The following is a 112810-nucleotide window of genomic DNA, read 5'->3' on the forward strand; positions in this document are numbered from 1 at the left end:
TCCTTTTGCATTTACTGAGGTGTTCTGCGGAGTAATGAGAAGCTCTGCGTTTGTAACGTGTTTGCAACACTACATTCCAAGAATCCAGTAAAATCAGGCCTTTCAAGTTACCAAAACGTTAATTTCATTATCGAAAAGAGAATACAAAAAGTATACAAAACCTCAGAAACCTTGTGTTTCTGGGGTTTTTCTTTACCCTAAAATATTTTTCAGTAAATCTGTAACGAATTCTTGCCAAAATACATTGATCTTATAGAATAAAGAAAGGAGGAGAAAAAATGGAACCTATTGAGCAGATTTATCGGAAATATGCAGATACCGTATTTCGATTTATATTTTCTAAAACGCAAGATTATCATATCGCCGAAGAAGTTACACAGGAAACTTTTTATCAAGCAGTGCGAAGTATTTCAAAATATGATGGAAAGTGTAAAATTTCTACATGGCTATGTGCAATTGCAAAAAATCAATTATATACATACTATCGTAAAAATCCACAAATGGAAGAAATGGGTTGTGATAATAGTTCTGTCCGCTCTGCAGAAGAGGAAGTTCTAGATAAGGAGAATCGAACACAAATGCTTAAGATACTACATAATTGTTCTGAACCATATCGAGAAGTTCTATATTTGAGAATTTTAGGTGGACTTTCATTTAAACAAATAGGAGATATACTAGGTAGAAGTGAAAATTGGGCTAGAATAACTTTTTATAGAGGAAAGGAAAAAATAAGAGAGGAGTTATTAAATGATGAAAAATAAATTACCATGTGGTGTTATAGAAGATTTGTTACCATTATACGTAGAACAACTAACAAGTGATTGTACAAAAGAAATGATAGAAGGACATATAGAAACATGTACAAAATGTCGTGAGAAATTGGAAAGAATGCAGAAACCTTCTATGTACGAAAAAAACGATGAAGAAGAGATGGAAATTGATTTTCTAAAAAAGACTAAAAAAGGATACAGAAAAAAGATTGGAATATCCATGATATCGGTATTGGCTTTATGTATATTAGTATTTTTAGGAAAAACTTTCATTGTAGGGGAAAAAGTCTCACCAGAATTGATTGTGAATCATATCGATGTAAAAAATAATGAAATTACAGTACAAGCGACTTCGATAGTGGAAGACATACAAATTAAAAATATTGGTTTTAAAGAAAAAGATGGAATATTAGAATTAACGTATAGAGGTGTACCCTCAATGAGAACAGATACAACGCTCCCATATGAAAAAACATATTCTGCAAAAGGAAAGATAAAAGAGATTAAAGTGGGTAATCGTATTGTTTGGCATAATGAGAAAAAAATTTCCAAGTTGACATCAGATGTATTTAATAGTCGTCATGATTACATTGGAGATCCTAGTAAAAACGCAAAAACAATGGAGGCACTAGGTGTGGGAGAGGTGCTCGGGACATATGAAAATGAGTTGCAGACGAAAAAAGAACCTTATGGTTGGAAAATTACTTTAAAAGAGCCAATACAACCGAATGAAAAGACTATGAAGATTGAGAAAATGAAAGCGTATTCGTGTGTGTTGTTAGGAGTAATTCGAAACTTGGGTGAGATTACATTTGAATATTCTAATTTGGGGAAACAAGAAACAATGACTATAACAGCAGAGGAAGCTACAAATTATTTTGGAAAAAATATAAAAATAGTAGGAACAGAAATTGAAGAATTAGAAGCATTAGTGGATTTCTATACGTTACTATGATATAATAATAAAATAAAAGTAGGAGGTAAAATGAAATGGGACGTTTTAGTGATAAGATTATGTTAGTAACAGGAGCAACCTCAGGAATCGGAAGAGCAGTAGCTATTCGTGGAGCAAAGGAAGGAGCTACGATTATTGCAGTAGGACGCAATGAAGAAAGAGGAAATGCTGTAGTAGAAGCGATTACAAAAGAAGATGGAAAAGCAATCTTTAAGAAATGTGATGTTAGCGATAAAGAAGCAGTGAAAAACCTTTTTGAAGAAATAAAAGAAGAGTTTGGTAAACTTGATGTTGCCGTAAACAATGCTGGAATTGTAGGAGCATCTAAAACAGTAGAAGAACTTGAAGATGATGATTGGTCTAAAGTTATCGATGCCAACTTGAATTCTTGTTTTTATTGTTGTCGTGAAGAAGTAAAATTAATGAAAGAAAACGGTGGAGCAATTGTAAATATATCAAGTGTTGCAGGAATGAGAGGATTTCCTTCTGCGGCAGCATATGTTGCAAGTAAACATGCTGTAAGTGGTTTAACAAAAGCAGTGGCAGTAGATTATGCAACAAAAGGAATTAGATGTAATGCGATTTGCCCTGCTGGAACAGATACACCTTTGACAGAAAGAAGTTCTGCAGACATTAAAACAAGAATGGCAGAGATTGCAGCCCAAGGAAAAGATCCTATGGAATGGCTTAAAAACTCAATGCTTTCAGGAAAAACTGAAACATTACAGAAACGTAATGCAACACCAGAAGAGCAAGCTGCAACAATTTTATATTTTGCAAGTGATGAAGCAAAACATATTACAGGTTCAATTATAGCTAGTGATGGAGGATTTACTACATATTAGAATAGATTGAACGGAGGAAAAAGTATGTATAAAATTTCAAATTTTACAAATAATGATGATGTTAAAATATTAAATACACTTGGACCATTTACAGTTGTTGAATATCGGAGAGATTTAAGTGTTTCTCCAGATGATGCACAAAAAGCATATTTTTGTAATGAAATGAATGTTCGTAGACGTCAGGTTATTTGTGAATTAAGCAAAGCAAATATCACTTTGCAAGCTGGAGCGATGCAATGGATGGTTGGTGATGTGAATGCTACAACAGGGTTAAAAGGAGTAGGAGATTTAATTGGAAAAGCAGTTCGTGGAAAAGTAAGTGGTGAATCTGCAATTAAACCTGAATATAGAGGAAGTGGAACACTTGTCCTTGAACCAACTTACAAACATATTTTACTTCTTGATTTGGCAGAATGGAACAATTCTATTGTCTTAGATGACGGCTTATTTTTAGCATGCGATGCACAGTTAAAACATAAAGTAGTGATGAGATCTAATTTATCATCTGCAGTTGCAGGGAATGAGGGGTTATTTAACCTTGGAATTGTGGGAGATGGAGTAGTGTGTCTTGAAACACCTTGTCCATGGGAAGAGTTGATTGAAATTACTTTGCAGGATGATGTGTTAAAAGTAGATGGAAACATGGCGATTGCATGGAGTGGAAGTCTTGATTTTACTGTAGAACGTTCGGGAAAAACCTTAGCAGGTTCAGCGGTATCAGGTGAAGGGTTAGTAAATGTTTATCGTGGAACAGGAAAAGTTTTATTAGCACCACTAGAAAAAGAGCTTATTTAGTATAGGGATATAAAATCTATTTCTTTAGCCACATATGAAGGAAAAGCCTTTATATGTGGCTAAAATTTGATATAAAAAACTTGAGTTTTTTCTTAGTATGTACTAATATAGTAAAGTATTGTAGGACGTAACTAGTAATAAGTAAATTCTTGAGTATACAAGAAGGGAGTACAAATGAAAAAAAAGGGTATGAGTCCTAAAGAAAGGCGAGAGTATGAGCGTCTGCAGGAACGAAAGAAAAGACAAATGGAGAAGCGATATGCAAAGTCAATGGGTTGGGATAATCCAGCCAAGTCGGTTTCGGAAAAAGGGAGAGTTCCGAATCCGGATAAGAAACAGGAAAAGAAAGGAAGAAATATTTTAGGAAAAATATTACTTTTCCTACAAGTGTTGGCTTCTGTTGCTTTTGTGGGAATGTTGTTTTTATCAAATATTATACCACTTAAGTATATAATTGTGACTATAGTAATCTTATTGCTTTTGTGGAGTATAGGTCTTGTGTCACAGATAAAAAGAAAAAAGCGTGGTACGATTGGGAAGTTATATATTCTCCTTATAACAGGATGTCTTGTGGCAGGAACATATCAATTAGGATTTATGACAGGAACATTGGATAAAGTTACTGGGGGAAATTCTAAAGTAGATACAATGGTTGTTGCCGTTTTAGCAAAGGATAAGGCTGAAGATATAGCAGATGTAAGTGATTATACATTTGGTGTTCAGTATAAGTTAGATAAAGGAGATGTGAAAGATACAGTTTCCCACATTAATAAAGAATTAGATACAAAGATTAAAACAAAAGAATATAAAAATGTAAATGAACAGGCAAAAGCTTTACATGATGGTGAAGTGAAAGCAATTATTTATAATGAGGGATATAAGGAGATTCTAGAGGAAGAATTTCATGGATATTCTAATAAGGTGAAAATTATTTATCATTATAATATTAAGACAAAATTAGATGATGTTTCTTCTAATATCAAAGTTAAGACAGAACCATTTAATGTGTATGTAAGTGGAATTGATGTATATGGAGAAATTTCTAAAAATAGTCGAAGTGACGTTAACATTATTGCCACAGTGAATCCAAAGACAAGACAAATTTTGCTTGTGACAACTCCAAGAGATTATTATGTAGAAATACCAGGAGTATCTCACGGACAGCGAGATAAATTAACTCATGCAGGAATTTATGGTGTGGATACATCGATTAGAACGTTAAGTGAACTGTATGATACAGAAATTCCATTTTATGCACGAGTAAACTTTACTTCTCTTATTGATATTGTGGATGAACTAGGGGGAGTGGATGTTATGTCTGACTATGCGTTTAAGACAGGAACTGCAGCTGGTACAGTTGTTCGAGTATCAAAAGGTATGAATCATTTTAATGGGAAACAAGCATTGGCTTTTTCAAGAGAAAGACATAATTTACCAGATGGTGATAATCAACGTGGAAAGCATCAGCAAGCTGTTCTTACAGCAATGATTAAAAAAATGATCTCTCCATCTATGCTTATTAAAGCAAATTCGATTATTAATAAGGTAAGTAATGGAGTAGAAACCAATATGTCGCAAGGACAATTACAAACTTTGATCAAAATGCAATTAAATCAAGGTGGGGAATGGAATATTAAGTCTGTTGCAGCAGAAGGAACAGGAGATAAACAAAGATGTTTTTCTTCAGGTTCTATGAGATTATATGTATGTCAGCCAGATGAAGAATCTGTAGAAGGAATCAAACAGTTAATTAGACAAGTGCAAAATGGAGAAACATTGCAAGAAACTGAAATGACACAATAAAATAAAAGCAAAAAACTGGTGAGGATGTTATATTCTCATCAGTTTTTTATAAGAAAGGGGATTGGAAAATGTATAATCAGTTGACTGAAGAAGATATAAAAAAGATGGAAGAAGAAATTGAATATAGAAGATTAGTTGTTCGAAAAGAGGCGCTAGAAGCGTTGAAAGAGGCTAGGGCACACGGAGATTTGAGTGAAAATTTTGAGTATCATGCAGCAAAAAAAGATAAGAATAAAAATGAAAGTAGAATACGTTATTTACAAAGAATGATTAGAACAGCACAAATTGTTGAAGATGATGCAAAAGAAGATGAGGTTGGAATTAATAAGGCGGTAGAAGTGTACTTTGAAGAAGATGATGAATATGAAACATTTAAAGTGGTTACGACGGTGAGAGGAAATTCTATTGATAATCGTATCAGTACAGAATCTCCTATTGGAAAAGCACTTATGGGGCATAAAGAGGGGGATAGAGTATTTGTCAAAGTAAATGAAAATGCAGGATATTATATAGTAATTAAATCTATTCGCAAATTAGAAGATGGGGATAATATTGAAATTCGACAATTCTAGAGGAGTTATTACCTTGTATTATAAAAACTTATTAGTAAAATCTACTAGTAAACAGACTGTATTGTAGGCTATAATAAAGGAAAGAGCTAACCATAACAATCAGTGAGAAAAAGGAGAATATTCATGGAAATGTTATCAATTGAAAAAGAATTACAAGGAAATGCTTATCCAGGACGTGGAATAATTATCGGAAAAACTCCAGATGGCAAGAAAGCGGTAACGGCATATTTCATTATGGGAAGAAGTGAAAATAGTAGAAATCGCGTATTTGTAGAAGAAGGGAGAGGGATTCGTACACAGGCATTTGACCCTTCTAAATTAACAGATCCAAGTTTAATTATCTATGCGCCAGTAAGAGTATTGGGAAATAAGACAATCGTAACAAATGGTGACCAAACAGATACAATTTATGAGGGAATGGATAAACAGTTGACATTTGAACAGTCACTTAGATGCAGAGAATTTGAACCAGATGCACCAAACTATACACCTCGTATTTCAGGTATATTACATATTGAGGACGGAAATTATAGTTATGCGATGTCTATTTTGAAAAGCGACAATGGAAATCCTGAGGCATGTAATCGTTATACATTTGCGTATGAGAATGCAATTGCAGGAGAAGGTCATTTTATTCATACATATAAATGTGATGGAAATCCTCTTCCAAGTTTTGAAGGAGAGCCAAAAAGAGTTGGAATTTTAGATGATATGGAACAATTTACAGAGATGTTATGGAACAGTTTAAATGAAGAAAACAAGGTATCTTTATTCGTGCGTTATATTGATATTGAAACAGGAAAAGAAGAGACAAAGATTGTAAATAAAAACAAATAGGAGAGGACAAATGAAAGAATTAGAATTAAAATATGGTTGTAATCCAAATCAGAAACCTTCAAGAATTTACATGGAAGAAGGAGAACTTCCTATTAAGGTCTTGTGTGGAAAACCAGGATATATTAACTTTTTAGATGCATTTAATGGTTGGCAATTAGTTAAAGAATTAAAAAAGGCTACAGGACTTCCAGCAGCAACTTCTTTCAAACATGTTTCACCTGCTGGAGCAGGGGTAGGACTTCCTCTTGATGATACATTAGCGAAAATCTACTGGGTAGATGATATGGGAGAATTATCGCCACTTGCATGTGCATATGCAAGAGCAAGAGGAGCTGATAGAATGTCTTCTTTTGGAGATTTTATTTCTCTTTCAGATGTATGTGATGTTGCCACTGCAAAATTAATTAAACGCGAAGTTTCAGACGGTGTAATTGCTCCAGGATATGAACCAGAAGCGTTGGAATTATTAATGCAGAAAAAGAAAGGAAATTATGCGATTATAGAGATTGACCCAACTTATGAACCGAATCCAATTGAGCATAAAGAGGTATTTGGAATTACATTTGAACAGGGAAGAAATGAACTTGTTATTGATGACGCATTATTGTCAAATATAGTTACAGAGAATAAAGAAATACCAGAACAGGCAAAGATTGATTTAGCAATTGCATTAATTACATTAAAATATACACAATCAAATTCTGTTTGTTATGCAAAAGATGGACAGGCAATTGGAATTGGTGCAGGACAACAGTCACGTATCCACTGTACACGTCTTGCAGGTCAGAAAGCAGATAATTGGTGGTTACGTCAGTCACCACAAGTTTTAGGACTACAGTTTGTAGATAAAATTGGAAGAGCAGATAGAGATAATGCAATCGACCTTTACATAGGTGATGAATATGAAGACGTATTGGCAGAAGGTACATGGCAGCATATTTTTAAAGTAAAACCAGAAGTATTTACACGAGAAGAAAAACGTGCATGGTTAGATAAAATGACAGATGTTGCATTGGGATCGGATGCCTTCTTCCCATTTGGTGATAATATTGAAAGAGCACATAAAAGTGGTGTGAAATATATTGCACAACCAGGTGGTTCAGTTCGTGATGATAATGTGATTGAAACTTGTAATAAATATAATATGGCAATGGCATTTACGGGAATCCGTTTATTCCATCATTAATTTAGTAGTTATACAGACACTCATAAATTCTCTAAGAATTTATGGGTGTTTTTTAGAAGAATTATTTAAAGGAGAAAGAAAATGGAAAAAGTATTGGAAAAGGCGAGAGAACAGGTAATAGAGGATATTATAGCGTTGTGTTCAATTAATAGTGTGGAGGATAAGGCAAAAGAAGGAATGCCTTTTGGAGAAGGACCAGCAAAAGCACTTCAGTGGGTATTGAAACGTGGAGAAGATATGGGATTTACAAGTGAAAACTTTGATAATTATGCTGGACATATTGATTTTGGAGAAGGAGAGGAAACTTTAGGAATTCTTTGTCATGCTGATGTTGTTCCATGTGGTGAAGGTTGGATATGTGATCCATATAGTCCACAAATTATCGATGGGAGATTATATGGGCGTGGTGTATTAGACAACAAAGGGCCTATGATTGTTTGTTTACATGCTATGCATATTTTAAAAGAAATGCATGTTTCGCTGAAAAAGAAAGTACGTTTAATTATTGGTACAAATGAGGAAACAAACTGGAAGTGTATGGATTATTATTTTGGGAAAAAGAAAGTAGAGTTTCCTCAAATTGCATTTACACCTGATGCGGATTTCCCATTGAAATATGCAGAAAAGGGCTTACTCCAATATTGTTTAAAAATGAAAGTGAAGGAGAAAATTAGTTTACATGGTGGTAATGCTGTGAATTCTGTTCCTGAAAAGGCAAGTGTATGTTTAGATGAGAAATATTTGTCTGAAATTGAACAGAAGAGAGAAAAATGGACAACAAAAAGCGGTTGTACATATGAAATAAAAAGGGAGAATACGCATATTATATTAACAGCTATTGGAAGAGCAGCTCATGGAGCGTGGGTAGAAAATGGAATAAATGCAATTTCGGGATTAATGCTTGCAGTAGAGGAATTGAATGTGGGAGGAGATTTAGAACGAATTGCTTCATTTTACATGAAGTATATCGGATTATGTTTACATGGAGAAAAGTTAGGTTTACAGTTTTCTGATGAAGAATCGGGGAAATTATCGTTTAATGTTGGAATGGTGGAAGTGGAAAATGATGAAGTGAGATTTTCTGTGGATAATCGTGTTCCAGTAACACATAAGTGTGGAGAAGTAATTACACAATTGAAAAAGATTTTGGAAGGAACAGAAATCGAAATAGAAATGTTGGATTGCATAGAAGGGATACATATTGAGAAAAATAGTTTCCTTGTAAAAACTTTAATGCAGGTATATAGAGATATTACTGGGGATATAAAAGCTCAGCCGGAAGTGGACGGAGGGTGCACATATGCCCGTACAATGAAAAATTGTGTAGCTTTTGGAGCATTACTTCCAGAGCAAGAAAATGTGATGCATGAAAAAAATGAATATTTGGAAGTGAGTAAAATTGAAACATGGCTGAAAATTTATTTGGAGGCAATTTATCGATTGGCAAAATAAGTTATACGTATTTCCTGTTTAATCTTTAAAAAAATTCTTGTATATTTTTGCAAAGAAGTATATAATATAAAAAACATAAGAATTGTGCAAAAAAATAGGATAATAATGCAAAAGGAGAATTGATAATGGGGAAATATTTTGGAACAGACGGTTTTAGAGGGGAAGCAAATGTTGTATTAACTGTAGAGCATGCTTTTAAAGTAGGACGTTTTTTAGGTTGGTATTATGGGCAAAATCACAAGGCAAAAGTAGTAATTGGAAAAGATACAAGAAGAAGCAGTTATATGTTTGAAGATGCGCTTTCGGCAGGATTAACTGCATCTGGAGCAGATGTTTATCTTCTTCACGTTACAACAACACCAAGTGTTTCTTATGTGACAAGAACAGAAGATTTTGATTGTGGAATTATGATTTCAGCTAGTCACAATGTTTTTTATGATAATGGAATTAAAGTAATTAACGGAAAAGGACATAAATTAGAAACAGAAGTGGAAGAAAAAGTAGAAGCTTATATCGATGGAACTTTTGGTGAACTTCCATTGGCAACAAGAGAAAATATAGGACGTACAGTAGATTATTCTGCTGGAAGAAACAGATATATTGGACATTTGATTGCAATGGCAACTCGCTCTTTTAAAGAGAAACGAGTAGGATTAGATTGCTCTAATGGAAGTGCTTCATCCATTGCTAAAAGTGTTTTTGATGCACTTGGAGCTAAAACGTATGTGATTCATAGTGAGCCAGACGGAACAAATATTAACAGAAACTGCGGTTCAACTCATATAGAAACATTACAGCAATTTGTAAAAGAGAAAAATTTAGATGTAGGATTTGCTTATGATGGAGATGCAGATAGATGTCTTGCAGTTGACGAGAATGGAAACGTTGTAGATGGAGATTTGATTTTATACGTCTGTGGAAAATATTTAAAAGAACAGGGACGTTTAAATAACGATACGATTGTTACAACAATTATGTCAAATATCGGGTTATATAAGGCTTGTGATAAAGTGGGCATGAAATATGAAAAAACAGCGGTAGGCGATAAATATGTATATGAAAACATGGTACAAAATAATCACTCGTTAGGTGGAGAACAGTCAGGACATATTATTTTTAGTAAATACGCAACTACAGGAGATGGAATTTTAACGTCACTTTTACTCATGGAAGTTATGTTGGAAAAGAAAGAAACGCTCGGAAAACTGACGGAGGAAGTGAAGATTTATCCACAGTTATTGAAAAATGTAAAAGTTTCCGATAAGAAAATAGCAAGAGAAAATCTGGCAGTAGTTCGTGAAGTGGAAAAAGTAGCAGAAGTACTTGGAAGCGATGGACGTATTCTTGTAAGAGAAAGCGGAACAGAACCAGTTATTCGTGTTATGGTGGAAGCTGCTACACATGAACTGTGTGAAGAATATGTAAATCAAGTGATTGATGTGATGGAAAAAGAAGGACTGATAATAGAATAATGATGAAAAAAACAAATAGAATAGATTTTGTGATAGGAAAATTTCCAGTTAGGTGGAAAGTAGATTGTGGTTCGTACTCAGGTAGTGCAACAGCGACAGGTCATACCTAAAGAATGTGAGATGAATATAAATGTTACAGTATATTAACTTAATTGCATCAGTAGTGATAAAATGCTCTATTTTATTTTTTGTTTACTATATGGGAGCAGTAATAAAAAATTTGATAAAAAAACCGGTAAATGCGTATTCATTATCTGAGAGAGAGTATTTACAATGGAAGAAAAATTTATTGATTATATATGGTGGATTGGCTGGTTTGTACTTATTGCTTTTTATATCGGCTATATGCGAAAAGGAGATAGGGATTTATATTACTTTACTAGGAATTATTATTTTATATATTTGTAAGGTCAGAAATAATATAAAATATATAAAATGATTTCGGAATTAATTTTATTAAAAAATAGAGGAGACAATAACTTTATTTAAGTTACTGCCTCCTCTACTTTTATACATAATGGAATCCTTTACCGATAATCTCACTTGTATTGGAAATAAGGATAAATGCTCCCGGTTCCTGCTGTTTGATAAAGTTTCTTAATTTTACCGCCTGTGACCTATTCAGTGCAGTGAAGATGATGTAACGGTCATCTCCAGAAAAAGCGCCTTTGGCAAGACAGGTTGTAGCACTTCGGTTCAATTCGTGAACGATAAAATCACAAATCGGTTCGGGATCACTGCAAACAACATTGAAATATTTACTTAAATTCATACTTTCAATTACATTGTCAATCATCAGTGAACGGACAGCAAGTCCAAGAACAGAGTAAAGTCCAGTTTTAATATCGAAAACGAAGAATCCAAGTAAAGTAATAACAATATCACTTAATAAAAGAGCATTTCCAATATTGAAACTCGTATATTTTTTTACAATCATGGCCAGAATATCTGTTCCACCACTAGATGCGCCCATATTAAATAGTGCTGCTGAAGCGATTGCAGGAAGAGCGATGGCGAAAATTAATTCAAGCATAGGCTGGTCTGTCATTGGTTTTGTCATTGGGAAAAGTCTTTCCAAAGCTGATAAAGCTACTGAAAGAAGAATGCTACAGTAAGCAGTCATAATACCGAAATCTTTTCCTAAGATAAGAAAACCAATTGCGAGAAGCACCATATTCATAATGAAAGTAAAATCACCAGCAGTCATAAATCCGGTTTTAGCAACAAGAACGGCAAGACCTGTAATGCCACCAAAAGTAAAGTTATTTGAGAATTTAAAAAAATAAATTCCCACTGCCATTAAAAGAATACTTCCAGTTAGTAAAGAGAAAGATTTTAATTTTGTTTTCATTTGTATACCCCTTGATGTTTTTTTATTCCTTTTTCTTCTCAAATTGTAACGCTCTGAATATTAATTGTCAACGAATTAGAACATATATCTTGGTAATAATATGATAAGAAAGGGGGAAAAATATAATGTATAGAAATTTACCAATTCGAGATATATATGCACGAGAAATTTTAGATTCAAGAGGAAATCCAACAATTGAGGTGGAAGTTCTTGTGGGAGAAAATATTATAGGAAGAGCATCTGTGCCATCAGGAGCATCAACAGGAAAGTATGAAGCAGTAGAACTTCGTGATGGCGATGAAAGATACAGTGGACTTGGAGTAACAAGAGCAGTTCATCATGTGAATGATGCGATTGCACGAGAAGTTATCGGTGTAAATGTTTTTGAGCAAGAGAAAATCGATGGTATTTTATTAAAAATAGATAGAACAGAAAACAAATCAAATTTAGGAGCAAATGCAATGTTGGGCGTTTCTTTGGCAGTAGCACAGACAGCGGCAAAAGCACTTGATCTTCCTCTTTATAGGTATTTAGGAGGTGTAAATGCCGATCTTATGCCGGTTCCCATGATGAATATTTTAAATGGTGGATGTCATGCAGATAACACTATTGATATTCAAGAATTTATGATTATGCCAATAGGCGCTACTTGTTTTCGAGAAGCATTACAAATGGGAACGGAAGTGTATCATTGTTTGAAAAAAATTTTAAAAGTAGAACAAAAAGAAACTGCTGTAGGAGATGAAGGCGGTTTTGCGCCGAAACTTTCCAGTGCAAAAGAGGCATTATTTTTTATTGTCAAGGCGGTAGAAACTGCCGGGTATAAAGTTGGTAAAGATATTGTGTTTGCATTGGATGTGGCTGCCTCTGAACTTTATAATAAAGAAAAGAATAAATATATCTTTTCCGGAGAAGGAAAAGAATATTCTGGAAAAGAAATGATTGAGTATTATAAGGAACTTTTAACAGAATTCCCAATAGTATCTATAGAAGATCCTTTGGATGAGGAAGATTGGGAAGGATGGAAACTGCTTACAACAAGTCTTGGGAAGGATATACAACTTGTGGGAGATGATTTATTTGTTACAAATACAGATAGATTGGACAAGGGAATTAGAAAATGTATTGCAAATGCTATTTTGATTAAAGTAAATCAGATAGGAACACTTACAGAGGCGATAAAAGCGGTGGAAATGGCAAAAAATGCGGGATATAGGGCAATTATTTCACATCGTTCAGGAGAAACGGAAGATAGCATAATAGCAGACATTGCAGTAGGGTTAAATGCAGGACAGATAAAGACAGGAGCACCATGTCGCTCAGAGCGAACAGCAAAATATAATCAATTATTGAGAATTGAGGAAGAATTGGCAGAAACGGCAAAATATGGGGCTCTTTTCAAAGAAAATCTTGCTATTTGACAGTGTTTGTGATACACTAATCCTAGTGTTATCCGTAGGAGGTGTATTTGAATGGAAATTTTAAAAATGGTAATTACAATTTTATTTGCAATAGACTGTATCGCATTGACAGCAATCGTACTACTTCAGGAAGGTAAATCAGCAGGATTAGGAACAATTAGTGGTGCTGCCGATACTTACTGGGGACAGAATAAAGGACGTTCTATGGAAGGTGCTTTAGTGAAATCAACAAAGTTCTTAGCAATTTTATTTGTTGTGTTAGCAGCAGTTTTGAACTTAAAAGTATTTGCATAAGGTATGATGAACAGATGGAACACTCTATTTAGGTAGGGTGTTCCTTTTATGTTTTATGGGAAAGGAAGTGAAAAAATGAACGACATTTTTGAGAAAAGAAAAAAAATGATATATGATTTTATCTGTGATGAATTTTATGTGCCGATGAAAATAAAAGAGTTTGCGATTTTACTTCAAGTGCCGAAGGAAGAAAGAGGAGAATTGAAGAAGATTTTAGACTCTCTTGAAAAAGAAGGAAAGATAAGGGTTTCCCAAAAAGGAAAATATGTAAAAGGAGAAGCAAAGAGTCTTATTGGAACATATCAAGCACATCAAAGAGGATTTGGTTTTGTAACGGTTGAAGGTGAGGATGAAGATATCTTTATCTCAGAAGAAGATATAAATGGAGCGTTTCATGGAGATAGTGTAGAGGTTGTTATTAAATCTGCTCCAGAAGGCAAAAGAAGAGAGGGAAAGATTACGAAAATTCTTTCTCATGGAACGACAAAGTTGGTAGGATATTTTCAACGTAATAAAAATTTTGGATTTGTTGTGCCAGATAATACAAAATTTTTGAAAGATGTATTTGTACCGCTTGAACGTTCTAAAGGGGCAGTAACAGGTCATAAAGTTGTAGTAGAATTGACATCTTATGGTAAGGAAGGGAAAAAGCCAGAAGGAAAAGTAGTGGAAATTATCGGGCACATCAATGAGCCTGGAACAGATATCATGTCTATTGTGAAAGATTTTGATTTGCCAGTAGAATTTCCAGAGAAAGTGATGCATCAGGCAGAACGTGTAGGAGAAAAAATTATCCCAGCAGATATGGCTGGAAGAATGGATATTCGTAATTGGGATATGGTAACAATTGATGGAGAAGATGCAAAGGATTTAGATGATGCCATTTCCATCAGAAGAGAGGGAGAGAATTATTTGCTTGGTGTGCATATTGCTGATGTGGCAAATTATGTGCAGGAAAAAAGTGCGTTAGATAGAGAAGCGTATAAACGAGGGACAAGTGTATATTTGGCAGATAGAGTTATTCCGATGTTGCCTCATGCACTTTCAAATGGAATATGTTCTTTAAATGAAGGTGAGGATAGACTTGCTCTTAGTTGTATTATGACAATTACTTCTAAAGGAGAAGTGATAGACCATAAAATAGCGGAAACAGTAATTTGTGTAAATAGACGCATGTCTTATACAAGTGTGAAAAAAATCTTGGAAGAAAATGATGAGAAAGAAATTAAGAAGTACGAAGAATTCTATCCGATGTTTAAACTTATGGAGGAACTAGCAGGGATTTTACGTGAAAAACGTAAAAAACGGGGTTCTATTGATTTTGACTTTCCTGAGACGAAAATGGTCTTAGATGAAAATGGAAAACCGCTGGAATTAAAACCTTATGATAGAAATGTAGCAACAAAGATTATTGAAGATTTTATGCTTATTGCCAACGAAACGGTGGCAGAAGATTATTTCTGGCAAGAAATACCATTTGTATACCGTACTCATGAAACTCCAGATGAGGAAAAGATTAAAAAATTAGCGATTTTTATTAATAATTTTGGACATTCTCTTCATATTGCAAATAATGTAGTTCGTCCGAAAGAAGTGCAGAAATTGCTGGCAAAAGTGGAAGGGACTCCAGAAGAAATGTTAATTAGCAGACTAGCACTTCGTTCGATGAAGCAGGCGAAATATACGCCAGAAAATACGGGGCATTTTGGACTTGCAGCACCATACTACTGCCATTTTACTTCTCCAATTAGGCGTTATCCAGATTTACAGATTCATCGCATTATCAAAGAAAATATACGAGGACGCATGAACGCAAATCGTAGAGAACATTATGAAGGAATTTTGGCAGAAGTGGCAAAACATTCTAGTGAAATGGAAAGACGAGCAGAAGAAGCCGAAAGAGAAACGGTAAAATTGAAAAAAGCGGAATATATGGAAGCGCATCTTGGTGAAGTTTTTGAAGGCGTTATTTCAAGCATAACCAAATGGGGAATGTATGTTGAACTTTCCAATACGATAGAAGGACTTGTGCATGTAACAAATATGTATGATGACCACTATAATTATTATGAAGAAAGATATGAGATGGTGGGAGAACATACAAATAAAGTATATAAACTTGGACAGACCGTAAATGTTCGTGTGTTAGATGTAGACAAATTACAAAGAACGATTGATTTTGAACTTGCAGAAGGAGAGTAGAGAGTAATGGGAAAGACAGAGGGAAAATTAATTGCAAATAATAAAAAAGCGTATCATGATTATTTTATTTTAGATACTTATGAAGCAGGAATTTCTCTTCATGGAACGGAAGTGAAATCACTTCGTATGGGAAAATGTAGTATTAAAGAATCCTTTATTCGTATTGAAAATGGAGAAGTATTTATTTACGGTATGCACATTAGTCCATACGAAAAAGGAAATATTTTTAATAAGGATCCACTTCGTGTGAAAAAACTTCTTTTGCATAAAACTGAAATTAACAAACTTCTTGGAAAAACAAAAGAAAAAGGAATGGCAATTGTTCCATTGAAAGTTTATTTTAAAGGAAGTTTGGTGAAAGTAGAAATTGGGCTTGCAAGAGGTAAGAAATTATATGATAAACGTGATGATATCGCCAAGAAAGATCAAAAAAGAGAGGCACAGAGAGAATTTAAAATTCGCAATCTGGGATAGGAGAACAAATGGTACCAATAACAAAAGAAGCATTGAGTAAATTAGTGACAGAAACAACTGTGGAAATTTATGAGGAGTTAACCCCTCAATTAATTCAATTGATTGATCAGACAAAACATAATGATAAATTAACTGAGGCACAGAAACAAGATGAAATTTCTTTGCATATGATGGGATATGTGAAGTCGTGTACAAATGAAATTATGATAGAAGTTTTGGCAGAAATCCTTGGTTTAGAGTAGAGTGAGCCTTGACAACTACAAAGTGCTACATTATAATGAATCTGTAAAAAACCAGGGCTTGTACTGGTTTCGACGGGGGTTCTGAAGTTTGGGAAGCCATCTGCGGGGCGGGACCGCATAACAATCCGCAAATTAAAATTAAACGCAGACGAAAATTTAGCGTACGCTGCCTAGTGGTAGCAGTCGGCCTTAAGTCACTCACTGCTTAAGTAACCGGCTTCAACGAGGTGAGGCACTTCGTTTCCAAAGCTTTGAGGAAATGGAAGAATTAATGAAGCTACTGAAACTGATAGTTCGTCATCAGACGATCAGCAGAGGGAATGTTAAGATGATGACTGTGATGGGAGATGCCTAGATGGATGGGCTTTCGGACAGGGGTTCGATTCCCCTCAGGTCCATTTTTGTAAAAGGATAGAAAATAGAGAGTTTCGACTCTCTATTTTTTTGTTGCAGAATATTCAAGAGTTTTGTATACTCTGTATATAATTAAAGAAAAACAATTTCCATGAAAGAGGAAGGAAAAGAAGTATGAACGATTTGGAACTTTACAGAGAGCAAATAACATTGTGTGATGAAAAAATAATCGAAGATTTAACAGAAAGAAATAACATTTTTGAAAAAATGTTAGAATATAAGGAAGAGCATGGTATGCTAATTTTACAGCCAATGCAAAGAGAAAAACGTTTGAAAAGATTAGAAGAAAAATTAGAAGGAAATCCATATAAAGAAGAAATTTTAGATGTGTTTCAACGTATTGCGTGGAATGGCAAACGAGTTCAGGGGAAAAAATTATTTCCACAAAATCTTATTTTAATAGGTTTTATGGGGACGGGAAAAACAACATTAGCGAACTATTTAGGTGAACGATTTGCTATGGATGTAGTGGAAATGGATGCTGAGATTGAAACACAATTAGGGATGTCTATTGAAAAAATATTTTCTGAATATGGAGAAGATTATTTTCGTCAATTAGAAACAGAACTTCTTGAACAATTACAAGTCAAAGAACATGTTGTAATCTCGTGTGGAGGAGGAGTTGTTCTTCGAGAAGAAAATATTGAAAAGTTAAAAAAGCAGGGAAAAGTAGTTCTTCTTACAGCCTCTCCAGAAGAAATTTTAGATAGGATTAGAGAAGATAAGGGGCGTCCATTGTTAGAGGGAAAGAAAAATACAGAATGGATTAGTCAAATGTTAGAAGAACGCGAAGAGAAATATAAAAAGACTGCAGATGTTATAGTGAATACAGATAAGAAAACAATACTTCAAATTTGTGAAGAGATGATTCGAAAATTAGAAGAAATATAAAATGTTGAAACACCTGCGATTGCAGGTGTTTTTTGTATAAATAATAGGAGGAAAAAAATGAAAAAGATAATTTTAGCATCGGCTTCTCCAAGAAGAAAAGAAATTTTGGAGCAGATAGGAATGCAGTTTGAAATTTTAGTTAGTGATTGTGAGGAAAATTACGAGAGTGATAAACCAGAAGAGATTGTAAAAGAGTTGTCGCTTTTAAAGGCGAATCATGTATCTGAACTGGTGGAGAAAAAGGATGTCATTGTGCTAGGTGCGGATACAATTGTTGCTCATGAAGAAAAAGTATTGGGAAAACCTAAAAATAGAACAGAGGCTTTTGAAATGATTCAGAGTATACAAGGGAAAATGCATAAAGTTTATACAGGGGTGGCCATTTTATGTTATGATGAGAATGGTTATAAGAAAACAATAAATAATGCAGTGGAAACAAAAGTATTTGTCTATCCAATGAGTGAAAAGGAAATAAACAATTATTTAGATACAGGAGAATATGTGGATAAGGCTGGAGCATATGCGATTCAAGGGAAATTTGCACCATTTATAGAAAAAATCGAAGGAGATTATTATAATGTAGTGGGATTACCAGTTTCCTATATTTACCAGTCAATAAAATTCTAGAGAAAGAGGGTGGATGTATGATAAAAGCATTATTATTTGATATGGACGGATTGATTTTTGACTCTGAAAAAGTAGTGCAACGTTCTTGGAATATGGCAGGAAATACTCTTGGATATGGTGATATAGGTAATCATATTTATAATACCCTTGGAATGAATGCAAAAAGTAGAGGAGAATATTTTAAGGAGGTATTTGGGGAAGAATTTCCAAATAATCAGTTTAGAGATTTGGCGAGGGAAAATTTTTATACTATTGTAGAACAAGAAGGTTTAGCAGTTAAACCAGGGGCAAGAGAATTGATTCGTTATGCGAAACAAGTAGGACAACGTACGGCCGTTGTTAGTTCGTCGAGAAGACCATATGTCGAAGAGATGTTTAAAAAAGCTGGACTGTACGAATATTTCGATACATTTATTTGTGGAGATATGGTGAAAAAATCTAAGCCAGATCCAGAAATTTATGAAAAAGCCTGCAAACAATTAGGAGTAAAACCGGAGTGTTGTGTTGCTTTTGAAGATGCACCAGCAGGTGTAGAATCTGCAGCTGCAGCCGGAGTGTATGTGATTATGGTTCCAGATTTAGTTCAACCAGATCAAAGTATACGTAATAAAACATGGATGGTTATAGATACATTAGATGAGGCAATTGATATATTAAGAAGAGAAGCTAGAGAGTAAAAAAGAGGAGAAACTTTTGGATGGTTTCTCCTCTTTTTTGCTTATTGCTTAAGATATTGTTCCATATTATCAAGAACTTTTTGATTTAATCTTTCTACAGCTTGTTTTGTCATTCCAGCAGATTGCTTTGCACAGTGAACATTTGGTTGTGAAAGGAAATGGTCATTTCCAATTGCCATGAGAGTATCACAATAATAATGATTCTCAGGATGAGAAAGCCATTTTTCCATTGCATCCACATCGAAAGAAGGGCTAAGTGCTGTGTTGAAAATAATTTTGTGATTGCCTAGAATTTTTAGCTCTTCTTCGTGAAGAAGAGTAATGTTTTTACTTAAACAGCAACAAATGACATCACATTCTTTAAGAAGAGCGTGTAAATCATTGTAACGAATTCCTTTTTTTTCTATAGTATCTTTTCTTGTGCGGCTATAATAGGAAACGTGTGAACCAAAGAATTGAAGCGCATTCGCTACAATTTGTCCAGTTGTCCCCATACCAAGAACGCCAACTTTTAAATTTGTTAATTCTGCTGGTTCGTCAAAGAAGGGGTTTTTTCCGTGAAATCCATGTAATATTTCTACCAATTCTCCAATGACATATTCAGCAACACCATTATCACCGTAATCACGAATACCTGTTACAGTAATATTGTGTTCTCGCGCATAGCGAATATCTACACTTGCGCTCTCTTCTGAATAAAGACTGCAACACATACCGATATATTCTAGATTTGGACAAGCAGATAAAATTTCTGCTGTGATAAAAGTGGTATAACTAACTAAAAGGCAGTCAGCATCTCCGATACGATTGATGATTTCTTCTGTGGAAGATGGGATGTCATCAAATAAAACAAGTTGTTCACAGTGTGTGCGTAATTTCTCTTTCCCAAATGGGAGCATATTAATAGGCTCAATTGCCACAATTTTATTGAATTTTTTCATTTTTTAATTCCTTTCCCAACGACCAGATGCACCACATGGAAGGACGAGTCCGTTACTTGAAACAGGAAGTCCGATTTCTTGTGCTTCTACAAAGCCATTAAATTTTTTTAATTCAGTTGCAAGCATATAAGTAAGTACAGAAGGTGCAAGTCCTGTTGTATACGAGTTGATTAAGAAGAAAAGAGGATCATCGGATAAAATCTGTGTACAGAGTTTAATTAACGGATGAATAGCGTCTTCAATTTTCCAAATTTCTCCTTTAGGGCCTCTTCCATAAGAAGGCGGATCCATGATAATCGCATCATAGTGATTTCCTCTTCGAATTTCTCTTTCAACAAACTTGACACAGTCGTCTACAAGCCAGCGAATAGGAGCATCTTTCAATCCTGAAGAAACAGCATTTTCTTTTGCCCAGGCAACCATACCTTTCGAAGCATCTACATGGGTAACGTTTGCACCTGCACTTGCTGCTGCAAGTGTAGCACCACCCGTGTAAGCAAATAAGTTTAATACTTTAATAGGGCGTCCGGCATTTCTAATTTTCTCTGAGAACCAATCCCAGTTTGTGGCTTGTTCAGGGAAAAGGCCAGTATGTTTAAAACTGAATGGTTTTAGGTTAAATGTCAAATCTTTATAATGGATTTGCCATTGTTCAGGTAAATCAAAAAATTCCCATTCACCGCCTCCTTTTTTACTACGATGGTAATGCCCATTCATTTTTCGCCAGCCCTTATTTATCTTAGGGGTGTCCCATATCACTTGTGGGTCAGGTCTAACGAGGAGATAATTTCCCCAACGTTCTAGTTTTTCTCCATTAGAGGAGTCTATTACTTCATAATCTTTCCAACCATCTGCTATCCACATAATATTAAAATCCTTTCGTAACAATTTCATTTCATATGCAACTATTATAGCAAGAATTAAAGGGGAAGTATAGATATTTTTAGGTTTACCTTTTTAGAGGGGAGTGATAAAATACTTTTATCAGTGTAGAAGGAAAAAGAAGAGGTGATAGAAGAATGATTAAATTAAATGCAATGGGAGATGCTTGTCCTATACCAGTAATCAAAACAAAAAAAGTTATGCAGGAAGTGACTGGGCCAGAAGTAATAGAAGTGTCTGTTGATAATGAGATTGCAGTGCAGAATGTAACGAAAATGGCTTCGTCCTTAGGTGGAGTAATTAGTTCAGAGAAAGTAACGGAACAGGAATATAAAGTGACAATTGAAATGAATGGCGCATTAAAAGAAGAAGTAAACCAAGCTGACTTCGATGAAATAAAAGAAGAGAATATGGTTATTGTTGTTTCTTCAGACCGCATGGGAAGTGGGAACGATGAATTAGGGAAAGTCCTTATTAAGGGATTTATTTTTGCGGTGACACAACTCGATACACTTCCAAAGACGATGTTGTTTTATAATGGAGGGGCTACACTTACAGCAGCAGGTTCGGATTGCCTTGAAGATTTAAAATATCTTGAAGAGCAAGGAGTAGAAATTTTAACTTGTGGAACTTGTTTGAATTATTATAATTTGACAGAACAATTAGAAGTTGGTTCTGTGACAAATATGTATACAATTGTAGAGAAGATGACAACAGCAACAAAAATTGTACAACCATAACAATAAAGGGAAGGGAGAAGATAGATGAATTCGAATATGAAATTAACACAGATGACAAAGACGGCAGGGTGAGCAGCTAAAATAGGTCCAGAGACCCTTGCTCAAGTTTTGAGTAAGTTACCTAAATTTCAAGATGATAATTTGTTGGTAGGAATTGAAACTTCAGATGATGCTGCTATTTACAAGGTAACAGATGACATTGCTCTTATTCAGACAGTCGATTTCTTCACCCCAATAGTAGATGATCCCTATATGTTTGGACAAATTGCAGCAGCCAATTCATTAAGTGATGTATATGCGATGGGAGGAGAACCTAAAATTGCATTAAATATTGTGGGATTTCCAAATTGTCTTGATCCATCAATACTTGGAGAAATATTAGCAGGTGGTGCTGATAAGGTAAAGGAAGCTGGGGCAATTTTAGTCGGCGGACATTCTGTCCAAGACGATGAACCTAAATATGGCTTATGTGTATCTGGGTTTGTACATCCTGATAAAATTTTTAAAAATTATGGCTGTAAGCCAGGGGATGTTCTTATTTTAACAAAACAAATTGGAAACGGAATCATTAATACGGCAATAAAAGCAGAGATGGCTTCAGAGAAGGCGATTAAAGAAGTTACTATTGCAATGGCGTCTTTAAATAAAAAGGCAAAAGAGGTTGTAGAAACCCATCATGTAAATGCATGTACAGATATTACAGGATTCGGACTTTTAGGACATTGTGTTGAAATGGCTGTAGCAAGCGATGTAACATTTGAAATACATGTTAAAGACATTGCTTATTTTGAAGATGCTATTTCTTATGCAAAAATGGGACTTGTACCAGCTGGAGCTTATAAGAATAGAGGATATTCAGGAGAGCAGGTTGATTTGTCACAAGTAGAAGAACATTATGTAGATTTATTATATGATCCACAGACATCAGGGGGCCTCTTGCTTAGCGTTCCTCCAGAAGAAGTGGAAAGTATTATGAAAGAATTTGAAGAAAAGAAAATGGATACAAAAGTATCAATTATCGGAAAGGTAGTAGAAAAAGACGAAAAACTGATACGTCTTTGTTAGCAGGAAGGAACAATGAACAAAAATCTTTTATATCGCAATATACCTAAAGTGGATATCCTTTTAGAAGAGAAAAAGATACAGGAATTAATTAATATTTATGGAAGAGAGATGGTTGTAGAAACCATTCGTGAAGAATTGGATTTACTCCGAGAATATATTAAAGAATGCGAAGAAGAAGAAAGTGCTTTGGCTCGTATAAACACTCTTATAGAAAATATAGAAAAACATATTATTCAAATAAACACGCCAGATATAAAAAGTGTAATTAACGGTACAGGAACAATTTTACATACAAATTTAGGACGAGCACCAATTGGTTTGAAACATATGCAGTATATAGCAGAAATTGCAACAGGATATTCTAATTTGGAATATAATTTAGAAGAAGGAAGACGTGGAGAAAGATATTCGCATTTTGAACAACTACTTTGTAAGATTACAGGTGCAGAAGCTGCGATGGCAGTAAATAATAATGCAGCTGCAGTAATGCTTATTTTAAGTACATTGGGAAAAGGAAAAGAAATTGTCGTATCAAGAGGCGAATTAGTAGAAATCGGAGGAAAGTTTCGTGTCCCAGATGTAATGGAGCAAAGTGGGGCAGTTCTTGTAGAAGTAGGGACAACGAATAAAACACATTTTTCTGACTACGAGAAAGCCATTACAGAGGAAACAGGCGCTTTACTGAAGGTACACACAAGTAATTATCGAATTGTAGGTTTTACAGAGACGGTTCCAATAGAGGAACTTGTTCCACTTGGTAAGCAATATCATCTTCCAATTATAGAGGATTTGGGAAGTGGAGTACTCATTGATTTAAGTAAATACGGATTGGCATATGAGCCAACAGTGCAGGATTCAATTCGTCATGGTGCTGATGTTGTGTGTTTTAGCGGGGATAAGTTACTAGGGGGAGCACAAGCGGGAATTATTGTCGGAAAGAAAGAATACATTGATCGGATGAAGAAAAATCAGATGACAAGAGCTCTTCGTATAGATAAATTTACAGCAACTACTTTGGATGTGATTTTACATGAATATCTTTCCGAAGAAAAGGCTATTAAGAATATTCCTGCGTTACATATGATTACAGAATCATTGGAAGAGGTAACGAAAAGGGCGAAATCTTTACAGAGAATGTTGCGGAAAATGAATTTGGATGCGGAAATTGCATTGGAAAAATGTGAATCACAGATAGGTGGAGGATCTCTTCCACTTGAACGGATTGCAAGTATGGCGGTTACAATAAAACCACTTCATATTACAACAGCAGAACTAGAAGAAAGAATGCGCCATTTACCAATTCCAATTATTCCACGCACAATGAACGATAAAATTGTACTAGATGTTCGTACAATTGAACAAAGATTTTTCAAGACAATTGCGAAACAATTAAAAGAATCGAATATTTTTGAAGAAAAAGCCTAATAGAAGGCGATAAGAAAGGCTAAACGGATATGAAAAATATCATTATTGGAACAGCGGGGCATATAGATCATGGGAAAACAACGTTGATAAAGGCTCTGACGGGAAGAAACACAGATCGTTGGGAAGAAGAACAAAGAAGAGGAATTACCATTGATTTGGGATTTACTTATTTTGATTTGAAAAGTGGAGATAGAGTTGGGATTATTGATGTCCCAGGACATGAGAAGTTCATCAATAACATGGTAGCAGGTGTTGTTGGAATGGACTTAGTTATGCTTGTAGTGGCCGCAGATGAAGGGATTATGCCACAAACAAGAGAACACATGGATATTTTAGGTGAATTAGGCATTGAAAAAAGCATACTTGTATTGAATAAGTGTGATTTGGTGGATGAAGAATGGCTTGAACTTGTGGAGGAAGAAATTCAGGAAGAATTACAAGGAACTTTTCTTGAAAAAGCACCAGTTGTAAAAGTTTCAGCGGCAACAGGTCAGGGAATTCCAGAATTAATTGAAACAATAGAACGATTAACTTCGGATGAAGTTGTGGAGAAAGATATATATACGATTCCTCGACTTCCAGTGGATCGTGTATTTTCGATATCGGGATTTGGGACGATTATTACGGGGACGCTTCTTGCAGGAACAATATGTAAGGAAGATACTTTACAGATGTATCCAATAGGAAAAGAATGTAAAATTAGAAGTATTCAAGTACATGGAGAAAATGTAGATAAGTGTTATGCGGGACAGCGTGTGGCAATCAATATTTCTAATATGAAAAAGAATGAGATACATAGAGGTTGTGTTCTTGCGCCACCGAATAATATGAAAAATACAATGCTGTTGGATGTGAAAATGAATATATTACCATCTTCTATGCGTATTTTAACAAATCACACAAGATTGCATTTATTTACAGGGACAAGTGAAATTTTATGTCGAGCAGTATTGCTTGATAAAGAGGAGATTGGTCCAGGAGAAAGTGGATATGTACAACTTAGACTAGAGGAAGAAATTGCCCTTAGAAGAGGGGATAAATTTATTGTTCGTTTTTATTCACCTATGGAAACCATTGGTGGAGGTGTTGTTATTGAACCAAACCCGACGAAGAAAAAACGTTTCCAAGAAGATGTGATCGAAGAGTTAAGACGAAAAGAATCTGGTTCTACAGAAGATATTATCGAAATGCATATTCGAAATAGTAAAGATGAGATGCTTACTGTAGGAGAATTGGCAAAAATGACAGCACTATCTTTGGATGAAGTGAAAAAAGATGTGGAAACTTTGCAAGCCAAGGGAATTATTAAAGTTTTTCATATGAAAAAAGATAGTTATACTTGGCACAAAGAAAATGATCAAGCGTTGCAAAATCAAATGATAAAAACATTACAAGAATATCATGCGATACATTTGTATCGTTATGGGATGCAAAAAGCAGAAATCCATATGACTTTTCTTAAAAAAGTGAAGCCAAATGTATTTGATTTATATTTAGAAAGTCTTGTGGCGGAAGGTGTGATGAAAAGAAAAAATGAGTTTTTGAGCCTTCCACAGCATGAAATTGCGAAAGATTATGTATATCAGCAAGTGGAAGAAAAACTGTTAGATACATTTGAAAAAGCAAAGCTCGATTTTCCAAAAGTTTCCGAAGTGGATTTTGGCACGGTACCATTTGATGTGGTGGAAGATATTCTTTTACTTCTTGTGGAAGAAAAAAAGATTATTAAATTAGGAGAAGAATTGTATACGCTTACGACTTACATAGAACATTCAAAAGAGATTATCTGTTCGTTGCTTAAAGAAAAAAATTTAATCACGATGGCAGAAATTAGAGATGCTTTGGAAACAAGCAGAAAAAATGCTAAATTAATTGTAGAATATATGGACAGTATAAAAATAACAAAGCGAAATGGAACAGAAAGTGAAAGGGTAGCATACTAATGAATTTAAAACAATTGGAGGCATTTGTATATGTTGCGGAAAAGCAAAGTTTTTCTAAAGCGGCTAAAGAGTTGTATTTAACTCAACCAACAGTTAGTGCACATATATCTTCTCTAGAAAAAGAATTGAATGCACGTTTATTTGTTAGAAACACAAAAGAAGTAAAACTTTCTGTTGAAGGAAAAAAACTTTATGAATGTGCAAAAAAAATGGTGTGCATAGAAAAAGAAATTGAAGATATATTTTTCTGTGAAGAAAAAAGAAAAAATTGTATTACAATATCTGCTTCCACCATACCTGCCCAGTATTTGCTTCCGAAAATAATTGCTAAATTTAATGATAAATATCCAAAAGAACAGTTTGAAATAAGAGAAACAGATAGTACTCATGTTGTGGAAGAAGTTATTAATCGAAAAACAGACATAGGATTTACAGGAACTATATTAGATAAAAAACAATGTAGATATTTACCATTTTATGAAGATGAATTAATTGTAATCACACCAAATAAAGAACATTTTAGAACTTTAAAAAATGCTGGTAATTATGCTGAATGGATTCAAGAAGAACCGATTATTATGAGAGAAGAAGGTTCTGGAACAAGAAAAGAAGCAGAAAAGCAATTGAAAAAAAGAGGAATTCATGTAGGAGAATTGAATATCGTTGCTAGTATTGAAAACCAAGAAACGATTAAATGTTTAGTCGAAAACGGAATGGGGATATCGATTATTTCTAAATTAGCAGCCAAAAGAGAAATAGAATCTGGAAAACTTTTAGGATTTCCTTTAACCAAAGGAGAAAATATTAGAAATATTTATGTAGTATATAACAAGGATATTAAATTATCCCATGTGATAGAAAAATTTATAAAAATGGTTAAAGAAATATATAGTAATTAAAACAAAGCAGTGTGCTTATAGAAAAAAACTATAAGTATACTGCTTTTATTATAGTTTTCGATTAGACTAGGATTTAGAGCAGAGGTATAATAAAAACAACAACGGAAGAGAAGAGGGACAAAAATATGATATATATGGATAATGCGGCAACAACCATGCACAAACCACAAGAAGTTCTCGATGCGGTTGTACGGGCGATGAATTCTATGGGGAATGCAGGAAGAGGAGCACACAGTGCTTCATTGGATGCGTCTAGAACAATTTATGGAACAAGAGAAATTTTGTCACAATTTTTTGGAGCGGAAAGTCCGAAACAAATTGTATTTACGAGTAATTCTACAGAGAGTTTAAATATTGCAATTAAAGGCTTCTTACAACCAAAAGATCATGTAATAACAACGCAGATGGAACATAATTCAGTATTAAGACCGTTGTATGAGATGGAGGAAAAAGGAATTGAATTAACTATACTTTCGGCTGATAAAACGGGAATGATTCGTTATGAAGATTTTGAAAAAGAAATCAAACCAAATACGAAAGCGATAGTGTGTACGCATGCGTCTAATTTAACAGGAAATATGCTTGATATAAAAAGAATAGGGAAAATAGCAAAAAAGCATGGGGTACGATTTATTGTAGATGCATCTCAGACAGCAGGTGTTTATCCGATTAATGTGCAAGAGATGGGAATTGATATTCTTTGTTTTACAGGTCATAAAGGATTGCTAGGACCGCAGGGGACAGGTGGGATGTATGTTAGAAGTGGAATAAATTTGAAGCCATTGAAATGTGGTGGAAGTGGAGTGGATACATATAATATACATCATCCACAGGAAATGCCTACGGCTTTGGAGGCTGGAACACTAAATGGACATGGAATAGCTGGACTTGGAGCAGGTGTTTCTTATATACAAAAAATAGGTATGGAAACAATTCGAGATAAAGAACTTGCGTTGATGTGGAAATTCTATTATGGAGTGAAGGATATACAAAATATAAAAGTATATGGGGATTTTAGTACAAATAAGAGGTGTCCAATCGTAACATTAAACATTGGAGAATATGATTCCTCTGAAGTAAGTGATGAACTGCTTATGACATATAATATTTCTACAAGACCAGGTGCACATTGTGCACCACTTATGCATAAGGCACTTGGAACCGTAGAACAAGGCGCAGTTAGATTTAGTTTTTCTCATTATAATACAGAGGAAGAAATTGCAATTGCAATTCGGGCGATTGAAGAATTAGCACAAGAAGAGTAAGGGGGAAAGAAAATGAATTTATCAGATTCGAAAGTGAAATTAGGTATCGCAGGGATTATCTGTGGAATTGTAGCGGTCATCTTAGCTGCGACAGGAAATCCAGGAAACATGGCTATTTGTGTTGCGTGTTTTATTCGTGATACGGCAGGAGCATTAGGAATGCATCAGGCGGCAGTTGTACAATATGTAAGGCCAGAAATTATTGGTATTGTATTAGGAGCATTTGTGATTTCTGTAATAACAAAAGAATATCGTTCCACGGCAGGTTCCTCACCGATGATTCGTTTTTTGCTTGGGATAATGATTATGATTGGATCGTTATTGTTTTTAGGTTGTCCACTGCGTATGGTAATTCGTATGTCATCTGGTGATTTAAATGCATATGTAGCTTTAATTGGTTTTGTTGGAGGAATTATTACAGGCTCTATAGCACTGAAAAAAGGATTTAGTTTAGGAAGATCCCATGAAACGAATAAAACAAGTGGAGTGGTTTTACCTTTTCTTTTAGTTGGACTGTTGTTACTCGTTTTGTTTCAATCTACATTATTACATAGTAGTCAAACTGGACCGGGGAGCATGCATGCACCAATTTGGATTGCTTTAGTAGGGGGGCTTGTATTTGGAATATTTGCACAAAAATCTAGGATGTGCTTTGCAGGAAGCATTCGAGATATTTATTTGATGAAAAACTTTGATTTGTTTACAGTAATTGCAGGGGTATTTGGTGTTATGCTTATTTATAATGTGGTAACGGGTAATTTTACGTTTAGTTTTACTGGAAATCCTGTAGCACATTCGCAACATATATGGAATATTCTTGGAATGTATATTGTAGGATTTGCAGCGACACTTGCAGGAGGATGTCCTTTAAGACAACTTGTTTTAGCAGGACAAGGATCTTCGGATGCAGCAATTACAGTAGTTGGACTTTTTGTTGGGGCAGCACTTTGTCATAATTTGAAGTTGGCATCAGTAGCGGCTGTTCCTGCAACAAAACAGACATCTGCTGTGTTGGGAGGACCAACTGTAGAAGGGAAAGTGGCAGCGATTATTTGTATTGTGGTATTGTTTATAATTGCCTTTGTTGGAAATAAGAGAAAAACAAACTAGAAATAAAAAGAAAAATATGATACGCTAAGAAAGAAGGAAAAATATGAAAGAAGTAGATGCAAGAGGACTTTCTTGTCCAGAACCAATTATGTTGACAGCGGAAGCGTTAAAAATAGTCAAAGGTCCTGTTAAAGTGTTGGTGAGTGAACCACATCAAAAGACAAATGTAGAAAAATACGCAAAAGATCACGGAAAGAAAGCAGTTTCTACAGAGAAAGGCTCGGAATTCGAAATTGTAATTGAGTAAAATGAGAAAAAAAGAATTAAAATTAGTTGTAACATTTCATACAACAGCAGATGCGATGGCGATGGAAAAATCATGTAAGAAATATCAAGTGTCAGGAAGATTGATTCCTGTTCCGAGAAGCATTTCAGCAGGTTGTGGATTATCGTGGTGTACAGAATTAACAGAATTAAATCACGTGAAAAATGTAATGAAAGAAGTAGGAATTGAAGAGGAAGAAATTCACGAATGTATGGTGTGAGTAAGACGAAAGAAGAGGACTGAAGAGTCCTCTTTTTTTGCCTATGTGCAAAGTGCATAAATATAGAAAAAATCTATAATAGCAAATGCTATAAAATGGCTTTTAGACAAAAAGATTATGAAAAAATTAACAAAAAAAATTGGATTTATGCAAATTTATTGAAGTTTTTATCAAAATGCAGTATTATAAATAGCATAAACAATGTCTGTTAAGGACATTTATAAGAGGAGGGATTTGTTTGGATTTAAACAAAATTGTATTGGCGATTCAGGGCGTACTTGCAGATAAGATTCTTATCGTTGCGCTCGTAGGTACAGGTTTATGGTTTACTTTCAACCTCGGCTTCATTCAAGTTAGAGGATTTGGTGAAGGCTGGAAGCGAACGTTTGGCGGTTTGTTTAAGAAGAGCGGAAAAGCCGGCAAAGAAGGAATGTCATCTTTCCAAGCATTGGCGACAGCCATTGCGGCACAGGTTGGTACAGGTAACCTTGCTGGTGCAGCAACAGCGATTGCCATGGGTGGTCCTGGAGCAATCTTTTGGATGTGGCTCAGTGCTTTCTTAGGAATGGCTACTATTTATGCCGAAGCATTAATGGCTCAGAAGTACAAACAAGTCGGTGATGACGGTGTTATAACAGGGGGACCTGTTTATTACATCAGAGCAGCATTTAAAGGAACATTCGGAAAGATTCTCGCAGGAATTTTTGCAGTACTTATTGTATTTGCATTAGGTTTCATGGGTAATGCCGTACAGTCAAACTCTATTAGCGATGCATTTGGAACAGCGTTTGGCGTTAATCCTTGGATTATTGGTGTTATCGTAGCGGCGATTGCTATGTTTGTGTTTGTTGGAGGTATTTCAAGAATTGCTTCCCTTACAGAAAAGATTGTTCCAATCATGGCTGGATTTTATATTCTTGGAGCATTGATTGTTATCATTGCAAATGGTAATATGATTCCAAAAGCATTCCATGATATTTTTGTTGGTGCATTTAGTCCACAAGCACTTGCAGGTGGTGTGGCAGGATGGACAGTACAAAAGGCAATGGCTCGAGGCATTGGACGAGGTTTGTTCTCTAACGAAGCTGGTATGGGTTCTACACCACACGCACATGCAGTTGCTAAAGTAGATCATCCAGTAGAACAAGGTTTTGTAGCAATGATGGGTGTATTTATTGATACATTTGTTGTTCTTACATTAACAGCTCTTGTAATTCTTACAAGTGGCATGGTTGGAAAAATTGACCCTCTTACAAAAGCAGCATATACAGGAACTGCTTTAACGCAAGTAGGCTTCTCAAGCGTATTTGGAAAAGGTGGAGAGATTTTCATTGCAATATGTATGTTCTTCTTCGCATTTTCAACAATCATCGGATGGTATTTCTTCGGTGAAGCAAATATCAAGTACTTATTCGGAAGCAAAGCTGTAAAAGTTTATGCAGTAATCGTAGCAGCATGTATTATTGTTGGTTCAGCACAAAAAGTTGATCTTGTATGGAACATGGCAGATTGTTTCAACAGTGCGATGGTAATTCCGAACGTTATTGGTTTATGGGCATTGAGTGGAATGGTTAAGAAAGTACATAACGATTATTTCCAAAACTTTAAACCAAATCAGATGAAAAAGAAAAAATAGAATAACGAAGATTTAGAAAAATGGGAAGATGTTTTTTGTGAGAGAGTCAAATGACCGCCGAAGATGCAAGCCTAACAAGCGTCAGTGTTGGGTGAAACTTTCAGGCAAAAGGAGCAAAAAGCGGACCATGCTCTGAACCGAGTGTTATATAATGACACTGGAACAGGTGGGACGGCTTAAAGGCAATAAAGGAAGTATTGCGTTAAACCGTCCCATTTTTATCAAAAGACAGACGGGTGAAAACATGAAAGCAAATTTTATTATTTTAACAAACAATCCTCTTATAGTAGAAAAGTTAGGACGAGAATACACAGTAGAATATGAAGATATTTCTTATGAAGATACATTAAAAAAAGTTCGAGATTATATTTATAAAGGGCATGAACTTTTGACACATCCACTTTCTGGAAGTGTTAAACCGAATGAAACGCCGTACAAATCTATTATGATTTCTGAAAAAATTCAAGGTTTGAACCAAAATTCGGTAAAAATTATAGAACAGGCTATTCAAGCCTGTGGCAAATTTGAATTCAAATCAGATAAATATGCAGAAGATGTATATGATGATTTCCAATATATTGATTATACACTGATTAGCAGTGCATTGCCGTCTGCAACGGCATGGTAAAAAGGTACTCTGGCACGCAAAAGTGCTTAAAGTAATATAAACACAAATCAAAGGAGGTAATTTACAGTGAGAAGATTAGAATTAGGGCACATTAACATTAAAGATATTCAATTTGGTCCGGAATCAAAAATTGAAGACGGAGTGCTTTATGTTGATGAAGAGGCTGTAAAAGCAATCGTTCTTGAGGACGAAAAAATCAAAAGTTGTAAATTAGATATTGCAAGACCAGGTGAAAGTGTAAGAATTACACCTGTTAAAGATGTTATTGAACCACGAGTTAAAGTTGAAGGAAGAGGCGGAGTATTCCCAGGAGTAATCAACAAAGTAGATACAGTTGGTGAAGGAAAAACATATGCATTGAAAGGAATGGCTGTTGTAACAGCAGGTAAAATTGTAGGATTCCAAGAAGGTATTATTGATATGACAGGTCCTGGAGCTGATTACACACCTTTCTCAAAATTAAACAATTTAGTTGTTGTTTGTGAACCAGTTGACGGATTAAAACAACATGATTATGAACCAGCTGTAAGATTTGCTGGATTTAGAGTTGCAGTATATCTTGGAGAATTAGCACGTGAATTAACACCAGATTCAACAGAAGTATTTGAAACATATGGAATCATGGAAGGCGCTGAAAAATTACCTGGGCTTCCAAGAGTTGCGTATGTACAGATGTTACAATCACAGGGGTTATTACATGACACATATGTATACGGAGTTGATGCAAAGAAAACATTATCTACAATGATGACACCAACAGAAGTTATGGATGGTGCAATTGTATCAGGTAACTGTGTATCTGCTTGTGATAAAAATCCAACATATGTTCATGAAAACAATCCAGTTGTACACGATTTGTTTGCAGAACACGGAAAAACACTTAACTTTGTAGCACACATTTTAACAAATGAAAATGTATATTTGGCTGATAAACAACGTTCATCTGATTGGACAGCAAAATTATGCCGTTTATTAGATCTTGATGGTGTTGTTGTATCTCAAGAAGGATTTGGTAATCCAGATACAGACCTTATCATGAACTGTAAGAAAATCGAAGCAGAAGGAATTAAGACTGTTATTATCACTGACGAATATGCTGGACGTGATGGTAAGTCACAATCATTAGCAGATGCAGATGTAGCAGCAGATGCAGTGGTAACAGGCGGAAATGCTAATCAGGTAATTGTTCTTCCAAAACTTGACAAAGTTATCGGAACATTAGATTATGTAAATACAATTGCCGGAGGTAATGAACACAGTTTGCATGACGACGGAACAATTGAAGTTGAAATTCAAGCAATTACCGGAGCAACAAATGAAACAGGTTTCGGTTACTTAAGTGCAAGATAGGGAAGGAGGAAAATAGATAATGATTAAAGTAGTACATTATATCAATCAATTCTTCGCTAATATTGGTGGAGAAGAAATGGCTCATATTCCTGCAGAACTTCATAAAGGAGAAGTAATGGGACCGGGCCTTGCATTTAAAGCAAGTTTTAAAGATGAAGCAGAAATCACAGCAACAATCGTATGTGGTGACTCATGGTTTAATGAAAACCTTGAAGAAGCAAAGAAAACAATTTTGGAATGGGTAAAAGAAGAAAATCCAGATGTATTCGTTGCGGGACCAGCCTTTAATGCTGGACGTTATGGTGTGGCTTGTGGTACAATCGCAGAGGCGGTTCAAGAAGAATTGGGAATTCCAGCTGTAACAGGTATGTATGAAGAAAATCCTGGTGCTGATATGTTTAAAAATAAAGTATACACAGTACCTACAAAAAATAGTGCAGCAGGCATGAGAGCAGCAGTTGCAGATATGGCACCTTTAGCATTAAAATTAGCAAAAGGCGAAGCGATTGGTGCATCTTGCCAAGATCATTATATGCCAAATGGTGTTCGTGTAAACTTCTTTGAAGAAAAACGTGGTTCAAGACGTGCGGTAGATATGTTGTTAAAGAAATTGGCAGACAAACCATTTACAACAGAATATCCAATGCCTGCATTTGATAGAGTTCCACCAATGCCTCCAATTAAAGATTTATCTAAAGCAACAATTGCTTTGGTAACATCAGGTGGTATTGTTCCAAAAGGAAATCCAGATCATATTGAAAGTTCAAACGCTTCTCACTATGGTGAATATGATATTACAGGAGTTATGGATTTGACAGAAGACACATATGAAACAGCACACGGTGGATATGATCCAGTATATGCTAATGAAGATGCTGACCGTGTATTGCCAGTAGATGTTCTTCGTGATATGGAAAAAGAAGGAGTAATTGGAAAATTACACAATAAATTCTATACAACAGTTGGTAACGGAACAGCAGTTGCCTCTGCAAAAGCATTTTCAGAAGAATTTGCACAGAAACTTATTGATGATGGAGTAGATGCAGTTATTTTAACTTCTACTTGAGGTACTTGTACACGTTGCGGCGCAACGATGGTAAAAGGTGTAGAAGGTGCTGGACTTCCAGTAGTTCATGTGTGTACAGTAACTCCTATCTCAATGACAGTTGGAGCAAACAGAATTGTTCCTGCAGTAGCAATTCCGCATCCACTTGGAAATCCTGCTTTAGAAGCAGATGAAGAAAAGAAATTGCGTAGAAATTTAGTTGAAAAAGCACTTCATGCATTGACAGTAGAAGTTGATGATCAAACAATCTTTGAATAATAATAGCTAGAAGGAGAGAACGTTATGAGCAAGATCTATGACGTAATTATCCTTGGTGCAGGACCTGCTGGATTAGCAGCAGGTCTGTACGCAGGGAGAGCCCGTATGTCTACATTAATTGTAGAAAAAGGAAAAGATGGCGGACAGATTGCAATCACTGATGAGATTGAGAACTATCCAGGACAGATTGTAGAAGGAGAATCAGGTCCATCTTTAATTGAAAGAATGACAAAACAGTGTGAAAAATTCGGTGTAGACCGAGTTACTGATGTAATCAATGATGTGGTTCTTGAAGGTGATGTAAAGAAATTAATTAGTGCAAAAGGTGAATATTGTGGTAAAACACTTATCATTGCTACTGGTGCATTTTCAAGACCAATTGGTTGTAAAGGTGAAAAAGAATTCATGGGTAAAGGAGTTTCTTACTGTGCTACTTGTGATGCAAACTTCTTTGAAGATTTTGAAGTATATGTTGTAGGTGGTGGAGATTCCGCTGTTGAAGAAGCAATGTATTTAACAAAATTTGCAAGAAAAGTTACAATCATCCATAGAAGAGATGAACTTCGTGCAGCAAAATCTATTCAAGAAAAAGCATTTAAGAATCCTAAACTTCACTTTATGTGGGATACAGTTGTAGAGGAAGTGAACGGAGATGGTATTCTTTCAGAAATGACAGTAAAAAATGTTAAAACGGGAGAATTAACAAAGATTGAAGCGGATGAAGATGATGGAATGTTTGGAGTATTCGGATTTATTGGAACATTACCAAGTACAAAACTTTTTGAAGGAAAAGGTCTTGAATTAGACGAAAGAGGATATATTCCTACAGATGAAAATATGCATACAAATATTCCAGGAGTATTTGCAGCGGGAGATGTTCGTGTGAAGAGTCTTCGTCAGGTAGTAACAGCAGCAGCAGATGGTGCTATTGCTACAACTCAATGTGAAAAATATATTAACGAAATGGAATAATTTCTTGAAGGAGGACAAACCAATGTTAGATTTGGATAAAACAACATTTCAACCAGAAGTATTAGAAGCAGAAGGATACGTTTTCGTAGATTTTTACGGAGATGGATGTGTTCCATGCCAGGCTTTGATGCCATTTGTTCATGAAATGGCTGAAAAATATGGAGATAAGTTAAAATTCACATCTCTTAATACAACAAAAGCACGTCGTGTTGCTATTGGACAGAAAGTTTTAGGACTTCCTGTTATGGCTATTTACAAAGATGGCGAAAAAATTGAAGAAGTAGTAAAAGATGATGCTACACAAGAAAATATTGAAGCAATGATTCAAAAATATATTTAGTTTGTATTTTTGAAGAAAAATATGTATACTTAATATGCGTATAAAGCGAAAAGCTTTTGCGGAAATGTGAAAACATTTCAACTATAAATAATACTAAAAATAAATGGAAAGGAAGGAGAAGAAGCCATGGCAATTTTAGATGGTAAAAAAGTAATCATCATCGGCGACCGTGATGGTGTACCAGGACCTGCTATTGCTGAATGTGTTAAGACAGCTGGCGGAGAAGTAGTTTTTTCTTCAACTGAATGCTTTGTCTGAACGAGCGCAGGTGCAATGGATCTTGAGAATCAAAAACGTGTTAAAGACTTTGCAGATGAATTTGGTGCAGAGAATTTAGTAGTTATCGTTGGAGCAGCAGAAGGAGAAGCAGCAGGATTAGCTGCTGAAACAGTTACTGCAGGAGACCCAACATTCGCAGGACCATTGACTGGGGTCGAGTTAGGACTCACGGTATATCATGTATGTGAACCAGAATTGAAAGAAGAATTCGATGAAGCAGTTTACGATGAGCAGGTAGGTATGATGGAAATGGTACTTGATGTTGATGATATCGTAAGCGAGATGTCATCTATTCGTGAACAATTTTGTAAATATTTATAGAAGATAAGTATTTATAGCGAAAATCTGATTTGATTTTGGGTTTTCTACAGGCGATGAAGTAAATGCTTACTTCATCGCCTTTTATTGTATGAAGCAAGTTTATTATTTTTAGTATAGATAAAACAATATTTAAACATCTAAAAGAAAGGTGGAACCTTCAAATGAACAGTGTAATTAAAGGAGCCAGTTATGTATTGGCACATACTCCACAGATGGTGGTATATAATGGAACAACACAGACAACAGAAAGAGTTGTAAATCCAGAATCTGAATATTTAAAAGAATTAAACAGTCATCTTCGTACTTACGAAGAATGTGTAAATTACTGGCCAAACCAAGTATATATTGGAAATGCACATCCAGATGAACTTGCAGAGGTTGAGTTTCCATATTATGACAAAGCAAAAGAAGGAGCAGAAAGATTTGGTAAATATGGTGAAATTATGCCAGAAGACGAATTCCTTCTTTTAGTACAAGCTTGTGATATGTTTGAAGTAGTAAAATTAGATAAAGAATTTGTTGCTTCAACAAAAGAAAAATTTATTGCAAATCCAATTATTACAGAAGATATTATTGAAAAAATTGAAGAAGGTATTGAACTTTCTGAAATCGAACATTTAGTAAGTGATGAACATGCAGAAGGACTTTATTTTGCAGAGAAATTAGTTGGATGTGTTAAAAGAGCTCATGATATTGATGTAAATCTTTCGGCACACGTTATGCATGAAAATATGATGAGTAAAGCAACAAGTGTTCTTGCTTTATTATATGCTGTAAGAAATACAGGTATTGATAAATCTGAAATTGAATATGTAATCGATTGTGCTGAAGAAGCATGTGGTGATATGAATCAACGTGGTGGTGGTAACTTTGCAAAAGCAGCAGCGGAAGTTGCAGGGCTTTTAAATGCCACAGGTTCTGATTCTCGTGGATTTTGTGCAGGACCTTCTCACGCATTAATCGAAGCCGCAGCACTTGTAAAATCAGGAGCATATAAATGTGTTGCAGTTACGGCTGGAGGATGTACAGCTAAACTTGGTATGAATGGGAAAGATCATGTGAAAAAAGGACTTCCTATTTTGGAGGACTGTTTAGCAGGTTTCTGTGTAATTATCTCTGAAAATGATGGAGTAAGCCCAGAAATTAATCTTGATATTCTTGGACGTCACACAGTTGGTACAGGTTCAGCACCACAGAACGTAATTGGAAGTCTTGTTGCAACACCACTTGAAAAAGTTGGAATGAAAATTACAGATATTGATAAATATTCTCCAGAAATGCAGAATCCAGATATTACAAAACCAGCAGGAGCTGGAGATGTACCGTTAGCAAATTATAAAATGATTGCGGCTTTAGCAGTTAAGAAAGGTGAACTTGATAGAAAAGAATTACCTGCGTTTGCTACAAAACATGGATTGACAGGATGGGCTCCAACACAAGGTCATATTCCTTCAGGTGTTCCATATATTGGATTTGCCGTGGAAGATATTAAAGCTGGTAAAATCAAAAATGCTATGATTATTGGTAAGGGAAGTTTATTCCTTGGTCGTATGACAAATCTTTTTGATGGGGTGTCATTTGTAATTCAGGCTAACACAGGTGCGGAAGAAAACGCAGGTGTTTCTGAAGAAGAAGTAAAAGGATTAATTGCGAAAGCGATGAAAGATTTTGCAGAAACTCTTATGGCAGAATAGAGAGGTGGAAAAAATGGCAAGTAGTGTAGAAAAAATGATTGCTTCCACCTTTATGGAAATTGCGCAAGGGTTGGAAACGGGAAGTTTTGGAAAACGTCCTAAAATTGCTCTTACAGGTATGGGAAGCGAACATGGAGAAGAAAATAGTATGGCAGCAGCTATTGAAGCTGCGAAAGACGGAATAGATGTTTACTATATCGGTACATTAGAGGCAGAAGGTGTGACGACAATTAAAGTGGCTGACGATGAAGAAGGTCATAAAAAAATGGAAGAAATGCTTAAAAATGGGGAAATTGATGGTGCAGTAACAATGCATTTTCCATTTCCAATAGGTGTCTCTACAGTAGGTCGATGTGTAACACCAGCAACTGCAAAAGAAATGTTTATAGCAAATACAACAGGAACATCAAGTACAGATCGTATTGAAGGGATGATTAAAAACGCTATTTATGGAATTATAGCAGCGAAAGCGTGTGGAAAGAAAAATGCTACAGTAGGTATTTTAAATGTAGATGGCGCACGTCAAACTGAAAAAGCGTTAAAACAACTTCAAGAAAACGGATATGATATTACTTTTGCTGAATCAGGAAGAGCAGATGGTGGATGTGTAATGAGAGGAAATGATGTCTTACAGGCATCTCCTGACATTATGGTAACAGATTCTTTGACAGGGAATATTCTTGTAAAAATGTTGTCTTCATTCACAACGGGTGGAAGTTTTGAGGCAACTGGTTTCGGATATGGTCCTGGAATTGGTGAAGGATATGAACAACTTGTTATGATTGTATCTCGTGCATCAGGAGCTCCGGTTATTGCGAATGCAATTCGTTATGCAGGCCAACTTGTTCGTGGAAAAGTATTTGAAGTTGCGAAAAAAGAATTTGCGGCTGCAAATAAAGCTGGTTTAAAAGAAATATTAAACGCACATAAAAATGTAGCAAAAACAACTGAAGTTGAGGAAGTGAAAGAACCTCCAAAAGAAGTTGTGACAGCACAAATTCCAGGAATTGAAGTTATGGATTTGGAAGATGCAGTTAAAACACTTTGGAAAATAAATGTCTATGCAGAAAGTGGAATGGGATGCACAGGACCAATTGTTCTTGTATCTGATGCAAATTTGCTTAAGGCAGAAGAAGAATTGAAAAAAGCTGGATATATTAATTAGGCGGGAGCGAAAAAGATGAAAGTTTATGATACAGTAAATAAAGTAGATATAGAGGCTACTGAGGAAGAGTTAATCAAACTTATGGCTCCAGGTGGACGTCAGGTAGATTTATATTTAGAAGGAAAGAAAACAGATGAAGATGGTTATCTTACATGGGATGTAGAACATTGGTCAAGTATTGATGGGAAAAGATTCATTCGCTGTTATTCTTTAGAAGGAAGAGTTCTTGGAGAGTCTACAGGACATAATATTTATGATTTAAGAAATGACTTTAAGCCAGAAGAGGCAAAAGAAGTGAAATTAAGTTAAAACTCAAATATGAAAAAACAAATTTTAAGTGCTCATTTTCAAATGGGCACTTTTTACGTATACTAAGTATGGATTTCTAAAAGGATAATTTGTATGAAAGAGGATTAGCGAGAAATGAAACAAACATATACTATTGGGGAAATTGCAACGATGCTAAGAATTGGAGTGGATGCAATTCGATTTTACGAAAAAAAAGGATTAGTACATCCGAAAAAAGATGAAACAAACAACTATCGTATATTTGATATGTATAATATTTTGGAATTGTTAGACGTGATTTACTATCGAGAATTAGACATTCCTATTGCAGATATTATTTCCATTTTACAGACAGGGAAGAAGGAAAATATGAAAGAATTGTTGGAAGAAAAGAGGAAGAAGGCACAACAGAGAATCATATTTGAACGTCAATTAATAAAGAAAATTGAATATATTGAAGGGGCATATGAAACGATTGAATCTCATCAAGGAATAAAAATGAAAGAATTTCCTAAAACATGGATATTGGCATGTGGTAGTGAAAAAGAAGAAATCATGAAATCTCAAATTGTAGATTTAACAAAAGATCAGTTTGTAATGAGTCACCTTTATTCTACTTATCATATGCAAAGTAGAAATATGCAGGAACTTTATATTACTATGGAACAAAGTATTATGAAGGAATTTGGAATATCTTGGAAAAAATGTACTCCTCTAAATCTTGGTTTATGTATTTACACAGTGGTACAATTATCTAATATGACTTTGCAAAAAGAAGATATCAAAAAAATCCTTGATTTTGCAAAAGAGCATAATATGTTTTGTGATGATATTGTTTATGTGCATGAAATTCCTTTGACAGCATACACAGATGAAACGAATTATTTTGCCGAAATTTATTTACCGATAAAAAAGAAAGATTTTTCTTGACTCTAGTCCTAGACTAGGGTTTATACTTCAAAACGGTGATGAAATTATGAGAACAGAAGTATTGAAAAAACAACTATTTCAATATATCCTTCCATCGATGTTAGCGATGTTGCTAAGTGGTTTCTATGCTATTGTAGATGGTTTGTTTGTAGGAAATGCAGCGGGAGATGCGGCTCTTGGTGCGATTAATTTAGTATGGCCATTACAATGTGTTTTGAATGCTACGGCTGTTGGTTTAGGAGTTGGAAGTGCCGTTTTAATGTCTACCTATTTGGGAAGTGAAAAGTATGAGGAAGCTAAGCGCACATGTTTGCTAGGAATTGTATTATTGTTTATTGCAGGGGCTGTTTTGTCCTTAGTATTGTTATTCTTTTTGCCACAATTGTTATCTTTTTTAGGAGCAAGCGGAGAACTAGCATATTTATGCAGACAATATATTGTAATTATTTTATGTGGAGGAATTTTTCCTGTGATTGGGAACGGACTGAATCCATTAATAAGAAATCAAGGGAATACGGTAAGCGCAACGGTTTTGATGAGTACTGGTTTGATCACGAATATTGTTTTAGACTATTATCTTGTTTTTAGATGGGAAATGGGACTGCGTGGAGCTGGATTAGCTACAATTTTTGCTCAAGCAGTTGTTGCCTGTTGTAGTTTGGTATTTTTGTGGAAAAAGCAAGGTGAATTATTTTGTAAAGAAAATTTGCAATTTCGTTTTTCAGAGGTGAAAAAGATTATTCATATAGGGGTTTCTCCGTTTGGACAAGTGGTAGTACCTTCCTTAGTAATATTGTTTACCAATTGGAAATGTATTATCTATGGGGGAAATACAGCGGTAACAATCTTTTCTGTAGTATCTTATGTACTGTCAACAATTCAATTATTATTACAAGGTATTGGAGATGGGGTACAGCCTCTATTTTCATTTTACTATGGTGGAAAAAAGAAAAAAGAAGTATCTTGGTTATACAGACATGCATTCTGGATATCGGTTGTTGCGTCTATATTTTTTACTGTAATTGTATACGTGTATGCGGGAGAACTTGCAAAACTATTTGGAATACAAGAAGGCCTTAGAGAACCTTGTGTGGAAGCGATTCGATTTACGTCGTTCGCATTTGGAACTTTGGGAATTGCGCGTTTAACTTGTTCCTACTTTTATGCAACAGGAAACCATATTATTTCCACTATTCTAGTATATATAGAACCATGTTTGTTGTTGCCGCTATTTTTACAGATATTAACTATGACATTTAAAATGACTGGTGTGTGGATGGCATATCCACTTGTTCAACTACTGTTATGTGTAGCAACAATGGTCATTAAGTATAGGATGGAAAAAGAAAAATAAGAGTATTATGAAAAATCCCTCATAAGTAGATAAGACATATTTGCTCCGTCTACTTATGGGGGATTTTTCAAAACATTTATATTTCTTCTTTAAATCTGTCTAAAACATGGGGCAGAAGTTTGTCACTATATTCTGTAAGAGAATATTTCCCTTTACATAGAGCCCAGTCGTAAAGAAGAGAACGTTCATACATTGTATAAAGTTTTACCAAATCAGATACACTGTTTGCGGGATGGAATTCACCTTTGTTCAATGCATCTTCGATGATTTCTGTAATCCATGTGAAATAGTAGCGCTTTTTATCGAGTAAAGATTTTGTATCTTTTGTGACTAATTGGGAAGAATATAAATAAGCAAGTAAATTCACATCGACACTTGTTTCAATCATATAAAATAATTCATGATTTAAAAAAAGCAGTTTATCATATGCGGATAAATCTGGATTAATTATTGTTGTTAATTCTTCGTATTTATCATCTAACAAGTAAGAAAGAGAACTTAAAAGAGCATCTTTCCCCTTAAAATAATGATAAAATGTTCCTTTTGATGTTTTTGAAGCAGTAATAATATCATTTATGGTAGTTTCTTCATAACCATTTTTGTAAAAAAGATTCCAAGCTGCTTTGACAATTCTGCTTTTTGGGGATTGGCGTTTGCGTGACACTTGCCTAAACCTCCTTATCCGATTGAAAAACCATATTTTAATGGGTCTGTTGGATCAATCACATATGTTCCCATACCTGTAATGTATGCACTTCCGGTAATTTGTGGAATAACTGCTTTGAATTCGCCCACAGATGCTTCGTCTTTAATTACACCTTTAAATACGGAACCTGTGAAAGATTCATATCGGAATTCTTCACCAATTTTGATTTCGTTCCAAGCGTAAAGAGTTGCAAGTTTAGCACTTGTACCAGTTCCGCAAGGAGAACGGTCAGCTTGCGCTTCTCCAAATATAACAACATTTCTCATGTCTGCTTTTTCAGGGTTTGGTGTTGGACCGTAAAATTCTACAAGATCGACTGTTGTTATGTCAAGCGTAGGGTGTTGAATAGATATTTCTTTGTTGATTTTCTCAAGCATCTTCATTCCTAATGTCTGAAGAGCAGGTACGGCAGAAGGTCCAATATTGTAGCCTAATTTAGAAGCATCCACTAATGCGAAGAAACTTCCACCAAAAGAAATACAATAAGGGATTGTGACACCATCAATTTCTACAGAAAGATTATCTTTATATAAGAAAGCAGGAACGTTTGTTAAAGTAACTTCTACTGCTTTTCCGTTTTCAACTTTTACTTTTGTACGGATAATTCCAGCAGGGGCTTCCAATACTACTTCTGTATATGGTTCGGTTACAGGAACAAGTCCTGTCTCAACAGCAACAGTTGCAGAACCGATGGTTCCGTGTCCACACATATTTAAGTATCCGCCTGTATCCATAAAAATAACACCAAGATCAGCTTCTTCACTGATAGGTTCTGTTAAAATGGCTCCAAACATATCGTGGTGTCCTCTTGGCTCAAGCATTAATGCTGTTCTGTAATGATCACAGTGTTCTACAAGAAAATTTTTACGTTCCATCATAGTGTTTCCTTCTAATTCAGGAAAACCTGATAATACGATTCGGGTGAATTCACCCACTGTGTGTGAGTCAACTACAGTGAAGGCTGCTTCGAATCGCTCTTTGTTAAGTGTTGGATTTAATGACATATCCGTTCCTCCTTATAAATAAATAATATAAATTAATCATAGAAAGATCTATTTTCAATAAGAAAAACTATTGAAAAAACAAAAAAATACGGTAAAAAACGACAAAAAAATAACAAATAGACCACGTTCTAGTCCGCATTCTAGTATTGAGTTCAATTCTATAAGGATATTATGCGTGAAAACCCTTTAAAAGTCAACGATTATTTGTTAGAATAAAAATGACAAAAAAACAAAAAATAACTTGAAATATAGGTCGAATTATGGTAGTCTAAAAGCGTAAAATATGTGAGGGTAGATGGGTAACTGGTGTGCCTCCTAGTCTTCAAAACTAGTGTTGGGCGTTAAGAGCGTCCTGGGTGGGTTCGATTCCCACATGCCCTCGCCAAAAAAGAATGTTAAAAATAATACGAATGATTAAAAAGAATACAACATTATAGGCAATAATAGATTACAGAACTTTATGTTCTGTAAAATTTTTATAAAGGTAAAAGGAGAATGGTGTAATGAAAGATGTACAGATTCTATTAAGACAACACGTAGGTGCACCTTGTCAAGCGATTGTAAAAAATGGTGATAAAGTAAAAAAAGGAACATTGATTGCAACACCTACAGGACTTGGAGCAAATATTTTTTCAAGTGTTTATGGTGAAGTAGTAGATGTTTTGGAAGACAGAATTATTATTAGACCAGATGAAGTACAGAGCGAAGAGTTTGAGAAGATTGAAGAAGGTAGTAAACTTGAGATGATTAAAGCTGCCGGGATCGTTGGTATGGGAGGAGCAGGTTTCCCAACAGGCGTAAAAATCGGAACAGACTTACAAGGCGGATATATCCTTATTAATGCAGCAGAATGTGAACCAGGACTTCGTCATAATATTCAACAAATTGAAGAAGAATGTGACAAAGTTATTCGTGGTGTTAAATACACAATGGAAATTTCTAACGCAGCAAAAGCTATTTTTGCTATTAAGAAGAAAAATGAAAAAGCAGTTCAGATCCTAAAAGAAGCATTGAAAGAGGAAGAAGCAATTTCTATTCATTTACTTCCAGATATTTATCCAATGGGAGAAGAAAGAGCAGTTGTAAGAGAATGTCTTGGCATTGAATTAAAACCAGAAGAACTTCCTTCCGTAGCAAAATCAATTGTAATTAATGTGGAAACGTTAGCAAGAATTACAGAAGCGATTGAAGAAAGAAAACCTTGTTTCAGTAAAAACTTAACAGTAATTGGTAAGTTGAATGGAGGAAATGCGCCACATGTATTTAAAGATGTTCCAGTAGGAACAAGCGTAGAAGAGTTGATTGAAAGAGCAGGTGGCATTGACGGAAACTATGGTGAAATCATTATGGGTGGTCCTTTCACTGGAAAAGCAACAACTTTAGATGCTCCTATTACAAAAACAACAGGTGGAATTATTGTGACAATAGAATTTCCAGATTTACACGGTGCAACGATGGGAGTTTTAGTCTGTGCTTGTGGTGGGGACGAAGCGCGTATGCGTGATCTCGCTGAAAAAATGAATACAAAAGTTGTTTCAATAGCAAGATGTAAACAAGCGAAAGAGATGAAGAGCGGTGCGTTAAAATGCGAAAGACCTGGTAACTGCCCTGGACAAGTTAAAAATAGTATGCAGTTTAAAAAAGATAAATGTGAATACATTATTATTGGTAACTGTTCAGATTGTTCCAATACAGTTATGGGTTCAGCACCAAAAATGAACTTAAAAGTACTTCATCAAACAGACCATGTGATGAGAACAATCGGTCACCCATTATATAGATATTTAACTGTTTCTAAACAAGTAGAACAGGATATTTAAGGAGAGGGGGGACTAGATATGTTAATCACAAATGAAAATGTAAAGGAATACACAGATAAACCAGCAGTATTTGCAATCAAAATAGAAGCGGGGACAGAAATAGCAGCAGAACATTTGGAACATCCAATGTTTTTAGATGATATGGTAAGTTCTAATTTATTTACTTTGGAGAATGCTTTGACAATTGGTCAGGTTATTGGAGTAAAGACGGTAAAAGATTGTGATGCATTTACACCTGTTACAGAAGAAGTGGTAGGTGGAGCAGTGAAACTTGCTCAAAAAGAAGAAGTAGTTAAAGAAAAAGTCCAGGAAGTACAAACGGAGATGGCAGAACAAGATGGAAATACAATCATTATTTCCATTAAAGAAGGAAAAGATATTTATCTTGAACTTCCACTATAGGTATTACAATCACGAAAGTGATTAGAATATATAAATGATGAAACTTGATTAAACAAGGAGGAAAAAATATGTCAATTACAGCTGAAACAGCGAAAGAACATGCAAAAGATCCTGCAGTATTATGTTGCAGAGCAGAAGAAGGCATTATAATTGGACCAGAGAACTTAGAGGACCCAGCGATTTTTGATGATTTGGTAGACTCAGGTTTATTAAACTTAGATGGGGTATTAACAATTGAAGAAATCTTAGGTGCGAAATTAACAAAAACTTGTGATTCACTAACACCAGTTACACGTGATGTAATTGATGCGATTCAGACAGTTGCTGAAGAAAAAAGTGAAGAACCAGTACAAGTAGAAGCACCAGTAGCACCAGTGGCATCAAAAGCAAATGGTGGAGTGTTAAAAATTCATATTGGTGAAGGGAAAGACATTCAGATTGAACTACCAATGAATGTAGGTACAAGTACAGCTAAAGCGGTAGAAATTCCAGCAGGAGCTGAAGTGAAAGAACAAGAACCAAAATTAATTAGAAGTTTAACAAGAAAACACTTCAAAATTACAGAAGTAAAGAGAGGACCTGAAACAAAAATTGAAGGAACAACTCTTTACATTAGAGAAGGTATTGAAGAAGAAGCAGTAGCATCTCAGGAATTAGTAAATAGTTTAAAAATTGATGTTATCACACCAGCAGAATATCACACATATTCAGAAACAATTATGGATGTTCAGCCAATTGCCGCAAAAGATGGAGATGATGAAATTGGTTCTGGAGCAACAAGAGTCCTTGATGGCGTTGTTATGATGGTAACAGGTACAGATGCTAATGGAGTTCAGATTGGTGAGTTTGGTTCATCTGAAGGATATTTAGATGAAAATATTATGTGGGGACGTCCAGGAGCACCAGATGAAGGTGAAATCTTTATTAAAACAGAAGTGGTTATTAAAGAAGGAACAAACATGGAAAGACCAGGTCCTTTAGCTGCTCACACAGCAACGGACATGATTACACAAGAAATCAGAACAGCATTAAAGAAATTAGATGAATCTTTAGTAGTGGAAACAGAAGAGTTTAACCAATACAGACGACCTGGAAAGAAAAAAGTTGTTATTGTAAAAGAAATCATGGGACAGGGTGCTATGCATGATAACTTAATTCTTCCTGTAGAACCTGTAGGAGTACTTGGTGCAAAACCAAATGTAGATTTAGGAAACGTACCTGTAATGGTATCTCCACTTGAAGTATTAGACGGATGTATCCATGCTCTTACTTGTATTGGACCTGCATCAAAAGAAATGTCAAGACATTATTGGAGAGAACCATTGGTACTTGAAGCTCTTCATGATGAAGAAATTGACTTGTGTGGAGTTATTTTCGTAGGAAGTCCACAAATCAATGCAGAAAAATTCTATGTATCTAAACGTGTAGGTATGATGGTAGAAGCACTTGATGTTGACGGTGCGTTTATTACAACAGAAGGTTTTGGAAATAACCACATTGACTTTGCGAGTCATCATGAACAAATTGGTATGAGAGGTGTTCCGGTTGTAGGTTTATCTTTCTGTGCTGTTCAAGGTGCTTTAGTAGTTGGTAACAAATATATGACAAACATGATTGATAATAATAAATCTGAAGCGGGTATTGAAAACGAAGTTCTTGCTTGTAATACTCTTTGTCATGAAGATGCGATTCGTGCTCTTGCAATGCTTAAAACAGCAATGGCTGGTGAAGAAGTAAAAAAACCAGAAAAGAAATGGAATCCAAATGTAAAAGCAACTAATGTTGAATTAATCTCTAACGTAACAGGTAAACCGATCGAACTTGTTAAAAACGAACAGTCATTACCAATGAGCGATAAGAGAAGAGAAAAATACAACTAATTCGGGTGATAGATATGAAATATGGCGATAAATTAATTAGAATGGAAGGTGTAATCGTGGAAGTTCATGATGGCTGTGTAGCTGTGGACTTGAAAGGAAGATTGGGATACTTGAAAATTCCGATGAGAATGTTGATTACAGATTATCCACTCGCAGTAGGACAAGAAGTTGCATGGAACATGAGTTTTATCGAACAACTTGGTCCGGAAGCCAATGATAAATATGTAAGTAACCTAGATGTATATAACCGCAGACAAGAAGAAGCACGTCTGAAAAATGAAAACAATAAGGAGGCAAAATAATGAGTTTAACAACAGTTAAAGGAATACAATCAGAAATTTTCGTTCCGATTACACCTCCATCAGTATGGACTCCTGTGACAAAGGAAATCAAAGATATGACAGTAGCACTTGCAACAGCTGCTGGGGTTCATCACAAAGATGATGAAAGATTTAACCTTGCTGGAGACTTTACATGGAGAAAAATTACAGATACAATGAAATCAGAAGATTTAATGGTATCACATGGTGGATATGATAACAGTGATGTTAATAAAGATATCAACTGTATGTTCCCAATTGATAGAATTCATGAATTAGCAAAAGAAGGATTTATTAAAGCTTGTGCACCTGTACATGCAGGTTTCATGGGTGGTGGTGGAAACCAGGAAAAATTCAAACATGAAACTGGTCCAGCTATCGCTCAAATGTTTAAAGAAGAAGATGTAGATGCTGTACTTCTTACTGCTGGTTGAGGTACTTGCCACCGCTCTGCAGTATTGGTGCAGAGAGCGATTGAAGAAGCTGGAATTCCAACAATTATTATTGCAGCTCTTCCACCGGTTGTACGTCAATCCGGAACACCACGTGCGGTTGCTCCGTTAGTTCCAATGGGGGCTAATGCCGGAGAACCAAACAACAAAGAAATGCAAACTGCTATCGTAAAAGCAACATTAGAACAATTGGTAGAAATCCAAACACCAGGAAAAATTGTTCCGCTTCCATTTGAATACGTAGCTAAAGTTTAATTATAAAATATCATCTGCAGTATTGTGCTGTGGGTGATATTTTTTTGCAGTTTATGATATAATGCGTAATAAAAAGATGAGCGAGGTGAAAATGTCATTGCAAAAAGTAAAAGATTTAAGAAGATTAGTAATTAAAGCATTTCATATCAGTACTATTAAAGAAGGAAATGAAAATAGAGTTTCTGCACTTGGTGAGATGACGGTGCGCTCGGGACTTGTAAAGTTGGATGAGGAAAAATCTGCAATTGATACAATAGAAGTTGTCGTTGTGAAACCAGGAGAACATAATCGATGGACAAATAGTATAATGGATATTATTCCGATTTCAACAAAAGTGCTGGGAAAATTAGGAGAAGGAATTACCCATACCCTGACAGGTGTATATGTTATTTTGACTGGAGTAGATGTGAATGGAATACAAACAGCAGAGTTTGGTTCTTCAGAAGGAAATTTGGAGGAAAAATTATATTTAGGAAGAGCGGGAACTCCTTCTTTGGAAGATTATATTATTTCTTTTAATGTAACTTTTAAGGCGGGAATGGGACAAGAAAGGTGTGGTGTAACAGAGGCACATCAAAGATGTGATGAGTTCATACAAGAGTTCCGAGAACAAATGAAAAAGTTCAAAGGAGAAGAGTGTACAGAAAGACATGAATATCATGATATTGTGCGTCCAGGGAAAAAACGAGTTTTAATCGTGAAACAGGTTGCTGGTCAAGGTGCGATGTATGACACGCATTTATTTGGAAATGAACCATCTGGAATGGATGGGGGGCTTTCGATTATAGAGATGGGAAATATGCCGGTGCTTGTAACACCGAATGAATACAGAGACGGAATTATCCGTTCTATGCAATAGGAGGAAGAATATGGGAATTGGTCCATCAACAAAAGAAACATCCTTACATCACTTTCGTGATCCGTTGTTAGATGTTGTGTCTTCAGATGAAGATTTGGATTTAATGGGAATTTTGCTTGTGGGTACACCGGATGCAAATGAGGAGAAAATGCTTGTGGGAAGGCGGACGGCTGTTTGGGCAGAAGGAATGCGAGCGGATGGGGTGATTATTTCCTCTGATGGATGGGGGAATAGTGATGTAGATTTTACAAATACAGTAGAAGAACTTGTTACGAGAGGGATTGAAGTTACAGGATTGAATTTTAGTGGGACAGTAGGACAATTTGTAGTGGTAAATGAATATTTAGATGGGATCATAGATATTAATAAAAGTGAAAGTGGAACAGAAACTTGCGTGGTGGGTGAAAATAATGTGAATACACTAGATGCAAAAAAAGCTGTTGCAAGATTAAAATTAAAAATGCGAAAAAAATCAAAAAGACTGTGATGAGAATTACAGTCTTTTTGCATCTTTGAAAAACAGTAAAGAAGTATAAAGCATAACACATATAACAATGATGGTTAAAATGTTCATTGGGAGAGATGCAGCAATTGTGTATGCAACAAAAACACCAAAGAGTCCAAAAATACTTATAGTTAACGCAGCTTTCCGATCATATTTTCCTGAGTGAATAAATTGAATACTTGCTGATGGCATCAGAAAAGCACAAGAACCCATCATTATGGGGAAAGCGGCTGTAACATTTAATCCTAAAGCGCTTACCATAGCCATGCAAGGAGCATATAGACCAACTCCAACGGTCATCAGTGCTCCAAGAAGTGTGTTGAAGAAAATACCAATAATAAGTTTGTATCCGTTTAAACCATAAGTTAAATGTTCGGAAATTGTAGAAGTTAGATTGCGGTCGTTAAAAGAAAAGAGTTGCTCGTGTTTCAGTTTGCTCATGACGGAGTTTAATTCGTTCTTTGTAATGGAAGGGTCGGAATAAATTGTTTTTTCCGTATCGCTCAAAGTATAGTTGTTTTTTATATGATAAATCCATTCATCGCTATTTTGAATTGTAAACCCGTTCCTAGTTAATTCGTGAACAATAGATTCGGGAGTGAGGGTTTTTTCAAATGGTCCTATATGAGCTAGTTTTAGAGAAAGAATAATTGCTAATATAATAAGAGCGAATCCGAGTGCGAGACGAATGATTTTTGGTGACCATTTTGAGACGATAGAAGCACCGTAAATGGCTCCGATAATAGCACCACTGATTAAAAAAATAAGGGTAATTCCTTCTATTTTAATAAGATGGAGAAATAATAAAAATTCTGCTATAGTAGGAAGGGTGTGTGCTACATTTAAAGTTCCAGGCATTTTCTCGTCAGAACAAGAATGTGTAAATTTAAAGGCAGCTTGACAAGTTGCGAAACTTCCAATTCCCCAAGTGTCTAAAAGGTCACTGAAAAAACCAATGAAAGCAAGTGTGAATAAGTTGTGTTTAGAAAAATCGGATTTATGTTTTAAGCAATCTGTAATAAGAATGATAGTAAATAAAAGAGCATAAAGACAAATAATTATTTTTATAATATATACAAAATTCATTGCATTTCCTCCTATTATAATAGATAATAGTTTATTATAGTCGAAGGATAAAAAAACATACATACATATAAAAAAATAAAAGAAAATATTGTATTCAAAAAAATACAATATTTTTCAAAAAACACTTGAAAAAAGTGAAATCCTTTAGTATACTTAAAAAGCTGTGACATGATAGCGATGAAACGAGAGGTTGCTACTTATAATAGTAGGTGTTCCGCGGAGCGAATGTCAAGTTAGGAAACTGGCGACAAGTCACTGTACGAATCAATAACAGCCACTGAAACGTGGTAACAACGTGTGAAGAGATTAGGACACACACGGGAGAGTGTACAGTCACCGCTTGTCGTACTGAAGTTAAAAGTACGAAAAGGAGGCGACTTTTTTTATGGCAAGTCAAGTAATGAGAATTACACTTAAAGCATATGATCACCAATTGGTAGATGCATCTGCAAAAAAAATCATCGAAACTGTAAAGAAAAATGGAGCACAGGTGAGTGGACCGGTACCACTTCCAACTAAGAAGGAAGTTGTTACAATCTTAAGAGCGGTTCATAAATACAAAGATTCCAGAGAACAGTTCGAACAGAGAACTCATAAGAGACTTATTGATATCATTACACCAACACAGAAAACTGTTGATGCGTTATCAAGATTAGAAATGCCAGCAGGTGTTTATATCGATATCAAAATGAAAAACAAATAATTTAGACAGTATCAATCCTAAAATTTAGGATGAACACTACGGTGTTCCGCTGTAAATCACAGGAGGTAATTATAATGAAGAAAGCTATTTTAGCGACTAAAGTCGGAATGACTCAAATCTTCAACGAAGACGGAGCTTTAACTCCAGTAACTGTACTTCAAGCTGGTCCATGTGTGGTAACACAGATTAAAACAGTTGAAAATGACGGTTACAGCGCTGTTCAGGTTGGTTTTGTTGACAAAAAAGATAAAATTGTTAACGTAGACAAGAATGGCAAAAAAGAAATCGTGCACAGACACGGTGTAACAAAAGCAGAAAAAGGACATTTTGACAAAGCTGGTGTTTCAGGTAAAAGATTTGTAAGAGAATTCAAATTTGAAAATGCTGACGAATACACATTAGCACAGGAAATCAAAGCAGATATCTTTGCTGCAGGAGATAAAGTAGATGCTACTGCAATCTCAAAAGGTAAAGGATTCCAAGGTGCTATTAAGAGACATAACCAACACAGAGGTCCTATGACTCACGGTTCTAAATTCCATCGTCATGCAGGTTCTAATGGTTCTGCATCTGATCCAAGTAAAGTTTTCAAAGGTAAAAAGATGCCAGGACACATGGGAAGTAAGAAAATTACAATTCAGAATCTTGAAATCGTAAGAGTAGATGCTGAAAACAACTTAATCTTAGTAAAAGGATCAGTTCCAGGACCTAAGAAATCTTTAGTAACAATTAAAGAAAGCGTAAAAGCAATCTAGTCTTTAATAGGAAAGGAGGAACACACAGATGGCAAACGTATCTGTTTATAATATCGAAGGTAATGAAGTTGGAACAATCGACTTAAACGATGCTGTATTTGGTGTTGAAGTAAATGAACACTTATTACACATGGCAGTTGTAAACCAACTTGCAAATAAACGTCAGGGAACACAGAAAGCGAAAACTCGTTCAGAAGTTTCTGGCGGTGGTAGAAAACCATGGAGACAAAAAGGAACAGGACATGCAAGACAAGGTTCTACAAGATCTCCACAATGGACAGGCGGTGGAGTGGTATTTGCTCCAACACCAAGAGATTACTCTTTTAAATTAAATAAAAAAGAAAAAAGAGCAGCTCTTAAATCAGCTCTTACATCAAGAGTATTAGAAAATAAATTTATCGTTCTTGACGAAATTAATTTTGGAGAAATCAAAACAAAGAATTTCCAAAATGTATTGAATAACTTAAATGTATCTAAAGCATTAGTTGTATTAGAAGATGATAATAGAAATGCAGAATTATCTGCAAGAAACATCGCTGCAGTTAAAACAGCAAAAACAAATACAATCAATGTATATGATATCTTGAAATACAACACAGTAGTTACAACAAAAGCTGTTGTTGAAAAAATCGAGGAGGTGTATGCATAATGGCAAACATTCAGTATTATGATGTGATCCTTAAACCAGTAGTTACAGAAAAAAGTATGGAACTTATGGGAGATAAGAAATACACTTTCTTAGTTCACACAGAAGCTACAAAAAATCAGATTAAAGAAGCAGTGGAAAAAATGTTCGAAGGAACAAAAGTAAAAAGTGTTAATACAATGAATCTTGATGGAAAAACAAAAAGACGTGGTATGACATTTGGAAAAACTGCTAAAACAAAAAAAGCAATCGTTCAGTTAACAGCTGATTCGGCTGATATTGAAATTTTCGAAGGGTTATAAAATAACCACACGAGAGTGAAAGAGACTATACGCATAAAAGCGTGACAACAAATAATTCAGAGTAACGAAAGGAGACAAAGTAATGGGAATTAAAACATACCGCCCATATACACCTTCAAGAAGACAAATGACTGGTTCTGATTTCTCAGAAATCACAAAGTCTACACCAGAGAAATCATTAGTTGTTTCTTTGAGCAAGACAGCTGGTCGTAATAATCAGGGTAAAATTACTGTAAGACACCGCGGAGGCGGAGCAAAAAGAAAATATAGAGTAATCGACTTCAAAAGAAGAAAAGATGGAATTCCAGCAACTGTAATTGGAATTGAATATGATCCAAACAGAACTGCAAATATCGCATTAATTTGTTATGCAGATGGAGAAAAAGCATACATTCTTGCTCCAGAAGGATTAACAGATGGAATGAAAGTTATGAATGGACCAGAAGCAGAAGTAAGAGTAGGTAACTGCTTACCACTTTCTGAAATTCCAGTAGGTACACAAATCCATAACATTGAGTTATATCCAGGAAAAGGTGGACAGTTAGTTCGTTCAGCAGGAAACAGTGCTCAATTAATGGCAAAAGAAGGAAAATATGCAACACTTAGATTACCATCAGGTGAAATGAGAATGGTTCCAATCGTATGTAGAGCATCTATCGGTGTTATCGGAAATGGTGACCACAACTTAATTAACATTGGTAAAGCAGGACGTAAACGTCACATGGGATTCAGACCAACAGTTCGTGGTTCTGTTATGAACCCTAATGACCATCCACATGGTGGTGGTGAAGGTAAGACTGGTATCGGTCGTCCAGGTCCAAGCACACCTTGGGGCAAACCAGCACTTGGTCTTAAGACTAGAAAGAAAAACAAACAGTCTAACAAGTTAATCGTTAGAAGAAGAGATGGTAAAGGTATCAAATAAATAGTTAGTTTACAAGGAGGTTAGAACCTATGGCTCGCTCACTTAAAAAAGGACCATTTGCAGATGAAAGCTTACTTAAAAAAGTAGAAGCTATGAACGCTGCAGGTGATAAATCAGTTATAAAAACTTGGTCACGTCGTTCTACAATCTTCCCACAGTTCATTGGACACACAATTGCTGTTCATGATGGAAGAAAACATGTGCCTGTATATGTAACAGAGGATATGGTTGGACATAAACTTGGAGAATTTGTTGCAACAAGAACATACAGAGGACACGGAAAAGACGAAAAGAAATCAAGAGTTCGTTAATTAATTGTAATTTGAAAGGAGGGTTCATCCATGGCAAAAGGACATAGATCCCAAATCAAAAGAGAGAGAAATGCAAATAAGGACACTAGACCATCAGCTAAGTTATCTTATGCTAGAGTTTCTGTTCAAAAAGCATGTTTCGTATTAGATGCCATTAGAGGTAAGGATGTACAAACAGCACTTGGTATTTTAACTTACAATCCAAGATATGCTTCAAGCTTAATAAAGAAATTATTAGAATCAGCAATTGCAAATGCTGAAAATAACAACGGAATGAATGTTGAAAACCTTTATATTGAAGAATGCTACGCAAATAAAGGACCAACAATGAAGAGAATTAAACCGAGAGCACAGGGTAGAGCTTACAGAATCGAAAAGAGAATGAGCCACATTACTTTAGTGCTTAATGAAAGATAAGGAGGGCAATAATGGGACAGAAAGTTAATCCTCATGGCTTAAGAGTCGGTGTTATCAAAGAATGGGACTCTAAATGGTATGCAGAAGAAAAGTTTGCAGATTATTTAGTAGAAGACCATAAAATCAGAACATTTCTTAAAAAGAAATTATACAGTGCAGGAGTTTCTAAGATTGAAATCGAAAGAGCTTCTGACCGTGTAAAAATTATTATTTATACAGCAAAACCTGGCGTAGTAATCGGTAAAGGTGGAGCAGAAATTGAAAAAGTAAAAACAGAACTTCAGAAGTTTACAGATAAAAAATTAGTTGTAGACATTAAAGAAATTAAAAGACCAGATAAAGATGCTCAGTTAGTTGCTGAAAACATTGCTTTACAATTAGAAAATCGTATTTCTTTCAGACGTGCAATGAAATCTTGTATGTCAAGAACAATGAAAGCAGGAGCACTTGGAGTTAAAACTTCTGTATCAGGACGTCTTGGTGGAGCTGATATGGCTCGTACAGAGTTCTATAGTGAAGGAACTATTCCACTTCAGACACTTAGAGCAGACATCGATTATGGATTCGCAGAAGCAGACACAACTTACGGAAAAGTTGGTGTTAAAGTTTGGATCTATAAAGGCGAAGTTCTTCCAACAAAAGAGACTAAGGAAGGGAGCGATAAATAATTATGTTAATGCCAAAAAGAGTAAAACGTCGTAAACAATTCCGTGGTTCTATGAAAGGAAAAGCTTTACGCGGAAATAAAATTACAAATGGTGAATATGGTATCGTAGCAACAGAGCCATGCTGGATTCGTTCAAATCAGATCGAAGCTGCCCGTATTGCGATGACTCGTTACATCAAACGTGGTGGTAAAGTATGGATTAAAATATTCCCAGACAAACCAGTAACTACAAAACCAGCTGAAACACGTATGGGTTCAGGAAAAGGAACTCTTGAATACTGGGTAGCAGTTGTAAAACCAGGACGCGTTATGTTCGAACTTGCTGGAGTACCAGAAGAAACAGCACGTGAAGCATTACGTCTTGCAATGCACAAATTACCTTGTAAATGTAAGATAGTTTCTCGCGAAGATTTAGAAGGCGGTGATAACAGTGAAAATTAATACATTTGTAAAAGATTTAAAAGCAAAATCAGTTGCAGAATTAAACGAAGAATTAGTAGCTGCTAAAAAGGAACTTTTTAACTTAAGATTCCAAAACGCAACAAATCAATTAGATAACACAAGCAGAATTAAAGAAGTTAGAAAAAACATTGCTAGAATTCAGACAGTAATTACAGAAGCTTCTAAAGCTGAATAAAATACTGAGCTTTGTGTAAAAATTGTGAAAGGAGCAAAACTGTGGAAAGAAATTTAAGAAAAACACGTGTTGGTAAAGTTGTTAGCAACAAAATGGATAAAACTATTGTAGTTGCAGTTGAAGACCACGTAAAACATCCTCTTTACAACAAAATCGTAAAGAGAACATATAAATTAAAAGCGCATGATGAAGCAAATGAATGCAACATCGGTGATAAAGTAAAAGTTATGGAAACAAGACCATTATCTAAAGATAAGAGATGGAGACTTGTTGAAGTTATGGAAAAAGTAAAATAGTATTTAAGGAGGGTTACCTGCATGATACAGCAAGAAAGTAGACTTAAAGTAGCAGACAATACAGGTGCTAAAGAATTACTTTGCATCCGTGTATTAGGTGGTTCTACTAGAAGATATGCAAGCATTGGTGATGTAATCGTTGCTTCTGTTAAAGACGCAACACCAGGTGGCGTTGTTAAAAAAGGTGATGTAGTAAAAGCTGTAGTTGTTCGTACAGTAAATAAAACACGTCGTAAAGACGGTTCTTACATCAGATTTGATGAAAATGCTGCTGTAATTATTAAAGATGACAAGAATCCAAAAGGAACTCGTATTTTTGGACCAGTAGCGAGAGAGCTTCGTGAAAAACAATTTATGAAAATTGTTTCATTAGCTCCAGAAGTACTATAAGGAGGTACCTGTATGTCAACAATGAAAATTAAAAAAGGTGATACAGTTAAAGTAATCGCCGGAAAAGATAAAGACAAAGAAGGCAAAGTAATTGCTGTAAATAAAAAAGATAATACAGTATTAGTTGAAGGTGTCAATATGTTGACAAAGCACACAAAACCAAGTGCAACTAATCAGAATGGTGGAATTGTTCACCAGGAAGGACCTATTGATGCTTCTAACGTAATGTATCTTCACAAAGGAACAGCCACAAGAGTAGGCTTTAAAATGGACGGAGATAAAAAAGTACGTTTCGCAAAATCAACAGGCGAAGTTATCGACTAATTCAGGGAAGGAGGAAAATCACTTTGAGTAGACTTAAAGAAACATACCAGAATGAAATCGTTGACGCAATGATTAAAAAATTCGGTTATAAAAATATTATGGAAGTACCAAAACTCGATAAAGTTGTTATTAACATGGGTGTTGGTGAAGCAAAAGATAATCATAAAGTGTTAGAATCTGCTGTAGCAGACCTTGAAAAAATTGCAGGACAGAAAGCAGTTCTTACAAAAGCAAAAAAATCAGTAGCGAACTTCAAACTTAGAGAAGGAATGGCTATTGGATGTAAAGTTACTTTAAGAGGAGAAAAAATGTATGAATTCGTTGATCGTTTAATCAACCTTGCATTACCTCGTGTACGTGACTTTAGAGGTGTAAATCCTAACGCATTTGATGGAAGAGGTAACTATGCTCTTGGAATTAAAGAACAATTAATTTTCCCTGAAATCGAATACGATAAAATCGATAAAGTAAGAGGAATGGATATCATTTTTGTTACAACAGCAAAAACTGACGAAGAAGCTCGTGAATTATTGACACAGTTCAATATGCCATTTACAAAATAGTAGGGAGGAAAAATTTCATGGCAAAAACATCTATGAAAATTAAACAACAACGTAAACAAAAATTCTCTACTAGAGAGTATAATCGTTGTAAAATTTGTGGACGTCCACACGCATATTTAAGAAAATACGGAATTTGCAGAGTTTGCTTCCGTGAATTAGCATATAAGGGACAAATCCCTGGAGTAAAAAAAGCTTCTTGGTAGAATTAGAAGCAACTTAGTGAAAACTAGGATATCCGTAGTAGAAGTGGTCGGTTATACCGACTACATCTGAAGGATGTAACAATAAAGGTAAAGAAAAAGGAGGCAACTTCAAATGACTATGAGTGATCCAATCGCAGATATGCTTACAAGAATTCGTAATGCAAATACTGCTAAACATGATACAGTAGATGTTCCAGCATCTAAAATGAAAATCGCTATTGCTGATATTCTTTTCAACGAAGGATACATTGCAAAATATGACATCGTAGAAGATGGATGCTTTAAAACAATTCACATCACATTAAAATACGGTGCTGATAAAAATGAAAAAGTTATTTCAGGTCTTAAGAGAATCTCAAAACCAGGTCTTCGTGTATATGCGAACAGAGATGAACTTCCTAGAGTATTAGGTGGACTTGGAACAGCAATTATTTCAACAAACCAGGGTGTTATTACAGATAAAGAAGCAAGAAAACTTAACGTAGGTGGAGAAGTACTTGCATTCGTTTGGTAGGTTGAAACCAATTTAATGAGAGGTCGTTCTTTACACTTGGAGTAATTCCTGGTGAAAAGAACTTCTATAAATAACGAGTTAAGAACTCGATGCAACTGAAAACAGAGAAACTTATATAGTTTTTCCGAGAATTTAAGTGTAGGAGGTAACGGTATGTCACGTATAGGAAGACTACCAGTAGCAATTCCAGCAGGTGTAACTGTTGAAATCGCTGAAAACAACAAAGTGACTGTAACAGGTCCTAAAGGAACTCTTGTAAGAGAACTTCCAGTAGAAATGGAAATCAAAAAAGAAGGCGAAGAAGTTGTAGTAACAAGACCAAGTGATTTAAAAAGAATGAAAGCTTTACATGGTCTTACAAGAACATTAATCAACAACATGGTTGTTGGTGTTACTCAAGGATATGAAAAAGTTCTTGAAGTAAACGGTGTTGGTTACAGAGCAGCTAAATCAGGAAACAAATTAACATTAAACTTAGGATACTCACATCCAGTAGAAATGACTGATCCAGAAGGTGTTGAAACAGTACTTGAAGGACAGAACAAAATCACTGTTAAAGGTATCGATAAAGAAAAAGTAGGCCAATACGCAGCTGAAATCAGAGATAAAAGAAGACCTGAACCATATAAAGGTAAAGGTATTAAATATGCTGATGAAGTTATCAGACGTAAAGTTGGTAAGACTGGTAAAAAATAATTAAGGAGAGTGTGAAGATGGTTAGTAAAAAATCAAGAAGCGAAGTTCGTGTAAACAAACATAGAAAATTACGTAACCGTTTCAGCGGTACAGCTGAAAGACCACGTTTAGCTGTGTTTAGAAGTAATAATCATATGTATGCTCAAATTATTGACGATACAGTTGGAAATACTCTAGTTTCAGCATCTACTCTTCAGAAAGAAGTAAAAGCAGAATTAGAAAAAACTAACAACGTTGATGCAGCAGCATACTTAGGAACAGTAATTGCTAAAAAAGCAATTGAAAAAGGTATCAATACTGTTGTCTTTGATAGAGGCGGCTTTATATACCAAGGAAAAATCAAAGCGTTAGCAGATGCAGCTAGAGAAGCTGGATTAGAATTCTAGGAGGAGGAACACACATGAAACAAAATCGTATTGATGCTAGTCAATTAGAACTAACAGAAAAAGTGGTATCAATCAAACGTGTAACCAAAGTTGTTAAAGGTGGTCGTAACTTCAGATTCACAGCTTTAGTAGTTGTTGGCGATGGAAATGGCCATGTTGGTGCAGGTTTAGGAAAAGCAGCAGAAATTCCTGAAGCAATCCGTAAAGGAAAAGAAGATGCAATGAAAAAAATGGTAACAGTTGCATTAGATGAACACAATAGTGTAACACATGATTTAATCGGTAAATTTGGTAGTGCATCCGTATTACTTAAAAAAGCTCCAGAAGGTACTGGAGTTATCGCTGGAGGTCCAGCGCGTGCGGTAATCGAACTTGCAGGTATTAAAAACATCCGTACTAAATCATTAGGTTCTAACAATAAACAAAACGTAGTACTTGCTACAATTAATGGGTTAAGTCAAATTAAAACTCCAGAAGAAGTAGCTAAGCTTCGCGGTAAATCTGTTGAAGAAATCTTAGGCTAAGGAGGAGATTGAAAATGGCAAATTTAAAAATCACATTAGTAAAATCTACAATCGGTGCTGTACCAAAACACAAAAAAACAGTTGAAGCGTTAGGGTTAAAAAAGGTAAACAAAACAGTTGAATTACCTGATAATGCTGCAACAAGAGGAATGGTACAACAGGTAAGACATTTAGTAAAAGTAGAAGAAGTTTAATATTGGATAAGGAGGTGTCACGATGAACTTATCAAACTTAAGACCAGCAGATGGATCAAAACACAGTGATAATTTCAGAAGAGGTCGTGGACATGGTTCTGGAAACGGCAAAACAGCGGGAAAAGGACACAAAGGTCAGAAAGCACGTTCAGGCGGCACAAGACCAGGCTTTGAAGGTGGACAGATGCCATTATACAGAAGAATACCAAAAAGAGGTTTCACTAACAGAAACACAAAAGAAATCATTGGTATTAATGTAGATGCTTTAGAAGCATTTGATAACGATACAGTAGTTTCAATTGAAACACTTATCGAAGCAGGGATTGTAAAAAATCCTAGAGATGGAGTAAAAATTCTTGGTAATGGAGAATTAACTAAGAAGCTTACAGTTCAGGCAAATGCTTTCAGTGCATCTGCAGTAGAAAAAATTGAAGCTCTTGGTGGAAAAGCAGAGGTGATCTAATTGCTTAAGACATTCCGTAAGGCTTTTCAGATCGAGGATGTTAGAAAACGTATTTTTTATACGTTTCTAATGTTACTCGTTATTAGAATAGGGTCAATTTTACCAACTCCGGGAGTTGACCCAACATATATTCAGAATTTTTTCAAAAGCCAAACAGGTGAAGCATTCAACTTTTTCAGCGCGTTTACAGGTGGTTCGTTGGAGAGAATGTCAATTTTTGCGTTGAGTATTACACCATATATCACTTCATCAATTATTATGCAACTTCTTACAATTGCGATTCCAAAATTGGAAGAAATGCAAAAAGATGGAGAAGATGGAAGAAAGAAAATTGCATCAATTACACGTTATGTTACAGTAGTTCTTGCTTTAATTGAATCAATAGCAATGTCTGTTGGTTTTGGAAGAAGTGGATTACTTGTAAAATATAACTTTGTAAATGTAGCAGTTGCTGTATTAACATTAACAGCAGGTTCGGCATTTCTTATGTGGGTTGGTGAAAGAATTACAGAAAAAGGAATCGGAAATGGTATTTCGGTTGTATTATTGATTAATATTATTTCACGTATGCCTAGTGATTTTATGACACTTTACACAAAATTTATGAAAGGCAAATCACTTGCTAAAGCAGGTCTTGCAGGATTAATTATTTTAGCAATTTTACTTATCGTAGTTATTTTTGTAATTGTTCTTCAAGACGGACAAAGAAAAATTTCAGTTCAGTATTCGCAAAAAGTGCAGGGAAGAAAGAACGTAGGTGGACAATCTACATTCATTCCTTTAAAAGTGAATACTGCCGGTGTAGTTCCGGTAATCTTTGCTTCCTCATTAATGCAAACTCCAGTTGTTATTGCTGGATTTTTAGGAAAAGGTAATGGCAGTGGAATTGGAAGTGAAATTTTAAAAGGATTATCTTCAAATAACTGGTGTAATCCAGAAAACTTAAAATATTCTTGGGGATTAGTACTTTACATCGTACTTACTATCGTATTTGCATATTTCTACACATCGATTACATTTAATCCATTAGAAATTGCAAACAACATGAAAAAGAGCGGTGGGTTTGTTCCAGGAATTCGTCCTGGGAAACCAACAGTTGAATATCTGACAAAGATTTTAAATTATATTATCTTTATCGGAGCAGTAGGACTTGTAATTGTTCAGGTAATTCCATTCATCTTTAATGGATGGTTGGGAGCAAATGTTTCATTTGCAGGTACATCACTAATCATTATTGTAGGTGTTGTATTAGAAACTTTGAAACAGGTTGAATCTCAAATGCTTGTACGTAATTACAAAGGTTTCTTAAATAATTAATCATTTAGTGTCCTGTGTTAACTTGTATATCGAGTTGATGCAGAACACTAAAATGCTATACGGACATTTTTATAAAATTATGTAACTTGTAGTAAGGAGGAAAATGATGAAGATTATTATGCTAGGTGCTCCAGGAGCAGGGAAAGGTACACAGGCAAAAAAAATTGCTGAAAAATATGGTATTCCACATATTTCTACAGGAGATATTTTTAGAGCAAATATCAAAAATGGAACGGAATTAGGGAAAAAAGCAAAAACATATATGGATGAAGGACTTCTTGTGCCAGATGAATTAGTTGTTGATTTAGTAGTAGATCGAGTACAACAAGAGGATTGTAAAAACGGATATGTATTAGATGGATTTCCAAGAACAATTCCACAGGCGGATGCATTGGATAAAGCACTTGCTGAGTTTGGAGAAAAAATGGATTATGCAATCAATGTAGAAGTTCCAGATGATAATATCGTAAATCGTATGTCAGGTAGAAGAGCTTGTGTTGGATGTGGAGCAACATATCATATTGTACATGCACCAACAAAAGAAGAAAATATTTGTGATACTTGTGGTGGAGAATTAATTTTAAGAGATGATGACAAACCAGAAACTGTTTTGAAACGTCTCGGGGTATATCATGAACAAACACAGCCACTTATTCAATACTATACAGATAAGAACATTCTTGTAGAAGTAGATGGAACAGTGGATTTAGAAGATGTATTCAAAGCAATTGTAAACATTCTAGGAGAATAAGAATATGCCTGTATCGATAAAATCCCAAAGGGAAATAGAACTAATGACGGAAGCAGGGAGAATACTTGCAATCGTGCATGAAGAAATTGAAAAGGCATTGCATCCAGGGATGACAACGTTGGATATTGATCGGTTAGGAGAAGAAGTGATCAGAAGTTATGGTTGTATTCCTTCTTTTCTAAACTATAACGGGTATCCAGCATCAATATGTGTTTCTGTGAATGATGAAGTAGTTCATGGAATTCCAAGCAGTAAACGCATTTTAAAAGAAGGCGATATTGTAGGAATTGATGCAGGAGTTATTTATAAAGGATACCACTCTGATGCAGCAAGAACACATGGCATCGGGAAAATAAATAAAGAAGCAGAAGAATTAATCAAGGTAACAAAAGAATCTTTCTTTGAAGGTATTAAATATGCAAAAGAAGGACATTACCTATTTGAAATTTCGGCAGCGATAGGCAGATATGCAAAAGAAAGAGGATTCGGTGTTGTTCGCGATTTGTGCGGACATGGAATAGGAGTAAATCTGCATGAAGCACCTGAAATACCGAATTATGAGATGAACAGAAAAGGGATGAAGTTACGTGCCGGAATGACATTGGCTATAGAACCAATGATAAATGCGGGAAACGATCAAGTAGATTGGCTTGATGATGATTGGACAGTAGTTACGAGGGACGGCTCTTTATCTGCACATTACGAAAATACGGTGCTGATTACAGAAAATGAACCGAAGTTATTGACCTTATTAAAGTAAAGGAAATTACTATGGAAAGATTTGAAGTAGGAATGCTGGCGAAGTCAAAGGCAGGACATGACAAAGAGGCTGTATATGTGGTAATTGATTTAGATGATTCATATGTATATTTGGCAGATGGAAAAATAAGGACATTTGAAAAGCCTAAAAAGAAAAAATATAAGCATATACAAATTATCAGAAAAATGAATAAAGATATACCTGTGACAGACAATGTAGCCATTAAACGAATTTTAAAATTATATAATAGGGAGGAAGCATAATATGTCAAAAGCTGATGTAATTGAAATTGAAGGAACAGTAGTAGAAAAATTGCCAAACGCAATGTTTCAGGTAGAATTGGAAAATGGACACCAAGTGTTAGCACACATTAGTGGAAAACTTCGTATGAATTTTATTAAAATTTTACCAGGAGATAAAGTAACATTAGAGTTATCTCCATACGATTTATCTAAAGGAAGAATTATCTGGAGAGATAAATAAAAAAGTATTGACTTTTCAATAAACAGAATGCTATAATATAGAGCGAACTGTTTTGAGAGAGTTGCAAATAAACGGTAATCAATGTAGGCAGAGCAGTGGATGAAAGGAGGATTTGACGTGAAGGTTAGATCATCAGTTAAACCAATTTGCGAAAAATGCAAAATCATTAAAAGAAAAGGAAGCATCAGAGTAATCTGTGAAAATCCTAAACACAAACAAAGACAAGGATAATTATCGTTGTCGATTTTGTGCGTAGTGCACAAATTTAATTAGGCGGCTGTAGTATGGACACACCAGGCGGTGTGTAGATACTATTAATATACAGGGAAATCATTCTCCGATGTATATTGCTTATAATACCCGGTGTCATTTCCGGGAAAGGTCACATGTTTCGTGACTGGAAGTAGAGATACTTCCCAATTTGAGACAATATTAACCAATGGGGATAAGTATATACACACATTTCAGACGATGGAATCCATTGGGCTGTATATATTTATCTACTAAGATTCAAAATGGAGGAAAATTACATGGCTCGTATTGCTGGTGTAGACTTACCAAGAGACAAACGTGTAGAAATCGGATTAACTTACATCTACGGAATTGGTAGAGTAAGTGCGAATAACATTTTAGAGCAGGCTGGAGTAAATCCGGATACTCGTTGTAGAGATTTAACAGACGAAGAAGTAAAAACAATCAGTGCAGTAATCGATGAAAACTATCAAGTAGAAGGTGATTTACGTAGAGAAATCGCTTTAAACATCAAGAGATTACAGGAAATCGGTTGTTACCGTGGTATTCGTCATAGAAGAGGACTTCCAGTTCGTGGACAGAAAACGAAGACAAACGCAAGAACAAGAAAAGGTCCTAAGAGAACAGTAGCAAACAAAAAGAAATAAGAGTTAAGCACATAATTTGAATTTAGAATTAGTGCAAAGTGATGAGAGTGCGAAAATGCACTCTGCAATTCACCAAATGAAGAAAATAGAAAAGAAGAAAGTAGGTTAGTTTAAATGGCTAAAAAAGTTACAAAAAAAGTGACAAAAAGACGTGTCAAGAAAAACGTTGAACGCGGACAGGCACATATCCAATCATCTTTTAATAATACAATCGTAACATTAACAGATGCTCAAGGAAATGCTTTATCATGGGCAAGTGCTGGTGGTCTAGGATTTAGAGGTTCAAGAAAATCTACTCCGTATGCAGCACAGATGGCAGCTGAAACAGCAGCTAAAGCAGCATTAGTACATGGACTTAAAACAGTAGATGTATTTGTAAAAGGACCAGGTTCAGGAAGAGAAGCAGCAATTCGTGCGCTTCAGGCTTGCGGAATTGACGTAACAAGTATTAAGGACGTAACACCGGTACCACATAACGGATGTCGCCCACCAAAACGTAGAAGAGTCTAATAGGAGGATAATCGAACATGGCAGTAAATAGAGTTCCAGTTCTTAAAAGATGTCGTTCATTAGGTATGGATCCAATCTATTTAGGAATTGATAAAAAATCTAACAGACAGTTAAAAAGAGCAAATAGAAAAATGAGCGAGTATGGTCTTCAGTTACGTGAAAAACAGAAAGCAAAATTTATCTATGGTGTTTTAGAAAAACCTTTTAGAAACTATTTTGCAAAAGCTTCTAAAATGAACGGTATGACAGGTGATAACCTTATGATTCTTCTTGAATCAAGATTAGACAATGTTGTATTCCGTATGGGATTTGCTAGAACAAGAAGAGAAGCAAGACAGATCGTTGACCACAAACACGTTTTAGTAAACGGAAAACAGGTTAATATTCCATCTTACTTAGTAAAAGCTGGAGATACAATTGAAATTAAAGAAAAACACAAAGGTTCTCAGAGATATAAGGATATCGTAGAAGTAACAGGCGGAAGATTAGTACCTGAATGGTTAGATGTTGATGCTGAAAACTTAAAAGGTAGCGTAAAAGAACTTCCACTTCGTGAAGCAATTGATGTTCCTGTAGACGAGATGTTGATTGTCGAATTATATTCTAAATAATCCATAAGGATTATTTAGAAATTCACCCTCAATATTTTAATAACCCAAAGGAGGGACTTTGTAGTGTTTGATTTTAATAAACCAAATATTGAAATTACAGAAATTTCAGAAGATAAAAAATATGGAAGATTTGTTGTAGAGCCTCTTGAAAGAGGGTATGGAACAACTCTTGGTAACTCTTTAAGAAGAATTATGCTTTCTTCTTTGCCAGGTTCAGCAATTAGTTATGTAAAAATCGATGGAGTTTTACATGAATTTAGTTCTATCCCAGGCGTAAAAGAAGATGTTACTGAGATTATAATGAATCTAAAATCTTTAGCAATCAAGAATACTTCTGAGACTGACGAACCAAAAACTGCATATATCGAGTTTGAAGGTGAAGGAGTTGTAACAGGTGCAGATATTCAGGTGGATTCAGATATTGAAATCATGAATCCTGAAACTGTAATTGCTACATTAAATGGTGGAGCAGACAGTAAATTATACATGGAACTTACTATTACAAATGGTAGAGGATATGTAAGTGCTGATAAGAATAAAAATAGTGAATTACCAATTTCGGTAATCCCAATTGATTCTATTTATACACCTGTTGAAAGAGTAAATTTAACAGTAGAAAATACTCGTGTAGGTCAAATAACTGATTTTGATAAATTAACACTTGACGTTCATACAAATGGTACATTAGCGCCAGATGAAGCAGTAAGTTTAGCAGCAAAAGTTCTTAATGAACATTTAAAATTATTCATCGATTTATCAGAAGTTGCTCAGGCTGCTGAGGTTATGATTGAAAAAGAAGACGATGAAAAAGAAAAAGTGTTAGAAATGAGTATTGATGAATTAGAACTTTCAGTTCGTTCATACAACTGCTTAAAGAGAGCAGGAATCAATACTGTTGAAGAATTAACAAACAGAACTTCAGAAGATATGATGAAGGTACGTAACCTTGGTCGCAAATCTTTAGAAGAAGTATTAGCTAAATTAAAAGAACTTGGCTTAGAATTAAGTCAAGGTGAAGAATAGAATTCTAAGAGTGTTGTTGATAAACCCGAAGTGTACAGCAACAGCACATGGCTAGTAAGCCCGAAGAAGCATAACCACGTGTTAATTGGAGGAAATAATAATGGCAAAATATAGAAAACTTGGCAGAACATCAAGCCAAAGAAAAGCATTAATCAGAAATCAAGTAACAGCATTACTTAACAATGGTAAAATCGTTACTACAGAAGCAAAAGCAAAAGAAATTCGCAAAGTTGCAGAAGGACTTATTGCTTTAGCAGTAAAAGAAAAAGATAACTTTGAAGAAGTTACAGTTATGGCAAAAGTTGCTCGTAAAGACCAAGATGGTAAAAGAGTAAAAGAAGTTGTAGATGGTAAAAAAGTTACTGTTTATGATGAAGTTGAAAAAACAATTAAAAAAGATATGCCTTCTAGATTACATGCAAGAAGAGAAATGCTTAAAGTTCTTTGTCCTGTAGTTGAAGTAAAAGATGGTAAAAAGAGAAGTGCTAAGGAAGTTGATTTAGTAGCAAAATTATTTGATGAAATTGCTCCTAAATATGAAAACCGTAATGGTGGTTACACAAGAATCGTAAAAATTGGTTTACGTAAAGGTGACGCCGCTATGGAAGTTCTTCTTGAATTAGTATAAGAATAATAGATATGAAAACCCGATAGAACTCTATCGGGTTTTTTGAGTTTTCTAAGCATTTTCTTGGTCTATTCTAGCAAGAACGTCGTTTAAATCAAAAGTCATAGTTTTATCTTCAAATATAAAAAGAGGAACACCAATGTTACCTTTTTCTTTTACAGGATCAAACATTGGATGGGTGTCACGAATTTTTAAAAAACGTTTTAAATTTCCTATGCTATCGGAGAATTCTAAGAATAAATATTGGACATTTTTTTGTTCTAGAATTTCTAAAGCATCTACACAGTCTTTGCATGTTTTTGTTCCATAGATAATTAATTTCATTATAGCTCCCTCATTTCTTAGTTTTTTAGTATGGTTTATATTTTATCATATATATAACTGATATGAAATAATAAGTAAAAGTATATTTTTGGTATTGTGCAAAATGCATATAAAAAAGTGAAAATAAAAGTAAAATTATCCGGAATGTAGAAAGTAAATCCTTCGTTAAAAAAATGTCAAAAAAAGAATTGACAAATATTTAACGATATAATATACTAACAAACGTAAAGCAAAAGAACTTATTCGTGGAGGATAATGAAATGACGAAGAAAAAAGAAATCGTACCAGAAATTATTGATAGTGTAGAAGCTCTTACAGCAAAAATGGAAGCAATGAGAGAAGCTCAGAAAGTATTTGCTACATTTACACAAGAGCAAGTAGATAAAATCTTTTTTGAAGCTGCTTTAGCAGCAAATAAACAACGTATTCCATTAGCAAAAATGGCAGTAGAAGAAACTGGTATGGGTATCGTTGAAGATAAAGTAATCAAAAATCATTACGCAGCAGAATATATTTACAATGCATATAAAGATACAAAAACTTGCGGAGTAATTGAAGAAGATAAAGCATACGGAATTAAAAAAGTTGCAGAACCAATTGGTTTAATTGCAGCAGTTATTCCAACAACAAATCCAACATCAACAGCGATTTTCAAAACATTAATCGCATTAAAAACAAGAAATGCAATCATCATCAGCCCACATCCACGTGCAAAAGCATCAACAATTGCAGCAGCGAAAGTTGTTTTAGATGCAGCAGTTAAAGCTGGTGCACCAGAAGGAATTATTGGTTGGATTGATGTACCATCACTTGAATTAACAAATGAAGTAATGAAAGGTGCAGATACAATCCTTGCTACAGGTGGTCCTGGTATGGTTAAAGCAGCATACTCTTCAGGAAAACCAGCACTTGGTGTAGGTGCAGGTAACACACCAGTTATCATTGATGATACAGCTGATGTTAAAATGGCAGTAAACTCAATCATTCATTCAAAAACATTTGATAATGGTATGATTTGTGCTTCAGAACAGTCTGTAACTGTTTTAGAAGGGGTATATAAAGAAGTTAAAGAAGAATTCGCACTTCGCGGATGTTATTTCTTAAAGAAAGACGAAATTGAAAAAGTTCGTAAAACAATTATTATTAACGGAGCATTAAATGCAAAAATCGTTGGACAGTCAGCACATACAATCGCTGCACTTGCAGGAGTAAAAGTTCCAGAAGATACTAAGATTTTAATTGGTGAAGTTGAATCTGTAGATCTTTCAGAAGAGTTTGCTCACGAAAAATTATCTCCAGTACTTGCAATGTACAAAGCAAAAACATTTGATGAAGCAATTGCAAAAGCAGAACAATTAGTTGCAGATGGTGGATACGGACATACATCTTCTATCTACATTCATCCAGCACAATCTGAAAAATTAGCAAAACACGCAGCAGCAATGAAAACTTGCCGTATTTTAGTGAATACACCTTCTTCTCAAGGTGGTATCGGTGACCTTTACAACTTTAAATTAGCACCATCTCTTACATTAGGTTGTGGTTCATGGGGTGGAAACTCTGTATCTGAAAACGTTGGTGTAAAACATTTAATTAACATTAAAACAGTTGCCGAGAGGAGAGAAAATATGCTTTGGTTTAGAGCACCTGAAAAGGTTTACTTCAAAAAAGGTTGTATGCCTGTAGCACTTGATGAACTTGGAACAGTAATGGGTAAAAAGAAAGCATTTATCGTAACTGACAGTTTCTTATATCACAACGGTTATGTGAAAGGAATTGAAGAAAAATTAGATGAAATGGGAATCCAACATACATGTTTCTATGAAGTAGCTCCAGACCCAACACTTGCTTGTGCAAAAGCAGGAGCAGAAGCTATGAGAGCATTTGGCCCAGATGTAATTATTGCACTTGGTGGTGGTTCAGCAATGGACGCAGGTAAAATCATGTGGGTAATGTATGAACATCCAGAAGCAGACTTTATGGATATGGCTATGCGTTTCATGGATATTCGTAAGAGAGTATACACATTCCCTAAAATGGGTGAAAAAGCATATTTCGTAGCAATTCCTACATCTTCAGGAACAGGTTCAGAAGTAACACCATTTGCTGTTATCACAGATGAAGAAACAGGAGTAAAATATCCATTAGCAGATTATGAATTACTTCCTAAAATGGCTATTATTGATGCAGACAATATGATGAGTCAACCAAAAGGACTTACAAGCGCTTCAGGTATTGATGCTTTAACACATGCATTAGAAGCATATGCATCTATTTTAGCAACAGATTATACAGATGGACTTGCTTTAAAAGCAATGAAAAATATTTTTGAATATTTACCATCAGCATATGAAAATGGTGCAAATGATCCAAAAGCAAGAGAAAAAATGGCAGATGCTTCTTGCATGGCAGGTATGGCATTCGCAAATGCTTTCCTTGGAGTATGCCACTCAATGGCACATAAATTAGGAGCTTTCCATCATTTACCACATGGTGTTGCAAACGCATTATTAATCAATGAAGTAATGAAATTTAATGCAACAGATGTGCCTACAAAAATGGGAACATTTTCACAGTATCAGTATCCACATGCATTAGAAAGATACGCTGAATGTGCTAGATTCTGTGGTGTTGTAGGAAAAGATGATAAAGAAACATTTGAAAAATTCTTAGTGAAGATTGATGAATTAAAAGCAAAAGTTGGAATTAAGAAAACAATTAAAGAATATGGAGTAGATGAAAAATACTTCTTAGAAACATTAGATGAAATGGTAGAACAAGCATTTGATGATCAGTGTACAGGAGCTAATCCAAGATATCCATTGATGAAAGAAATTAAAGAAATGTACTTAAAAGTATATTACGGAAAATAATATTTAAATACACAATTAGAGACGTAGGAAACTACGTCTCTAATTTTATTTTCGAAAACTTTATATGTAGAAATATAAAACAATGCGATTGAATTGTTAAAAAAAAGACAATAAATAACAAGCAAAAAAGATTGTTAAAAATTATTAAAAAAACTATTGCATTTATAAAATAGGGGTGTATAATATAAATATCAAATAAAGAACGAAGCAAACTATAGGAGGTATGACTTATGAAACTGGATAAAAGTAATTTAATCGTAAAACGCGCATATAAAGAAGTGTACAAATGTGATGAAGGTATTGTAAAAGTATTCGAGAAGAATCATTTAAAATCAGATGTATTTAATGAAGCTTTGAATACAGCCAGAGTAGAAGAGACAGGTCTTGACATTCCTAAAGTAAAGAGTGTAAGTGAATTAGATGGGAAATGGGCTGTTATAATTGAATATAAAGAAGGAAAAACACTTGCAGAAATGATGCAAGTAGATGCAAGAAATCTTGAAAAATATATGGAAGATTTTGTAGATTTACAGTTGCAAGTTCACAGCAAAAGAGCACCTCTATTAAATAAATTAAAAGATAAACTTGCACGTCAGATCAATAGTTTGACAGAATTAGATGCTACAGCAAGATATGAACTTTTAACAAGATTGGAAAGTATGCCAAAACATGATAAAGTATGCCATGGAGATTTTAATCCAAGCAATATCATTGTTGGCAAAAATGGTAAAATGACTGTAGTTGATTGGGCTCATGCAACACAAGGAAATGCAAGTGCAGACGCAGCAATGACATACTTGTTATTTGCTTTGAAAGATCAAGAAACAGCAGATTTATATTTGAAATTATTCTGTAAGAAGAGTGATACTGCAAAACAATATGTACAGCAATGGCTACCAATTGTTGCAGCAGCACAGTTGACAAAGAATAATGAACTTGAAAAAGAATTCTTAATGAAATGGATTGATGTATTCGATTACCAATAGAAAAGAAAAAGAGGGCACCACATTATGTGAGTGTCCTCTTTTATATACTTTTTAGAAAAATACATTATCGCCGACAACAATTCCTTCATGGCCAGTATATGATGCGTGGAAAGAATAGCAATTTCGCACAGGGTCATACCTTGCACCAGAAAGAGCATCTTGAGCAACTTGATAGCAGAGTTGTTTTGGTCCACGATTTAAAACTTTGTCCAGTTTTCCGGTCCAAGTAGGTGAAAACTGTCCGTTTTGATAAATGACACCTGAGAGTGTGTTGGGATACTTTGGACTTTCTATACGATTCATGATAACAGTTGCTACTGCAAGTAGGGCATTGTAGTCAGTTGAACCTGCTTCACATTCTAAAATTCCTGCAAATAATGCCAAATCTTCTGCAACAGAAGGGGGATTCGGTTTGACTTCTGGTTTTCTATTTCCTTCAGGTTTTTTATTCAGTAAACTTTGCGTTTGTTTTGCCAGTTCTTCGGCTTTTTTTAACTGTTCTTTGTAAGATGTTAATTCATTGGAAGTGTCAGTAATTTTTGATGAAAGTTGCTTATACTTTTCGTTTAATTCTTTTTTTTGTTGCTCAAAAACTTTTTGTTTTTGACGTAAAGCCTTTTCTTTTTTTGTAATATCAAGATGAAGTTTTTGCAATTTTTCTAGCATATTCCGATCATATTCACTGACAGTAACGATAAAATCGGCTTTATTCAAAAGATCGGCCATGGATTCCGATTCCATTAACATAGTTAGAAAACTGGTGGAACCAGTCTCATAAATGTATTTGATTCGTTTTTTCATTAGTTCGTATTGCCCGTTTTCACGCACCTTGGCTAAGGCAAGTTTTTGTTGAACTGTTGAAATTTCTTTCATCGTTGCCTCTAAAGATACAGTGGTAGAAGATAAATTCTTGCCTGTTGTATCTTTGTCTTTGTTTAATTCATTTAAGTTGTTCTCTAAATCTTTTTGCTTTTGAGAGACAGTTTCAGCTTCTAGTATATAAGTAAATGGACTTGAAAAACAAAGAGAAGCAATAGTGATTAGAGCAAAAACTTTTTTCTTCTGCTTTTGTAATATATTCATTTTGTATTCCTTTCTCTGAAAAAATCAAAACATCCATATGTATCTTATTTAAATAAGCGTGTTTTTTATTCTACTATAAATTGATATTTTTTGCAAATTTTGATATGATAAGAAAGAATTGAAATAAATAAAGAGGAAAACATATGAGAAAATATGAAGAAGAAAAGTATCGTTTAGACAAGATTAGAGAAAAGATTTATCCGTGGGTAAAAGGAGAACTTGTTGATTATCAAGTTATAAACGGAAAAGATATTTCAGCACAGGACACACCTCTTATTACATTCGTCGGGAATTTACATATTGTTTTAGTCATTAATAGAGGAAATGATACATATGAGATAATAAGAGATAAAATGTTACCACCAGATTGTGATATAGAGGAACTTTATCATACTGCCTGTGCAAATTTAGTTAGAGATGTGGAATTTGTTGTTTCACAGACATTGTATGGGGGATTTGGGATTGTAGCAGATGGGTATCATGAGGCAAGTTCACTTTGTTTTCAGCAGATATGGAAAATGTGTGCAGAAAAATTAAAAGATGATTTGCTCATTATGGCACCAGCAAAGGATACCGTTGTATTTCTTCCATTGGGACAAAAAGAAAAATTGCCGTATATGAAAGAGTATGCTAAGCAAGCATATGAGAGAAATCGAGATAAAATAGGCCTTCAAATATTTAGATTTTCACGAACGAGAAAGGAATTGACGGTATATGAAGAAAATTAAATTAATAGGCCTCGATTGTGATGGCACTCTTTTGAATGACAACAAAGAATTAACAGAGTATAGCAGAGAGGTTCTTCAACGTGCCATTGCCAAAGGAATTCATATTGTTATTGCTACTGGAAGGCCGCTGACGGGTATACCGAAAGAGGTACTTTCTATTGAAGGAATTCGATATGCACTTACATCGAATGGAGCAAGAATTGTGGATATAATGGAAAACAAAGTAATTAGTGAATGCACAATGGCTGCAAAGACTGCAAGAAAATTGTTGCATATTTTTTCGGCATACGACACATATAAAGAAATATTTATTGATGGACAGGGATATGCAAGTAAAGAAGATTTAGAGAGAATAGATGAATATGTCGATACAGAAAGCATGGCTCGTTATGTGAGAGAATGTCGTGAAGAAGTAGAAAATCTTGAAGAATTATTGAAAGAAGATGGAATTCGGGTAGATAAAGTACATGTGATGTTTTGTAATCAAAGCGAGAGAATGAAAGCGCTTGCTGAAGTGCGTAAAGTGGAAGGGATTACCACTACTTTTGCAATTTCTAATAACATAGAAGTGAATATGCTTGATGTGGATAAAGGACAAGGCTTATTGCGGTTAGGAAGATTACTTGGTATAAAGCGTGAAGAGATTATGGCTTGTGGAGATGGAATGAATGATTTAGAAATGCTAAAGGCAGCAGGATTGGGTGTTGCTATGGAAAATGCTATGGATGAAGTTAAGCAGGCAGCAGATTATATAACAGATACAAATGAAAATAATGGTGTAGCGAAAGCAATTGAAAAATTTGCATTAGCATAAAATGAGGAGGAAAAAATGGAGATTTTTTTTGAAGTATTGAAAACAGTTTTTCTTGGAATTGTGGAAGGAATTACTGAATGGTTACCAATTAGTAGTACAGGGCATTTGATTTTGGTAAATCAGATTGTTCAGTTAGATGCAAGCAAACAGTTTATGGAGATGTTTAATGTTGTTATTCAATTAGGAGCAATTATGGCTGTAGTTATTTTATATTTCCATAAATTAAATCCGTTTTCGAAAAGGAAGAGCCCAAAGCAAAAAACACAAACATTTCAATTATGGATAAAAGTTGTAATTGCGTGTGTACCAGCGATGATTATCGGAATTCCGTTAGATGATTGGATGGATGAACATTTACATAATTCGGTTGTTGTTGCAGCGATGTTGATTATTTATGGTATTTTATTTATTGTTGTGGAAAACAGAAATAAAAATAAAACACCTTCTGTTACAAAATTTTCACAGTTGTCATATCAGATGGCTCTTGTCATTGGTGTATGGCAAGTTTTAGCTCTTGTTCCTGGAACTTCACGTTCTGGTGCAACAATTGTAGGTGGATTACTTTTGGGAACATCTAGATATATTGCGGCAGAATTTACATTTTTCCTCGCAATTCCAGTTATGTTTGGTGCAAGTGGATTGAAAATTTTGAAATTTATAAAAGCTGGTGTAGGGATTACTGGTTTAGAGGTTGCTATTTTGATAATAGGTTGTTTAACAGCGTTTATTGTGTCTGTTTTAGCAATTAAATTTTTGATGGGATACATTAAGAAGAATAATTTTAAAGTATTTGGAGTGTATAGAATTGTATTAGGTATTCTTATCTTAGGAACCTTTTTCATGATGAAATAAGAAAAGACAAGTGGTTATTTATACGAAAAAGTATAAAAACCACTTGTTTTTTTGTGTGAATGTGTTATAATATGCAACGTTAATGAATTTTTATGCAATAAGAGGAGGAAGAAATCATGAAAATGAAAAAAATAATAAGTTTAGCATTAGTAGGAGTAGTTGCGTGTTCTGTAGTAGCATGTGGAGGGAAAAAAAGTGAGTCAGATACATTGATAGTAGGGACAGAAGCAGGATTTGCACCTTACGAATATATGAAAGGAAATAAAATAGTTGGAATTGACATGGATATAGCGAAAGCAATTGCAGATGAGATGGGAAAAGAACTTAAAATTAAAAATATGGAATTTGATGGTGCCTTGGCAAGTGTTGCAAGTGGGAAAGTTGATTTTGTTGCAGCAGGTGTTTCTATCAATGAAGAGCGCAAGAAGACAATGGACTTTTCACACGAGTATGTAGATTCTACAGAGGTAATTGTCGTAAATAGTAAAACACAGGCAATTACAGGGAATGTGAAAGGGGAAAGTTTGAATGGAAAAGTAGTTGCTGTACAACAAGGGAATATTGCAGATAGTTGGGTATCGAATAAAGATAATTGTAACCCAAAAGAGATAAAGAGATATACAAAATTTGCACAGGCAAGTGAAGACTTAAAGAATAATAAGGTGGATTGCATCGTTATGGATAAATATCCAGCAGAGAAACTTGTTTCAGAAAATAAAGAATTAAAAATTTTAGATGGAGTTCTTTTTGAAGATAAATATGCTGTTGCTGTAAAAAAAGGAAACAAAGAACTTTTAGAGCAAATTAACAAAGTGATTGATAAACTAATTGCAGATGGAAAGATTGAAGAGTTTACTGCAAATCATACTCAGAAATAGTTTGAAAGGAAAAAGAAGATGAATTTCATTCACAATATTGTAGACGGTTTTTATCATGCCGTGATTTATGACCAAAGATATTTAGTATATTTGGACGGATTAAAGATAACAATTTTGATTTCACTTTTTGCCATTGCTATAGGGGTGGCTATTGGACTTTTGATTGCGATTATTAAAGTGAGTGCCTCAGAAAAGAAAATATTGATTGGATTAAAATGGATTAGTAATTTATACATAACAGTAATTCGTGGGACACCAGTTATGGTACAATTACTTATTATTTACAATTTGGTTTTTACAGCAAGAGATACAAACGAAATTGTTGTAGGAGCAATTTGTTTTGGAATTAATTCGGGAGCGTATGTGGCAGAAATTATCCGTGCAGGAATCGAATCGATTGACAAGGGACAAATGGAAGCCGGTCGATCATTGGGATTTAATTATATTCAAACTATGCATTATATTATTGTTCCACAGGCAATCAAAAACATTTTGCCAGCACTTAGTAATGAATTTATTGTTTTAATTAAAGAAACATCCGTTGCTGGAATTATTGCAGTAACAGATTTGACGAAGGCAGCACAGTATATTGGTTCAACTGATTATAATATTCTCCCACCACTTTATGTTGCAGCAGCCTGCTATCTTGTTATTGTACTTGGATTGACAAAATTACAAGGTATGCTTGAAAGGAGATTGGCAAGATGATTATAACAAAAAATTTGCAGAAATCATTTCACGGAAATCAAATATTAAAAGGAATTGATATACATATTGAACAGGGAGAAAAAGTTGTTATCATAGGCCCATCTGGTTCGGGGAAATCTACATTTTTACGTTGTTTGAATCTTCTAGAAACAACCACCGGTGGGGAAGTGTGGTTTGAAGGAAATAATATTACAAGTAAAGAATGTAATATTAATAAGCTTAGACAAAAAATGGGAATGGTTTTTCAACAATTTAATTTGTTTCCACATTTGACGGTAAAGGAAAATATTACTCTTGCGCCGATTAAATTGGGGCTAATGAGTAAAGAAGAAGCAGATAAAAAGGCAGAAGAATTACTAGTGCGTGTAGGTTTACCAGACAAGGCAGAACAATATCCAAAACAGTTATCAGGAGGACAAAAACAACGTATAGCGATTGCAAGGGCATTGGCAATGAATCCGGAAGTGATGTTATTTGATGAGCCGACTTCTGCTCTTGACCCAGAAATGGTAGGGGAAGTACTCGCATTGATGAAAGAACTTGCCGATGAGGGGATGACTATGGTTGTTGTTACACATGAAATGGGATTTGCAAGAGAAGTGGCAACACGTGTTATTTTTATGGATGAAGGTCAAATAAAAGAGGAAAATACGCCAGAAAAATTTTTTACGGATCCGAAAGATGAGAGATTAAAAGAATTTTTGTCAAAAGTATTATAGAAATAAAAAGAATCTAATGTTCATTAACATTTGATAAAGTGTATTGACTTCCAAAGAGAGAAAGCATATAGTGAGTGCAAATGTTAGTGAAATGAGGCGTAAATAATGAAAGAAAAATTGCAGCGATTTATGATGGGACGTTATGGTGTGGATGCACTTAATAAATTTTTGTTTGGAGCAACTTTAGCGTTACTCATAGTCAATATGATTTTTAGAAGTTCTTTATTAAATACATTTTCTCTATTGTTACTCATAGTCTGTTATGTTAGAATGCTATCAAGAAATGTACAAAAAAGATATAATGAGAATGTAAAATTTTTGAATAAGAAGAAGGACTTGTTAAACTACTTTAGAAGAGAAAAATCTTATTTTGAACAAAGAAAGACACATCATATTTACAAATGTCCAACTTGTAAACAAAAAATAAGAGTGCCAAAAGGTAAAGGGAAAATTTGTATTACTTGTCCTTCATGTAAGACCGAATTCATTAAGAATAGTTAGAAGGAGATAGAAAGATGTTATTTATAGAATATCCAAAATGTACAACATGTAAAAAAGCAAAGAAATGGCTTGAAGATAATGGGGTAGAATTTACAGATAGACATATTGTGGAAGACAATCCATCTAAAGAAGAATTGAAAGAATGGTATCAAAAAAGTGGGCTTCCATTAAAACGTTTCTTTAATACAAGTGGAAATAAATATAAAGAAATGAAATTGAAAGATAAATTAGTAGAAATGTCAGAAGATGAACAGTTAGAACTTTTATCTACAGATGGAATGCTTGTCAAACGTCCTCTTCTTATTGGGGAAACATTTGCTATTCCGGGATTTAAAGAACAACTTTGGGAAGAGGTTTGCAAATAAATGAAATATGAAAGAATTCAAGTTGGGACGTTCATTGAACGCCCCAATCGTTTTATTGCATATGTGGATATAGCAGGGCATAGAGAGATTGTACATGTTAAAAATACAGGACGATGTAAAGAACTGCTTATTCCAGGAACTACGGTTTACGTTCAAGAAAGTGATAATCCAAATCGTAAGACAAAATGGGATTTGATCGGAGTGAAAAAAGAGAAACGGATCATCAACATGGATTCTCAAATTCCAAATGCAGTTGTAAAAGAGTGGATTGAAGCTGGAAATTTATTTACAAATCCTTCACTTATTAAGCCGGAAACAACTTATGGAAAATCCCGATTTGATCTATATGTGGAAGAAGGAGAAAGAAAAGCGTTTATTGAAGTAAAAGGGGTCACACTTGAGGAAAATGGAGTAGTGCGTTTTCCTGATGCTCCAACAGAACGAGGGGTAAAACATGTAGAAGAATTATGCCATGTAGTTCAAGAAGGATACGAGGCTTATATTGTTTTTGTTATTCAAATGGAAAAAGTATCTTATTTTACGCCGAATGAAAAAACGCATAGAGCATTTGCAGATGCATTACGCAAAGCAAAAAACGCAGGCGTGCATATCTTAGCCTATGATTGTAAGGTGAAAAAAGATAGTATATGTTTAAATAAGGAAGTACCCGTTATCTTAGAACAACAAGAAATAAAAAAGATAGTAGATCCGATTGTTTCGTGGTATCGTACAAATAAACGACAGTTACCATGGCGTGAGAATATTAGTGCATATCGAGTGTGGGTTTCAGAGATTATGTTACAACAGACAAGAGTGGAAGCTGTAAAACCATTTTATGATCGTTTTTTAACAGCCCTTCCTACAGTGAAAGATTTGGCAGAAGCAGAAGAAGACAAGTTGCTAAAACTTTGGGAAGGATTAGGATACTATAATCGTGTTCGCAATATGCAAAAAGCAGCTATGCAGATTATGGAACATTTTGATGGAGAATTTCCAAGGACATATGAAGAGATTTTATCTCTCACAGGAATTGGGAATTATACAGCCGGTGCTATTGCTTCGTTTGCATATGGTATACCAAAACCAGCGGTAGATGGAAATGTATTGCGCGTGATTTCGCGTATAATTGGAAGTGAAGAGGATATTATGAAACAAACTGTTCGGACAAAGATTGAGTATATGTTGGATGGAGTTATTCCAGAAACGTGCGCAAGTGACTTTAATCAAGGCTTGATAGAGTTAGGAGCATTAATATGCACACCAAAGGGAATGGCGAAATGTGAACAATGTCCGGTAAATATATATTGTCAGGCGAAAAAAGAAAATAAAGTAGAAAAATTACCGATAAAATCAAAAGCGAAAGAAAGACGAATTGAAAAAAGAACAATTATTGTTTTTCAAGATGGTGAGAATATTGCAATAAGAAAAAGAAAAGAGAGTGGGTTGTTAGCGGGACTTTATGAATTTCCAAATGAAATTGGACATTTTACGGAAAAAGAAGTTATTTCTTATAGCAAAAAACTTGGATTGCAACCATTGCAGGTTAAAAAATTAGGAAACGCAAAACATATTTTCAGTCATGTAGAATGGCATATGATAGGGTATGCTATAAAAGTAGATGAATTGGAAAAAAGTTGTGAGAAAGAAATGTTGTTTATTCATCCAGAAGAAATTCAGAAAGAATATCCAATACCGAGTGCTTTTGAATTTTATACAAGTCAAGTAAATATAAAATTAGGTATTGAAAAAGGCGATGTTACAAAATAAATTGTGACATCGCCTTTTAATCGCTCTGGTTCAAACTGTTATACCTCCTTATTTAATTTAGTCAATCTGCAAAGATTGCTGATTGTAAGAGTTCCGAAATCTTTAAGATGTTTGATCGTGAAAGAAAGAAATGAGGAAACAAATGCTGTCTTGGTAAAAAAATTCACGATAGAGATTTTCCGATGAAGGAAAGGAACTTTGATGGAAGATTCTTCGTCAATGAAAATGAGGAGAATCAAGGTTAGAGTGATACCAACTAAAAGTGAGAATGATAAGGTCAACATATAACCGCCTCCTTTAAAGAACCTTATTTGTTAACCTCATCATACGACTTAATTATCAGATAGTCAATGGTATTTTTACGAATTTTCTGAAGAATTTTTGCTTTGAATCTTCAATGGTTGATAAATAATAAGATATAAGATACCTGCCATAATGAATCCAGCAATTACATCGACAACAGAGTGTTGTTTCAAAAACATTGTGGATAGAACAATAGAAATTGTCAATAATAGAGTTATGACTTGTATCCAACGATGTTTTTTAAGATTGTTACAATGGGAAATGGCTATATAAGCTCCCAAAGAATTAAATACATGTATGCTAGGAAGAACATTTGTAGAAGTATCTACAGTATATAGTTGTTTTACCATATCTACACAAAAATTATCACGTGCGAAAGTATCCGGCCTTAGTTGAAGTCCGTTCGGATAGATTGTGGATATAATAAGAAAAATAGTCATACCAGAAAATAATAAGATTATCAAGCGATAAAATTCTGATTTTTCACCAAAAAAGAAAAAGTATCCGATTGTTATAGCGATGAAAGCAAACCAAAGTGTATATGGAATAATAAAATATTCAATAAAAGGTATCTTATCATCAAGAGTACTATGAATTAAGTGATACTTTGTCGTAACATGTTCTTCTAAATAAAAGAACCATGGCAAATAGATGAAGATATATAAGAAGACCCAGCCATGTCTATATTTTTCCCACAGTTTTTTCCACATAAGAAATTAAAACTCCTTTTGTAATCGTATTTCTCAGAAATTATATCACGGGAAAGATACAACCACAAGAAAGGAGAGCTTTTCTTAATAAAAACTTTAAGATTTCTCGAAAATTGGAATGGAATATTTGGCTTTTGCATAAGAAATCTCAGTTTCGGTATGTAATGTCCAAACAGCAATTGGTGTGTTGAGTAGATATTTATGTAAGATAAGGCTAATATTTTTTTCATCCTTTAATTTATAGGAAATAAAATCCGGTCTTGTGACAACATTAGAAAGAAGATATTTCACAGCGAAACAGGCAATAAAGGGGATAGTTGGTTCTGTTTTTGTTAAATTTGCGGATAACTGTCCTCGAAGAATGTGTGGGGCATACTTTCGAAACCAAAGTAATCCAAGGGAATTAAAGGATTGAATAAGATAAGAACCATGATAATGTTCTAACTCTTTTTGTACAAGAGAACATAAAGTAGTATTGGAAGAAGGTAGTTTTAATTCAATCAGGAGAGGAACTTTTCCTTTTACTAAGGCTAATACTTCGGAAAAAAGTGGGATTTTTTCAGAAGTGCCAGCAAGTTGATATTGAGATAAGACGTCATAAGTTGTGTTTTCTACAGAGAAATCTACCCCACACATTCTTGTGAGAAAATCATCATGAAAAACAACAATTTTTCCATCTTTTGTTAAATGTAAATCAAGTTCGATACCAAATCCATGTTCAACTGCAAGTTGAAAAGAAGGAAGAGAATTCTCAGGGATATTCATTTCCATATCCCAATATCCTCGATGAGCAAAAGCGTATTTGGAAAAGGATAGTACAGTTTTTCTATAACGAAAACGTGGAGCAATGCTATATAAAAAAAGTAAAAGTATAGTTAGAAAAAGAATACATATTGTCATGTCTAAATCTCCTTATTCATTTGTAATGATGTGTAAATGTTCAGAAAGACAAGAAACAGAAATATCTTTCTGTAAAAATATAGGTTCTCCATCTGTATGCACTGGCATAGCACCATCATAGTGAACAGTAAGATTTTCGCAATTATAAAGATAACTACCTTTAAAGTGCGAATGTTTTCCCAAAAGGGCAGCAGCAAGAAGGAAAAGTAATTTCCATTTTGATACGTCAGCAATAGCACAGATACTAAGCAAGTGATCTTCAGGATTTGCGTGAGGACCAAATTGTACACCACCACCTTCATATCGATGATTCATTGCACTAACGAAATAACATTTAGAAAAATGATGCGTTTTCTTGTTATCCAAAGTGATAGTACATTCATATGGGGTAAGAAACAACAATTGTCTTATGGCAATAAGAGCGTAAGTGATTTTGCCCAAATGCATACGGTTTAAAATTGGTTTGATTGAGGAAACAACTGCCTCATGGCATATGGCAGCATCATAACCGATTCCACAACTAACGGCGAAACGTCGTTTTTTATTTCTATAAGAAAGTTCGCCTATATCCATTAGACGAATATTTTCAGCATTCAGAATACAATTCAATGCTTTTTTTGGATCCGTAGGAAGGGAATATCCTCTTGCAAAATCATTCCCTGAACCAGTAGGAATATACCCGAGCGTTAAGTGGGTAAAATCTTGAATTCCATTGATAGCTTCATTTATTGTACCGTCTCCACCAAGGATGATAACTGTGCGTTGGATAGAGTCAGAGGTAAGCTTTTTCATAATAGATGTAGCATGCTTTTGATATTGAGTAAAATGGACAGAAAAAGGAATGCCTTTTTCTTCTAAAATCAAACGTACTTCTTCCCATGTTTCAGCGCCTTTACCTGAGCGAGAATGTGGGTTTACAATAAATGTATACATAGTAAATCTCCTTATTATTTGTATCCACATTATAGCAGAAAGTGTAAATACGAACAAGAAAAGAAAAGATTGCAATAAAACTAATGATTAGATGACTAAATATATTTTTGTAAAATTTTATAAAAAAATATAAAGAAAATATAAAATACTTGACTGTATTAGGAAATACTACTAATATAACAGTTAGACATCTAACTAATTTTAAAAAGGAGGGAAAATATGGAACAGTGTACACAGTTATTAATGAATCAAGTAATGCATTTGTATATTCAAAGAAGCATGAAATTATTTCGTGATTTAAAAGTGCATCCTGGAGCGGGAGGAATGTTATGGGCTTTAAGAAAAAATAATGGAATGTCTCAGAAAGAAATTGCAAAGAAACTTGGAATTACACCTCCGTCTATGACTGTAATGATAAAGAAGTTAGAAGGAGAAGGTTACATTATCAAAAAGCAAGATGAAAAAGATCAAAGAATTACGCACATTTTTATTACAGAAAAAGGAGAAGAAATAGCACATCATATGGAGTCAGTTCTAAAAATGCTTGAAAAAGAGGCTTTTGCGAATATGAGTGAAGAAGAAATTATGCTTCTTCGTAGACTTTTACTTCAGATGAAAGATAATTTATCCGACAAAAATAGATAGGAGACTAGCATGAAAAATATATTGAAATTTTTGAAACCACATATAGTATCAGTGGTGGCGATTGTCGCTGTACTTGTATTGCAAGCATACTGCGATTTATCTTTGCCAGGATACACTTCTAATATTGTTAATGTGGGAATTCAACAAGGTGGAATTGATGAACATATTCCAGAAAAAATCACAAAAACAGATCTGCATAATTTATTTCTTTTTATGACCAAAGAAGATATAGAAACGGTTCAGAAAGCGTATAAAGAAGAAAAAGATTATTACATTTTAAAAGAAATAAAACATACAGAAAAATTGGAAAAAATATTAAATAGACCAATGCTAATGGTTGCTGGCTTAGAAGAAAATGTGAAAGAGAAAAGCATGGGACTTAACGAAGTGAGAATGCTTCCGGAAGAACAGCGTATAAAGATGCTTGATCAAATGAAAGAGATGCCAGAGACTATGTTAGAACAAGCTGCTACAATCTATATCAAAAACGCTTATAAAAAAGTGGGGATGGATATAGATAAAATTCAATCTACTTATATTTTAAAAACAGGTGGGAAAATGCTTGCGCTTGCGTTGTTGGGAATGCTTGTCAGTGTAATGGTAGGACTTTTAGCATCAAGAGTGGCAGCGACAGTCGGTAGAGATTTGAGAAGTGGAATTTTCAAAAAGGTAGTAGGATTTTCTAGTGCAGAATTCGATAAGTTTTCAACTGCTTCGCTTATTACAAGAAGCACAAATGATATTCAGCAGATTCAAATGGTAATCGTAATGCTTTTACGAATGGTTCTATATGCACCGATTATTGGGATTGGTGGAGTGATAAAAGTATTGCGAACAAATGTCTCAATGTCTTGGATTATTGCTTTGGCAGTTATAATGATTTCTATATTAGTGTTTACCTTGTTTATTATTGCCATGCCTAAGTTTAAGATGCTTCAGAATTTAGTAGATAAATTAAATTTAGTTACAAGAGAAATTTTAACAGGGCTTCCAGTTATTCGTGCGTTTAGTACAGAAACACATGAAGAAAAGCGTTTTGATAAGGCAAATAGAGATTTGACACGAACCAATCTTTTTGTGAATAGAGCAATGACGCTTATGATGCCTACGATGATGCTTATAATGAATGGTGTTTCGGTTCTTATTGTTTGGGTAGGGGCAAACGGAATTAACGACGGGCAGATGCAAGTTGGAGATATGATGGCATTTATCCAATATACAATGCAAATTATTATGGCATTTTTAATGATTTGTATGATTTCGATTATGTTACCTAGGGCGTCAGTATCAGCCACTCGTGTGAATGAAATTTTAACAAGTGTAACAATGATTCAAGATGCAAAACAACCAAAACAGATTGAAGAAACAAAAGAAGGAAAAGTTGTATTTGATCATGTTTCTTTCCATTATCCAAATGCAGAAGAAGATGTGTTACATGATATTTCTTTTGTTGCAGAAGCGGGAAAGACAACAGCATTTATCGGAAGTACAGGAAGTGGAAAATCTACATTAGTAAATTTGATTCCAAGATTTTATGATGTGACAGATGGTTCGATTTGCATAAATGGAGTGGATATTAGAGAAGTATCGCAACATGATTTGAGAGAAAAATTGGGCTATGTTTCACAGAAAGGAGTACTTTTCTCAGGAACAATTGCTTCGAATATTATGTATGGAAATGCAAATGGGACAAAAGAACAGATGGAAGAAGCAGCAAAAATTGCTCAAGCAGAAGAATTTATTAAAGAAAAGTCAAAACAATTTGAAAGTACTATTTCTCAGGGAGGAGCAAACGTTTCAGGCGGCCAAAAACAACGTTTAGCTATTGCAAGAGCAATTGCAAAGAATCCGGATATTTATATTTTTGATGATAGTTTTTCTGCTTTAGATTACAAAACAGATGTGACACTTCGCAAAGCACTTCAAGATCATACGGCGAATAGTGTTGTTCTCATTGTGGCGCAACGTATTAGTACGATTTTACATGCAGAACAGATTATTGTTTTAGATGAAGGTAGAATTGTTGGAAAAGGAACACACAAAGAATTATTGAAAACTTGTGAGGTTTATAAGCAAATTGCAATGTCACAATTGTCGGAAGAAGAACTAAGAGAAGACATAGAGGGAAAGGAGGCGAGTATGCATGAGTAATCATCAGCCAAAACATAGAGGTCCTATGGGACATGGACACGGTGGAATGAGAGTAGGAGAAAAGGCAAAAGATTTCAAGGGAACAATTAAAAAATTAATGGCGTATCTTGGAAATTACAAATTTGCTATTTTATTTGTTATTCTTTTTGCCATTGGAAGTACAATATTTACTATTGTAGGACCTAAAATTTTAGGGGATGCAACAACAGAGATTTTTAAAGGGCTTGTTGGGAAAGTCTCTGGAGGAAAAGGAATTGATTTTCAAAAGATTTCGCATATTCTCCTTACGGTCCTTACGTTATATGTAGTGAGTGCATTGTTTGCATATATACAAGGATTTATTATGACTGGCGTTTCGCAAAAATTGACCTACCGATTGAGAAAAGAAATATCAGAAAAAATAAATCGTATGCCGATGAATTATTTTGATACAAAAACACATGGGGAAGTATTATCAAGAGTAACAAATGATGTGGATACATTGAGCCAAAGTTTGAATCAAAGTGCGACACAAGTAATCACTTCATTTACAACGATTGTTGGTGTTTTGATTATGATGCTTCGTATTAGTCCGATTATGACATTGGTAGCACTTTTGATTTTGCCTGTATCTATGACATTGATTTCCTTTATTGTAAAACATTCACAGAAACATTTCAGAAAACAACAAGAGTATCTAGGACATGTAAATGGGCAAGTAGAAGAAGTGTATGGTGGACAAAATATTGTAAAAGCATTTAATAAGGAAGAAGAAGTTATCCGTGAGTTTGACGAAACAAATCAAATTTTGTATCAATCTGCATGGAAATCTCAATTTTTCTCAGGAATTATGATGCCGATTATGCAGTTTGTAGGAAATTTAGGATATGTGGCAGTAGCTATTTTAGGAGGGTATCTTACAATTAAGGATAAAATTGCAGTTGGTGATATTCAGTCATTTATTCAATATGTAAGAAATTTTACCCAGCCAATTACACAAGTAGCACAAGTTGCAAACCTATTGCAATCTACGGCAGCAGCATCCGAGAGAGTATTTGAATTTTTAGAAGAAGAGGAAGAAGACCAGTTTGCTGAAAATCCTGTTTCTGTGGAAGGATTGGAAGGAAATGTAGAATTTAAAAATGTTCATTTTGGTTATAATAAAGATAAAATTATTATTAATGACTTTTCTGCAAAAGTAAAACAAGGACAAAAAATTGCTATTGTGGGTCCTACTGGAGCTGGAAAAACAACGATGATTAAACTACTAATGAGGTTTTATGATGTTAATGCAGGTGAAATTTTAATTGACGGGCATAATTTGAAAGATTTTAACAGAAGTGAGTTACGTCAAATGTTTGGTATGGTATTGCAAGATACGTGGTTGTTTCATGGAAGTGTAAAAGAGAATATTCGATATGGAAAATTGGAAGCATCCGATGAGGAAGTTATTGAAGCAGCAAAAGCAGCACATGCACATCGATTTATACAAACACTTCCAAATGGATATGATATGGAATTAAATGAGGAAGCAAGTAATGTTTCTCAAGGCCAGAAACAATTACTCACAATCGCAAGAGCGATCTTGGCTGATCCGAAAATTCTTATTTTAGATGAAGCGACAAGTTCTGTAGATACAAGAACGGAAGTGCGTATCCAAAAAGCGATGGATAATTTGATGAAAGGGCGTACAAGTTTCATTATTGCACATCGTCTTTCCACAATACGTGATGCGGATTTAATTTTAGTGATGAAAGATGGAGATATTATCGAACAAGGAAATCACGAAGAATTATTAGAAAAAAATGGATTCTATGCAGAACTGTATAATTCGCAATTTGAACGGACAAGTGCATAAAAAAGAGAAGTTTCTAAAGAATTTATGAAGTTCTTGACAAATAGGGGCTTTGGGAGATATGATAAACAACAGTAATAGGATTTAAAGGCGATGAGAAAGAAGAGTATATATTGTTCCTTGAAAGAGAAGACTGCCCATAGGCTGAGAGGCAGTTGCAAGAAGAAGGTATAGAAGGTAGCTTTGGAGCTGGGTATCTGAACAGGGCAGTAGGGTATCACGAGTAGTTCACGTTAAGAACTTTAGAGATATATGTGTTACACATATAACAAAGGTGGTACCGCGAATATTCGCCCTTTACATTTTATGTAAAGGGCTTTTTTAATACAGCGGAAATCCAACTTATTCAAATGAAAGTGTATTCATACATTGGTGAGGGAAAAATAGGAGGAAAAAATGAGTAAAAAATTAGAAAAAACATACAATCCAAAAGAGATTGAAGCAAAATTATATGAAAAATGGTGTGAGAATAAATATTTTCATGCTGAGGTAGACAGAAGTAAAAAGCCATTTACAATTGTTATGCCACCACCAAATATTACAGGAAAATTGCATATGGGACATGCATTAGATAACACATTACAGGATATCCTTATTCGTTATAAAAGAATGCAAGGATATAATGCTCTTTGGATTCCAGGAACAGACCATGCAGCGATTTCTACTGAAGTAAAGGTAACAAATCAGTTGAAAGAAGAAGGAATTGATAAAAAAGAACTTGGTAGAGAAGGATTCTTGAAAAGAACTTGGGAATGGAAAGAAGAGTATGGAGGAACAATTACTTCTCAGTTAAAGAAATTAGGAACATCTTGTGATTGGGATAGAGAACGTTTCACAATGGATGAAGGATGTTCAAAAGCTGTAGAAGAAGTATTTATCAAATTATACGAAGAAGGATATATTTATAAAGGCTCAAGAATTATCAATTGGTGTCCAGTATGTAAAACTTCTCTTTCTGATGCAGAAGTAGAACACGAAGAACAGGGTGGACATTTCTGGCATATTAAATATCCAATCGTAGGAACAGATCGTTTCCTTGAAATTGCAACAACACGTCCAGAAACAATGCTTGGAGATAGTGCAATTGCAGTGCATCCAGATGACGAAAGATATACGGATATTGTAGGAAAGACAGTTATGCTTCCATTGGTAAATAAAGAAATTCCAATTGTAGCAGATTATTATGTAGATAAAGAATTTGGAACAGGTGCAGTAAAAATCACACCAGCCCATGACCCGAATGACTTTGAAGTAGGAAAACGTCATAACCTTCCTGAAATCAATATTATGAATGATGATGCCACAATTAATGAAAATGGTGGGAAATATGCAGGTATGGAACGCTATGAAGCGCGAAAAGCGATTGTAGCAGATTTAGAGGCTGAAGGTTATCTTGTAAAAATTGAAGACCATACACATAATGTAGGTACACATGACCGTTGTCACACAACAGTAGAACCATTAATCAAACAACAGTGGTTTGTAAAAATGGAAGAGTTAGCAAAACCTGCAATCAATGCATTGAAAACAGGAGAATTAAAATTTGTACCAGAAAGATTTAATAAGATTTATTTACATTGGTTAGAGAATATTCGTGATTGGTGTATTTCAAGACAGATTTGGTGGGGACATAGAATTCCAGCATATTACTGTGATGCATGTGGAGAATTTGTAGTGGCTAGAGAAGTGCCTGAGAAATGCCCACATTGTGGATGTACACACTTTACACAAGATGAAGATACATTAGATACATGGTTTAGTTCTGCTCTATGGCCATTTTCTACATTAGGTTGGCCAGAAAATACAGAAGAATTAGATTATTTCTATCCAACAGATGTTCTTGTAACAGGATATGATATTATTTTCTTCTGGGTAATTCGTATGGTATTTTCTGCGTTTGCGCATACAGGAAAATCTCCATTCCATACAGTATTTATCCATGGGCTTGTTCGCGATTCGCAAGGGCGCAAGATGAGTAAATCACTAGGAAATGGAATTGATCCATTAGAAATTATCGATCAGTATGGAGCAGATGCACTTCGTATGACATTAGTAACAGGAAATGCGCCTGGAAATGATATGCGTTTCTATGATGAAAGAGTTGAGGCAAACAGAAACTTTGCAAATAAAGTATGGAACGCTTCTCGTTTTATTATGATGAATATGGAAGAAAAAGAAATTACAACTCCATCGGAAAATGATTTGACAGCGACAGATAAATGGATTTTATCTAAAGTAAATACACTTGCAAAAGATGTAACAGAAAATATGGATAAATTCGAACTTGGAATCGCGTTGCAAAAAGTATATGATTTCATTTGGGATGAATTCTGTGATTGGTATATTGAATTGGCAAAATATCGTATTTACCATGCAGATGAGGATGCGGTTTCAGCAAATGCTGCATTATGGACATTAAAAACTGTTTTAGCAAATGGTTTAAAAATGTTACATCCTTATATGCCATTCGTTTCTGAAGAAATTTATAGCGCTTTAGTACCTGAAGAAGAATCACTTATGATGTCTTCATGGCCGGTATATAAAGAAGAGTGGAATTATACAAGAGAAGAAAATATTTTGGAACATATGAAAGAAGTTATTCGTGGTGTTCGTAACGTTCGTGCAGAGATGAATGTTGCTCCAAGCAGAAAAGCAAAAGCATTTGTTGTTTGTGATCATGAAGAATTATGTAAAGGTTTTGAAGAAATTAAAGTTTCTTGTGCTTCATTGATGAATGCAAGTGAAATTGTTATTCAAAATACAAAAGAAGGTATTGCAGAAGATGCCGTTTCGGTAGTGGTAACAGATGCAGTGGTATATTTACCTCTTGCAGAACTTGTAGATTTTGAACAAGAAATTGAACGTTTGACAAAAGAAGAAAAACGTTTAGAAAAAGAACTTGCACGTGTAAATGGTATGTTGAGTAATGAAAAGTTTATTAGTAAAGCACCTGAAGCAAAAATCAATGAAGAAAAAGCAAAATTAGAAAAGTATACACAGATGATGGAACAGGTAAAAGAAAGATTGGCAGGACTTAAGAAATAATATTGTCCATGCCAATTTAAAGAGAGGTCTATAAATGAAGCATATACAGTTTAAAAAAGTAAAAAAAGAAGACATAAAAGCATATTGGAAAGCCCGGAAAGAACGGCGTCAGGCTATTCTTGAGAAGAGAAGAAACAGTGCGTTCGCACAGAAAATGAAACCGGTGTACAAGGTGATGAATCAGTTTTCTCTTGTATTTCATGTACTGTATGCGTGCGTTTTAAACCTTACAATAGAGGCAATCTCAAGACACTCGCTTTTTAAGGCGTGGGACTATATGACGAATTCGCCGAAAACATTTTTATTTAATAGTTATTTGATATTCATTACGTTTTTACTTGTTTATCTCGTAAAACGTCGTGTATTTACAAGAATATTGCTATCGGTGTTTTGGCTAGGGCTAGGTATTACAAATGGCTATATGTTGTTGATTCGAGTAACTCCATTTAATGCACAAGATTTAAAAGTAATGGGAGACGGACTTACCCTATTTAATAAATATTTTACCGGATTTGAAGGAGCAATGTTAGCAATAGGAATTGTTACAGTTATAGTGTGGCTTATTTCTATGTGGAAAAGAGGAGGACAGTATACGGGGAAAATGCACCGTATACCAGCCCTAATCGCAATCGCTGTAACGTTTGGAACAGTAGGATTATTAACAAATGTAGCAATTAATAACCGTATTGTTTCTAATTATTTTGGAAATATTGCTTTTGCATATGAAGATTATGGTTTTCCGTATTGCTTTTCAGCGAGTGTATTTAATACAGGAATTGCAGAGCCAAATAGCTATAGCAAAGAAACAATGGATAAAATTTCCAACAATGGACAAATTACGCAAGCGAAAACAGAGCGAAAAGAAATGCCAAATATTTTATTTATTCAGTTGGAATCTTTCTTTGACCCATATGAAGTAGAGTTTTTTAAAACATCTTCTGATCCAATTCCAAATTTTAGAAAACTATCAGAAGAATATTCATCGGGATATTTTAAAGTGCCATCCGTCGGAGCTGGAACAGCAAATACAGAGTTTGAAGTCCTTACTGGAATGAGTATGCGTTATTTTGGACCTGGTGAATATCCATATAAAACAGTTCTAAAGAAAACAGAAGCAGAAAGTGCAGCTACTGCATTGAAAAAATTTGGATATGGCACGCATGCATTGCATAATAATGGTGGAAATTTCTACAGTCGTGCGGATGTATTCAATAATATTGGATTTGATAGCTATACAAGTAAAGAATTTATGAATATTTTGCAATTTACTGAAAATGGTTGGGCAAAAGATAATGTATTAACACAGCACATTAAAAATGCTATGGATTCCACAAAGCAACAGGATTTTGTTTTTGGTATTACTGTACAGGGGCATGGTGATTATCCTGAGGAAAAATTGCTTGAAAATCCACGTATTCGTGTAACTGGAATTGAAGATGAAGGTAGAACGAATGCATGGGAATATTATGTGAATCAATTGTATGAAACAGATCAGTTTGTTGGTGACTTAATTCAAATGTTGAAAGATAGAAAAGAGCCAACTGTGTTAGTACTTTATGGGGATCACTTACCTACAATGGGATTAAGAGCAAAAGACTTGAAAGGACGCTACTTATATAACACAAATTATGTGATTTGGGATAATATTGGACTACCAAAAAAAGATGAGAATATAGCGGCATATCAGTCTATGGCAGATGTTTTTGATCGAATAAACATTCATTCCGGAACAGTCTTTAATTATCATCAAAATAGAAGAAAGTCAAAAAATTATTTGGCAGACTTAGAATTGTTACAGTATGATATGTTATATGGTGATCAATATGTATATGGTGGGAAAGAAAATAATCCTGTGCATACGAAATATATGCAGATGGGAATTTTAGATGTAACGCTGACAGATATTGTTTCACAGTTGGAAAACACATATAGTTTATACGGAACGAATTTCACAAAAAACAGTAAAGTATATGTCAATAAGGAAAAACAAGATGTTACATTTTTAAATAATACAAGAATTGACTTGAAAGATACGAAACTGAAAAATGGAGATAAGATAAAAGTTTGCCAAGTAGGTTCAAGTGACAGAATTTTTAGAGAATCTCTAGAATACACTTATATGGATGGAAAATTATTGACACCAGAACAAGTAAAAGAAAAAGAACAAGAAGCAGGAATGAAGACAAATGAATAAAGAACAGGCAGAGTCTTATATTGCGAGTCTTCCTAAATTTACAACAAAAAATTCTCTGGAGCATACCAGAGAATTTCTTGTACGTTTGGGGGATCCGCAAAGAAATAGAAAAATACTTCATGTGGCAGGAACAAATGGAAAAGGTTCAGTGTGTGCGTATTTGCAGGCAATTTTGCTGGCAGAAGGAAAGCGGACAGGAATGTTTATTTCCCCACATTTGGAAAAAATTAATGAAAGAATTATTCTACAAGGAAAAGAAATTTCGGATGAGAAATTTTTGCAAGCATTTCATTTTGTTTTGGAAACAGTAAAAGAAATGGAGAAAGAAGGAATCGCACACCCTTCCTATTTTGAATTTCTTTTTGGGATGGCGATGTATGCTTTTATGGAAGCTGATGTGGAATATATAGTGTTAGAAACTGGTCTTGGTGGAAGATTGGATGCAACGAATGCGGTACAAAACAAAGTGATGACAGTGATCACATCCATAACACTAGATCATATGGAAATTTTGGGAGATACGATTCAAAAAATTGCAGGAGAAAAAGCAGGGATTCTTAAAGAAGGTGTTCCAGTAGTATGTTTAGATCATAAAGAATATACAGAAGTTATTGAAACTAGAGCGGAAAAGTTGCATGCGCCATGTATAAAAATCTCGAAAAATGCGTACGAAATTATAGAAAGTACAGATAAATATATTGATTTTTTTGCAGTGAATGCGTATGATAAGTATGTTACGTGGAAATTGCATAATAGTGGAATTTATCAAGTAGAGAATGCGATGCTAGCAATAAAAGCAATGGAATATCTTTTTCCGGAAAGGAAAGAGATGGATTTGTGGCAAGAAGCGATTGCAAGTGTTGTATGGCAAGGTAGAATGGAAGAGATAAAACCAAATGTGATCGTTGATGGTGCGCATAATATTGGTGCAATAGAAGCATTTGTTAAAAGTATAAAACAGATGAAGAATACAAAGAACATTATTCTTTTTTCGTCAGTTTCGGATAAAGATTACGAGAACATGATACAATATCTTTGTTTACATATGAAAGCAGAGAGTTACATTATTACAGAAATTCCAGATGCTCGAGGAGAGACACCAGAGCGACTGGCGGAAGTATTTAGGAAGTATACGAAAGTAGAAGTAATCGTAGAGCCAGATCTTTCGAAAGCATTGTCATGCGCAATGCAAAAGAAAGGGGAAGATGGTAAGGTATATTGCCTAGGTTCACTTTATTTGGTGGGGAAGTTAAAAGAATTATAGGGAGGAAGAAAAATGTTAAATTTTGAAGAGGAAATTAAGAAATTCAAACCGAGTTTAGAAGTAGAGCAGATTGAGGACGCAGTATATCAAGAAGATTTAACAGACATGACAGATATTTTGCGTGAAATGATGCAACAGCAAACAAAATAAAAGATTGCGGGGAGAAACAAGGTGGAATATACAAAGAAACTTATCTATCAATCAAATTATTGGTATAATGATGGATTAGCAAAAGCAAAAATTCATGATTTGTCAGGAGCGACAGTATCATTAAGAAAAAGTTTACAATACAATCGAGGGAATGTTGCGGCAAGAAACCTATTAGGACTTGTATGCTATGCAAAAGGAGAAATCGCAGAAGCTCTTGTAGAATGGATTATTAGTAAGAATTTTAAAAACCATGAAAATATTGCAGATTATTATATTAAGAAAGTGCAAGAATCAGCAGGAGAGCTAGATACAATAAATAATGCGATAAAAAAATATAATCAATGTTTAACGTATTGCTTGCAAGATGGTGAAGATTTAGCTTTAATTCAGTTAAAGAAAGTAGTGGCTGCTCATCCGACATTTTTAAAAGCACTTCAACTTTTGGCTTTATTGTATTTGCAGACAGAACAATATGCAAAGGCAAAACAAATATTAAAGCGAGCACATAGAATTGATACAACAAATGAAACAACGCTTCGCTATTTACATGAATTGTCAAGAATTAGTAAAAAGATTGCAAAAGCAAAAGAAGAAAATGAACAAACAGTTACTTACAATTTAGGAAATGAGACTATTATTCAGCCGGCCGCAGAAGTGAAAGATAATGGGGCGATGGCAACGATTATCAATATTCTTATAGGAATTGTTGTTGGGGCAGCTGTTGTATGGTTCTTAATTGTTCCATCAACAAATCAGATGAAAACGAATAAACTCAATAAAGAAATTGTGAAGTATAGTGATCAGATCTCTGGGAAAAATGCAGAAATTAGTGCATTGAAAAAAGAAATCGAAGGTTATAAAGATACAAATAAGAAAACGGAAGAAGCACAGGCAACAGCAGAGGCTACGAAAACAAGTTATGAAGCCTTACTTGGTGTGTATGACCATAGTAAATCGTCAGGATATAGCAAAGAATCTCTTGCAAAAGAATTAAAAGCAGTAAAGAAAGAGGCTCTTGGGGATACTGGAATTGCTGTATACGATAAAATTTATGATGAATATGTTTCACCACTTTGTGCAAAAAAATATCGCTTAGCTCTTAGAAATTATGAAGTGAAAAATTATGCAACATCTGTAACAGCATTAGAATTTGTTACTTCAATCGATGAGAAATATGAAGGTGGAAAGGCACTTTTAAACTTAGCGAAATCCTATGAAAAAGCAGGAAAAACAGAACAAGCAAAGACAACGTATAAACGTGTTTCGGAATTATATCCAAACACAGAATTAGCAAGTCAAGCCCAGCAAGCTTTGACAGGAACTGCTACAAGTGGAGAAAATAATACAGAAGCAGAAGAATAGAAGAGTTACAAAAGACAGAAAAAGGAATACTTTTTCTGTCTTTTTGTTTTTGGAAAGGGGAAAATTATGGAGTATCAAATACAGGAAAATTGTCTTACCATTTGTCTTCCAAATGAATTGGATCATCATAATGCAGAGGAAGTAAGGAAATTATCCGATCAGCTAGTAGAAAAAAATCATATTAAGTACATTTTTTTTGATTTTCAGAACACTAATTTTATGGACAGTTCAGGAATAGGTGTTATTATGGGGCGTTATAAACAAGTATGTCTATTTGGTGGGGAAGTTTGGGCAATGAATACGAATGAAAGGTTAAAAAAGATTTTGCGTATGTCAGGTGTAACAAAAATAATCCATATGTACGAGGAGGAGTTATGTATATGAAAGACACAAATGAAATGAAATTAATCTTTGACAGTTGTTCTGCAAACGAAGGGTTTGCAAGGGTTGCAGTAGCATCTTTTATGACCCAGTTAAATCCTACTCTCGAGGAAGTGGCAGATGTGAAAACAGCGATTTCAGAAGCGGTAACAAATTCAATTATTCATGGGTATGAAAACGAAATAAAGAAAATAGAGATTCGTTGTTTTATAAAAGGGAAAACCATGTATGTAGAAGTTTGTGATAAAGGAAAAGGAATTGAAAATGTGGAAAAAGCCATGGAACCTTTATTTACCACAAAACCGGAATTGGAACGATCAGGGATGGGATTTGCCTTTATGGAGGCTTTTATGGACAAAGTGGAAGTTTATTCTGTTGTGGGAGAAGGGACGACAGTAAAGATGGAAAAAACAATTGGAAAAGGAAGGTCTGCATGGAACACACAATCGCTTTAATCAAACGTTCACACGAAGGAGATGAAAAAGCGAGGACACAGTTAGTGGAGGAAAATGTGGGACTTGTATGGTGCGTAGTCAAACGTTTTTATGGAAGGGGAACAGAACCAGAAGATTTGTTTCAAATTGGAAGCATAGGATTATTAAAAGCAATTGATAAATTTGATTTATCTTATGAGGTGAAATTCTCAACTTATGCTGTTCCTATGATTTCAGGTGAAATAAAGAGATTTTTGCGAGACGATGGAATGATAAAAGTGAGTCGCTCATTAAAAGAATTAGCATATAAGGCTTATTTGGTAAAAGAAGAGATGCAAGAGTGTTTGAATAGAGAACCGACAGTAGAAGAACTTGCAGAAAAATTGAACGTAGAAAAAGAAGAATTAGCTTTAGCATTGGAATCTAGTGGAGAGGTGGAATCTTTACATAAACCGATTTATCAGAAGGATGGAAATGCGATACAGTTGATGGACAAGCTAGAAGAAAAGGAGGGACAAGAAGAGAGGATATTAAATCGCATGTTATTGAAACAATTGTTAGAACAGTTGGAAAAAGAAGAGCGACAATTGATTTATATGCGATATTTTGCAAACAAAACACAGTCAGAGGTAGGGAAAATATTAGGAATATCCCAAGTACAAGTATCACGATTAGAAAAGAAAATCTTAGGAAATTTGAGGGGAAAGATATAGCAAAAGCATACCTGCGTATAATTTTTTTCAAAAAAGCCATACTAATGCATAGGAAAGTGAGGTGTATTATATGGAAAAAGAGAGAAAAAAAGTGCGGGTATGCTTATTTTGTGTTGTATTAATAGCTTTAGCAGTTGGACTTGTTTATTATTTTTCAGATGTAAAGCCAGCAGAGAAAATCGATAAGGGAATGCTTATTACAGGGGTGAATCGTCTATGGCGTTAGCAAAAGAAACGGTCTATATAAAAGGAGACCAAAATGTGGAAGTTACGAAAAGAGAAATCACTCTTGGGGATATTCTTTCTATTGAGTGTGCCAATGTGGAAATGATACCGAAAATAAAAACGTTAAAGCTATTAAAAATACAAGATGATAAAAAACACAGATATGTTGTTTCAATTTTGAAAATTATTGAATGTATACACAGACAATATCCGAATGTGGATGTGGAGAATGTGGGGAAAGAAGATATAATTATTACTTGTGAAAATAACAAAACGCCAAGTAAATATCTACATTGGATAAAAGTAATTGTTGTTACGATCATTACATTTATTGGGGCAGCGTTTTCCATTATGGCATTCAATAACGATGTAGAAACAACAAAATTATTTGGACAGATTTACACATTAGTTATGGGAAAGCAAAATAAGGGATTTACCGTGTTGGAACTAATGTATTGTGTAGGACTGATTGTAGGAATACTTATTTTCTTCAATCACTTTGGAGGGAAAAGATTTAGTGTGGATCCAACGCCAATGGAGGTGGAAATGAGGTTGTATGAAAATGATATACAGACGACTTTGATTGAAAACTATTCGCGAAAGGAGAAGGAATTAGATGTGGGGGAAGCAACTTCTGCTAGCACTTATCGGGCTTAGTGCAGGAGTGACAGTAGCAGGCGGATTATTTTCGTTTGTAGTCAGCTTGGGAGTTGTGTCAGATTTTGCTGACAGAACGCATACGGGAAAGCATATTCGACTATATGAAATGAGTGTTGCACTTGGTGGGATACTTGGAAATATATTCTTTATTTATCAAATTTCATTGCCCTTAGGTATGGGAGCATTAATGCTATTTGGAATGTTTGCAGGTATTTTTGTTGGGTGTTGGTCGATGGCGTTAGCTGAAATTTTAAATGTATTTCCTATTTTTATTAGGAGAATGAAGGTTTTAAAAGGAATTCCGTATATTATATTAGGAATAGCGCTTGGAAAAGGAATTGGAGCATGTGTGTTCTTTTTCAAGGGATGGTAGAAAGGAAATGCTATGGAAAGAGAAAAGAAAGAAAAGGCATATGAGCAATATGTTAAAGAAAAAACACCAGTACACAATGTATGGACGAATATGGCAAAAGCTTTTGTGACGGGAGGTACAATATGTGTGATTGGGCAGATGATTTTAAACTATTGTAGTCAACGAGGCTTATCTAAAGAAATAAGTGGTGCATGGACCTCTGTAACGTTGGTATTTTTGAGTGTTCTTTTGACAGGATTAAATGTATATTACAAAATAGCAAACTGGGGAGGTGCAGGAGCACTTGTACCAATAACAGGATTTGCAAATTCGGTTGCTGCACCAGCTATTGAATATAAAAAAGAAGGACAAGTATTCGGTATTGGATGCAAAATTTTTACTATTGCAGGACCGGTTATTTTATATGGCATTGTGACTTCCTGGGTTTTTGGCATTGTATATTATTTGTTAATTAAATCGGGGGTGACATTATAAATGATCAGAGGAAGTCAAAGTATTCAGTTTGAAAAGGCGCCATATTTAATCAGCAGTGGTTCTATTGTAGGAAAAAAAGAAGGAGAAGGTCCTATTGGAAATAAATTTGATATCGTTGGAGAAGATGATTTGTTTGGAGAGGAAACATGGGAATTAGCTGAGAGTACTATGCAAAAACAAGCATGTCTTTTGGCGTTAAAAAAAGCGGGGGTAACGCCTAAAGAGGTTAGATATTTATATGGGGGAGATTTGTTGCGTCAAGGGGTGGCTACAAGTATGGGGACGGAAGAATTGCATATTCCGATGTTCGGATTGTATGGAGCGTGTTCAACATCTGGAGAAGCGCTTGCATTGGCGTCTATGGCAGTGGCTGGTGGATATGGAGAACTTATGCTTGCTGTGACTTCTAGTCATTTTGGAAGCGCGGAAAAAGAATTCCGTTTTCCTCTAGGATATGCCAATCAAAGACCATTGTCTGCCCATTGGACCGTGACCGGAAGCGGAGCGTTTCTTGTGGGGACAAGGAAAAGTCATGTGCGGATCACTGGTGTGACGGTAGGGAAAATTGTGGATTACGGATTAAAAGACTCACAAAATATGGGAGCGTGTATGGCACCAGCCGCGTGTGACACAATTGTACAAAATTTGAAAGATTTCGGAAGGAATGAAATGGATTACGATAGAATTATTACAGGGGATTTAGGATATGTTGGGCAAAGTATTTTGTTTGATTTAGTGAAAAAACGGGGGAGAGATATTAGAAATACACATATGGATTGTGGAATGCGTATTTTTGATCAAAAAACACAAGATACACATGCGGGAGGAAGTGGATGTGGATGTGCTGCTACCACTTTATCTGCGTATATTTTGCCTAAATTAGAGAGTGGAGAATGGAGAAAAGTGTTATTTGTACCAACTGGCGCTTTAATGTCTACGGTAAGCTTTAATGAAGGAGAAAGTGTTCCGGGGATAGCTCATGGTATTGTGCTAGAACATTGTTAAGGAGGAGGAAAATGGATTATATAAATGCATTTTGGGTTGGCGGATTGATTTGTGCATTCGTGCAAATTCTATTGGATAGGACAAAACTTATGCCAGGAAGAGTTATGGTACTTCTTGTCTGTTTGGGAGTTATATTAGGTTTTTTTAATATTTATGAACCTTTTCAAAATTATGCAGGGGCAGGTGCTAGTGTTCCCCTTTTAGGGTTCGGAAATGTTTTGTGGAAAGGGATAAAAGAGGCGATTCAGCAGTATGGATTTATTGGAACATTTATGGGAGGATTAAAGGCAGCAGCTGTTGGAACATCCTCTGCATTGATTTTTGGATATGGTGCATCATTGATTTTTGAGCCAAAAATGAAAAAATAAGTTGTTTTTGCTAGAAGATAATGTTATGGTAAAAAGGACGCAAGAAAATGAAAAAGTTAATAGTTGACTTTTTGAGGAGGAAATTAATGAGTTACACAGACATTATTATCCCTTTTGCAGGTGGATTGGGAATGTTTATTTACGGTATGCAGATCATGGCTCAGGGACTGGAAAATGCAGCTGGAAATAAGATGAAATCATTGTTAGAAGTACTAACGAAGAACAAATTTTTTGGAGTATTGCTTGGAGCGTTGATTACGGCAGTGATCCAAAGTTCATCGGCAACTACAGTTATGGTTGTCGGATTTGTAAATGCGGGAATTATGAATTTAGGACAAGCTATGGGAGTTATTATGGGTGCTAATATTGGTACGACAGTAACAGGATGGCTTGTTTCCAGTGTAGAATGGGCAAAGATGTTAAGCCCGACAACACTTGCACCGATTGCAATTATTGTTGGTGTAATTATTATGCTTACAGGCAAAAGACATTCGTCTAAAGAAGTAGCAAGTATTATTATTGGATTTGGTATTTTATTTGTCGGTATTTCGACTATGTCATTAGCGGTTTCGCCATTGAAAGATTCTCCAGCATTTTGTGAGATTTTCGTTACATTAGGAAAGAATCCAATTCTTGGTATTCTTGCAGGAACAGCCGTGACAGCAATTATTCAAAGTTCATCCGCTTCTGTAGGGATTTTACAGAGTCTTGCAGCAGCAGGACTTGTTCCAATGAGTGCAGCAATTTATATTATTATGGGACAGAATATCGGTACTTGCGTAACAGCAATGTTATCAAGTGTTGGTGCTAAAAAGAATGCAAAAACAGCAGCTCTTATGCATTTATTGTTCAATGTAATTGGAACGATTTTATTTAGTGTTGTAGCAATTCTCTTCTTTACGGTTATCAATCCAGTTATGGGAGAAGGAATGATTACACAGACAGAGATTAGTACAGTACACACAATTTTCAATATCGGAACAACAGTATTATTGTTCCCAGCATCAAATTTAATTATTAAATTGGCTAAGAAAATCGGTCGTGTAGATGAAACAGCACAAGAAGATTCTGCAGTTCTTCTTGATGATAGAATGTTAGAGACACCAAGCATTGCTTTACAATCTACAATTACAGAAGTAAATCGTATGGGACATATTGTTATGGATTCTTTAGAGAAAGCTAAGACGGTGTTATTTACATTGAGTAATGATGATATTCAGGCATTGAAAGAAGAAGAAAGCACAGTAGATAAATTAACTGCCGGAATTACAACATATGCCATTAAGATTTCTTCTTTGCAAGTAAGTGAAAAAGAACATCAAGAAGTAGCACACTTGTTGCAGATTGTATCTGATATAGAACGAATTAGTGATTATTGTGAAAATATATCTGAATTTGCAGAAACATTGAAAGAAAAGAAATTGAAATTTTCTGATATGGGTACAGAAGGAATTAAAGAGATGCTTGATGTCTGTGTGCAAAGTTACGAGTATGCACTAGAAGCGTTTGAAGAAAATAGCCGAGAGAAAGCATTCAAAGTTATTGAAAAAGAAAGACAAACAGATCAACTTGAACTTATGTTACGTACAAAACATATTAAGCGTTTGGCAAATAATGAATGTAATGCTGAAGCAGGAATTGTATTTCTAGATACACTTGTCTGTTTAGAAAGAATTTCAGACCATGCGAGAAATATTGCAGAAGAATTAATGGAAAGATAAAAAAGAGTACCCTAATGACATAGAATAGTTATTGGGGTACTTTTACTTTAATAGATTTCATAAATTATTGGTTTGTAAGTGAATAGGAATAGGAGAATATAATGAATACAACTAAACGAGCAATCTTTACCATACTTGTGGCCTTTTGGATGGGATTAATCTTTTGGTTTTCTGCACAACCGGCAGTAGAATCAGCTAAAATGAGTCACTCGATTGGAATGGCGGTAGGGAATGTATTGGTACCAGATTTTGGATCACTTTCAAAACAAGAACAGGAGAAGATAGCAGAAAAGATAGATTATCCAATTAGAAAAGTTGCGCATGCTACGGAATATGCTGTTCTTGGTGGATTATTAGTACTGATGTATGGAAGTTATGGTATTATTGGGAAGAAAGGAATGGCATATGGGATTTTAACCGGAGTGGCATATGCGATGACAGATGAAATCCATCAGTTGTTTGTTCTAGGAAGAAGTTGTCAAGTAACAGATGTACTAATTGATAGTACAGGAGTTATTTTTGGAAGTATCATTGGTATATTGATTTATATTTGTGCAGTTAGACAGAGGAGTAGGTAATTACCTACTCCTCTATAACGTGTATTTCCAGATAGTCAAAATCAATAGAATCCATAAAATTATCTTGATAAAATCTTGCTTTATCATGTTTTTTAAATTCTGCAATGGTAGACTCTAACCAAATTGGTTTACTTAAATCAAATGTATAACAGATTTCATCTAGCGCATGAAAAATTTTATGTGTTCTTGTATCGTTGGAATCGTCACAAATTACAGTATCTTGAATCATCCGATTCTCTTTAAATAGTTTTCCCCAAAGACGAAACATATTTATTCCTCCATTTATCTGTATGATAAAAAGGATTATACCATTTCAAGACTTGTTTTTCTAGTATAGATGATGTATTAATATAAAGGGAAAGAACGGAGAGGAGAACAGAATGAACTGGTTAAAGAAAATATTAGATAAAATTTTTATTGATGGCTTAAGCGGGATGGCGCAAGGATTATTTGCTACTCTGATTGTAGGAACAATTGTTCAACAGATTGGAAAACTTGTTGGAGGAGATGTTGGAAATTATATTTTTCTTGTAGGAAAAGTTGCAGCAGGTTTTACCGGAGCAGGAATTGGAGTTGGAGTTGCACATCGTTTTCAAGAAAGTTCTCTTGTTGTAGTTTCGGCAGCAGTGTCAGGGATGATAGGTGGATATGCAAGTAGTCTTCTAGCTGGAACACTTGTATCTGGAAATGAAGTAATATTAGCAGGTCCGGGAGAACCACTAGGTGCATTTATTGCAGCGTTTATCGGTATTCAAGCAGGACATTTAATTACAGGTAAAACAAAGATAGATATTTTACTTACGCCTATTGTAACAATTGGTGTGGGAGCAACTACGGGAATTTTGGTAGGACCATCTATTTCTAAATTTATGATGAGTTTAGGCAATATGATTAATTGGGGAACAGAACAACAACCACTACTCATGGGGGTGGTAGTATCTGTTTTGATGGGAATGGCATTGACTTTACCGATTAGTTCAGCGGCGTTAGGAGTTATTTTGAATTTATCTGGATTGGCAGCCGGGGCAGCAACAATCGGTTGTTGTTGTAACATGATTGGGTTTGCAGTAGCAAGTTTTCGAGAAAATAAGGTGGGAGGACTTCTAGCACAGGGAATAGGAACTTCTATGTTGCAAGTACCTAATATTGTGAGAAATCCATTGATATGGTTGCCTGCCATTTTATCTAGCGCCATTTTGGGACCAGTTGGTACAATTTTATTGAAGATGACAAACAATGCAACAGGAGCTGGAATGGGAACAGCAGGACTTGTTGGACAGATTATGACGTGGCAGACGATGACAACGGTAGAGTCTTCCACAATGGTAATGATTAAAATTGTTGTTATGCATATTTTATTACCAGCGATTGTTACAGTATGCATTTCTGAATTTATGCGAAAAAAGAGATGGATTAAAGAGGGAGATATGAAATTGGATTTATAGAAAGGAAGAAGATTATGCAGACAGGACTTATTCATATTTATTATGGGGACGGCAAGGGAAAAACAACAGCAGCTGTAGGACAGGCAGTTCGAGCAGCGGGATATGGATACAAAGTGTTGTTTTATCAATTTATGAAAGATAATAGTTCTAGCGAACGAAAGAATTTAGAAGCATTACCAAACATCACTTGCATAAAAGGGCAAGAACAGGTTAAGTTCACTTTTCAGATGAATGAAGATGAGAAAGAAGAGATGCGAAAGCATTACAAAGAAGAACTAGAGATGTTAAGTGAAAAATCAGAAGAATATGATCTGCTTATACTAGATGAAGCGGTCTGTGCTGTAGGAGCAGGAATGTTACAGGAAGAAGATTTACTTACTTTCTTAAAAAATAAATGTGCACACGTAGAAATTGTTTTGACAGGACATATGATTACGGAAAGTCTTTTGGAAGTAGCAGATTATGTAACGGAGATGAAAAAGGTAAAGCATCCATTTGATCAAGGAATCGGAGCAAGAAAGGGAATTGAGATGTAGGTGCTTTAGCAAATATTAAATAAATGTGAACTCTATGACAGAAAATACATAGTATGATATACTGAATAAGGTTAAGAAACTCTTCAGAAGCAGGAGGAAAAGAAAGTGCAAGAAGCAAGAGAAGCAATTCAGAATTATGATGATGTAGATAGTTGGAAGACAGTCATGTTTTTATATAATTCAGCTTTGAAAGAAGTTGGAACAAAACTAGAGATTTTAAATGATGAGTTTAAGCATGTGCATAGCTATAATCCAATTGAACATATTAAGACGAGGATTAAGACGCCAGAAAGCATTGTAAAGAAATTGAAACGATACGGATATGAAGTTTCTATTGATAATATGATTCGCTATATCAATGATATAGCAGGAGTACGATTGATTTGTTCATTTACCTCGGATATCTATCGATTGGCATCTATGATAGGGAATCAGAGTGACTTAAAGGTACTTACTATTAAAGATTACATTAAGAATCCAAAAGAAAGCGGATATAAAAGTTATCACATGCTTGTTTCTGTACCGATATTTTTATCTGATAGTGTAGTGAATACAAAAGTAGAGATACAGATTAGAACAATAGCAATGGATTTTTGGGCAAGTTTAGAACATAAGATTTATTACAAGTTTGAAGGGAATGCACCAGAATATATTAGCAGAGAATTGAGGGACTGTGCGGATATGGTGTCTATGCTAGACGAGAAGATGTTATCATTAAATAATGCAATAGTATCTTGTCAGGGACAAGAAATAATAGAAGATATACAAGAAGAAGTCGCGGAAGTGACTAAGCAGGAGCCAGTCAAACTTGGCTTTACTGATTAGAGATATACAGGGGGAAAACAATGGAGAATGAGAAAAGAAAACGAGGAATACAACAGTTAATCTATACGATTTTAGGAGGTTTCCTGTTTGCATTTGGTGTTAATTTAATTATTATGCCAATGAATCTATATAATGGTGGATTCATGGGAGTTGCACAGTTATTGCGTACATTTGTAGTTAATGTACTTCATATTAATTTGGGTAGTTTTGACTTAGCGGGGATTATTTATTATTTAATTAATATTCCATTAATGTATTTGGCATGGAAGGATATTGGTAAAGGATTTTTTGTACGAACGATTATATCCGTTACATTGCAAAGTGCATTTTTGACATTGATTCCAATTCCGAAGGAACCAATTATTTCAGATATGCTTACGGCATGTATTATTGGTGGACTTATTTCTGGCTGTGGTACTGGGATGTTGCTTCGAGGAGGAAGTTCTGGCGGTGGTCAGGATATTCTTGGTGTGATTTGTGCAAAAAAATATCCAGGATTCAGTGTGGGTAAGATCGGGATGTTGATGAATATTGGTGTGTATGGTATTTGTCTATTACTATTTGATGTAGAGATTGTAATATATTCACTTATTTATACTACGGTGCTATCCTTTACTATTGATCGCATTCATATCCAGAATATTAATACAAATGTAATGATTTTTACAAAACAAGCAGGAGTTGCCAAAGCGATTATGGAAGAGACCGGAAGAGGTGTGACGAATTGGAAAGGTGTTGGAGCATATACGAATGAGGATACAGAGATTTTATCTGTTGTTATTTCTAAATATGAGGTAAACCAAATAAAAAGGATTGTGCAAAGAATAGATGCCAATGCGTTTATGATATTTAATGAAGGCTCTTATGTAATAGGGAATTTTGAAAAACGACTCTAGAAAAAAGGATTTAAACAGTATTGATGTAGATACGGTTTAGATCCTTTTTTATTTATGATAAAAAACTCTTTCATTTTACATAGATTTAACATAGAACAGATTTTGGATTTAACATAACTTAGATATTATATAACCTGTGAAGAAGATATTCAAAATCAAAGGAGAGAAAGAAAATGAAATTGAAAAAAATATTAGCAATTGCAGCAGTAGCAACAATGACAATCGTATCTGTTGTAGGATGCGGAAACAGTGGTGAGAAAAAAGGCGCAGAAAATAAAACGGAAGGTTGGGATACAGCAAATGATATCGCAGTTGTATCAAGAGAAGATGGTTCAGGAACAAGAGGAGCCTTTATCGAATTATTTGGAATAGAAGAAAAAGATTCTAGTGGAGAAAAAGTAGATCACACAACAGAAGAAGCAAGCATTACAAATAGTACATCGGTTATGATGTCTACTGTAGAAGGAAATGAATATGCAATTGGATACGTTTCTCTTGGTTCTTTAAATGATACAATTAAATCGGTGAAAATCGATGGAGCAGAAGCAACAGCAGAAAATATTAAATCTGGTAAATATAAAATTTCAAGACCATTTAATATTGTAACAAAAGATAAAGTAAGTGATGTTGCACAGGACTTTATCAATTACATTATGAGTCCAGAAGGACAAAAGATTGTAGAAGAAGCAGGATGTATTCCAGTGGATGATGTAAAAGAATATAAATCCAATGGTGCAACTGGTAAAGTGGTTATTGGAGGATCTTCATCAGTATCACCAGCAATGGAAAAATTAAAAGAAGCATATGTAGCATTAAATCCAAAAGTAGAAGTTGAAATTCAAACAAGTGATTCAACAACAGGCGTAACATCAGCAATTGATGGTGTTTTTGATATTGGTATGGCATCAAGAGAATTAAAAGAGAGTGAACTTTCAAAAGGTGTTAAATCTACAGTAATCGCATTAGATGGTATTGCAGTAATTGTAAACAATAATAGTGAAGTAAAAGAACTAACAAGCGAACAAGTAAAAGATATTTTTACAGGTAAAGTAACAGCTTGGGATGAGGTCGTAAAATAAAATGAAAAAAGCATGGAAAGAAAAGTTCATGCGGGGAGTGTTCTTCACTGCTGCCTGTGCCTCGGTGCTGGCAGTAGCTCTCATTTGTATTTTTTTATTTGCAAATGGGGTTCCTGCAATGAAAGAAATTGGATTTGCTGATTTCCTTTTAGGAGAAAAATGGAAACCAGGAAATAATATTTATGGAATTTTTCCGATGATTATTGGAAGTATTTATGTAACGGTTGGTGCAATTATCATAGGAGTACCAATCGGTATTTTAACATCTGTATTTATGGCGAAATATTGTCCGAAGAAAATGTATCCATTTTTAAAAGGAGCAACAGAATTATTGGCTGGAATACCATCTGTTGTGTATGGTTTTTTTGGATTAGTTGTAATTGTTCCGATGATACATGAAATATGTTTGGATTTGAGAAGAGCTGGTATATTGGAGCGAGCTGGAGACGGGAAAAGTATTCTTACAGCATCAATTTTATTGGGGATGATGATTTTACCAACAATTATTGGAGTAACAGAATCAGCTATTCGTGCTGTCCCAGAGCAATATTATGAAGGTGCATTGGCTCTTGGTGCAACCCATGAGAGAAGTATTTTTAGAGTGATTTTACCTGCAGCAAAATCAGGGATTTTAGCAGGGGTTATTCTTGGTATTGGACGTGCCATAGGAGAAACAATGGCAGTTATTATGGTGGCGGGAAATCAGCCAAGATTGCCAGAAGAGATTACACAAGGGGTCAGAACATTAACAGCAAATATCGTAATGGAAATGGGATATGCCACAGATTTACATCGAGAAGCTTTAATTGCAACAGCGGTTGTTTTATTCGTATTTATTTTGTTGATTAATTTATGTGTATCTATGTTAAATAGGAGGTCAAGAAATGTCTAAATGGAAAAATAAATTACATGCATACTTAAAAACACCAGCCTCCTTTATTGCGATGATTTTGGTTATGCTATCGGCATTCATTACATTCACGATATTATTGTTTTTGATTGCCTACATTTTGGTTAAAGGCATTCCACATTTAACAGCGGATTTATTTGCAATGAAGTATACGAGTGAAAATAGTTCCCTTATGCCTGCACTCATCAATACGTTGTTCATGACAGCTTTTTCTCTTATTATAGCTGTGCCATTAGGAATTTTTTCTGCTATTTTTTTAGTGGAATATTCTGGAAAAGGAAATAAATTTGTGGATATTATTCGTATTACGACAGAAACATTGTCAGGAATTCCATCTATTGTATATGGATTGTTTGGTATGTTGTTTTTTGTATCTACACTAAAATTAGGGTATTCTCTCTTATCAGGTGCGTTTACTTTATCCATTATGATTTTACCATTGATTATGAGGACAACGGAAGAAGCGTTAAAATCTGTACCTGATACGTATAGAGAAGGAAGCTTTGGATTAGGTGCAGGAAAATTAAGAACAGTATTTCGTGTTGTTCTTCCAAGTGCTGTTCCGGGAATTTTAGCAGGGGTGATTCTTGCTGTAGGAAGAATTGTAGGAGAGACTGCTGCCTTAATATATACAGCTGGTACAGTACCAGAAGTTGCAGCAAATCCCATGAATTCAGGAAGAACCTTGGCAGTACATATGTATAATTTGTCAAATGAGGGATTATTTATGGATAAAGCATATGCAACGGCAGTTGTTCTACTTGTTATGGTAGTTGGAATCAATTGGTTGTCAGGATTTATAGCAAAGAAGATTACGAAAGGAAAAACGAATGAGTAAAATAAGTATTCAAAACTTAGACTTGCATTATGGAGAGTTTAAAGCATTAAAAAATGTGAGTTTAGAAATAGAGGAAAAAAAGATTACAGCATTTATTGGACCAAGTGGTTGCGGAAAATCTACTTTATTAAAATCATTAAACCGTATGAATGATTTGGTAGAAGGATGTAAAATTCATGGGAAAATTTTGCTAGATGGAGAAGATATTTATGGGAAAATGGATGTGAATCTACTTCGAAAAAGAGTAGGTATGGTATTTCAAAAGCCGAATCCATTTCCAATGAGCATTTATGACAATATTGCCTTTGGACCAAGAACACATGGTATTCGTTCCAAATCAAAATTAGATGATATTGTGGAAAAATCGCTTCGCGATGCAGCTATATGGGAAGAAACAAAAGATCGATTGAAAAAAAGTGCTTTAGGAATGTCAGGAGGGCAACAACAAAGACTTTGCATTGCAAGAGCATTGGCAGTACAGCCGGAAGTGCTTTTAATGGATGAACCAACATCAGCACTTGATCCGATTTCTACGTCAAAGATTGAAGACCTTGCGATAGAATTGAAAAAAGATTATACTATTGTCATGGTTACCCACAACATGCAACAAGCAGTACGCGTGTCGGATAATACGGCATTTTTCCTTCTTGGTGAGGTAGTAGAATATAATGATACAGAAAAATTGTTTTCTATACCGTCTGATAAACGGACGGAAGATTATATTACAGGGAGGTTTGGTTAAAGATGAGAAACAAATTCGATATGCAGCTTGATAACATGAACAAGATGCTTGTGGAAATGGGAGAACTTTGTGAAAAGGCAATTGCAAATGCAACAAAAGCAGTAGCGGATGGAAATCTTGAAATGGCTAAAATTGTTATCGGAGAAGATGAAGAAATAGACCAGATGGAGAAAGATATCGAAAGATTATGCTTGAAATTGCTTTTGCAGCAACAGCCAGTTGCGAAAGACTTAAGACAAATTTCAGCAGCACTTAAGATGATTACAGACATGGAACGTATTGGAGATCAAGCATCCGATATAGCTGAGATTCTGTTATCTGCCAGGGAAAGCAAGGCGTCTACATTGCCATATTTGACAGATATGGCTACAGCAACTAGTAAGATGGTAACAAAGAGTGTACAGGCGTTTGTTGAAAAAGATTTGGAACTCACAAGGAAAGTCATCGCTTCTGATGATAAGGTGGATACACTGTTTGATCAGGTGAAAGAAAGGCTGATTTCATTTTTAGCGACAACAGAAAATCAGGGTGAAAGAGCAATCGATATGTTAATGATTGCAAAATATTTGGAACGTATTGGTGATCATGCCACAAATATTGCAGAATGGGTTGAATTTTCAATTACTGGTGTACATAGAGAGCAGAGAGAACACTAGAAGATAAGGAGAATGGAATGATATATTGTGTAGAGGACGATAGTAACATTCGGGAACTTGTTGTATATACATTAGAATCGACAGGCTTTAAAGCACGTGGATTTGAAGAAGGAAAGGCATTTATGGAAGCTTTGGCGTTTGAAACGCCAGAGCTTGTTTTGCTTGATATTATGCTTCCGGGTGAAGATGGAATAGAAATTTTAAAGAAATTGAGAAAAACTGCAAGAACAAAGGATATTCCTGTTATCATGCTAACTGCGAAGGGGTCCGAATATGATAAAGTAATTGGTTTAGATACAGGTGCAGATGATTATATTACAAAGCCGTTTGGAATGATGGAGTTAGTTTCGAGAATTAAAGCGGTTCTTAGAAGGTCAATCCGAAATAAGGAAGAAACAACGTATCGTATAGAAAATATTCTTATTGATGTGGAAAAGCATAAGGTGAAAGTGGATGGAAAAACAATTGTATTGACGTTAAAAGAATTTGAATTATTGGAACTATTAATGAAAAATCGATATATTGTTTTATCTAGAGATAGATTGTTAGAGGAAATTTGGGGATATGATTTCAGTGGAGAAACAAGGACTGTAGATGTACATGTGCGTACGCTACGTCAGAAACTTGGTGATGCAGGGGAATTAATTGAAACAGTAAGAGGTGTAGGCTATAGAATTGGAGGAGACAATGAAGAGTAGAATACAAAGAAGTATGGTATTTATTCTTTTTATTACACTTTTAACAACATATGCACTGTTGGCTTTAGTGGTGTATCAACAATCTTTTTTCAATTTGGAAAGTGAGGTAGAACAAGAAGCAGATTATATGAAAGCTGCCATTGATATTTCTGGAGAACAATATTTAGAAACAATGGATGAGGTGCGTCAGAAAGCAAGGGTAACTGTTGTACAACCGAGCGGTCAAGTATTATATGATTCAGGATTAGGACAGGAACGGTTAGAGAATCATCGAGAACGAAAAGAAATAAAAGAAGCATTGCAAAAGGGAAAGGGCAGTGATGTTAGAAAATCGGATACAACAAAAGAGCGTTCGATATATTATGCAATACAGTTAAAAAATGGAAACGTACTTCGTGTGGCAAGGACTGTGGATAATGTATGGCCGATGTTATTAAATGTACTTCCGTATATGATTGGTATAGGGATTGTGATGATCGGAATTGCTATTCTCTTAGCAAGATGGCAAACAGGTAAATTAATTCGTCCTATAAATGAATTGGATTTGGAAGAACCTTTAGAAAATGAAGTGTATGAAGAATTACAACCTCTGTTGGAAGGATTAGATAGAAGGAATAAAGAAAAAGAAGCAGTTGCACAAATGAGAAAAGAATTTTCGGCA

The 112810-nt window shown here is 34.8% G+C and carries 132 protein-coding genes, 1 tRNA gene, 1 other RNA gene, 1 riboswitch and 1 other annotated feature (1 of these 136 cut by a window edge); of the genes, 122 read left to right on the forward strand and 12 right to left on the reverse strand.

Annotation, left to right across the window (positions count from 1 at the left end; genetic code table 11):
- Positions 1-278 precede the first annotated feature (278 nt).
- From ACY2U7_RS06735 to glmM, 10 genes are all read left to right on the forward strand, one after another.
- Entirely contained in the window at positions 279-761 is a 483-nt protein-coding gene (locus ACY2U7_RS06735; RefSeq protein WP_461811987.1) for an RNA polymerase sigma factor, read from the forward strand.
- Positions 748-1725, forward strand: a complete 978-nt coding sequence (locus ACY2U7_RS06740; RefSeq protein WP_461816098.1) for a DUF4825 domain-containing protein — start codon at positions 748-750, stop codon at positions 1723-1725. The genes ACY2U7_RS06735 and ACY2U7_RS06740 overlap by 14 nt, the downstream gene beginning before the upstream one ends.
- Before the next feature lie 35 nt (positions 1726-1760).
- Positions 1761-2570 (forward strand): SDR family NAD(P)-dependent oxidoreductase, encoded by an 810-nt coding sequence (locus tag ACY2U7_RS06745; protein ID WP_461811985.1) that lies wholly within the window; start codon positions 1761-1763, stop codon positions 2568-2570.
- Positions 2571-2594: 24 nt separating this feature from the next.
- The gene (locus ACY2U7_RS06750) at positions 2595-3365 is read left to right on the forward strand and encodes an AIM24 family protein (protein ID WP_461811984.1); all 771 of its coding nucleotides are present in this window, start codon (positions 2595-2597) and stop codon (positions 3363-3365) included.
- 174 nt (positions 3366-3539) lie between these two features.
- Positions 3540-5168 (forward strand): LCP family glycopolymer transferase, encoded by a 1629-nt coding sequence (locus ACY2U7_RS06755; protein WP_461811983.1) that lies wholly within the window; start codon positions 3540-3542, stop codon positions 5166-5168.
- A gap of 68 nt (positions 5169-5236) precedes the next feature.
- Positions 5237-5740, forward strand: coding sequence for a transcription elongation factor GreA (gene greA / locus ACY2U7_RS06760; RefSeq protein WP_461816099.1), 504 nt, complete (start codon positions 5237-5239; stop codon positions 5738-5740).
- A 123-nt stretch (positions 5741-5863) separates the two neighbouring features.
- The gene (locus ACY2U7_RS06765; protein ID WP_461811981.1) at positions 5864-6577 is read left to right on the forward strand and encodes an IMP cyclohydrolase; all 714 of its coding nucleotides are present in this window, start codon (positions 5864-5866) and stop codon (positions 6575-6577) included.
- A gap of 10 nt (positions 6578-6587) precedes the next feature.
- Positions 6588-7763 carry a phosphoribosylaminoimidazolecarboxamide formyltransferase gene (locus tag ACY2U7_RS06770; protein WP_461811980.1) on the forward strand — a complete coding sequence of 392 codons (1176 nt, stop codon included), beginning with the start codon at positions 6588-6590 and terminating at the stop codon, positions 7761-7763.
- Positions 7764-7844: 81 nt separating this feature from the next.
- Complete coding sequence (pepV, locus tag ACY2U7_RS06775) at positions 7845-9215, forward strand: dipeptidase PepV (protein ID WP_461816100.1); 1371 nt, start codon at positions 7845-7847, stop codon at positions 9213-9215.
- A 125-nt stretch (positions 9216-9340) separates the two neighbouring features.
- On the forward strand, positions 9341-10687 hold the full coding sequence (gene glmM / locus ACY2U7_RS06780) for a phosphoglucosamine mutase (protein WP_461816101.1): 1347 nt from the start codon (positions 9341-9343) through the stop codon (positions 10685-10687).
- Between the two features lie 508 nt (positions 10688-11195).
- On the opposite strand, the gene ACY2U7_RS06785 is transcribed toward glmM, so the two are convergent.
- Positions 11196-12038 (reverse strand): YitT family protein, encoded by an 843-nt coding sequence (locus ACY2U7_RS06785; RefSeq protein ID WP_461811991.1) that lies wholly within the window; start codon positions 12036-12038, stop codon positions 11196-11198.
- A gap of 125 nt (positions 12039-12163) precedes the next feature.
- Between ACY2U7_RS06785 and eno the strand changes: the two genes are divergently transcribed.
- From eno to ACY2U7_RS06830, 9 genes are all read left to right on the forward strand, one after another.
- Positions 12164-13459: a phosphopyruvate hydratase gene (gene eno / locus ACY2U7_RS06790; protein ID WP_461816102.1), complete on the forward strand. Its 1296-nt coding sequence runs from the start codon at positions 12164-12166 to the stop codon at positions 13457-13459.
- A gap of 51 nt (positions 13460-13510) precedes the next feature.
- Positions 13511-13753 carry a preprotein translocase subunit SecG gene (gene secG / locus ACY2U7_RS06795; protein WP_009461371.1) on the forward strand — a complete coding sequence of 81 codons (243 nt, stop codon included), beginning with the start codon at positions 13511-13513 and terminating at the stop codon, positions 13751-13753.
- Positions 13754-13828: 75 nt separating this feature from the next.
- Entirely contained in the window at positions 13829-15955 is a 2127-nt protein-coding gene (rnr, locus tag ACY2U7_RS06800) for a ribonuclease R (RefSeq protein WP_461811976.1), read from the forward strand.
- 6 nt (positions 15956-15961) lie between these two features.
- Positions 15962-16429, forward strand: a complete 468-nt coding sequence (gene smpB, locus ACY2U7_RS06805; protein ID WP_461811975.1) for an SsrA-binding protein SmpB — start codon at positions 15962-15964, stop codon at positions 16427-16429.
- An 8-nt stretch (positions 16430-16437) separates the two neighbouring features.
- Complete coding sequence (locus ACY2U7_RS06810; RefSeq protein WP_461811974.1) at positions 16438-16671, forward strand: hypothetical protein; 234 nt, start codon at positions 16438-16440, stop codon at positions 16669-16671.
- 54 nt (positions 16672-16725) lie between these two features.
- Positions 16726-17072: a transfer-messenger RNA gene (ssrA, locus tag ACY2U7_RS06815) on the forward strand.
- Positions 17073-17199: 127 nt separating this feature from the next.
- Positions 17200-17976, forward strand: coding sequence for a shikimate kinase (locus tag ACY2U7_RS06820; protein WP_461816103.1), 777 nt, complete (start codon positions 17200-17202; stop codon positions 17974-17976).
- Positions 17977-18033: 57 nt separating this feature from the next.
- Positions 18034-18603: a Maf family protein gene (locus ACY2U7_RS06825; RefSeq protein WP_461811972.1), complete on the forward strand. Its 570-nt coding sequence runs from the start codon at positions 18034-18036 to the stop codon at positions 18601-18603.
- A gap of 17 nt (positions 18604-18620) precedes the next feature.
- The gene (locus tag ACY2U7_RS06830) at positions 18621-19280 is read left to right on the forward strand and encodes an HAD family hydrolase (RefSeq protein WP_461811971.1); all 660 of its coding nucleotides are present in this window, start codon (positions 18621-18623) and stop codon (positions 19278-19280) included.
- Between the two features lie 41 nt (positions 19281-19321).
- On the opposite strand, the gene ACY2U7_RS06835 is transcribed toward ACY2U7_RS06830, so the two are convergent.
- Both ACY2U7_RS06835 and ACY2U7_RS06840 read right to left on the reverse strand, forming a co-directional pair.
- Positions 19322-20221 carry an NAD(P)-dependent oxidoreductase gene (locus ACY2U7_RS06835; RefSeq protein ID WP_461816104.1) on the reverse strand — a complete coding sequence of 300 codons (900 nt, stop codon included), beginning with the start codon at positions 20219-20221 and terminating at the stop codon, positions 19322-19324.
- Between the two features lie 3 nt (positions 20222-20224).
- Positions 20225-21085 carry a class I SAM-dependent methyltransferase gene (locus tag ACY2U7_RS06840; RefSeq protein WP_461816105.1) on the reverse strand — a complete coding sequence of 287 codons (861 nt, stop codon included), beginning with the start codon at positions 21083-21085 and terminating at the stop codon, positions 20225-20227.
- A 155-nt stretch (positions 21086-21240) separates the two neighbouring features.
- Here ACY2U7_RS06840 and yedF point away from each other — a divergent pair, with 155 nt between their 5' ends.
- The 21 genes from yedF (at position 21241) to ACY2U7_RS06945 (ending at position 42316) form a co-directional block, all read left to right on the forward strand.
- A complete protein-coding gene (yedF, locus tag ACY2U7_RS06845) occupies positions 21241-21843 on the forward strand; it encodes a sulfurtransferase-like selenium metabolism protein YedF (RefSeq protein ID WP_461811968.1) in 603 nt (200 codons plus the stop codon).
- A 24-nt stretch (positions 21844-21867) separates the two neighbouring features.
- Entirely contained in the window at positions 21868-22908 is a 1041-nt protein-coding gene (gene selD / locus ACY2U7_RS06850) for a selenide, water dikinase SelD (protein WP_461811967.1), read from the forward strand.
- A gap of 12 nt (positions 22909-22920) precedes the next feature.
- Complete coding sequence (gene selA, locus ACY2U7_RS06855) at positions 22921-24333, forward strand: L-seryl-tRNA(Sec) selenium transferase (protein ID WP_461816106.1); 1413 nt, start codon at positions 22921-22923, stop codon at positions 24331-24333.
- Between the two features lie 29 nt (positions 24334-24362).
- Complete coding sequence (gene selB, locus ACY2U7_RS06860; protein ID WP_461816107.1) at positions 24363-26276, forward strand: selenocysteine-specific translation elongation factor; 1914 nt, start codon at positions 24363-24365, stop codon at positions 26274-26276.
- Positions 26276-27175, forward strand: a complete 900-nt coding sequence (locus ACY2U7_RS06865) for a selenium metabolism-associated LysR family transcriptional regulator (protein WP_461811964.1) — start codon at positions 26276-26278, stop codon at positions 27173-27175. The genes selB and ACY2U7_RS06865 overlap by 1 nt, the downstream gene beginning before the upstream one ends.
- Positions 27176-27300: 125 nt before the next feature.
- Complete coding sequence (locus ACY2U7_RS06870; protein ID WP_461816108.1) at positions 27301-28440, forward strand: aminotransferase class V-fold PLP-dependent enzyme; 1140 nt, start codon at positions 27301-27303, stop codon at positions 28438-28440.
- A gap of 12 nt (positions 28441-28452) precedes the next feature.
- Positions 28453-29550, forward strand: a complete 1098-nt coding sequence (gene yedE / locus ACY2U7_RS06875) for a YedE family putative selenium transporter (protein ID WP_461811962.1) — start codon at positions 28453-28455, stop codon at positions 29548-29550.
- 43 nt (positions 29551-29593) lie between these two features.
- Positions 29594-29797: a sulfurtransferase TusA family protein gene (locus tag ACY2U7_RS06880; RefSeq protein ID WP_461811961.1), complete on the forward strand. Its 204-nt coding sequence runs from the start codon at positions 29594-29596 to the stop codon at positions 29795-29797.
- Between the two features lies 1 nt (position 29798).
- Complete coding sequence (locus ACY2U7_RS06885; protein WP_461811960.1) at positions 29799-30035, forward strand: putative Se/S carrier protein; 237 nt, start codon at positions 29799-29801, stop codon at positions 30033-30035.
- Positions 30036-30273: 238 nt separating this feature from the next.
- Complete coding sequence (locus ACY2U7_RS06890) at positions 30274-31671, forward strand: alanine/glycine:cation symporter family protein (RefSeq protein ID WP_461816109.1); 1398 nt, start codon at positions 30274-30276, stop codon at positions 31669-31671.
- A 26-nt stretch (positions 31672-31697) separates the two neighbouring features.
- A riboswitch (glycine riboswitch) is annotated at positions 31698-31797 on the forward strand.
- A gap of 25 nt (positions 31798-31822) precedes the next feature.
- On the forward strand, positions 31823-32299 hold the full coding sequence (locus ACY2U7_RS06895) for a GrdX family protein (RefSeq protein WP_461816110.1): 477 nt from the start codon (positions 31823-31825) through the stop codon (positions 32297-32299).
- 66 nt (positions 32300-32365) lie between these two features.
- Positions 32366-33649 (forward strand): glycine/sarcosine/betaine reductase component B subunit, encoded by a 1284-nt coding sequence (locus ACY2U7_RS06900; protein ID WP_461811957.1) that lies wholly within the window; start codon positions 32366-32368, stop codon positions 33647-33649.
- A gap of 19 nt (positions 33650-33668) precedes the next feature.
- Positions 33669-34973, forward strand: coding sequence for a glycine reductase complex selenoprotein B (gene grdB / locus ACY2U7_RS06905; protein WP_461811956.1), 1305 nt, complete (start codon positions 33669-33671; stop codon positions 34971-34973).
- Between the two features lie 24 nt (positions 34974-34997).
- Positions 34998-35945, forward strand: coding sequence for a thioredoxin-disulfide reductase (gene trxB / locus ACY2U7_RS06910; protein WP_461811955.1), 948 nt, complete (start codon positions 34998-35000; stop codon positions 35943-35945).
- 22 nt (positions 35946-35967) lie between these two features.
- Positions 35968-36285, forward strand: a complete 318-nt coding sequence (gene trxA / locus ACY2U7_RS06915) for a thioredoxin TrxA (protein ID WP_461811954.1) — start codon at positions 35968-35970, stop codon at positions 36283-36285.
- Positions 36286-36411: 126 nt separating this feature from the next.
- Positions 36412-36885 (forward strand): glycine/sarcosine/betaine reductase complex selenoprotein A, encoded by a 474-nt coding sequence (grdA, locus tag ACY2U7_RS06920; RefSeq protein ID WP_084667656.1) that lies wholly within the window; start codon positions 36412-36414, stop codon positions 36883-36885.
- Positions 36886-37046: 161 nt separating this feature from the next.
- Complete coding sequence (grdC, locus tag ACY2U7_RS06925; RefSeq protein WP_461811953.1) at positions 37047-38579, forward strand: glycine/sarcosine/betaine reductase complex component C subunit beta; 1533 nt, start codon at positions 37047-37049, stop codon at positions 38577-38579.
- A 13-nt stretch (positions 38580-38592) separates the two neighbouring features.
- The gene (gene grdD / locus ACY2U7_RS06930; RefSeq protein WP_461811952.1) at positions 38593-39744 is read left to right on the forward strand and encodes a glycine/sarcosine/betaine reductase complex component C subunit alpha; all 1152 of its coding nucleotides are present in this window, start codon (positions 38593-38595) and stop codon (positions 39742-39744) included.
- A 15-nt stretch (positions 39745-39759) separates the two neighbouring features.
- A complete protein-coding gene (locus tag ACY2U7_RS06935; protein ID WP_461811951.1) occupies positions 39760-40053 on the forward strand; it encodes a hypothetical protein in 294 nt (97 codons plus the stop codon).
- Positions 40054-40167: 114 nt separating this feature from the next.
- Entirely contained in the window at positions 40168-40962 is a 795-nt protein-coding gene (locus ACY2U7_RS06940) for a MerR family transcriptional regulator (protein WP_461811950.1), read from the forward strand.
- Positions 40963-41008: 46 nt separating this feature from the next.
- Entirely contained in the window at positions 41009-42316 is a 1308-nt protein-coding gene (locus tag ACY2U7_RS06945) for an MATE family efflux transporter (RefSeq protein ID WP_461816111.1), read from the forward strand.
- 76 nt (positions 42317-42392) lie between these two features.
- On the opposite strand, the gene ACY2U7_RS06950 is transcribed toward ACY2U7_RS06945, so the two are convergent.
- Both ACY2U7_RS06950 and ACY2U7_RS06955 read right to left on the reverse strand, forming a co-directional pair.
- Entirely contained in the window at positions 42393-42980 is a 588-nt protein-coding gene (locus ACY2U7_RS06950) for a TetR/AcrR family transcriptional regulator (RefSeq protein WP_461811948.1), read from the reverse strand.
- 14 nt (positions 42981-42994) lie between these two features.
- Positions 42995-44026 (reverse strand): proline racemase family protein, encoded by a 1032-nt coding sequence (locus ACY2U7_RS06955; protein WP_461811947.1) that lies wholly within the window; start codon positions 44024-44026, stop codon positions 42995-42997.
- A gap of 287 nt (positions 44027-44313) precedes the next feature.
- On the opposite strand from ACY2U7_RS06955, the gene ACY2U7_RS06960 reads away from it, so the two are divergent.
- The 9 genes from ACY2U7_RS06960 (at position 44314) to ACY2U7_RS06995 (ending at position 50501) form a co-directional block, all read left to right on the forward strand.
- Positions 44314-44411, forward strand: a tRNA-Sec gene (locus ACY2U7_RS06960).
- A 118-nt stretch (positions 44412-44529) separates the two neighbouring features.
- The gene (gene prdC, locus ACY2U7_RS06965) at positions 44530-45846 is read left to right on the forward strand and encodes a proline reductase-associated electron transfer protein PrdC (protein ID WP_461811946.1); all 1317 of its coding nucleotides are present in this window, start codon (positions 44530-44532) and stop codon (positions 45844-45846) included.
- 18 nt (positions 45847-45864) lie between these two features.
- Positions 45865-46248: a sugar transporter gene (locus ACY2U7_RS06970; protein ID WP_461811945.1), complete on the forward strand. Its 384-nt coding sequence runs from the start codon at positions 45865-45867 to the stop codon at positions 46246-46248.
- 68 nt (positions 46249-46316) lie between these two features.
- Positions 46317-48128: a D-proline reductase (dithiol) proprotein PrdA gene (gene prdA, locus ACY2U7_RS06975; protein ID WP_461816112.1), complete on the forward strand. Its 1812-nt coding sequence runs from the start codon at positions 46317-46319 to the stop codon at positions 48126-48128.
- 14 nt (positions 48129-48142) lie between these two features.
- Complete coding sequence (locus ACY2U7_RS06980; protein WP_461811943.1) at positions 48143-48430, forward strand: CBO2463/CBO2479 domain-containing protein; 288 nt, start codon at positions 48143-48145, stop codon at positions 48428-48430.
- The gene (locus tag ACY2U7_RS09290) at positions 48430-48882 is read left to right on the forward strand and encodes a glycine/sarcosine/betaine reductase selenoprotein B family protein (protein WP_498040797.1); all 453 of its coding nucleotides are present in this window, start codon (positions 48430-48432) and stop codon (positions 48880-48882) included. The genes ACY2U7_RS06980 and ACY2U7_RS09290 overlap by 1 nt, the downstream gene beginning before the upstream one ends.
- Positions 48883-48909: 27 nt before the next feature.
- Positions 48910-49155 carry a proline reductase gene (locus ACY2U7_RS09295; protein WP_040449584.1) on the forward strand — a complete coding sequence of 82 codons (246 nt, stop codon included), beginning with the start codon at positions 48910-48912 and terminating at the stop codon, positions 49153-49155.
- Positions 49156-49246: 91 nt separating this feature from the next.
- Positions 49247-50014, forward strand: a complete 768-nt coding sequence (gene prdD, locus ACY2U7_RS06990; RefSeq protein WP_461811941.1) for a proline reductase cluster protein PrdD — start codon at positions 49247-49249, stop codon at positions 50012-50014.
- 10 nt (positions 50015-50024) lie between these two features.
- Entirely contained in the window at positions 50025-50501 is a 477-nt protein-coding gene (locus ACY2U7_RS06995; protein WP_461811940.1) for a glycine/sarcosine/betaine reductase component B subunit, read from the forward strand.
- A gap of 6 nt (positions 50502-50507) precedes the next feature.
- Here the strand turns inward: ACY2U7_RS06995 and ACY2U7_RS07000 are convergent, their stop codons facing one another.
- Entirely contained in the window at positions 50508-51605 is a 1098-nt protein-coding gene (locus tag ACY2U7_RS07000; protein WP_461816113.1) for a permease, read from the reverse strand.
- 385 nt (positions 51606-51990) lie between these two features.
- Between ACY2U7_RS07000 and rpsJ the strand changes: the two genes are divergently transcribed.
- The 32 genes from rpsJ (at position 51991) to ACY2U7_RS07160 (ending at position 68503) form a co-directional block, all read left to right on the forward strand.
- A complete protein-coding gene (gene rpsJ, locus ACY2U7_RS07005) occupies positions 51991-52308 on the forward strand; it encodes a 30S ribosomal protein S10 (protein WP_087157539.1) in 318 nt (105 codons plus the stop codon).
- A 74-nt stretch (positions 52309-52382) separates the two neighbouring features.
- Positions 52383-53063, forward strand: a complete 681-nt coding sequence (rplC, locus tag ACY2U7_RS07010) for a 50S ribosomal protein L3 (RefSeq protein ID WP_461811938.1) — start codon at positions 52383-52385, stop codon at positions 53061-53063.
- 28 nt (positions 53064-53091) lie between these two features.
- The gene (gene rplD / locus ACY2U7_RS07015) at positions 53092-53712 is read left to right on the forward strand and encodes a 50S ribosomal protein L4 (RefSeq protein WP_461811937.1); all 621 of its coding nucleotides are present in this window, start codon (positions 53092-53094) and stop codon (positions 53710-53712) included.
- Positions 53712-54011: a 50S ribosomal protein L23 gene (rplW, locus tag ACY2U7_RS07020; protein ID WP_009461330.1), complete on the forward strand. Its 300-nt coding sequence runs from the start codon at positions 53712-53714 to the stop codon at positions 54009-54011. The genes rplD and rplW overlap by 1 nt, the downstream gene beginning before the upstream one ends.
- Before the next feature lie 82 nt (positions 54012-54093).
- Positions 54094-54936, forward strand: a complete 843-nt coding sequence (gene rplB, locus ACY2U7_RS07025) for a 50S ribosomal protein L2 (RefSeq protein WP_461811936.1) — start codon at positions 54094-54096, stop codon at positions 54934-54936.
- 29 nt (positions 54937-54965) lie between these two features.
- Positions 54966-55247 (forward strand): 30S ribosomal protein S19, encoded by a 282-nt coding sequence (gene rpsS, locus ACY2U7_RS07030; protein WP_461809662.1) that lies wholly within the window; start codon positions 54966-54968, stop codon positions 55245-55247.
- Positions 55248-55277: 30 nt separating this feature from the next.
- Positions 55278-55664, forward strand: a complete 387-nt coding sequence (rplV, locus tag ACY2U7_RS07035) for a 50S ribosomal protein L22 (RefSeq protein WP_004611887.1) — start codon at positions 55278-55280, stop codon at positions 55662-55664.
- An 11-nt stretch (positions 55665-55675) separates the two neighbouring features.
- The gene (gene rpsC / locus ACY2U7_RS07040) at positions 55676-56332 is read left to right on the forward strand and encodes a 30S ribosomal protein S3 (protein ID WP_461811935.1); all 657 of its coding nucleotides are present in this window, start codon (positions 55676-55678) and stop codon (positions 56330-56332) included.
- A 2-nt stretch (positions 56333-56334) separates the two neighbouring features.
- Complete coding sequence (gene rplP / locus ACY2U7_RS07045; protein WP_009461320.1) at positions 56335-56772, forward strand: 50S ribosomal protein L16; 438 nt, start codon at positions 56335-56337, stop codon at positions 56770-56772.
- Positions 56762-56968 carry a 50S ribosomal protein L29 gene (gene rpmC, locus ACY2U7_RS07050; RefSeq protein WP_009461318.1) on the forward strand — a complete coding sequence of 69 codons (207 nt, stop codon included), beginning with the start codon at positions 56762-56764 and terminating at the stop codon, positions 56966-56968. The genes rplP and rpmC overlap by 11 nt, the downstream gene beginning before the upstream one ends.
- Before the next feature lie 41 nt (positions 56969-57009).
- Entirely contained in the window at positions 57010-57264 is a 255-nt protein-coding gene (gene rpsQ, locus ACY2U7_RS07055) for a 30S ribosomal protein S17 (RefSeq protein ID WP_009461316.1), read from the forward strand.
- Positions 57265-57285: 21 nt separating this feature from the next.
- Positions 57286-57654: a 50S ribosomal protein L14 gene (gene rplN / locus ACY2U7_RS07060; protein WP_009461314.1), complete on the forward strand. Its 369-nt coding sequence runs from the start codon at positions 57286-57288 to the stop codon at positions 57652-57654.
- Between the two features lie 12 nt (positions 57655-57666).
- Entirely contained in the window at positions 57667-57978 is a 312-nt protein-coding gene (gene rplX, locus ACY2U7_RS07065; protein WP_459640204.1) for a 50S ribosomal protein L24, read from the forward strand.
- Positions 57979-58001: 23 nt separating this feature from the next.
- Complete coding sequence (gene rplE / locus ACY2U7_RS07070) at positions 58002-58541, forward strand: 50S ribosomal protein L5 (protein ID WP_009461310.1); 540 nt, start codon at positions 58002-58004, stop codon at positions 58539-58541.
- A gap of 17 nt (positions 58542-58558) precedes the next feature.
- Positions 58559-58744, forward strand: coding sequence for a type Z 30S ribosomal protein S14 (locus ACY2U7_RS07075; RefSeq protein ID WP_009461308.1), 186 nt, complete (start codon positions 58559-58561; stop codon positions 58742-58744).
- A 112-nt stretch (positions 58745-58856) separates the two neighbouring features.
- On the forward strand, positions 58857-59258 hold the full coding sequence (gene rpsH, locus ACY2U7_RS07080) for a 30S ribosomal protein S8 (RefSeq protein WP_461809659.1): 402 nt from the start codon (positions 58857-58859) through the stop codon (positions 59256-59258).
- Positions 59259-59411: 153 nt separating this feature from the next.
- On the forward strand, positions 59412-59954 hold the full coding sequence (gene rplF / locus ACY2U7_RS07085) for a 50S ribosomal protein L6 (protein WP_009461304.1): 543 nt from the start codon (positions 59412-59414) through the stop codon (positions 59952-59954).
- A gap of 17 nt (positions 59955-59971) precedes the next feature.
- Entirely contained in the window at positions 59972-60340 is a 369-nt protein-coding gene (gene rplR, locus ACY2U7_RS07090) for a 50S ribosomal protein L18 (RefSeq protein WP_461811934.1), read from the forward strand.
- A 14-nt stretch (positions 60341-60354) separates the two neighbouring features.
- Positions 60355-60864, forward strand: coding sequence for a 30S ribosomal protein S5 (gene rpsE / locus ACY2U7_RS07095; RefSeq protein ID WP_461809658.1), 510 nt, complete (start codon positions 60355-60357; stop codon positions 60862-60864).
- A 14-nt stretch (positions 60865-60878) separates the two neighbouring features.
- Complete coding sequence (gene rpmD / locus ACY2U7_RS07100; protein WP_459640200.1) at positions 60879-61058, forward strand: 50S ribosomal protein L30; 180 nt, start codon at positions 60879-60881, stop codon at positions 61056-61058.
- A 22-nt stretch (positions 61059-61080) separates the two neighbouring features.
- On the forward strand, positions 61081-61521 hold the full coding sequence (gene rplO / locus ACY2U7_RS07105; RefSeq protein WP_461809657.1) for a 50S ribosomal protein L15: 441 nt from the start codon (positions 61081-61083) through the stop codon (positions 61519-61521).
- On the forward strand, positions 61522-62838 hold the full coding sequence (gene secY / locus ACY2U7_RS07110; RefSeq protein WP_461811933.1) for a preprotein translocase subunit SecY: 1317 nt from the start codon (positions 61522-61524) through the stop codon (positions 62836-62838). It begins immediately after the preceding gene.
- A 106-nt stretch (positions 62839-62944) separates the two neighbouring features.
- Positions 62945-63589 carry an adenylate kinase gene (locus ACY2U7_RS07115; protein WP_461811932.1) on the forward strand — a complete coding sequence of 215 codons (645 nt, stop codon included), beginning with the start codon at positions 62945-62947 and terminating at the stop codon, positions 63587-63589.
- Positions 63590-63593: 4 nt separating this feature from the next.
- On the forward strand, positions 63594-64349 hold the full coding sequence (map, locus tag ACY2U7_RS07120) for a type I methionyl aminopeptidase (RefSeq protein ID WP_461811931.1): 756 nt from the start codon (positions 63594-63596) through the stop codon (positions 64347-64349).
- Positions 64350-64360: 11 nt separating this feature from the next.
- Complete coding sequence (locus ACY2U7_RS07125) at positions 64361-64612, forward strand: KOW domain-containing RNA-binding protein (protein WP_461811930.1); 252 nt, start codon at positions 64361-64363, stop codon at positions 64610-64612.
- A 1-nt stretch (position 64613) separates the two neighbouring features.
- The gene (gene infA / locus ACY2U7_RS07130; protein WP_004607275.1) at positions 64614-64832 is read left to right on the forward strand and encodes a translation initiation factor IF-1; all 219 of its coding nucleotides are present in this window, start codon (positions 64614-64616) and stop codon (positions 64830-64832) included.
- A 117-nt stretch (positions 64833-64949) separates the two neighbouring features.
- Positions 64950-65063, forward strand: a complete 114-nt coding sequence (gene rpmJ / locus ACY2U7_RS07135) for a 50S ribosomal protein L36 (protein ID WP_003497809.1) — start codon at positions 64950-64952, stop codon at positions 65061-65063.
- Positions 65064-65362: 299 nt separating this feature from the next.
- The gene (gene rpsM / locus ACY2U7_RS07140; RefSeq protein WP_461809653.1) at positions 65363-65731 is read left to right on the forward strand and encodes a 30S ribosomal protein S13; all 369 of its coding nucleotides are present in this window, start codon (positions 65363-65365) and stop codon (positions 65729-65731) included.
- A gap of 114 nt (positions 65732-65845) precedes the next feature.
- Positions 65846-66241: a 30S ribosomal protein S11 gene (gene rpsK, locus ACY2U7_RS07145; protein WP_009461273.1), complete on the forward strand. Its 396-nt coding sequence runs from the start codon at positions 65846-65848 to the stop codon at positions 66239-66241.
- A gap of 17 nt (positions 66242-66258) precedes the next feature.
- A complete protein-coding gene (gene rpsD / locus ACY2U7_RS07150; RefSeq protein WP_461809652.1) occupies positions 66259-66852 on the forward strand; it encodes a 30S ribosomal protein S4 in 594 nt (197 codons plus the stop codon).
- A gap of 63 nt (positions 66853-66915) precedes the next feature.
- Entirely contained in the window at positions 66916-67875 is a 960-nt protein-coding gene (locus tag ACY2U7_RS07155) for a DNA-directed RNA polymerase subunit alpha (RefSeq protein WP_461811929.1), read from the forward strand.
- A 100-nt stretch (positions 67876-67975) separates the two neighbouring features.
- Complete coding sequence (locus tag ACY2U7_RS07160; protein ID WP_461811928.1) at positions 67976-68503, forward strand: bL17 family ribosomal protein; 528 nt, start codon at positions 67976-67978, stop codon at positions 68501-68503.
- 51 nt (positions 68504-68554) lie between these two features.
- On the opposite strand, the gene ACY2U7_RS07165 is transcribed toward ACY2U7_RS07160, so the two are convergent.
- On the reverse strand, positions 68555-68827 hold the full coding sequence (locus ACY2U7_RS07165) for a hypothetical protein (RefSeq protein WP_461811927.1): 273 nt from the start codon (positions 68825-68827) through the stop codon (positions 68555-68557).
- A 260-nt stretch (positions 68828-69087) separates the two neighbouring features.
- On the opposite strand from ACY2U7_RS07165, the gene adhE reads away from it, so the two are divergent.
- Positions 69088-71700, forward strand: a complete 2613-nt coding sequence (adhE, locus tag ACY2U7_RS07170) for a bifunctional acetaldehyde-CoA/alcohol dehydrogenase (RefSeq protein WP_461811926.1) — start codon at positions 69088-69090, stop codon at positions 71698-71700.
- Positions 71701-71930: 230 nt separating this feature from the next.
- Positions 71931-72686: a phosphotransferase gene (locus ACY2U7_RS07175; protein WP_461816114.1), complete on the forward strand. Its 756-nt coding sequence runs from the start codon at positions 71931-71933 to the stop codon at positions 72684-72686.
- 51 nt (positions 72687-72737) lie between these two features.
- Here ACY2U7_RS07175 and ACY2U7_RS07180 read toward each other — a convergent pair whose 3' ends face one another.
- Entirely contained in the window at positions 72738-73769 is a 1032-nt protein-coding gene (locus ACY2U7_RS07180; protein WP_461811924.1) for a cell wall hydrolase, read from the reverse strand.
- Positions 73770-73912: 143 nt separating this feature from the next.
- Between ACY2U7_RS07180 and ACY2U7_RS07185 the strand changes: the two genes are divergently transcribed.
- From ACY2U7_RS07185 to mutY, 9 genes are all read left to right on the forward strand, one after another.
- Positions 73913-74497: a hypothetical protein gene (locus ACY2U7_RS07185; RefSeq protein ID WP_461811923.1), complete on the forward strand. Its 585-nt coding sequence runs from the start codon at positions 73913-73915 to the stop codon at positions 74495-74497.
- A complete protein-coding gene (locus ACY2U7_RS07190) occupies positions 74484-75311 on the forward strand; it encodes a Cof-type HAD-IIB family hydrolase (RefSeq protein ID WP_461811922.1) in 828 nt (275 codons plus the stop codon). The genes ACY2U7_RS07185 and ACY2U7_RS07190 overlap by 14 nt, the downstream gene beginning before the upstream one ends.
- 15 nt (positions 75312-75326) lie before the next feature.
- Positions 75327-76163: an undecaprenyl-diphosphate phosphatase gene (locus ACY2U7_RS07195; protein ID WP_461816115.1), complete on the forward strand. Its 837-nt coding sequence runs from the start codon at positions 75327-75329 to the stop codon at positions 76161-76163.
- 116 nt (positions 76164-76279) lie between these two features.
- Positions 76280-77041, forward strand: a complete 762-nt coding sequence (locus ACY2U7_RS07200; RefSeq protein ID WP_461816116.1) for an ABC transporter substrate-binding protein — start codon at positions 76280-76282, stop codon at positions 77039-77041.
- An 18-nt stretch (positions 77042-77059) separates the two neighbouring features.
- The gene (locus ACY2U7_RS07205) at positions 77060-77749 is read left to right on the forward strand and encodes an amino acid ABC transporter permease (RefSeq protein ID WP_461811919.1); all 690 of its coding nucleotides are present in this window, start codon (positions 77060-77062) and stop codon (positions 77747-77749) included.
- Positions 77746-78468 carry an amino acid ABC transporter ATP-binding protein gene (locus ACY2U7_RS07210; RefSeq protein WP_461811918.1) on the forward strand — a complete coding sequence of 241 codons (723 nt, stop codon included), beginning with the start codon at positions 77746-77748 and terminating at the stop codon, positions 78466-78468. The genes ACY2U7_RS07205 and ACY2U7_RS07210 overlap by 4 nt, the downstream gene beginning before the upstream one ends.
- Positions 78469-78573: 105 nt before the next feature.
- On the forward strand, positions 78574-78969 hold the full coding sequence (locus ACY2U7_RS07215; protein ID WP_461811917.1) for a hypothetical protein: 396 nt from the start codon (positions 78574-78576) through the stop codon (positions 78967-78969).
- Positions 78970-78983: 14 nt separating this feature from the next.
- The gene (locus ACY2U7_RS07220) at positions 78984-79334 is read left to right on the forward strand and encodes a Spx/MgsR family RNA polymerase-binding regulatory protein (protein WP_461811916.1); all 351 of its coding nucleotides are present in this window, start codon (positions 78984-78986) and stop codon (positions 79332-79334) included.
- On the forward strand, positions 79335-81101 hold the full coding sequence (gene mutY, locus ACY2U7_RS07225) for an A/G-specific adenine glycosylase (protein WP_461811915.1): 1767 nt from the start codon (positions 79335-79337) through the stop codon (positions 81099-81101). It begins immediately after the preceding gene.
- A gap of 359 nt (positions 81102-81460) precedes the next feature.
- Here the strand turns inward: mutY and ACY2U7_RS07230 are convergent, their stop codons facing one another.
- The 3 genes from ACY2U7_RS07230 to ACY2U7_RS07240 form a co-directional block, all read right to left on the reverse strand.
- Positions 81461-82114 (reverse strand): phosphatase PAP2 family protein, encoded by a 654-nt coding sequence (locus ACY2U7_RS07230; protein WP_461811914.1) that lies wholly within the window; start codon positions 82112-82114, stop codon positions 81461-81463.
- Positions 82115-82210: 96 nt separating this feature from the next.
- Positions 82211-83014, reverse strand: coding sequence for a glycerophosphodiester phosphodiesterase family protein (locus ACY2U7_RS07235; RefSeq protein ID WP_461816117.1), 804 nt, complete (start codon positions 83012-83014; stop codon positions 82211-82213).
- Positions 83015-83026: 12 nt separating this feature from the next.
- Positions 83027-83947, reverse strand: coding sequence for a diacylglycerol/lipid kinase family protein (locus tag ACY2U7_RS07240; protein WP_461816118.1), 921 nt, complete (start codon positions 83945-83947; stop codon positions 83027-83029).
- A 219-nt stretch (positions 83948-84166) separates the two neighbouring features.
- Here ACY2U7_RS07240 and ACY2U7_RS07245 point away from each other — a divergent pair, with 219 nt between their 5' ends.
- From ACY2U7_RS07245 to ACY2U7_RS07335, 19 genes are all read left to right on the forward strand, one after another.
- The gene (locus tag ACY2U7_RS07245) at positions 84167-84592 is read left to right on the forward strand and encodes a MarR family winged helix-turn-helix transcriptional regulator (protein WP_461811911.1); all 426 of its coding nucleotides are present in this window, start codon (positions 84167-84169) and stop codon (positions 84590-84592) included.
- 9 nt (positions 84593-84601) lie between these two features.
- The gene (locus ACY2U7_RS07250; RefSeq protein ID WP_461816119.1) at positions 84602-86743 is read left to right on the forward strand and encodes an ABC transporter ATP-binding protein; all 2142 of its coding nucleotides are present in this window, start codon (positions 84602-84604) and stop codon (positions 86741-86743) included.
- Positions 86736-88580, forward strand: coding sequence for an ABC transporter ATP-binding protein (locus ACY2U7_RS07255; protein WP_461816120.1), 1845 nt, complete (start codon positions 86736-86738; stop codon positions 88578-88580). Before ACY2U7_RS07250 ends, ACY2U7_RS07255 begins: the two co-directional genes overlap by 8 nt.
- An 81-nt stretch (positions 88581-88661) precedes the next feature.
- Positions 88662-88878 (forward strand) — a binding site (T-box leader).
- Between the two features lie 95 nt (positions 88879-88973).
- Positions 88974-91622: a valine--tRNA ligase gene (locus ACY2U7_RS07260; RefSeq protein WP_461811908.1), complete on the forward strand. Its 2649-nt coding sequence runs from the start codon at positions 88974-88976 to the stop codon at positions 91620-91622.
- Positions 91623-91656: 34 nt separating this feature from the next.
- Positions 91657-93816 (forward strand): LTA synthase family protein, encoded by a 2160-nt coding sequence (locus ACY2U7_RS07265; protein ID WP_461816121.1) that lies wholly within the window; start codon positions 91657-91659, stop codon positions 93814-93816.
- Positions 93809-95080: a bifunctional folylpolyglutamate synthase/dihydrofolate synthase gene (locus ACY2U7_RS07270; RefSeq protein WP_461811906.1), complete on the forward strand. Its 1272-nt coding sequence runs from the start codon at positions 93809-93811 to the stop codon at positions 95078-95080. The genes ACY2U7_RS07265 and ACY2U7_RS07270 overlap by 8 nt, the downstream gene beginning before the upstream one ends.
- A 12-nt stretch (positions 95081-95092) precedes the next feature.
- The gene (locus tag ACY2U7_RS07275) at positions 95093-95230 is read left to right on the forward strand and encodes a hypothetical protein (protein WP_009462284.1); all 138 of its coding nucleotides are present in this window, start codon (positions 95093-95095) and stop codon (positions 95228-95230) included.
- Positions 95231-95251: 21 nt separating this feature from the next.
- Positions 95252-96592 carry a tetratricopeptide repeat protein gene (locus ACY2U7_RS07280; protein WP_461811905.1) on the forward strand — a complete coding sequence of 447 codons (1341 nt, stop codon included), beginning with the start codon at positions 95252-95254 and terminating at the stop codon, positions 96590-96592.
- A 66-nt stretch (positions 96593-96658) separates the two neighbouring features.
- Positions 96659-96976, forward strand: coding sequence for an STAS domain-containing protein (locus ACY2U7_RS07285; RefSeq protein WP_461811904.1), 318 nt, complete (start codon positions 96659-96661; stop codon positions 96974-96976).
- Positions 96973-97428, forward strand: coding sequence for an anti-sigma F factor (spoIIAB, locus tag ACY2U7_RS07290; RefSeq protein ID WP_461811903.1), 456 nt, complete (start codon positions 96973-96975; stop codon positions 97426-97428). The genes ACY2U7_RS07285 and spoIIAB overlap by 4 nt, the downstream gene beginning before the upstream one ends.
- The gene (sigF, locus tag ACY2U7_RS07295; protein WP_461816122.1) at positions 97407-98120 is read left to right on the forward strand and encodes an RNA polymerase sporulation sigma factor SigF; all 714 of its coding nucleotides are present in this window, start codon (positions 97407-97409) and stop codon (positions 98118-98120) included. Before spoIIAB ends, sigF begins: the two co-directional genes overlap by 22 nt.
- Before the next feature lie 70 nt (positions 98121-98190).
- Entirely contained in the window at positions 98191-98346 is a 156-nt protein-coding gene (locus tag ACY2U7_RS07300; protein ID WP_461811901.1) for a hypothetical protein, read from the forward strand.
- Complete coding sequence (locus ACY2U7_RS07305) at positions 98337-99002, forward strand: stage V sporulation protein AA (RefSeq protein ID WP_461816123.1); 666 nt, start codon at positions 98337-98339, stop codon at positions 99000-99002. Before ACY2U7_RS07300 ends, ACY2U7_RS07305 begins: the two co-directional genes overlap by 10 nt.
- A complete protein-coding gene (locus ACY2U7_RS07310; protein ID WP_461816124.1) occupies positions 98962-99378 on the forward strand; it encodes a stage V sporulation protein AB in 417 nt (138 codons plus the stop codon). The genes ACY2U7_RS07305 and ACY2U7_RS07310 overlap by 41 nt, the downstream gene beginning before the upstream one ends.
- Positions 99379-99390: 12 nt before the next feature.
- Positions 99391-99852, forward strand: a complete 462-nt coding sequence (locus ACY2U7_RS07315; protein ID WP_461811898.1) for a SpoVA/SpoVAEb family sporulation membrane protein — start codon at positions 99391-99393, stop codon at positions 99850-99852.
- Positions 99853-100857, forward strand: a complete 1005-nt coding sequence (locus tag ACY2U7_RS07320; RefSeq protein ID WP_461811897.1) for a stage V sporulation protein AD — start codon at positions 99853-99855, stop codon at positions 100855-100857.
- 11 nt (positions 100858-100868) lie between these two features.
- Complete coding sequence (locus ACY2U7_RS07325) at positions 100869-101225, forward strand: SpoVA/SpoVAEb family sporulation membrane protein (RefSeq protein ID WP_461811896.1); 357 nt, start codon at positions 100869-100871, stop codon at positions 101223-101225.
- Between the two features lie 86 nt (positions 101226-101311).
- Entirely contained in the window at positions 101312-102946 is a 1635-nt protein-coding gene (locus tag ACY2U7_RS07330) for a Na/Pi cotransporter family protein (protein ID WP_461816125.1), read from the forward strand.
- Between the two features lie 101 nt (positions 102947-103047).
- Positions 103048-103524 (forward strand): VanZ family protein, encoded by a 477-nt coding sequence (locus tag ACY2U7_RS07335; protein WP_461816126.1) that lies wholly within the window; start codon positions 103048-103050, stop codon positions 103522-103524.
- Between the two features lie 4 nt (positions 103525-103528).
- On the opposite strand, the gene ACY2U7_RS07340 is transcribed toward ACY2U7_RS07335, so the two are convergent.
- Positions 103529-103792, reverse strand: coding sequence for a hypothetical protein (locus ACY2U7_RS07340; RefSeq protein ID WP_461812216.1), 264 nt, complete (start codon positions 103790-103792; stop codon positions 103529-103531).
- 112 nt (positions 103793-103904) lie between these two features.
- Between ACY2U7_RS07340 and ACY2U7_RS07345 the strand changes: the two genes are divergently transcribed.
- The 11 genes from ACY2U7_RS07345 to ACY2U7_RS07395 form a co-directional block, all read left to right on the forward strand.
- On the forward strand, positions 103905-104969 hold the full coding sequence (locus ACY2U7_RS07345; RefSeq protein WP_461812217.1) for a PTS sugar transporter subunit IIC: 1065 nt from the start codon (positions 103905-103907) through the stop codon (positions 104967-104969).
- A gap of 14 nt (positions 104970-104983) precedes the next feature.
- Positions 104984-105505, forward strand: coding sequence for a cob(I)yrinic acid a,c-diamide adenosyltransferase (locus ACY2U7_RS07350; protein WP_461816127.1), 522 nt, complete (start codon positions 104984-104986; stop codon positions 105503-105505).
- Positions 105506-105670: 165 nt separating this feature from the next.
- Positions 105671-106330, forward strand: coding sequence for a GTP pyrophosphokinase (locus tag ACY2U7_RS07355; protein WP_461812265.1), 660 nt, complete (start codon positions 105671-105673; stop codon positions 106328-106330).
- Positions 106331-106350: 20 nt separating this feature from the next.
- The gene (locus ACY2U7_RS07360; RefSeq protein ID WP_461816128.1) at positions 106351-107226 is read left to right on the forward strand and encodes a YitT family protein; all 876 of its coding nucleotides are present in this window, start codon (positions 106351-106353) and stop codon (positions 107224-107226) included.
- Between the two features lie 173 nt (positions 107227-107399).
- Complete coding sequence (locus ACY2U7_RS07365) at positions 107400-108305, forward strand: substrate-binding domain-containing protein (RefSeq protein ID WP_461816129.1); 906 nt, start codon at positions 107400-107402, stop codon at positions 108303-108305.
- 1 nt (position 108306) lies between these two features.
- A complete protein-coding gene (gene pstC / locus ACY2U7_RS07370) occupies positions 108307-109197 on the forward strand; it encodes a phosphate ABC transporter permease subunit PstC (RefSeq protein ID WP_461816130.1) in 891 nt (296 codons plus the stop codon).
- Positions 109190-110053 (forward strand): phosphate ABC transporter permease PstA, encoded by an 864-nt coding sequence (gene pstA, locus ACY2U7_RS07375; protein ID WP_461816131.1) that lies wholly within the window; start codon positions 109190-109192, stop codon positions 110051-110053. The genes pstC and pstA overlap by 8 nt, the downstream gene beginning before the upstream one ends.
- Positions 110046-110795 carry a phosphate ABC transporter ATP-binding protein PstB gene (gene pstB / locus ACY2U7_RS07380; RefSeq protein WP_461812223.1) on the forward strand — a complete coding sequence of 250 codons (750 nt, stop codon included), beginning with the start codon at positions 110046-110048 and terminating at the stop codon, positions 110793-110795. Before pstA ends, pstB begins: the two co-directional genes overlap by 8 nt.
- A 2-nt stretch (positions 110796-110797) precedes the next feature.
- Positions 110798-111451 (forward strand): phosphate signaling complex protein PhoU, encoded by a 654-nt coding sequence (gene phoU / locus ACY2U7_RS07385; RefSeq protein ID WP_461812224.1) that lies wholly within the window; start codon positions 110798-110800, stop codon positions 111449-111451.
- Positions 111452-111468: 17 nt separating this feature from the next.
- Entirely contained in the window at positions 111469-112149 is a 681-nt protein-coding gene (locus ACY2U7_RS07390) for a response regulator (RefSeq protein WP_461812225.1), read from the forward strand.
- Positions 112139-112810 carry the 5' portion of a sensor histidine kinase gene (locus ACY2U7_RS07395; protein ID WP_461812226.1) on the forward strand. The gene runs 642 nt beyond the window's last position, so 672 of the gene's 1314 nt are visible here — the first part of the coding sequence; the start codon lies at positions 112139-112141; its stop codon lies beyond the right edge, outside the window. The genes ACY2U7_RS07390 and ACY2U7_RS07395 overlap by 11 nt, the downstream gene beginning before the upstream one ends.

Origin of the sequence: Faecalimonas sp., from assembly GCA_029264305.1 — a bacterium.
In the GTDB taxonomy this organism is placed as follows: Bacteria; Bacillota; Clostridia; order Lachnospirales; family Lachnospiraceae; genus Faecalimonas.

What these genes read in the sequence shown, in the direction of transcription:
- rplD (WP_461811937.1), top strand. Translation starts at nt 53,092, where the DNA reads ATGGCAAACGTATCTGTTTATAATATCGAAGGTAATGAAGTTGGAACA.
- ACY2U7_RS07245 (WP_461811911.1), top strand. Translation starts at nt 84,167, where the DNA reads ATGGAACAGTGTACACAGTTATTAATGAATCAAGTAATGCATTTGTAT.
- pepV (WP_461816100.1), top strand. Translation starts at nt 7,845, where the DNA reads ATGGAAAAAGTATTGGAAAAGGCGAGAGAACAGGTAATAGAGGATATT.
- ACY2U7_RS06895 (WP_461816110.1), top strand. Translation starts at nt 31,823, where the DNA reads ATGACACTGGAACAGGTGGGACGGCTTAAAGGCAATAAAGGAAGTATT.
- grdC (WP_461811953.1), top strand. Translation starts at nt 37,047, where the DNA reads ATGAACAGTGTAATTAAAGGAGCCAGTTATGTATTGGCACATACTCCA.
- pstC (WP_461816130.1), top strand. Translation starts at nt 108,307, where the DNA reads ATGAAAAAAGCATGGAAAGAAAAGTTCATGCGGGGAGTGTTCTTCACT.
- ACY2U7_RS07215 (WP_461811917.1), top strand. Translation starts at nt 78,574, where the DNA reads ATGAAAGAAAAATTGCAGCGATTTATGATGGGACGTTATGGTGTGGAT.
- rplV (WP_004611887.1), top strand. Translation starts at nt 55,278, where the DNA reads ATGGCAAAAGGACATAGATCCCAAATCAAAAGAGAGAGAAATGCAAAT.
- map (WP_461811931.1), top strand. Translation starts at nt 63,594, where the DNA reads ATGCCTGTATCGATAAAATCCCAAAGGGAAATAGAACTAATGACGGAA.
- ACY2U7_RS07175 (WP_461816114.1), top strand. Translation starts at nt 71,931, where the DNA reads ATGAAACTGGATAAAAGTAATTTAATCGTAAAACGCGCATATAAAGAA.
- rplC (WP_461811938.1), top strand. Translation starts at nt 52,383, where the DNA reads ATGAAGAAAGCTATTTTAGCGACTAAAGTCGGAATGACTCAAATCTTC.
- rpsD (WP_461809652.1), top strand. Translation starts at nt 66,259, where the DNA reads ATGGCAGTAAATAGAGTTCCAGTTCTTAAAAGATGTCGTTCATTAGGT.
- ACY2U7_RS07275 (WP_009462284.1), top strand. Translation starts at nt 95,093, where the DNA reads ATGTTAAATTTTGAAGAGGAAATTAAGAAATTCAAACCGAGTTTAGAA.
- ACY2U7_RS07270 (WP_461811906.1), top strand. Translation starts at nt 93,809, where the DNA reads ATGAATAAAGAACAGGCAGAGTCTTATATTGCGAGTCTTCCTAAATTT.
- ACY2U7_RS06755 (WP_461811983.1), top strand. Translation starts at nt 3,540, where the DNA reads ATGAAAAAAAAGGGTATGAGTCCTAAAGAAAGGCGAGAGTATGAGCGT.
- ACY2U7_RS06995 (WP_461811940.1), top strand. Translation starts at nt 50,025, where the DNA reads ATGGGAATTGGTCCATCAACAAAAGAAACATCCTTACATCACTTTCGT.
- ACY2U7_RS07320 (WP_461811897.1), top strand. Translation starts at nt 99,853, where the DNA reads ATGATCAGAGGAAGTCAAAGTATTCAGTTTGAAAAGGCGCCATATTTA.
- ACY2U7_RS06750 (WP_461811984.1), top strand. Translation starts at nt 2,595, where the DNA reads ATGTATAAAATTTCAAATTTTACAAATAATGATGATGTTAAAATATTA.
- ACY2U7_RS06830 (WP_461811971.1), top strand. Translation starts at nt 18,621, where the DNA reads ATGATAAAAGCATTATTATTTGATATGGACGGATTGATTTTTGACTCT.
- ACY2U7_RS06740 (WP_461816098.1), top strand. Translation starts at nt 748, where the DNA reads ATGATGAAAAATAAATTACCATGTGGTGTTATAGAAGATTTGTTACCA.
- pstB (WP_461812223.1), top strand. Translation starts at nt 110,046, where the DNA reads ATGAGTAAAATAAGTATTCAAAACTTAGACTTGCATTATGGAGAGTTT.
- ACY2U7_RS06840 (WP_461816105.1), bottom strand. Translation starts at nt 21,085, where the DNA reads ATGTGGATAGCAGATGGTTGGAAAGATTATGAAGTAATAGACTCCTCT.
- rplW (WP_009461330.1), top strand. Translation starts at nt 53,712, where the DNA reads ATGGCAAACATTCAGTATTATGATGTGATCCTTAAACCAGTAGTTACA.
- ACY2U7_RS07350 (WP_461816127.1), top strand. Translation starts at nt 104,984, where the DNA reads ATGCAGACAGGACTTATTCATATTTATTATGGGGACGGCAAGGGAAAA.
- ACY2U7_RS06880 (WP_461811961.1), top strand. Translation starts at nt 29,594, where the DNA reads ATGAAAGAAGTAGATGCAAGAGGACTTTCTTGTCCAGAACCAATTATG.
- rplB (WP_461811936.1), top strand. Translation starts at nt 54,094, where the DNA reads ATGGGAATTAAAACATACCGCCCATATACACCTTCAAGAAGACAAATG.
- ACY2U7_RS09290 (WP_498040797.1), top strand. Translation starts at nt 48,430, where the DNA reads ATGAGTTTAACAACAGTTAAAGGAATACAATCAGAAATTTTCGTTCCG.
- ACY2U7_RS06765 (WP_461811981.1), top strand. Translation starts at nt 5,864, where the DNA reads ATGGAAATGTTATCAATTGAAAAAGAATTACAAGGAAATGCTTATCCA.
- ACY2U7_RS07115 (WP_461811932.1), top strand. Translation starts at nt 62,945, where the DNA reads ATGAAGATTATTATGCTAGGTGCTCCAGGAGCAGGGAAAGGTACACAG.
- ACY2U7_RS06935 (WP_461811951.1), top strand. Translation starts at nt 39,760, where the DNA reads ATGAAAGTTTATGATACAGTAAATAAAGTAGATATAGAGGCTACTGAG.
- smpB (WP_461811975.1), top strand. Translation starts at nt 15,962, where the DNA reads ATGGGAAAGACAGAGGGAAAATTAATTGCAAATAATAAAAAAGCGTAT.
- ACY2U7_RS07305 (WP_461816123.1), top strand. Translation starts at nt 98,337, where the DNA reads ATGGCGTTAGCAAAAGAAACGGTCTATATAAAAGGAGACCAAAATGTG.
- ACY2U7_RS07230 (WP_461811914.1), bottom strand. Translation starts at nt 82,114, where the DNA reads ATGTGGAAAAAACTGTGGGAAAAATATAGACATGGCTGGGTCTTCTTA.
- rplF (WP_009461304.1), top strand. Translation starts at nt 59,412, where the DNA reads ATGTCACGTATAGGAAGACTACCAGTAGCAATTCCAGCAGGTGTAACT.
- rplR (WP_461811934.1), top strand. Translation starts at nt 59,972, where the DNA reads ATGGTTAGTAAAAAATCAAGAAGCGAAGTTCGTGTAAACAAACATAGA.
- prdC (WP_461811946.1), top strand. Translation starts at nt 44,530, where the DNA reads ATGAAAGATGTACAGATTCTATTAAGACAACACGTAGGTGCACCTTGT.
- ACY2U7_RS06970 (WP_461811945.1), top strand. Translation starts at nt 45,865, where the DNA reads ATGTTAATCACAAATGAAAATGTAAAGGAATACACAGATAAACCAGCA.
- pstA (WP_461816131.1), top strand. Translation starts at nt 109,190, where the DNA reads ATGTCTAAATGGAAAAATAAATTACATGCATACTTAAAAACACCAGCC.
- ACY2U7_RS07240 (WP_461816118.1), bottom strand. Translation starts at nt 83,947, where the DNA reads ATGTATACATTTATTGTAAACCCACATTCTCGCTCAGGTAAAGGCGCT.
- ACY2U7_RS06945 (WP_461816111.1), top strand. Translation starts at nt 41,009, where the DNA reads ATGAGAACAGAAGTATTGAAAAAACAACTATTTCAATATATCCTTCCA.
- ACY2U7_RS06980 (WP_461811943.1), top strand. Translation starts at nt 48,143, where the DNA reads ATGAAATATGGCGATAAATTAATTAGAATGGAAGGTGTAATCGTGGAA.
- ACY2U7_RS07335 (WP_461816126.1), top strand. Translation starts at nt 103,048, where the DNA reads ATGAATACAACTAAACGAGCAATCTTTACCATACTTGTGGCCTTTTGG.
- trxB (WP_461811955.1), top strand. Translation starts at nt 34,998, where the DNA reads ATGAGCAAGATCTATGACGTAATTATCCTTGGTGCAGGACCTGCTGGA.
- ACY2U7_RS06955 (WP_461811947.1), bottom strand. Translation starts at nt 44,026, where the DNA reads ATGTCATTAAATCCAACACTTAACAAAGAGCGATTCGAAGCAGCCTTC.
- ACY2U7_RS07360 (WP_461816128.1), top strand. Translation starts at nt 106,351, where the DNA reads ATGGAGAATGAGAAAAGAAAACGAGGAATACAACAGTTAATCTATACG.
- rpsJ (WP_087157539.1), top strand. Translation starts at nt 51,991, where the DNA reads ATGGCAAGTCAAGTAATGAGAATTACACTTAAAGCATATGATCACCAA.
- ACY2U7_RS07265 (WP_461816121.1), top strand. Translation starts at nt 91,657, where the DNA reads ATGAAGCATATACAGTTTAAAAAAGTAAAAAAAGAAGACATAAAAGCA.
- ACY2U7_RS07185 (WP_461811923.1), top strand. Translation starts at nt 73,913, where the DNA reads ATGAGAAAATATGAAGAAGAAAAGTATCGTTTAGACAAGATTAGAGAA.
- ACY2U7_RS06940 (WP_461811950.1), top strand. Translation starts at nt 40,168, where the DNA reads ATGAAACAAACATATACTATTGGGGAAATTGCAACGATGCTAAGAATT.
- ACY2U7_RS07340 (WP_461812216.1), bottom strand. Translation starts at nt 103,792, where the DNA reads ATGTTTCGTCTTTGGGGAAAACTATTTAAAGAGAATCGGATGATTCAA.
- secG (WP_009461371.1), top strand. Translation starts at nt 13,511, where the DNA reads ATGGAAATTTTAAAAATGGTAATTACAATTTTATTTGCAATAGACTGT.
- ACY2U7_RS07210 (WP_461811918.1), top strand. Translation starts at nt 77,746, where the DNA reads ATGATTATAACAAAAAATTTGCAGAAATCATTTCACGGAAATCAAATA.
- ACY2U7_RS07300 (WP_461811901.1), top strand. Translation starts at nt 98,191, where the DNA reads ATGGAAAAAGAGAGAAAAAAAGTGCGGGTATGCTTATTTTGTGTTGTA.
- prdD (WP_461811941.1), top strand. Translation starts at nt 49,247, where the DNA reads ATGTCATTGCAAAAAGTAAAAGATTTAAGAAGATTAGTAATTAAAGCA.
- ACY2U7_RS06770 (WP_461811980.1), top strand. Translation starts at nt 6,588, where the DNA reads ATGAAAGAATTAGAATTAAAATATGGTTGTAATCCAAATCAGAAACCT.
- mutY (WP_461811915.1), top strand. Translation starts at nt 79,335, where the DNA reads ATGAAATATGAAAGAATTCAAGTTGGGACGTTCATTGAACGCCCCAAT.
- ACY2U7_RS06745 (WP_461811985.1), top strand. Translation starts at nt 1,761, where the DNA reads ATGGGACGTTTTAGTGATAAGATTATGTTAGTAACAGGAGCAACCTCA.
- ACY2U7_RS06785 (WP_461811991.1), bottom strand. Translation starts at nt 12,038, where the DNA reads ATGAAAACAAAATTAAAATCTTTCTCTTTACTAACTGGAAGTATTCTT.
- ACY2U7_RS07355 (WP_461812265.1), top strand. Translation starts at nt 105,671, where the DNA reads ATGTTTTTATATAATTCAGCTTTGAAAGAAGTTGGAACAAAACTAGAG.
- rpmD (WP_459640200.1), top strand. Translation starts at nt 60,879, where the DNA reads ATGGCAAATTTAAAAATCACATTAGTAAAATCTACAATCGGTGCTGTA.
- ACY2U7_RS07235 (WP_461816117.1), bottom strand. Translation starts at nt 83,014, where the DNA reads ATGACAATATGTATTCTTTTTCTAACTATACTTTTACTTTTTTTATAT.
- infA (WP_004607275.1), top strand. Translation starts at nt 64,614, where the DNA reads ATGTCAAAAGCTGATGTAATTGAAATTGAAGGAACAGTAGTAGAAAAA.
- ACY2U7_RS07315 (WP_461811898.1), top strand. Translation starts at nt 99,391, where the DNA reads ATGGAAAGAGAAAAGAAAGAAAAGGCATATGAGCAATATGTTAAAGAA.
- rplX (WP_459640204.1), top strand. Translation starts at nt 57,667, where the DNA reads ATGTCAACAATGAAAATTAAAAAAGGTGATACAGTTAAAGTAATCGCC.
- rpsE (WP_461809658.1), top strand. Translation starts at nt 60,355, where the DNA reads ATGAAACAAAATCGTATTGATGCTAGTCAATTAGAACTAACAGAAAAA.
- ACY2U7_RS07390 (WP_461812225.1), top strand. Translation starts at nt 111,469, where the DNA reads ATGATATATTGTGTAGAGGACGATAGTAACATTCGGGAACTTGTTGTA.
- rpsC (WP_461811935.1), top strand. Translation starts at nt 55,676, where the DNA reads ATGGGACAGAAAGTTAATCCTCATGGCTTAAGAGTCGGTGTTATCAAA.
- yedF (WP_461811968.1), top strand. Translation starts at nt 21,241, where the DNA reads ATGATTAAATTAAATGCAATGGGAGATGCTTGTCCTATACCAGTAATC.
- ACY2U7_RS07180 (WP_461811924.1), bottom strand. Translation starts at nt 73,769, where the DNA reads ATGAATATATTACAAAAGCAGAAGAAAAAAGTTTTTGCTCTAATCACT.
- rplO (WP_461809657.1), top strand. Translation starts at nt 61,081, where the DNA reads ATGAACTTATCAAACTTAAGACCAGCAGATGGATCAAAACACAGTGAT.
- ACY2U7_RS06885 (WP_461811960.1), top strand. Translation starts at nt 29,799, where the DNA reads ATGAGAAAAAAAGAATTAAAATTAGTTGTAACATTTCATACAACAGCA.
- ACY2U7_RS07325 (WP_461811896.1), top strand. Translation starts at nt 100,869, where the DNA reads ATGGATTATATAAATGCATTTTGGGTTGGCGGATTGATTTGTGCATTC.
- ACY2U7_RS06820 (WP_461816103.1), top strand. Translation starts at nt 17,200, where the DNA reads ATGAACGATTTGGAACTTTACAGAGAGCAAATAACATTGTGTGATGAA.
- ACY2U7_RS07200 (WP_461816116.1), top strand. Translation starts at nt 76,280, where the DNA reads ATGAAAATGAAAAAAATAATAAGTTTAGCATTAGTAGGAGTAGTTGCG.
- prdA (WP_461816112.1), top strand. Translation starts at nt 46,317, where the DNA reads ATGTCAATTACAGCTGAAACAGCGAAAGAACATGCAAAAGATCCTGCA.
- ACY2U7_RS06735 (WP_461811987.1), top strand. Translation starts at nt 279, where the DNA reads ATGGAACCTATTGAGCAGATTTATCGGAAATATGCAGATACCGTATTT.
- trxA (WP_461811954.1), top strand. Translation starts at nt 35,968, where the DNA reads ATGTTAGATTTGGATAAAACAACATTTCAACCAGAAGTATTAGAAGCA.
- ACY2U7_RS07330 (WP_461816125.1), top strand. Translation starts at nt 101,312, where the DNA reads ATGAGTTACACAGACATTATTATCCCTTTTGCAGGTGGATTGGGAATG.
- yedE (WP_461811962.1), top strand. Translation starts at nt 28,453, where the DNA reads ATGAATTTATCAGATTCGAAAGTGAAATTAGGTATCGCAGGGATTATC.
- ACY2U7_RS06810 (WP_461811974.1), top strand. Translation starts at nt 16,438, where the DNA reads ATGGTACCAATAACAAAAGAAGCATTGAGTAAATTAGTGACAGAAACA.
- ACY2U7_RS07190 (WP_461811922.1), top strand. Translation starts at nt 74,484, where the DNA reads ATGAAGAAAATTAAATTAATAGGCCTCGATTGTGATGGCACTCTTTTG.
- selB (WP_461816107.1), top strand. Translation starts at nt 24,363, where the DNA reads ATGAAAAATATCATTATTGGAACAGCGGGGCATATAGATCATGGGAAA.
- rpsK (WP_009461273.1), top strand. Translation starts at nt 65,846, where the DNA reads ATGGCTAAAAAAGTTACAAAAAAAGTGACAAAAAGACGTGTCAAGAAA.
- ACY2U7_RS07365 (WP_461816129.1), top strand. Translation starts at nt 107,400, where the DNA reads ATGAAATTGAAAAAAATATTAGCAATTGCAGCAGTAGCAACAATGACA.
- ACY2U7_RS07260 (WP_461811908.1), top strand. Translation starts at nt 88,974, where the DNA reads ATGAGTAAAAAATTAGAAAAAACATACAATCCAAAAGAGATTGAAGCA.
- rpsH (WP_461809659.1), top strand. Translation starts at nt 58,857, where the DNA reads ATGACTATGAGTGATCCAATCGCAGATATGCTTACAAGAATTCGTAAT.
- ACY2U7_RS07250 (WP_461816119.1), top strand. Translation starts at nt 84,602, where the DNA reads ATGAAAAATATATTGAAATTTTTGAAACCACATATAGTATCAGTGGTG.
- spoIIAB (WP_461811903.1), top strand. Translation starts at nt 96,973, where the DNA reads ATGAAAGACACAAATGAAATGAAATTAATCTTTGACAGTTGTTCTGCA.
- ACY2U7_RS07165 (WP_461811927.1), bottom strand. Translation starts at nt 68,827, where the DNA reads ATGAAATTAATTATCTATGGAACAAAAACATGCAAAGACTGTGTAGAT.
- ACY2U7_RS07310 (WP_461816124.1), top strand. Translation starts at nt 98,962, where the DNA reads ATGTGGGGGAAGCAACTTCTGCTAGCACTTATCGGGCTTAGTGCAGGA.
- ACY2U7_RS06835 (WP_461816104.1), bottom strand. Translation starts at nt 20,221, where the DNA reads ATGAAAAAATTCAATAAAATTGTGGCAATTGAGCCTATTAATATGCTC.
- grdD (WP_461811952.1), top strand. Translation starts at nt 38,593, where the DNA reads ATGGCAAGTAGTGTAGAAAAAATGATTGCTTCCACCTTTATGGAAATT.
- eno (WP_461816102.1), top strand. Translation starts at nt 12,164, where the DNA reads ATGTATAGAAATTTACCAATTCGAGATATATATGCACGAGAAATTTTA.
- ACY2U7_RS06825 (WP_461811972.1), top strand. Translation starts at nt 18,034, where the DNA reads ATGAAAAAGATAATTTTAGCATCGGCTTCTCCAAGAAGAAAAGAAATT.
- ACY2U7_RS07195 (WP_461816115.1), top strand. Translation starts at nt 75,327, where the DNA reads ATGGAGATTTTTTTTGAAGTATTGAAAACAGTTTTTCTTGGAATTGTG.
- adhE (WP_461811926.1), top strand. Translation starts at nt 69,088, where the DNA reads ATGACGAAGAAAAAAGAAATCGTACCAGAAATTATTGATAGTGTAGAA.
- phoU (WP_461812224.1), top strand. Translation starts at nt 110,798, where the DNA reads ATGAGAAACAAATTCGATATGCAGCTTGATAACATGAACAAGATGCTT.
- greA (WP_461816099.1), top strand. Translation starts at nt 5,237, where the DNA reads ATGTATAATCAGTTGACTGAAGAAGATATAAAAAAGATGGAAGAAGAA.
- ACY2U7_RS06865 (WP_461811964.1), top strand. Translation starts at nt 26,276, where the DNA reads ATGAATTTAAAACAATTGGAGGCATTTGTATATGTTGCGGAAAAGCAA.
- ACY2U7_RS07220 (WP_461811916.1), top strand. Translation starts at nt 78,984, where the DNA reads ATGTTATTTATAGAATATCCAAAATGTACAACATGTAAAAAAGCAAAG.
- ACY2U7_RS07285 (WP_461811904.1), top strand. Translation starts at nt 96,659, where the DNA reads ATGGAGTATCAAATACAGGAAAATTGTCTTACCATTTGTCTTCCAAAT.
- rpsM (WP_461809653.1), top strand. Translation starts at nt 65,363, where the DNA reads ATGGCTCGTATTGCTGGTGTAGACTTACCAAGAGACAAACGTGTAGAA.
- ACY2U7_RS07125 (WP_461811930.1), top strand. Translation starts at nt 64,361, where the DNA reads ATGGAAAGATTTGAAGTAGGAATGCTGGCGAAGTCAAAGGCAGGACAT.
- ACY2U7_RS07205 (WP_461811919.1), top strand. Translation starts at nt 77,060, where the DNA reads ATGAATTTCATTCACAATATTGTAGACGGTTTTTATCATGCCGTGATT.
- rplN (WP_009461314.1), top strand. Translation starts at nt 57,286, where the DNA reads ATGATACAGCAAGAAAGTAGACTTAAAGTAGCAGACAATACAGGTGCT.
- ACY2U7_RS06870 (WP_461816108.1), top strand. Translation starts at nt 27,301, where the DNA reads ATGATATATATGGATAATGCGGCAACAACCATGCACAAACCACAAGAA.
- ACY2U7_RS07160 (WP_461811928.1), top strand. Translation starts at nt 67,976, where the DNA reads ATGGCAAAATATAGAAAACTTGGCAGAACATCAAGCCAAAGAAAAGCA.
- selA (WP_461816106.1), top strand. Translation starts at nt 22,921, where the DNA reads ATGAACAAAAATCTTTTATATCGCAATATACCTAAAGTGGATATCCTT.
- ACY2U7_RS07075 (WP_009461308.1), top strand. Translation starts at nt 58,559, where the DNA reads ATGGCAAAAACATCTATGAAAATTAAACAACAACGTAAACAAAAATTC.
- sigF (WP_461816122.1), top strand. Translation starts at nt 97,407, where the DNA reads ATGGAACACACAATCGCTTTAATCAAACGTTCACACGAAGGAGATGAA.
- rpsS (WP_461809662.1), top strand. Translation starts at nt 54,966, where the DNA reads ATGGCTCGCTCACTTAAAAAAGGACCATTTGCAGATGAAAGCTTACTT.
- rnr (WP_461811976.1), top strand. Translation starts at nt 13,829, where the DNA reads ATGAACGACATTTTTGAGAAAAGAAAAAAAATGATATATGATTTTATC.
- rplP (WP_009461320.1), top strand. Translation starts at nt 56,335, where the DNA reads ATGTTAATGCCAAAAAGAGTAAAACGTCGTAAACAATTCCGTGGTTCT.
- ACY2U7_RS07255 (WP_461816120.1), top strand. Translation starts at nt 86,736, where the DNA reads ATGAGTAATCATCAGCCAAAACATAGAGGTCCTATGGGACATGGACAC.
- glmM (WP_461816101.1), top strand. Translation starts at nt 9,341, where the DNA reads ATGGGGAAATATTTTGGAACAGACGGTTTTAGAGGGGAAGCAAATGTT.
- ACY2U7_RS07000 (WP_461816113.1), bottom strand. Translation starts at nt 51,605, where the DNA reads ATGAATTTTGTATATATTATAAAAATAATTATTTGTCTTTATGCTCTT.
- ACY2U7_RS07345 (WP_461812217.1), top strand. Translation starts at nt 103,905, where the DNA reads ATGAACTGGTTAAAGAAAATATTAGATAAAATTTTTATTGATGGCTTA.